Below are 112190 nucleotides of genomic sequence, written 5' to 3'. Positions count from 1 at the left end.
AACCGGTAACTTTTTGCCCCCTTGTCGCAACCGTGCCGGACTTTTCGGGTCATCAGCTTTAGGAATCGGACGCGGCTCGTTGCGACTTGAATCAGGCTTCACTACACCATTTTTTTGTGACTCTTCTGGTGTTTGCAGCTCTTTTTCTTTGTTATTCTCAGTATTTTCAGGCTTATTCATATGTGCAGGTTATTATACAGAAATAGACTGCAAACGCTACGCAAAAAATAAATCACGCCACAGAAAGCAGTGGCTTGAATACAAATGATGCCATGCTAGAGTAGCAAGACAAATTCTATGACCACATATATTCAAAACCGCAAAGCCCGCTTCGACTTCGACATTTTAGAAACTGTCGAAGCGGGCTTAGTGCTCTTCGGTTTTGAAGCCAAATCTATCCGCACTGGCAAGGTAAAACTCGAAGGCTCGTATGTGATTATTCGTGGCGATGAAGCTTTTCTCGTGGGAGCAACTATCAGCCCTTACCAAGCACCCAATACTCCCAAAAGCTACGAAACCGACCGGCCACGCAAACTGCTCCTATCGAGGAAACAGATTGCCGAACTCAAGCGCCAGTCCGAAACGGACCGTTTGACAATAGTGCCTATTAAATTGTATAATAATAACAGGCATATCAAGCTCGAAATTGGCGTGGCTCGTGGTAAAAAGAAACACGATAAGCGCGAGAGCTTGAAGGAGCGAGACAGCAAACGCGATATCGCCCGCACTTTGAAAAATCAGTATTAGCTACAAAGCAGTGAGCAATGGTGCTCACACATTTTGGGAGGACTCATCATGAGTGTCTATATTGGAGACATTGGTGGTCCGATGGAACGAATCGACCACGAAGAGACGAGTCAGGACTACACTGATAGCGTGGAATCAGTACCGGAGATTCCGTCTGAAAACCTGCAGGAAGTGCCACAAGAGCGACCCGCTTCCCTTCCGGTCGACACTTTGGTCGACCCCGATTACGTTCCAGAACCGCCGGCCAAACAGCCTACGATTCACTGATCTTTGCCGGACGACGAAGTCGTCCGGCCCACTGCTTTGTAGCTAAGCAAAATTTGTACATTCTTCCCTGAGTGCTCACGATCACGGCGGGAATTTTCCTCCGGAAAATTCCCGCCCGCGATCACTCAGGGGATGCTAGGCATCGACGGTTAGTCGTGTCGGTTGTGTGCAGTGTCGAAAATGATTCTAATTCGTAAAGACGGATCACTCTGTACGTGCAAACAAAGCAGTACCAAGTCCTTACGCTCGCGCGTTCGGATTCACACCCGCTTTTGCGTAAATAAACGCTCGCCGGTGCGATGCTCGGAAGTCAAACGTCTCATACGACTGCCCGGGTAGAATAGCCATGAGGCTCGATATTCCTACGCCGTTCACGTAGGCACGTCTAAATTGTATGAACTCGAGGTGATAGTGTTTGGTTAATCTTCTAGCTATCACCCTTAAACTAAAAGGTTAACTACGCACTGTAGACTCGCAATCGCGCCCTAATTCGGACGGGGGTTCAACTCCCCCCATCTCCACCAAATCTGAAGCAAAACGAGCCTTATATTATAAGGCTCGTTTTGCTTTATTTTGGAGAGATGTTTGGAAATTAGAACCTCTATTTACAAAACACCACTTTCATTATATTGTTCGACCAGCAACTGGCCATTTGGCCTACTTGTTCCCGCCATTTTGGCATCACAACAGGAGACGATGACATGTCCAACCAACAAGACTTGTGGGATTACGCTACGGCTGTTTTCTCACTCCCTTCCCTGCGTATCCAGGCCGTCAGCAAGACCCTCGGCTCTGCCAATATCGACGCGATTTCGTCTTCTGCTTCCGACCAGGTTGCTGAAGCGGTCGAATATCTCGGCAAGGTTCAGAAATCCATCGACAAGCTCGGCAAGAAGAAAACGAAGTCAGGCCTGCTGACCGAAGAAGTTCGGGCTGAAGGCGCTCGGAGCGGACTCATCCAACGGAACATGACGGCGCTCATCGGTTTGCTTGACCAACTCCGTGCAGACGCGACCGAAATCAAGTTCGTTCTGCCGCAATTCCGCGGCGTCAAGCACTTCGAAATCGGCGACGAAATCATGATTTACGTCGGCGGAGCGACGGACGACCGCAAGGCCGTCGAATACGACTGGATTTCGGCGAAGATGCTGTGTCCTGGCTGGGATTGGGTGATGCACTGCCATTCAAATGCGCCGTGGACACACGGCGGCAGCAACGGCGGTCATTACTTCCGCACGACCGACCAGAACACCCTCTTCAAGCGTTCGGACTTCTACGGACTGCGCCGCATGCTTGCACAGCACGAGGACGAGGCCTTCGCCAACCTGCTTCCTGCCGAACTGGCAGAGCAAATCCGTGAAGGTGTTGTCGAGCCGCTGACCGAGGAAGAACTGGCCGCGAACCAGGTCGCGTACATCAAGCGTGCCACGGAAGTCGTCGACTTCTACGCGCAACACGTTCCCATAATCGCTGAACGCTACGGCATTGCTGCCTGACACCGCCTGACCAAGGTGAGACCGAGAACCGCTCGGCTCACAAGGTCGGGCGGTTTTCTTTTATCTCACCACAAATCCACCACCTTCAAAAAATTCGGACACTCCATTTCAATCAAAGAGGTTTTAACTTGGTGCAAAGTATTCCACATAACAAAATAAAACCACCATACGGTGGTTTTATTTTGAGTCTCAAGTACAGATTGCAAAATAATACCTTGAAACTGAGCGAAACGAAAAAACAAACTCGGGATTTAAAGACTTCATAAATCTAAAATACTTTGTATTATGTAATTCACAATAATAGTTAAATTAACTTGTATGGAAATAACACGTACCCACACATTTTCTGGAGCGCTGGTCGCACTCCTCACCCTTACTCTTTTTGCTGGCACTGCATTCGCTGGTTCTGAGGAATTTGAGAACGAAGCCAATGACATGATTAAGGACGTTAAGGAACTGCGAGCAGACCTTATCAGCCTCATGGAATATGCCGATGAAGAAGGTTTTTATATTGGCTACGCAGAAGATTCACTTGATGATGCTGATGATTTTCTAGAGGATGCAGAAAAACAAGATGCAGATGAAGATTGGGATGAGGCACTTGAGTTTGCAGAACAGGCCTACGAACTACTCGAAGAGGCCTACGATGACCTTGACGATGAAGTGAAACAAGACGCTAAGGCAGCAATCAAGCACGCGGAACTATTGGTAGACCTCGCCGATGATGTGCTTGACGACACCGACCGTGACAACTTGCACTACGACGAAGCAGCTGAACTATACGATCAGGCTGCCGATCTTTTTGATGATGCTGAAGACGCCTATGACGATAAAGACTACGCTGAAGCAGAAAATCTCGCGGATGACGCAGCTGAACTAGCCGAAGAAGTCTTTGACGAATTGAAACTTGATATTGAGGATTACCTAGAAGACGAAAGTGAAGCAGAAGAAATGGAGGAAGAGCATGACGACGAAGACGAGTCTGAAGAAGATGAAGAGGAGCATGAATCAACAAAGGATGATTCGTCTACTGACGACAAAACTCGGGCAGTTATGCTTAAACAAATTGAGCAGCTCCAGCAACTGATTGCAGTCTTACTGCAACTCCTCGCTGCACAGAACGCTCGGTAAACTGAGCAATGTAAAAGCCCCCTAGGGGGCTTTTGTGTAGGTGAGATGTTCTAGAAAGTACTGCTATGCAGCCCGTTGCCAACGTTCAGTGTAGCTGGTCAGGCCGAAATGCCTCAGAAATTCTGCATCCGCCGACGAATTCATGCCGAACTTGCAAGACACTGCCGACGGACCAATCTTGCCAGCATCGAAGTCTTTTTCCCAGCGCACCAGCGCGGGCGACAAATCGAGACCGAATTGCTCACGCAGAAACTGAATGGTGTAGTGCACCGCCCCCTCGTCAATCAGGGCCTGCGCTTCTTCAGCTGCAACCGGCGTATGATGCACGAAAAAACCAACTTCAAACTGGCAGAATTGCATGTACGAGCGAGTGCAAAGCACCGCCGCATGAAATGCTTCGTCGACCGGACCGAGCAACATGACGTACGTATGTTCTTGATGCGGATTGACGGCATGACCGGCCATCCACTGCAGCCAAGCATCAAATGCTTCGTCAACTTGAGCGGCGGACAACTCCGGATGCTCACGCTGCATGAGTGCCACAGCAGCTGAGTGATCGAACTCACGCATGGCTTGGTAGTACTGCGTTGCTGTCTTCATTGAGACTCTCCTTCTTTGAATTTTGATAAGAACAAGTGGGACATGGTGTCGCCGTTTACAAATATATAGCTAAATCACCTTTTGTCTATGTGACGAATGGGTTTATATTGACATTTTAAAAAAATATTTTATTATTTCAATGGGTATTGTTACGTAAACGCCACAAGGAGCAGCAATGTCTGTCGTTCACATCAGGGTGTACCGAACCGAACACGGTAGAAACAATGTGTCTTATAAGATCGAATGGTCTGACCTGGAAGGATCGATTACGTCTGTCACGGGAATTGAAGCGGCAGCAAGCCGCTGCAAGCAGTACATTCAACGGTCACACGCACACAACACCTTCAAGGTCATCTTCGAGCCGGACTGCCACATGCTTGTCTTCGATGGCAAGCTGCGCAGCTGCAAACAACTGACTGCCGCCGAAGCGGACCGCTTCACCAAAGCGATGTTTGGCCACTAAACGTATCAGGCTGCACAGTACACGCCCGCCATTTATGGCGGGCTTTCATTTTTTAAAGCCCGGCAGTCTTTGACTGCCGGGCTTTTTAAAACAACGACGACTGCGCTTCTCTACCACATAGACGAGGCGTTTTTGCGCAAGCTGGTGGACGGATAATGACCGTTCCGAGTGCCGAGTGATAAAACGTAATACATCCGCACCCGGCATTGAATACCTGATTCTCCATCGGCACCACCTCAAACTCCTCCCTGGTCACGGCGTCCCAGTCCACCGTAATTACAAATAAATCTGTCGCCGCTGTGTTCACCGCACTGATTTGACCGCACCGATTCTGAGCGCCTTTTTTATGCGCCAGCTCACAACCGATAAGCGAATAACGATCGACATCGTCCCACGACATCATTTCCGGCTTCATGCGTACCTCCAGTTATAGCCTTTGCAGCAAAGTCCTCTGTCTTGACGGAAGACTTGTACGTTACACGGGAACATCTTCTGGAATTAAAAGTGGTTTATCCAGAAAAATGCGGTTATCCTCAGGAATACAATTCACAAATTTCAGCAAAGTTACTGACAGGCAATAATCGTGAGCGCTGCTACACAGCATATCGCCTGAGCTCACTCTGTGGACGATGCGAATGCTTACCTGAGCATTTGTGCAATCCAATTGAGCAGTCGACTCATCTTCGTACGCAAGACCAAACTCAGTCGAGCCATATTGCGTGATGCGATTGAGGTGAAAAAGCGGACTCAACCGCTCACCCACGACGATTCCACCAATAAACGCAGACGAAATCAGAAAGAACAGAAACGGAAATATCCAGTCTCGTGGCAACCACAGGGACTTGCGTATAGTCATTGCAACCTCCTGATTGACAACGTAAAGCTGTATAAATATTTACCTTAAAAAATAAACCTGTCAATACCTGCGGACAAGACTCCTCTGTAATCACAGCGGGGTTGGTATACTTTTTCTAATGCTTTCCTTGGTGCAACAACAAGCCATACATCAACTGCTACAACGGAATCGACGTCAGAAAAACGGGAACCAATACACCACCCCGAGCCCAGACTCTTACCCGTATCAGTGGCTCTGGGATTCTTGCTTTCATGCAATTATACTCACCCATCTTGAGCCGGCTGCTGCTGAAGCGGAACTATCATCACTAATTACCAAACAGTGGGATGACGGGATGATTCCACACATATTGTACTGGGAATCAAACCTTGACGTGATGCGAATCAACTGGGGAGTACAAGAAACCAGCAGTCATACACAGCCACCGCTTATAGCGTACGCCGCTTGGCGTGTCTACCAGACATCTAAAAATCGCGATTGGCTGGAACAGCTTTACCCGCACCTGCTCCGATTTCACCATTATCTGATTAATCGACAACAACCAGGGCGCTCCTTACTTGGAATTATCAATCCTGACGAATCTGGTGAAGACAACTCACCGCGCTTTGATGAGGCTCTGAACCTTCCTTCGCAGCATGACGTCGCAGTGCACCGAGAAAAACGTGTTGCGTTATTTGATGTTCATCGAGAATGTAGATTTGACGCCGTAGGCTGCACCGCCACGTCCTTCTGGGTAGAGGATGTGCCGTTCAATGTCTTTATGATACTTAACACTGAAGCATTGGAACATATCGCCACCGAACTAAATGATCGGCCAATTGCCAAACAACTAGCAGTCAATCGTCATCAAATCGCTACTGCTATGCGCGAACATATGTTTGACGGTACCGTGTATCGTAGTTTGTATGGAGCGAAAGAACAGAAGGTAACTACCGTTGATTCTTGGTCACACTTTGCACCACTTCTGACCGGCCAATATACTAAAGCTGAGGCAAAACGAATCGTTGAAACCCACTATCTCTCACCTGGCTTTTCGACTCCATTTCGACTCCCTACAGTAAGCAGCACAGACCCAACATACAACCCTGCAGAACCAGCTTGGGGTCAACCATGGCAACATCCAGACTGGCGCGGCTCAATCTGGATGGCGAGTAACTGGTGCGTATACCACGGACTTAAGCGAAACGGCTTTACTGATTTGGCGAATGAACTAAAGCAGCAGAGTAAAAAACTTATTACACAGAGCGGCTTTCGGGAAAACTACCACCCAGAAACAGGCATTGGACAAGGAGCTCAAGAATTTACCTGGGGCGGCTTGATTATCGATATGAACTAAATTAGACCACATAAGTTTCCCCCATATTGACTAGAGCGCATAACAGTTACCTAATCAGGACACAAAAACAGTCTTTATTTTCAACAGAAAATTACTCAGTTTCTTTTTTATGCAAAATATATGTTGACATTTGTCAACATATATGATAGGGTCGCTTCAGCTCTGAGGTGACATTTGTTATTGTCATTCTTGGAAAGGCGGAACCTCCCCTTTTCTCGCGGTGGGAGGTTCTCCCATCAATCGAGTACAAAAATTTTCACCGAAGGGGTGACCGCATGAAAATGCTCCACAACCATGGCAACATCGAAGTCTGGCTTACCAGCCTCGGTGACGAGGAGGGTGAGCATTTCATTCACCAGTACATCACAATCAGAGACGACCACTATGTGCACAAGCACAAGTGGGAACCCAAAGGAGGCTTCGACCAATACGACGCGCACAGCGTGTTTGTCATTTTGGTCGAAGGTGGCGTTGTTGTCGCCGGCTGCCGCATCATCATCGAAGACGAGCTGATTGAAGTGCCCGTCAAAGAAGTGCTACGGGAAAACGGTCTGCCGACCAATCAAATCCCAGCTGGCGCAATCGAGATTAGTCGGTTCGGTATCCGGGTTGATCGCCTGGAGCTGCCGACGTGGCTTGGGCCGCTTCGCCGTTTCAAGACGGTCAGACGCGCCATGCGTGTGATTCCGTTCCTGCTGAAGCGGCGTCGCATTAACCGCTACCTCAATGTACTCACCGACGCGATTCACATCTACGCTGATGAGCACAACTACCAGGAAGCCTACGCAGTTCTTCGCGAGCTGCTGGCAAATCATCTGGAGAAAATTGGGGTGCAGTTCGAAGCACTGCCGTACAGCATCACGGTAAAGCATGGTAAAGACCAGTTCAAAACGGTCAAAATTACCGGCCGAGCCCAGGCGCAGGAATATACTGCACCTGAACTTGAAGTCCTTCGGAGGGTTGCATAATGCAGTTCTCCATATTTAAAAGCGCGTGTCCTGTGACACGCGCTTTCTTTATATTTCACATAACTGTCGCAGACTAATCGAATGTCGCAGAAGCAACTAACTGAAGATACATGTCTCTAATTGTGTCTGTATCATTGATGTACTGACCCGCAAACATGTAGATATTGCCTTGATATGACACTAAATATACCTGTTGTTTATACAGCGCTCCTTCAGCAGTGTAGCGAATCGCCTTAATTCCATCCATCTCAACCGTCTCAATGTCTGATGTCTTGAGCGCGTACGATGAATATCGACTGTATGTCTCTGCCCACAATTTTAACTTACCAAGTCTATCAAGTCCGTCAGCGCTTTCCATATCGGGCATCGTGAACACAAACACGCTCACTGCTGGCGGAGTTTCAGCATCGTCACCTTGCTGGTACATCAGATAACTCTGCGTATCCATAATGAGATAAATCTTCTGCAACCCATCGACACTCCCTTCTGGAAGCGGCGGCTCAATCATTGAAAAGCCCGCTTCACCACTTGGAAATGTGAATCCAAAACCAAGCGTTTCATTAGTAATAGTAGCCGGAACAACCGTAGCAACAGTACGGTTATCAAGCTGTGGTTTTACTACTTGCTTGTACAGAAAAAAACCGACAAGAGCCAGTACAATAATCAGCAAAAGAATAAATTGTTTTTTCATATTAGTTTTGACGTATTGTCTCACATTTTCTTACCAAAAACAGTAGTGAATGACAGCTGCTACCCGGGCGCGACCACAGCCAAAAACCCAAAAACCTTAAAAATGAGTTACACTAATACGTATGGAAAAGAAAAAGATACTTGTCATTGAAGACTCTCCGTACCTAGCAGAATCATTATTCGATATGCTAAGCATCAAAGGCTACGAGGCAGTGTTAGCGCCAACTGGACGAGAGGGGGTCGCTATGGCAATTGAGCAAAAACCAGACCTCATTCTGCTCGACATTCGTCTACCTGATATTGATGGTTACGAAGTATATCGACGCATCCGCGAAACCGACTGGGGTGCGAAAGCAAAAATCATGGTGCTTACCGCTTCTGAATCGGTAGATAACATTTCAAAAAATATTGATTTACCTTTGGAGGATGTTTTGTTTAAACCAAACTGGAGCGTCATGGATTTACTCGCCCGAATCGAAGAGCGCCTCTCATAGAGAGGCGCTCTTTTACTAGGCTCGACTACTTCTTCCCTTACTTTTTTGTTTCAGCCGAGAGCTCTAGCGGCAAAGTAACTTCAAACGTAGTGCCAATATTTTCAGTAGTAGTAAAGGTAACCTGACCCTTTAGTACCGCAACTGCTTCACGAACAATGTACAGCCCCAGTCCTGTCCCATCCGGCACGTTGCGAACCGCGTTGGATGCACGGAATAATTTACTGAAAATCTCTTCTTGGTCTTCTGCCGGAATTCCCATACCATTGTCAGCCACAGTAATCACCAGACTGTCATCCTTGCGTCCAAATCCTAAATGGATAGTTCCCTCCTCACGGGTGTATTTGGTTGCGTTTGAATATAAGTTGGTGACGATCATCCGGATAAGATTTTGATCAGTAACTACTGCGTCAACGGTCTCATCGTAAAACTTTTTCACGATGAGTTTTTTCTGATCAACTTTAACAGCCAATTCTGATATGATGTCATCAAACAGTTCTGACAAAGACACCGTGGTGTATTCCGCCTTAAAAGTACCTAATTCAAAGCGCGAAACACGAAGGAAGTCGTCAACCAGTCGAGACATACGCATGATACTGATAAGCAATCGATCAATGTACTTATGCTGACGCTCTGTGAGCGCATTTGAGTCGTCCATAAGAAGCAGCTCCGCGCTCCACTTCATGCCAGCAATTGGTGTGCGCAATTGGTGTGAGGCCAACGAAACAAATTCTGATTTTGCATCCTCAGCTTTTTTTTGTTTGGTGATATCAACCAGCGTCATGAGGCCAACCCGTTCGCCACTAACATTGGTAAAACCAAAAAGTGACAAAAGTGACCAAACCTCGCGGTGATCGGGACGCCTCACTCGAACCATTTCATCGCTCACCGCGATACCATTGCGGTATTTTTCAACCAGTAAATCGAGATGTTCGGGCTCAGTACTTTGCAAACGACTAAAAATATTAATACCCTTTACCTTAAGCTGCGCCACTCCCAGCATGCGTACCGCAGAAATATTGGCAGATTTAATGTTCCCCTCAAAATCGATGATAAGATACGGAACTGGACTATTTTTATATAACTGTACATAGAGTTCTTCGGACGTAGCCGCCATATCGAGCGCAACACTTTTTTTAAGCTCTTCCGAGGTTACACTATTCTGAGTCACGTCATAGATATTTTTTGCCACGAAAACACAACACAAGAAAGACATCAGAAACAATAATCCCCCAAGATCTATATTGGTGAAATCATAGTAAAGCGTCAGTAACACCACTGAACCAAAAAGCAGGACAAATATAAGAATTGCCTGAAAGAGTGGCTTACGATTTTTTTGATACCAAGACATAAAATTATCAATCGCTCAGAAGCTTACTAGTATACTATCATCCAAACCAAGAAGATTTAGGATTTACACAACCCCAAGCAGAATTTGCTCAGCCACCTGAGCCATCTCTCCCATTTCATCAGTTCGCATTACCACCACCTTCACGGTGCTGTTGCGGACACTAATCACTCCTTCCTTACTCACTAAGAGATCGTTGCGATCTTTGCTCATCTGAACACCTAGATGCGAAAGTCCTTGTAAAATAAGCGCACGAAGCTCAGAGCTGCGCACGGCCGCAGTGGCCGTGAGCACTATCGCATCAAGGCCGCCAAGCGCGACCGTCTGAGCTGCAATCATTTTTTGCATATTATAGGCAAACACGTTAAGTGCCTGTGCCGCCACGGCATCATTCTTTGAGCGACGATCGAGCAAGCGTCGGATATCAGACTCGCCAGCCATACCAGCAAAGCCACCATTGGTATTGATATACATCTCAGCTTCGCTCGGCCGCCAGTGCTTTGCTCGCATCAATTCCAAGAGCGCTGCTGTATCTACATCTCCCGCCCGACTCCCCATCGGAAGTCCAGTGGCAGGGGCAAAGCCCATAGAGGTCTCAACACTCTTGCCATTTTTCACCGCCGTTACACTCGTACCGCTACCAATATGACAAACCACCAGTCGCTCAGGATCAAGACCAATAAGCGCATGAATACGACGCACCACAGAAGCAACTGACAGTCCATGATACCCAAAGCGATGAATATCAAACTCATTGGCATCTTCTCGAAGAATACTGTATTCACGTGCTACCAGTGGAATCTCGCTATGAAACGCACTATCAGATGCAGCAATCAAGCGCGCCTGCTTAAAATGCTTTTGCGCACTTTCGATTTCACGCAGAATGTGTGGTACGTGTAGTGGTGCTACCGTGACTTTCTTTTTGAGCTCAGCAACATACGCGTCATCAATCACCGCATGTCGCTGGAAAAAAGTTCCCGGCGCCACAACTCGTACCACAACGTTATCAAGACGTCTCCCCCGCCCTTCACGAAACAGATAGCTGTTCACTGCATCTTCTACTCGTGCAAACGCTTCAGTAAAATCATCTTTTGAAACCGCTTCACAAATCTGCTGTGTCCCCGACACCTGTGAACACATTTCAAAGCCAGAATTAGTATCTTCAAACCGAAGCTCCAACACCACTTGCCCGCGCTCGTACAGCGCATATTTTCTAGATGAGCTACCCGGATTAACAACTAACGTTGTTGCCATACCCAGTTTGTAATTTCTTCTAGATCTTCTCCGTGTTCAATTACGTAGGCACGATGTTCAGCCAACTTCTCTTGGAAACTTGAGATGAGCTTTTGTGCTTCAGTCTCAGTAATCACATTTTGCTCGGCAGCTTTTGCAAAGGCTTCCATCGCTAGGTGGTAACGATCGACGCGGTTTCGCACCATCATGTCAAATGGTGTAGTAGTTGAGCCGCTTTCTTCGTACCCATGCACAATGAAACGATCTGGGTTCTGAGCGTAATCAAAGAGCACCTGTTTCATCGTCTGTGGGTAACCGTGGAAATTAACCAAGACTGGCTGCTCTTCGGTGAAATAGTGTTTGAAGTCATGACGAAGTACGCGACAACTTGAGTTGCCAATACCAAGCGCTGACAGTGAAGAAATATTTACAAAGCGCATGCGCATCGCCGGCACCATCTGACGGACCAAACTAATAGCTGCAAGCGCCTCGAGTGTTGGGTAGTCCCCTGCCGCCGCAAAGACCATGTGTGGATCTTCATCACTGGCAAAATCCCAAATTGCCACACCGTCTTCCATGTCACGCTTGGCTTCATCAATGGTACGCCAGACTGGGAGCGGTCGTTTTTCACACACCAGCACATTAATCTCCTTAGTTGACTTCATCATGCGCTCAAATGCCACTAGTGCTGAGTTGGCGTCGGCTGGAAAGTACACATTGGTGTAGCATCCCTGTCGCTGCAAGACCCCATCGATAAAGCCAGGGTTTTGGTGTGAGAAGCCGTTATGCTCTTGACGCCACGCACCTGAGGTAAGGATGTAGTTGAGTGACGGGAAGGCTTCACGCCATTTCACATCACGGGCAATTTTGAGAAACTTTGAATATTGATCGGTCATACTCGCCACAATCTGCACGAAGGCTTCATATGACACAAACACGCCATGACGACCCGTGAGCACATAACCCTGTAAAAGCCCCTGGAGTGAGTGCTCAGACAGCATCTCAAGCACGCGACCATCCCACGCCATATCACGATCCCATTCCTTATGTGGCCACACAAAGGCACGTTTAGTCACTTCAAAAACAGCACTTAGCTTATTCGAGTAGGTCTCATCTGGCGACATGAGACGAAGATTACGATTGTCAGCGTTGAGCTTCATAGCATCACGCAAGTACGACCCAATCTTTTCCATACCGCTTTCGGTACCACAAATTGGTTCGTCAAGATTACAAATCTGCTCTTTGTCGTAGTCTTCTACCTTCGGCAAAACGAGCGGCTTGTAGACTGGGTCACCGCCACGAGCATGTGGCGTATCACCCATACGACGACCTTCGCGCGGAATCAGGCTCATGATGTCATCATCGAACTTCTCGCCATCCCATAGCTCATGGAATCGATACGAACGAAGCCAGTCTTCGAGCTGCTTGCGCTGCCCTTCGTCAGTCTTTGCCTGGTCAGCAATCACTTGATGTGAGAGACAGTTGTCTTCAATTTTATTTTCACCAATATAATCGATACTGCCCCAGCCCTTTGGTGTACGCAAAACAATCATTGGAAAACGAGGATTCTCATGCAGCGTCCCCTCACGCGCGCAGTGCTGCGTAAAACGAATCGCTTCAATCGCCTCGTCCATCACCTCCATCATGCGACCATGTACGTCTTCTTCAACATACGCATCCACAAAGTGTGGTTCATACCCGTAACCCCAGAAGAGCGCCTTGAGCTCTTCATCGCTCATGCGTCCGTAAAATGTTGGGCCAGAAATCTTGTAGCCATTGAGGTGCAAGATTGGCAACACCGCGCCATTCTTGCCCGGGTCGATTAATTTATTTAAATGCCACGCCGTGGCCGTTGGACCAGTCTCAGCTTCACCGTCACCAACGAGACACGCCACGACCAAATCTGGATTATCGAGAATGGCACCGTATGAGGTAGAGAGTGAGTAGCCAAGCTCCCCACCTTCAAGGATAACGCCCGGCGCCTCTGGGTTGCTGTGACTTGGGTAGCCATATGGCCACGAGAACATGCGCGCCATGTGCGCAATGCCCGCTGAGTTGTGCGTGATGTCTTTGAAATACTTCGATAACGTCCCCTCGAGGAAGAGATTGGCCTGTACCGCCGGGAAGCCGTGCCCCGGACCAAGCACGAACATCATCTCGACATCGTGCGCAATTATCGCCCGATTGAGATGAGCGTAGGTAAAGTTGATACCTGGACAGGTACCCCAGTGCCCCAAGAGTCGCGGCTTAATATGCTCAGACTGAAGTGGCTCGGCTAATAATGCATTATCTTTTAAATAAATTTGCGCAGCTGACAAATAATTGGCAGCGCGAACGAACTTTTCAAGAACATCACTCATTGCCCACATTCTAGCAGCTTTTACGATTTGAGTTTTCCACTCCTGTGCAAAGATGACTCTGGTATACTACCCGCGACATGAAAAAAACTGGCAGCAAAAAATTTCGCGTTGGTAGGAGCAGTGCTGGACTCGGACTCTTTGCAACCGAAGCGTATGAAAAAGGCGAACTCGTGATTGAGTACACCGGGGAAATTATCACTGACGAGGAAGCGCAGCGACGCGGTGGCAAGTATCTCTTTGAACTTAACGATGCGCGGACCATTGATGGTAAAGGTCGCGAAAATACCGCCCGCTACCTAAACCACAGCTGCAAACCAAACTGCGAAGCCGAGCTCTCAGACGACGAGAAGCAAGTATTTATTCATACCAAACGCAAAATTGCGCCTGGCGAAGAATTAACCTACCACTACGGCAAAGACTACTTCAAGCAAATCATTAAGCCGATGGGCTGCCGTTGCGAGAAATGCAGCGCAGATAATAAAAAATAGCGCTACTGCGCTATTTCCTCCTCGAGCGGCGCGTCCTCCGGACGCGCCGCTGCTGTGTCAGCACTAGGCGCATCTGATTCATCTGCAGCAACCTCTTCCTCTTCTTCAATGACAGCATCTGTTGAGCTGGCGGTTGCATCCGTACTTGACGCAGTTACGTCGGTGGAACTGGCAGTTGTACTAGCAACCTCTTCTGGTGGTTCCGGCGCGGCACCTCCGGTGCCGCGCCCCTTCAGTCCGCCATCAACCTTGCGCTCATTAGTATTTTGCACCGGCACTTCAATAGTAGTCGTAAGAACATCTTGCTCTGTTGCCTGATTATTACGGATACGCTCATTACGTGCTTCGATAGTTTTTAATACATCGATTTCTCCTTCATCCGTAAACCCGACTGCAGCCGACGCACCTACCCCAATTGCTACTAACACGCCGATGATAATCAACCGCGTTTGCCTTCTTCGTTCAAGCGCCTTTTCATCGCTGATGCCAGTTGGAGCTTTTCGCGACACTGACCCAGCGTCTTCACTGACTGGAGGAACGCTTCTTTCTTCTTCAACCACTTCTGGCTTTGTAATGGCCCGTGCACGAGTCACTCGGCGATTGGTGCTACGCGCAACTCCTCGACGTGCGGTTACGCGCGACGCAGCCGCTCGTCTCCTTGAGGTACGATCTTCTGAGTTATCTAGTTCATCCGCTGAACGAGGCATAATCTCAGAAATTGTACCATCCACCAACCAGAACACATAGTAAAAAAAGCATTTGATGTAGACAGACAGAAAAAAACTAGAGGCGAACCTCTAGTCTTCAAAGAGTCTTTCTTGACCCAGATATTTTGCATTTTTATTAGATTTTGGCTGGGATAGCGCTTTCCATCTTCCCACCCTGTGGTAGTCAGACGTACCTCTACCTCCTTCACACAATCCGCCACCAAGCGCACCATCCTTCCAAAGCGGACACGCGTGATCAATCTTTCCCGTCCGCTTCTCGGCTACCCACGAAGCACAGTGACGACAGAGTCGATTTCCCAAAAACCACTGGGCGTGAGAAAACTCCAGCACCGACACCCCCAGCTCAGCCAGCAAAGGAATGAGTCTGGTGCGGATTATCTCGGCAATCACATGTGCTGCATCAACCGATCCTTTGGTGGCATCAATGGTTATCACACCGCTTTGGATGAGCTGTCGTTGTACATGTCGATCGGCCGGGTAGGCACCCGGAAACATCTCTGCATGCACACCAAACTCATAGAAGTAAAGCGCCAACAGCGAAAGCAATTTTTGTCCGTACCCCGGAAGCATTTTTGATTTACCACGTGTTATCCGCTTGTAAATCTCATCTATACTTCCGCCCAACTCCGTAAAAATACGTCGCGGATCTCCTTGAATAACCGGTCCGTACAAATCTTGCACGAACCCTTTAAACCGTTTTGCACGATCACCAGGAAACGAAAAGCCGATTTGTCTAAACAAAGCTTGGAGCTCTTTGATAGAAAGCGTACGTACTCGCTTGTCAAACAAGTGATCCACCTTGGCCCCTTTGAACAAATCGCCTCGGCCAAATTTCGCCCAAGCTGCTCCATGCACCTGATAACTTTCGCTCATCGAGTCGAAAAAATTGACAATCGTGAGCCACATGATATGTGATTCGCCACCCAATTCTATGCCAACAGGCACAAACCGCCGTTGCACACTGGCAGCTGGCATATCGTGATGCACACCGACATATAGTCCGGCCGGCAAGCGATACGCCCTGATTGTCGCGTCAATAAATTTTCGACACTGTTCTTCATGAAAGTGTACTCCCATGGCAAACCTCCTCAATCAAATTTCTTCTGCCAAGCAGCATATCAGAAGTGCTAATAAATGCTAGCGGAAGCGCGGCACCCAAAGGGTGCCGCGCTTGTGTCATACTATCTACATGAATAAAGCAGTCTTCACCATACTCACCGTAGCAGTTGCGCTTACTGCCTGGCTCCTCTGGCCAACGCCAGCGCCTCTCCCCCCAACGGCCGGCAGCACCGTAGTGGTCTTTGGCGACAGTCTTGCTGCCGGAATGGGATCATCAGCAGGCAAGGACATCACCAGTCGATTAGCAACATCGATTGAACCAGAAGTAATCAATCTCGGTGTTTCTGGTGACACCACATCTGATGGTCTTGCACGTATTGATACTGTCATTGCCGCCGATCCGAAAGTAGTGATTATCTTGCTCGGCGGCAATGACGCAATTCAACGAGTTCCTGTTGGAGACACCTTTGCCAATCTAGAAATAATTATCCAGACCATCCAAAGCACTGGCGCAGCTGTCGTCCTCGTTGGCGAGCCAGGTGGCCTCTACAGCAATCAATACGAGAAAGAATATGAACGCTTGGCTCGTACATACCGCACGTATTACGTACCCAATATTCTTTCTGGACTAATCGGCCGCGCCGAATATATGAGCGACCTCATTCATCCCAACGATGCTGGGTACAAAATTGCAGCTGACCGGATACTGCTCGAAGTTGAAGCGGCTCTATAAAGACACCCCGGCGTGCCGGGGTGTTAGGTTCAGTGTATCTGTCTCAGTCCCTGATCGTTCTCAGGGAAATCTTCAGGCGAGAGCGAACTCTTTGCTGCCTCAGCAGCAATCTGTTCATCGGTCACAGGCTGTGGCACTCCAATTTGTCTATTAACCACCGCAACAACCTGTTGCAGAACAGACTCGTGCTTTTCCAGCTCTTCACCAACCTGAACAAGTTTTATGTCAGATGCGACATCCATCGGACTGTACGGAAACCCAACGCGCGCAAAGTTTTCGATTTGATCCCAGAGATAGTCAAAAATGATTACATCAATAACTTCTTGTTCAAACAAGCTTTTGATAAGCTCGCGCGCATGTTTGACACAAGAAACGCACACCTGTTGCTCTTCTCCGGCAGCAATTATGTTGAAATTGAGCAAACGCTCATCTTCCGTATGGACCGAAAAATATGGAGCTATCACCAAGAGTTCCATCATCTTCTCCTTGTGCTATACCAATAGCAGTAAAACGCACAAGCCAGATTAATGCAAGCCACAGCATACATTACAATTGCGAGACATATCAGCGGACTACACCGGCACGTGACTTGATAGTGCCGTACACCAATGTACCCAAAAACATTCCTATCACGGCAAATATGAGTGGCCAATTGCCTGTCCCAAGCGACGCTAGTGATGTCGCCGGACAAATTCCCGATACGCCCCAACCTACGCCAAAAATAATCGCACCGATTATTGCTCGCTTAGTCACCGGGAAACCATCATGCCCATCAAACGACTCACCAAATATTGGCTTCTTCATGAGCCGTGTCACCCCCTGAAAAACAATGAGCGACACCATAAGCGCCGTGCCGATTACTAAAATCAACCCAAGGTCATCTAGATTCAAGAATGACACCACCACTTCTGGGCGTGTTGCGCCAGCCAAAGCTAAGCCAAAACCAAACAACACCCCGCCGATATACATAGTTATTTTAATCATAGAACTAAGGCAGTTATATGCGCTACGATAATTGCAACCGTCAGAAATGTGAGCGTAGCGACCAGTGATACTCTTTCGAGCGCAGCCAAACCACAGATGCCATGCCCCGACGTGCAACCACCAGACATGCGTGCCCCTATTCCCACCAACACCCCGCCGAGCAACAGCCGCCACCACGCAAACTCAGTAACCACAATTGGGCCAGTCAGCGCCACATAGAAAAAACCACCAGATACCAACCCAGCCGTCAAAAACCAACGCCAACTACGAGTACTCTTGTACCAGTCGGTCTGAAAAAAAGAACCACTACAACAATATGACCATGTAGCGGTAAAGAAAGTAGACACGCCCGCTACTGTACCGGTAAAAATATAGGGCACCGCAATGCCAAGGCCAACCAAGAGTCCCCCCAGCACGTACTGTGCTACTCCAAGTGGAAATAATACTTCAAACATATTATGTATTATACCGCTCCGACTTCGGGCAAATCTGGATAGAGCACAGATTTTAGCCTTGCATTGCGTCACTTCTGTGATACATTTTGATGAATCGCCGACCGCGAATATTTTTTAATACTCGCCGTCCTCGTTTAATAAATAAGACAAAAACAATTTGCGACCAAAACAGCAGTTTTCAGGAAAAGATACTCGAACGAGAATTAACCAGGCTATTCGTGCGGCCGAATTACGAGTCATCGGACCAGAAGGCGAAAACCTTGGTACTCTCTCCCTCGCAAATGCTCTCAAAGAAGCTGAGAAGCGAAAGCTTGATCTGATTGAGATTTCTCCCAATGCCAAACCACCGGTAGCAAAAATTACCGACTTCGGGCAGTATCGCTATGACACCAAGCGCAAAGCGAGCAAGGCCAAAGCTAAGGCACATGTAACCGAAACCAAGAGTGTCCAGGTAAAAATTGGCACCGGCGAACACGACCAGCAGCTTAAAGCAAAACGCGCCGCTGAATGGCTTGAAGAGGGTCATCGCGTAAAAGTTGATCTCTTCCTTTGGGGTCGTTACAAGTACATGGAAGCAGCCTTTCTAAAGGAACGTCTTGAACGCTTCCTGAAGATTATTCCGGCAGAGTACAAGATTGCGGATGAGATTAAGAAAAGTCCAAAAGGCTTCACCACCACTATCGAACGAGACGGTAAAGCAAAAAAAGCATCAGATCGACCAAAAATTCTCGAAGAAGAAAAGAAAGTGCCCGAAAAGAAAAAAGCCAAGCCTGAAGCAGAAGAAAAGAAGTCAAAGAAAAAGTCACTCGACGACTTACTCGAAATGGGAATGGTGTAGCCAATCCTCACAAAACCGGCCGAACGCTTCGCGTTCGGCCGGTTTACATAATTTGAGTCAAAAGAAAAACCAGGTCCAAAGACCTGGCTTGTTGAAAGAAAAGAGGTTACGGCTGCAGCTTTTTCCGCAAAGAAAAGCCAAGCAGACCGAGTCCGGAGAGCATCATGTAGGCACTGTTCGGCTCCGACACCACGCTGACCAATTCGCCCGGCACCGGAATCTTGCCCCAGACCACACCGTCTTCATATGGAACATCGACGATGTCGCCAAATCGCGCGTTGTAGGCGGCTGACCCTTGCTCACCAAGAAACAGCACATCACCCCACACTGGCGCTGCGGATGATGTCATAACGACGAGTCCGTATGACGCACCCGCGAAATGAAACAAGTCGCCCGGCTCAAAATCGAACTGGACACCAGAAACAGTAGCGCCTCCAAAGGGTTCGCTACTGACCCATTCCCCCACAGAACCATAAAGGCCGAATAGCACTTCGGCATGGTCAACGACCGGGGTTGCGTACCCACCCGCAAAGCCGAGCGTGACGGAAGAGATATCTTCCGACCGCAGACTGAACGAATACTCATAAACCCAGGTACCGTTGATTTCTGCTGCGGCATACTGAATGAAGTTGCCGCGGCCATTCCACGACGCGCCTTCGCTCAGCAAGCTACCGGCCGGTTTCGTGTTGAGCACACCATGCACCGGGAGTGCTTGTGCTACGCCGAGAAAAGAAAACCACAGAAACAATACTGCCAAGATGCTTCGTACCATGCTGGTACCTCCTTTCATGAAAAGAACATTCCACACGTCAGCTAAACGTGCGGTGCACATAATGTCACAAAATAGTAGTTTTGTACAGCCTTACAGAAACGGCGTATCTGCTGGACTTTTATCTTCAAGTACGGTATATTTTGCCCACTTTGCCGCACTTCCCAGCGGCCGAAGCCCGATCAAAAAATTCGAATTTTATGAAAACAAACAAGTCATTCACGAAGCGTATCAAAGTGACTAAGAACGGTAAGCTCATTGCGCGCAAGCCAGGACAGAACCACTTCAACGCTCGTCAAACCGGACAGCAGCGAATCGCGCGCAAGCGTACTCAGCTTCTCACTATGAGCAAGCGAATCACTCGCCGCTTCCTGCCAAAGACTGGCGCTTAAATTGCAAGCAATTAACGAACAACTATGGCACGTGTAAAAGGAGGCCTCATGGCCCAAAAGCGTCGACGCAACATCCTCGACGAAGTAAAGGGATACCGTCTACAGCGCTCAAAGAAGAAGCGCGTCGCACGTGAAGCGATCTATCACGCTCAGCTTCATGCATTTGCGCACCGCAAGGACAAGAAGAACGACTTCCGTCGTCTCTGGACCGTCCGCATCAACGCTGCACTCATGGCTCATGGCCTCAAGTACAGCCGATTCATCAAGATGCTCAAGGACAAGAAGATTGAGCTAGACCGCAAGGTGCTCGCTACTATCGCTCTTCAGAACCCTGAAGCCTTCAACCGAATCGTTGGTGAAGTTACAAAATAAGTAACTCAAAAAAATCCCCCGCTTGGGGGATTTTTTTGAGGCTTATTACTAAACCAGTCATGGAAAACAAAAGCCGCGGCCCTTCGGGCCGCGGCTTTTGTTTTCAGCTCACCAACATCATTTAAACCACTTGACGTAAAATACAATCACGCGTAGTGTACGGAAAGTAACAACTGCACAAATGGAGTTTTTATGATACTAATTGGGTGCATTTTTATCTCCATCTCGTTCGTTCTATGGTACACACTAACCAAAGCAAAAAAATGCCTATTGCCCGGGCAGAATCAAGCCACGATACCCTACCGTATCAGCAGCCAGACGGTCATCCCTTTGCCACTCTGGACCATTATGGTTCGAAATAGCCTCGTTGGCGCAATCTTCGGATACGCAATCTGGTACGTCTGGCTGAAATTCATCAGTTGAATTCAACCCACGTCCGCGGACTACTCCGCGGACGTTTTTATTTGACCAATCTACACATCCTGCTACTATTACCGTAATGATTTCATACAACACACAAGCTTGGTGGGTTACCCGCTCGTAGAGCGAGTTTTGTGTTGTACTCCACTTTCTAACGTAGAACATAAAACCCGCTCTCTGAGCGGGTTTTTGTGTATCTCTAGGAGAAGAAAATGTTCATTTATAATTGGGGCTTTGCTCACCCAAAGAAACCGTGGCAAGCACCGCCGCCAGACAAAGGCAACGAGCCAGTGCCAAGTCCAAAACAAAAAGCCTGCCTGCGGGCTTTTTTAAAACTTAAACTCCTTGTTCTGACTCCAAGACTTTTTTCATAGCTGCAACCACATCAAAATCATAGATATTGCCGTAATCGCCCGCGAGAATCTTGCTATACTGATCTTCCACCACAACCTCTACAGAACTCGATGGGAGTTTTACCATATAGTTACCAGACGGACTTTTCACCTGATGAGCATCGGCATAGGCTCGAAATGCCACAGCAATCTTTTCGAGCGTATCAGCATATTTCAACATTTCTTGATATTCAGCGTATGTTTCTGCAGTAGTTTCCGGGCCGCTCTCCACCATAGAATTGGATGCCTCCGGCACGTCAGGCTGGACAGCTGCAGCTTCAACAGTACCCATAGTCGAAGGATCGGCAAAAAAGTCCCCGAACGAATCAACCTCCAGACCGTTTGATATTGCTTCCGAAATAACGTTCTCGGCTGCAGCACCAATCCGATGCCATTCATTCATTACCTCATCTGGCGTATCGTACCCCCAACTCCAACCTCCTCTTTTTAAATCTATGTACTCTACATTCGCCGCCAAAAAAGCGTTCCCTTCTGCTTTAATAGCATCAATTCCATCTAGTATTCTTTCTTGCTTCTGCGCCAAACTTTCTCCCCCCTCCGCTCTGCCAACATTTTCTAGACTCATAGTATTTCTGTAGTTAGTTATCTATAGAGTAATTATACCGCAAATCTTTAAAAATCAATTTCCACCTCCTCATTCTCATCTGGTGCGACAGCATTCACGCCAAGATAATCGCGCAAGCGCTGCGTCAAGAAGAGCGATGAGCGCTCCTCCCCCATCGTCACAAAAACCTGCTTCGGTTGGTATTCCTGCGTACCACTGTAAACCAAGTCGATAAGCTGGTTGCGGTCGGCGTGGCCAGAGTAGCCGCGAATGGTAGCAATCTGCGCTTTTACCCGCACCTGCATGCCATCAATCCACACTTGCTTGGCACCATCTTGGAGCAGCCGGCCAATACTACCGACCGATTGGTATCCCACAAGCAAAAGAGTGGTGTTGGCATCACCCAAAAACTGCTTCTCGTGCTGCCGAATCCGCCCTCCATGACTCATCCCCGAACCAGCAATGATAATCTTTGGCCCACCGGCGCGCGCAATCATGCTCGACTCCTTCATGGTCTCAGTAAACGACAGCCCTTCAAAGGAAAAGATGTCGTCGCCATCTTTAATCTGTCGCTGTACATCCTGACTCATGTACTCAGTGCTGTGCTGGTAGATGTCGGTCACTTTAATAGCCAGCGGCGAATCAAGATAGGTCTTAATGGACGGCACCTCGCCAGACTCAATGAGGTTATTAATTTCAAACAAAATCCCCTGCGTACGCTCAAGCGAAAACGCCGGAATAATGAGTGTGCCGTGCTTCTTGATGGTTTCTAAAATATGATACTTCAAAATAGCCGTACGCTCCTCTACTTCCTCATGCACCCGGTCGCCATACACGCTCTCCATTATCATATAGTCATACTTCTCCGGCACTTCTGGCGCCCCTAGAAGCGGCTGTGGGATATTCCCGACATCGCCCGTGAAGACAATTTTCTTGCCGTGGCGCGTGAGCTGTACCATACCCGAACCAAGAATATGTCCCGCGTCGGTGAAGACGGCAGTGATGTCGTCTTCCAGAGCAATCTGCTCGTTATATCCCACGGTCTGCCAGAGCGACAGCGCCACATCGATATCTTGCTGCGCGTAGAGTGGCTGGCGACCATCACGCTCCGCTTCGTAATTCATGATGTGCAGCGCATCATCAAACATAATGCGAGCGAGGTCTTTGGTCGGTGTGGTCGAGTAAATTTGCCCCTTAAAACCATCGCGGACGAGCTTTGGAATTCGGCCGATATGGTCGGCGTGGGCATGCGTCACAAAGAGTACATCCACGTGAGATGGATCGTAAGCAAACGGACGTTCATTTATTTCGGCGGCAAACTTATCGCCCTGCACTAAGCCACAGTCCACCAACAGTGCCACCTTGCCTGTATCGAGCATAAAATTGGCTCCGGTCACCGAACCAACCCCGCCGTAAAAACCCAATGTCGAACTCATAGTTTCCTCATTGTATACGTTTTCAAAAGAAAATGACTTAGTAATCCCCCACTAAAGCCAATCATCACATCCTGCAACGTGTCCATAAAATGTGTGGCCGGATTATAGAGCCCGACGCCAAACTCAAACACTTCCCACACTCCAGTAATGACAGCAAGAACGAGAATCATGACAATCCATGTCGGCCTAAACGGCCACCAAGAGTAGCGTGCCAGTGCATGTACGCCAAGCCCGATGAGGAGCCCTCCCCAAAAATGCATCATAATATCAAACCACCAAAAGAACCAGTAGAGCGAAGCCAGCACTGCCACATAATGCACCGCTGCAAAGAGGGCGCCGGCAAAGAGAAACAAAATCATCAGACCAGAAGGCATGAAGTAATAGTAGCAAGAATTGCCCGGCGCCCAAAGGGCGCCGGGCAAGAAAAAACACCCTGGAGGGGGTGTCTTTTCAATGGAACCAACCGTATGCTCCTGATGATTTCCATCAGGTGGGCACCTTCTCTGACCGGACTATTCGAAATCTCTTGCGAGTTCTCGGCACCAATCGTGACTTCAGGTAGCCCTATACATATGTAATCAGAACATACGTAAATGGTTCCAGTTGCTAGTATAGCACAAACGGCCGGCCCCGCACTACAAGAGTACTTCCGTTTTTATAGTCGAAACAAGTTCTCCTTAAAAATTAGGTCGAGGGGCCGGCCGTTTATTAGTTATAGTGCGAAATTATTCGTTTGTTCCGTCAAGGTTCACATCATAGAGAATACGCTCCTGGGCAGTGGTGTATTCAAGTACTTCGTTTTCAGCAAACCAAATTTTGATTTCGCGTTCGGCTTCCTCTGGTGATTCTGACTGATGCACCAAGTTGCGTACCGCACGGTTTTCATAGGTAGCATGTGCGAATGAGTCGAGCGTGTAGTCACCGCGGATAGTACCAACATCTGAAGTAGTCGGCTCAGTGGTACCGACAATCTTGGTCACCACTGAAGTAGCCTGATTGCCTTCAAGCACCATTGCTACTACCGGGCTCGCCTGCATATAGTGCACGATTGTACGGATAATATCCTTTCCATATTCAATCGCTTCCTTTTCAACAGGGCGACCCTGCGCTTCAAGATCAGCCACAATTCCCTTCCCTTTCTTTTCGTACCACGCGTCGTCTTTGTTGTAGTGCTCAAGGAGCTGTGCCTCAGTAGCCCAGATCATCTTCATACCAGCAATCTTAAGGCCAGTTTGTTCAAATCGCTTGATAATTTCACCAACGAGACTGCGCTGTACTGCGTCGGTCTTGAGGAGAACGAGTGATCGTTCTTGGTGTGGTTTCTTTGACATAATGTTACAAAATTATGCGCAGAGTATAGCAAAAAGGCCGCAAAAGCTAAAGCTTTTGCGGCCTTTTTCACAACCTGCTACCATCCTCCCACCAAGACATGCGCCAGCACAAACACTATCGCTAGCATTGGAAACAACGCCACCATCGGCAACCAATACTGCCTTTTATCCACTGGCTTATCATGCGGCAAGATACGTTCCAAAATAAGATACGGCGCCGCAATTGCTCCACCATACAGCACGAATACATACGGAGCCGCAACTAACACAAACGGATTGAGTGTGAATAGCAAAAGCGGAATAAAAAAGAATTGTTCAGTCAGCACCCCATAGCTACCACCAAGCAAAAAGAGCTTTTTAGGGGTGTACGAATATCTGGTAAATAAGTATGTCCAAAATACCGAATATGGCACCCAATACAAAAGACTAATCAGGATATCGAGTCCAGGATTGGGATGGAATAATGTCCCTCCGCCGAACTCATTGGTGCCGTACCCTTTTAAAATCGCTGCCACTTCAAACAACAGCGAAAAAGCCAATACTGTACAAAATATCTTAGCCTTCAAAAGCCGCGCAGAGCGAAATTGTAGTTTTGCACCATACAGAAATAAGACTGCAAACAATACCGGCATAACCATAACAGTTTCTCCCAGCAGCAAAAGCCCTGCCGATAGTAGAAGTAGTACAAAAACTATATTTCGCATCCTCGCAGATGATCGCACACTTTTAGTATAACAGCTTACGCACAGACAGCTTTGATATTGCCAAACTGTGAGACCCATAGCTCCTCGACATGCCAACCTGCCTCCTGTAAAAGTTCTCTTAGTTCGGACTCACTGTAGATACAGATGGGCTCAGTAATTGAAAACAGGTCCTGACCTTCTGATGACAATTTGCCAAAACGCTCCACAATCGAACAGTCACACTTCGGACAATATCTCGCAATTGCACTTCCGTTACCCGTTACAGAAATATACAGTCGACCAGAGACGATCCGACGCAAGTCAACCAAAAACTGCCGGGCTACTTCATACGGCACGTAGTGCAGTACCCGTTGCACTACCGCAGCACCGAAGCTCGCTGACAAAAAATGCTCGCCAACCTGTTCGAGCGACAGCTGATTGAAATCAAGCGCTTCCGACTTAAGCTCGTATTCGACACAGGTCTTTGCAAACCGCTCGCTCACATCAATCACATCAATCCCAATTACTCTCGCTCCAGCGCGAGCCATGCGAAGCGACTGTCCACCGAGGCCACACCCAACATCAAGCACCGCAATCCCTGGCTGCGCCGCAATCTCTGCTAACACTTTTCGGTCAAGATCGTCTGCACGAAAAATCGCGACATCCACCCCATGGCCAGCGATGCTTTTATAGTCTTTTTTGTTGCTCATACTAATACAGAAACCGACATCAGGGATGTCGGTTTACACATTACTTTGTCAGGATTAGCGGGCCGTTTTCAGTAATTGCGACCGTATGCTCAAAGTGCGCACTCCAGCTCCCGTCTTCAGTATAGACGCTATAGCCATCACCTTCATCATCAAAATATACGTCAGGCTTTCCAATATTTACAATTGGCTCAATGGCGTACACGTGCCCCACCTCAATCTTTGGCCCGGTTCCCTTCGTACCAAAATTAGGAATCGTTGGCTCCTCATGCACCGCGTAGCCAACCCCATGCCCACAGAGAACTTCTACCACTGAAAAACCACGCGACTCGACAAACTGCTCAATTGCGGCACTGATATCACCGATATGTCCACCCGGCTGAGCAGCCTTGATACCGTGCGCTAATGCTTCTTGAGTGACGGCCAGCAACCTCTTTGCTTCATCACTAATGTTTCCTACCGGCACCGTAATGCCTGAATCGACAATCATACCCTTATGCGAGATTGACATGTCGATATTGACCGTGTCACCTTCCTTAAGCACTACTTCCTCAGATGGAATACCATGCTGCACACAGTCATTAACAGAGATGCACACAGCAGCTGGATACGGATAATCCGCAAACGTTGGGTGATAGCCAAGTAAAATCGGCTCCACACCATACTCTTCTGTAAGCTCCATCGCTTTATCATCAAGCGAGAGCGTTGTGACACCTGGCACTGCCTCCTTAGCAATCTCCTTCAGTATTTTTGCAAGAATGGCACCAGCCTCCTTTAAAATTTCAATTTCTTCCGGTGTTTTTTTTGTAATCATATATTTACGCAATGTTTAAAGCTTGCAAAATCTGATCGTGCACACCATCAATAGAATCAGTTCCGTCGATATCATGCACATAAGTATTGATTCGTGCACGGTAGTGATCTAAGACCGGCAATGTTTCTTCGCGGTACCAACGCAAACGCTCTTCGATTGATTCTTCCGTGTCATCAGCTCGCGCCCGTTCGTACATACGCGTACGTACCACTTCCTCGGGTGTATTGAGGTTGATAACGTGCACTTCATTGCGTTCAAAAAATTGCAACGCGTTCTCAAGCACCAACGCCTGATGTACGTTGCGTGGAAAACCGTCGATGAGTAAATGACTCTTATCATCAAGCTGATCAAGCATCGCCTGACCCCAAAGAATGTGCGTTAAGAAATCTGGCTGCAATACACCTTTGTCTAACGTTTCACTAATCTTACGCTCAGCATATGTTTCATGCTTGGCAGCTAATGCACGGAAACGACGTCCGGTCTGAATATCAACCACTCGCCTAGCTGGATCCTTTTCAATCATCACTGCTCGCAAACGCTCAATTTGAGTTCCCTTACCACTCCCTTGTGGACCAACAAAAATAACTGTCTTTGGATTCATATGAATAGGTTAATTTTTACACTTCAAATAGGCCGCTTCAATTACTTGATCAAACTCTGCATACGCAAGTTCAATATTATGACTATTATCAATCACCACGTCCGCAATCGGCTTGGCTTGTTGTTCAATTAAAAATCGTTCATGTCGAGCAGCTAGTTCCGCCCCATCCATCGGAGCGCGCGCTTCCGCGCGCGCCCGAAGCACTTCCCAGCCGCCTGCTTCAATATAGACAATGGTCATGTGTTCACGCGGCAATAAATCAAGGAGCTGCTCGACACCCTGTAGCTCAATCTCGACAATCACCACATCATTATGGGCGAGGCGAGGCAAAATTTCACTTTTGAGGGTGCCATATTTATTGCCAGCAAAGACAGCCCACTCAAGAAAATCACCAGCTTCAACCTTCTGATCAAAGATTTCTGGAGTTACAAAATGATAATGCTTTCCATCCACCTCTCCAGGACGCATTGCTCGCGACGTACACGAGACGGTTTGCTGCAAATCGGGAAACTGTTCGTGCGCATGAGTAATCAGCGTGCCCTTGCCACTTCCCATTGGTGCCATAACAACCACAACGTGGCCGCGAATATCTTCACTTACAAGCTGCATGAACCATGAGAGTAGCAACTTTTCGGAAGGGATGCAACAAATATGCTATGCTACAGCCACATGAGAAAAAAACACATTATTACTATTTCCGGCAAGCCAGGCAGCGGCAAATCTTCTACTGCAGATAAAGTAGCTGAGCTTTTAGGATACACTCGCCACTCGTCTGGTGACATGGTACGACGCGTACTCGCCAAGCACCATATGACACTTGAAGAATACAATAAAAAAGCATCTGAGGACCACGATCTTGACGCCGAGGTTGATGAGCAGCTCCGGGCACTACGCGATAAAAAAGACATTGTGATTGATTCACGACTTGGCTTCTACTGGTTGCCGGAGTCATTTAAGGTCTATCTTGATCTTGATCTTGAGATTGCAACTGCTCGTATCTTTAAGGACACCGTTAGCAATAGTATGCGTAGCGCCGTTGGCACCAGCTCTTCTTCACTGTCCGACGTTTCTCGTCAAGTTCGAGACCGCATGCTCACTGAACAATCTCGTTTTCGACAGCTCTACGGTGTTGATCCCTATGACAAAAGTCACTTCGATCTTGTCATTGATACTTCTCGCCAGAATCCCCAGTCTGTTGCTATCGCCGTCTTCGACGCTTATCGAGACTGGCTCGACACTGAAGTTTGGGAACAGCGCCATAATCAGGTACCCCTTGGCTACTCATTTAAGAATCAATATTGATATTAATAAAAGCAGCTGGCCCCTTCGGGGCCAGCTGCTTTTATTCTAAATCTCAGCGAATACTAGTACTCGCGCATCGAGATCTGTGCGTCGAGTCGACGAATCAAATCAAGCACTACCGATACTACGATGAGCACCGCGGTACCACCGATTGCCAAACCTTGTTGGTTGGTAGCAATCTGAATAAGTACTGGAAGTACAGCAATCACACCAAGGAAGAGTGCGCCAACGAGCGTTAGACGAGTTACCAAGTTACCGAGATACTCTGCCGTCTGGCCACCCGGGCGAATACCTGGGATGAAGCCGCCACTGCGCTGCAGATTCTTCGACACCGCATCGGGGTCAAAGGTTACAGCGGTATAGAAGTACGTGAAGAGGAATACCAACACAAAGTATGTTGCACCGTATGCCACTTGATTATTCAAGAAATCAGTCACGACTGCGTTCGCCGTATCTACCCACGTAAACTGGAAGGCTGACAGAATGTTTAGCACCATCTGTGGGAAGAGAATGATGGAGAGCGCGAAGATGATTGGAATCACTCCAGCCTGATTAAGACGCATCGGCAAGTATGACTGACTGCTACCGTAGGTAGCACCGCCACGACTTTGCTTGGCGTACGTAATTGGTACGGGACGTTCCGCTTCGGTCATCACCACTACCGCGAATATAATACCGAGCGCTACAATCAAGAATCCAACATACAGCGGTAGCTGAGAAGGATCATACGAGAAGAGCAGCTGGCTTGCTGTAGCCGGAAGGCTGGCGACGATACCTGAGAAAATCAAGATCGACACACCGTTCCCGATACCGTATTCAGTAACCAATTCACCAATCCACATGAGGAGTACTGATCCCGCTACCACTAAGATAACGTTCACAATAAACTCAAAAGTTGAGAGACTCTCTAGAATAACTCCTTGAGACTTCAAGAGCGTAAGGAAACCAAACGCCTGCAGAATTGCGAGTGGCAGTGTCAGCATGCGGCTGTACTGTGTAAACTTCGCGCGGCCTGCTTCTCCCTCTTCAGTATAGAGACTCTTCAGCTTTGGTGACATGACCGTCAAAAGCTGCATGATAATCGATGCGGTAATGAATGGCCCTACACCAAGCATCACAATCGAAAGATTTGAGAGTCCGCCACCCGAGAAGATGTTGAGGAGTCCAAGGAATTGATTGTTATCGAAGAACTGAGTCAATACTGCATGGTCAACACCCGGAATCGGAATAGCTGCCAGAGCACGAAAGATAACGAGCGCACCCAAGACAAATAAAACACGCTTGCGGATTGCTGGTTCAGTAAAGATGACGTGTAGCTTGTGAAGTAATGTTTGCATAAGCCGAATAGTACCGCTTATTTCACGCTTCCGCCAGCTGCCTCAATCTTTGCTTTTGCTGACTGCGAGACCTGACAATCTTCGACGACTAGTTTCTTCTTAAGCTCTCCGTTTCCAAGAATCTTCACCTTCGGTGCGCGCTTAGCAGTAGCTGAGAGTACTCCAGCAGCAACGAGTGCCTTTGGCGTTACTGTTGCTCCTGCTTCGAAAGCTGTTTCAAGCGCTGCTACGTTTACCACCACTGGCAGTTCCTTTTCAGCATTGACCGTACGCGCACGGTTTACACCATGTCCACGAAGCTTAGGAAGCTTCTTGATGATGTCGCGCATTTCTGGACGAGTACTGTTACCAGCACGAGCCTTCTGACCCTTATGCCCCTTTCCAGAGGTCTTACCTCGCTTACCACCACGTCCGATACGCTTAGCGGTCTTCTTTGGTGCAAGCGGCTTTAGTTCATGAAGCTGCATAGACTAGCGAGTTTTAAGCTGCTTAAGCGCTTCGACTGCAGCGCGAGCATTGTTAAGTTTGTTCTTGCTGCGTGAGAAAATCTTCGCAGTAACATCCTTTACACCACCAAGTTCAAGCACGGTACGTACTGATGAACCAGCCACGAGTCCGCGACCTGGAGCCGGCATAATCATCACTTCACTAGATGACACCTTTACATGTACATCGTGTGGAATGCGACTATCTTTATCCATTGGAATGGTAATCATGTTCTTCTTTGCGTCACGCACTGCCTTTTCAATCGCGAGCTGGGTGTCACCGGCCTTGCCGATACCAACACCAACCTTACCCTTCTTATCTCCAATTACCATTGATACAGAGAATGAGAAACGACGACCGCCGGCCATCACACGAGTAACGCGACGAATGCTGATGATTTTCTGATCGTATTCTGGACGAACACGTTCTGGACGACCACCACGACGTGGGCGACGACCCTGGCCACCACGGCGATCATTTCGATCTCCACCACGACGGCGACGAGGACCACGCTGTCCTGCTTCGCCAGCTGGTGCATCGGTTGCAGCCTGTGGGGCTGCTGCTGGAGCTTGCGCTGCAGCGTCTGACTTCACGTCAGTTGTAGCTTCCTGCTGTTTTTCTTCACTCATTTTTAAGTGTTTATGTAAGTAATAATGCGGCTTTTCATATTAGAGAGTCCCGCGTTCTGAGAAACAGTCCCCCGGACTATTCCTCAGAATTAAATTCGCGCGACGGCACTTTTGAAAAACGAGTTTTCAAAAGTTATCCGGCGCTCATTTAGAACTTAAGTCCTCCTTCTCGAGCGCCGTCAGCCACTGCTGCGACGATTCCCTGGTATCGGAAACCACCGCGGTCAAAGACTGCTTCGGTAATCTTAAGATCAGCTGCTTTCTTAGCTACTGCGGCACCGACAGCCTTACCAGACTCAAGACGAGTTCCTTTCTCTTTACGAGAATCAGCTGAGGCAAGTGTCTTTCCGGACTCATCATCGATGAGTTGTGCATACACTGCAGTATTGCTCTTAAATACAGCGAGACGTGGACGTACAGCTGTACCTGACACTTTGTGTCGGAGACGATTATGTCGCTTAGCGCGAGCAACCGTCTTCTGTGATGATTTGTTTGTCATATCTATGAGTTACAAATTAAGCATTAGACGGCCTTCTTGCCCTGCTTGCGGATAATAAATTCTCCCTGGTACCGAATACCCTTACCCTTGTATGGTTCAGGCTTCTTCACCTTGCGCACATTAGCGGCAAACTGACCGAGTGCATCCTTATCAAACCCAGCAAGGGTGATAACGTTCTTCTGCACTTCAGCGGTGATACCAGCTGGCACCTCAAGTGGTACTGGGTGTGAGAAGCCCATGTTTAGCACGAGCTCATTCCCCTTTACCTCGGCGCGGTATCCAACTCCTTCAATTTCGAGCACCTTAGTGAACCCTTCGGTTACACCAGTGATCATATTGCGAAGATGTGCAGCGTAGGTTCCCCAAAGGGCTGGTGCTGCATCAGTCTTACCTGGAGTCAAAGTAACAGTAGAACCATCGATAGCAATGTCTACATCATCCTTACGGATTTCGCGTGAAAGTTCTCCTTTAGGACCTTTCACCTTCAGTACACCTTCCTCAAATGTGACAGTCACACCGGCAGGAATAGTTACTGGCTGCTTTCCTAGACGACTCATATTACCAAATCATGAAAAGCTGCTCACCACCCACCTTCTTCTCCTTCGCTTCCTCATTGGTGAGGATACCTGCTGGAGTAGAGAGAATCATGTGCCCCTTTCCAAACTTAACCGGATGCAAATCCGCAACTCCTGCGTAGAGACGTCGACCTGGCTTTGAAACACGCTTCACACCGCTGATACGATGTGCTCCCTGTTCGTAGCGAAGTGTCACTTCGAGAGTTTTTTCTTGTACCTGCTTGCCCTTTTCAGACACTGATTCAATGTAACCAGCCTGTACGAGCTTATCGAGAACTGCCTTGCGAAGCTTTGAGTGCGGAACTGAAACCGTTCCCTTCTTTACTGCGCCAGCGTTCTTAAGGCGAACAATCAAATCGCCAATAGTATCGCCTACCATGATGATTTTCTTACGCCTGGTATATGTCCTTCGTGTGCGAATTCGCGGAAACAAATTCGGCACATATCGAAGTCACGCATGTATCCGTGCTTTCGGCCACACTGCTTGCAGCGTCGGACGACACGCGATTTGAACTTTGGAGTACGCTCAGAGCGTACAATAAGTGATGTTCGTGCCACTGTATTTTTGTTATATAAAACAAGCAAACTGACTGAAGTGTACGCTTAACATAGCGACACCATGCAGTAGATTAGATTGTTTTTTGGAGCAGTATCGCAAAGATGCTGCGACTTACTCCCGAATAAATCCGGCTCGGTTTGGCGGGAAATAATTTCTGAAGAAATTATTTCCCGCCCCCTGACCTTAAACGCCCGACCACTCATATATTGAGAACTTGTAGTCGTTCGTCTTGCGCGCAAGAATACCAGAAAATGCAGAAAAAGCAATGGTTTATTGCAAACAAACGGCGCCCACTTCGTGGGCGCCGGTTTGTTTTTATATAGTTTCCTTGTGGAACTATTTTGCTTCCTCTTCCTTTTTCAGTGGCATACCTACGTGACGCAAGAGTGCCTCTGCTTCCTTCTTGTCCTTAGCAGTCGTCACAAGTGTGATTGACATACCGAAGACATCACGAATATCTTCATCAGCAGTTTCTGGGAAGATAGTGTGCTCCTTGATACCAAGCGTGTAGTTCCCCATTTCATCGATAGATGAAGTCTTAAGACCGCGGAAGTCGCGAGTCTGTGGCAATGCGATGTGAATAAGCTTATTGAGGAAGTCATTCATACGCTTACCACGAAGCGTTACCTGGTATCCAATAATTTCACCTTCACGCAACTTAAATGAAGCGATTGACTGACGAGCTGCGCGTGGCGCTGCCTTCTGTCCAGTGATTTCTGCGAGACGATCCTGGATAAGACGAATCTTAGCCTTGTCATCAATCCGTCCCGTACCGACTGACACCACAATCTTTTCGATAGTTGGTGCTTCATGTACGTTCTGGTATCCGAATTCACCCTTGAGTGCATCGAATACATTCTTTAGTTGAGTCTGTACTGTTTCCATACTCTATTACTTAGATTTTCTTTCCTGAAGGACGTGCAACACGAACCTTCTTGCGCTTGTCGCCTTCACCTTCTACGGTGTAGCCGGCACGCACTGCCTTTTCTCCTTCAAGGAGTGACACGTTTGATACGTGCATTGGCATGCTCTTTTCAATAATCTGACCTTGTGAACGGGTGCGACGGTTCTTCTGGTGACGCTTTACTACGTTTACTCCTTCAATTACTACCTGTTCGGTATCACGAAGCGTTGTAAGTACGGTACCAGTCTTCCCCTTGTCCTTCCCGGCAATCACCTTTACGGTATCTCCTTTTCGAATTTTCATACGAATGTTTTCCGTTAGCGACTACACTACCTCTGGGGCAAGTGAGACGATTTTCTGATAACCTGCATCACCGAGTTCACGTGGGATTGGACCAAAAACGCGGTTGGCTTTTGGTTCCTTCTTTTCCTTGTCGACAAGCACTACAGCGTTGTCGTCAAAGCTCACGTATGAACCGTCCTTACGGCGGAATGGCTTGCGCTGACGCACCACCACTCCGTATACAACGTCCTTCTTCTTTACTGGCTTGCGTGGCTCTGCAGTTTGTACTGCGAGCACTACCATTTCTCCAAGCTCAGCATATCGCTTCTTAGATCCACCAAGTACCTTGAAGACTCGGCCGATCTTACCACCTGAGTTGTCGGTGATTTTTACGATTGTCTGTGGCTGAATCATACTACTTGCTGGTTACGAGCTTAAAGGTTTTACGCTTTGAGATCGGGCGGGTTTCGATAATTTCGACCTTGTCGCCTACCTTGGCGGTGTTCCCTGCGTCGTGTACCAAGTACTTCTTGGTGCGGCGCATGAACTTCTTGTATTTTGGATGCTTCACGTATCGCTCTACCGCAACGGTGCAGGTGTCGGTCATCTTAGATGCGACCACTGTACCACGGAGCACGCGACCGTTACTGGTTTGTTCGGTACTCATAACTATTTCGTTTGTGGGTTACGGCGGCGAGCTGAGAGCTCAGTGAGCGTGCGAGCAATTTCGGTTTTTGCACCGCGGATCACACCAGCCTTGCGGCTAAACTGATCCTTGAATCGCTCTTCGCGAATAGCCTGACGAGCCTTCGTTACCATGTCGGTAAGTTCAGCATCTGACTTCTTGCGAATATCTTCCATTTTTGTCATAGACATTTTTATTTACACACGATACAAAGTGTCTCTACACCTTTGTATCTTCACGACGCACGAGTTTTCCTTGTAATGGGAGCTTAGCGCAAGCCTTACGAAAGGCCTCGCGAGCCACGTCTTCAGTAGCACCAGTCACCTCAAAGAGGATACGACCTGGCTTTACTTCAAATACGAAGTGGTCCGGATCTCCTTTACCTTTACCCATCGGCACTTCTGCAGCCTTCTTGGTAATTGGTCGATCTGGGAAAATACGAATCCAAACGCGCCCCGTCTTACCGACAGTTCGACTAATCACACGACGAGCCGCTTCAATCTGATTTGATTTCACGCGTGATGCTGAAGTCGCCTGCAGACCATAGTCACCATGAGACACCGTGATACCACGAGTGTCAGGTCGGTTACGGCGCTCTTCGCTGATGCGATTAGTCTGCCACTTTCGGTGTTTTACTTTCTTTGGAAATAACATATGCGTTATCGAGTTCGATTAGGGCGCGCTTCTGTCTCCTGCTTTCCAGCCTTTCGGTCTGTGAAAACATCGCCGCGGTAAATCCATACCTTGATACCGATTACACCGTATGGAAGGTTTGCTTCTACACGAGCGAAATCAATGTCTGCGCGGAGGGTCTGAAGTGGAATATTCCCCTTCTTGAGCTCTTCCTTGCGTGCCATATCTGCACCGCCGAGTCGACCAGAAAGGATGATACGAACACCCTTTACATCGCGGTTAGCCATTACTTTTTCAATCGTCTGCTTCATCACACGACGAAACGTAAGACGCTTTTCAAGTCCTTCTGAAATCATCTGACCCACAATGCGAGCCGATGACTCTGGTGAACGAACTTCTTCAACATCAATCTTAAGTTCAGGCTTGTCGGTCATCTTCTGCTTGCGCAAGAAGAGATCGATTTCCTTTCGAAGCTGATTGATACCATCACCACTGCGACCGATGATAAGACCTGGTCGAGCAGTTTTGATAATAATGCGAATATCCTTTTCGCTACGTTCAATCTCAACGCTGTCGACTGACATGCCCTTGAGACGCTTCTTGAGCATCTTGCGGAGCGCTGCGTCAACACGGAGGTACTCTCGGAATTTTTCCGGACTAGTGGTGAACCATCGGCTCTTCCAGTCGCGGTTTACACCGATGCGCTGAACGTATGGATGTGCTACGTGTGTCATATCCTTATTTCTTCTCGCCGAGTTCGACTGAGATGTGACTGTTACGCTTGTTAATACGTGATGCAGAACCACGAGCTCGTGGCATAAAGCGCTTCATGGTCGGTGCTTTGTTTACCTGCACTGACTTGATGAAAAGATTTTCTTCCTTTGCACCAGCCTGCTTTGCGTTCGCAATTGCTGACGCAATTACCTTTGCAAATGGACCAGCTGCGCGCTTGTCTACGAAGTTGAGGGCTGTGAGGGCATCAGCGGCCTTCTTGCCGCGCACGAGGTCGGCAATAAGACGAACCTTACGTGGTGACTGACGATAGTTTTTGAGAATTGCTTTCATATATATCGTACTGATTAACCGTTAGCCTTAGCAGCCTTAGCAGCTGCAATTTCAGCCTCCTTCTTCTTCTGATCAAGTTCCTTCTGCATCTTACCTCCGTGGCGCCAGAACTTCTTCGTTGGTGAGAATTCACCAAACTTGTGGCCCACCATTTCTTCTGCAACGAGGACCTCGATGTGGTCGCGCCCGTTGTGTACACCAAAGGTAAACCCAACCATCTCAGGCGAGATTACTGAACCACGAGCCCAGGTCTTGATGACACCGGCTTCAGTTGGCTTTTTCCCAGCGATCTTCTTGAGAAGTCGTTCGTCTACGTTTGGCCCTTTATACAATGATCTAGACATATGTCCTACAAACTAGCCAGTCTGGCGAACTGCTTTGTCGGAGTGGCCGGGCGCTCGTCACGGTACATGTGTACCGCTCCTCGCGCCCACCTCACTCCTCCGCGCATTTCATCCAGCCTAACCAGTTTTCTTTGAATTTAGACCCCGAATGTGATGATTCAAAAAAACCACCTCATTCAGTTTTATTTTGTTGTGAATAAATACCGCTTGTAGGTAGTGCATACGCACCGTCAGTGGCGGCTTGTGAGATTCCCGAGCAGTCCAGTAACGGCCAGACTGCTCTTGTGGTCACCTACTTCGTTCTTTCTTTCGTGCCTAGCCTGCCAGGGTTAGGACTTGAGGTTGGAACGGCATGAGAATACCGGAAATATTGAGGAAAGTCAATATCAAAGAGAGGAAGTGTCAAAAGTAGTATTCAGGTATTGCGAGATTTTGTTACTGAAAACAGGGAAAGGGCTATCTCGAAAGATAGCCCCTCTGATGCCATTGTAAAATGGCATTTACTTTTTCCACCAGATTGCCCAAGCGGTTGCAGCCCCATACATCATATAGGCGACCCTGTGGATTATGTTCTGGAGTGAACTGTACTCATCGAAGTTTACACCAATGCCGCTGTCGATGATCAGGGTCAGTGCACCACCTCCGACGATGATGAGCAGGATGAGAAGCAAACGAGTCATTGGTATTCTCCGTAGATTTGAAAAAATGAAGGACTTCTGTTTATTTTAAAATATCACAAAATATGAAAATGTCAATAATAACGTAATAACGTGAATGTGGGAATGGTGCCCGGCTCGCGAAGCGAGCCGGGCATTTGCAATTATCTTGATATACCAGTACCCTGCAAACAGTTTTTTGTACAACACACAAGGAGGAGCATCATGAAACAAAGTTTGAAGCAACGCATAGAAACCATTGTTTCAGAACTGGTAAGCGACCTGTCATTCCTTGAAACTGCAGCTTCAACACCAGGCTGGGCACATGGATCGGCGAGGTTTTTAAACCTCTGTATACAAGCAGGTTTTATCTCAAGAGCAAAACTACTTGACATGATCGACAAGCAAATCAAGGTTGTTGGCAAAGCTAATATAAGAATAAACCCTTGTCCTGACCACATCCTCTCACCAGCAGCCTTGGCCTATGCCATTAAGCACAACGCGCTTTCTGAACAAGAACTTCAGAGTATCCAATACAATGGTGATACTGAGGCAGAATTCGTCGCTCTCTACGACGAACCAAATTTCTGCGGGCAGATTTTAGACCAGCTCTTGTCGCTTAATCCTGATGATTACTCGATTCTCGGGAAAACTGGTCGTGAGCAAAATTTGCCTTGTGAAGGATGTTAAAACTCTGGCCGGAAGCGCTTTGCGCTTCCGGCTTTTTCTTTTTTGACTTTGTCTGTTAGGCTACATACACATGGCAAAAGCGCGTGGCCGCGAACATTCAACACTCACTGAAACCGCCGATTTGGTCGTGCGCGAACTTGAACGTATTACCGGTATTAAAATGATTGCGCCAGGCGAAATCCGCACCAATAGCCGTAGTGCCAAGGGGAGATTTGTGACGTGTGTCTATACTACCGCCGGCTTTGAGCTTATTATCAGCGGACAGAGCACGCAGAAGGTCGCGGTACACACCAGTCTCAACCCGCGTCAGATTTTTGCTGAGCTTAAAGCCAGCAAAAAATTGCGCGAGTTTGTCTTTAAAGAGAGAGAACGAAAACCTGGTACCTAAAATTAAATACAAAAGGGCGCCCGCTTCGCGGGCGCCCTTTTGTATTCTACCTCTTACAGCTCATCGAGCGCATCTTCAATTGCATCAAGCGCCTCATCAACCAAGTCCATTACTTCATCGTAATCTTCGTCGTCAAACGCATCTTCAGCGTCATTAAGCAGATCCTTAGCTTCATCCAGATAATCCCAGGCGTCATCGACGTCATCATCATCTTCAGCGTCGCGGATTTCGTCACGCGCATCCTTGTATTCATCCCAGGCGTCATCAATTGCCTCTTCTGCGTCTGCTTCGTCATCTACTCCGCCAATCGCATCAAGTGCCTCTTCAATCAAATCTTTAGCGTCCTTAGCATACTCAACAGCGTCAGCGTAATCCTCGTCGTCAATCGCAATATCAGCCTTCTTTAGTTTTCGCTCTGCATCATCAAAGTAGCCCCATGCATCGTCAACATCTTCTCCGTCATCCTCTGCTTCATCAATTTCATCTTCTGCTTCAGCGAGGTCATCCCACACGTCTTCAACATAACTCTCAGCATCTTTATCTGATATGAGATCAATCTCGTCCTCTGCATCTTCTAGCAGCTCCTCCGCATCAAGGGCATCACTGATTGCCTGACGATACACACGATTATCAAAGGCATCTTGCGCATCATCGAGCAAGTCTCGCGCATCATCGAGCAAGTCTTCAGCGTCACCCGTATCGGCACCATCATCTTCCGCTTCTTCAAAAAGATCTAGGACGTCGTCGTACAAATCTTCTACATCATCAAGCGTATCTTCTGCCTTACTCGCATCAGATTCCCCACCAGCATCTTCAAAAGAGTCTGTTGCATCAGCGAGCGCATCAAGTGCGGATTCCTCCGCGCTTGCATAATCCTCATCAAAATACTGTTGTAAAGCATCAAAAAGTGTTTCAATCGCATCTCGCACATCAGCATCTATATCAGTCGCTTCGTCAGGGTCGTCCTCACGCAAATCGTCAAGCTCTTCAAACGCATCGATAATCATGCTCATCGCATCACTGATTCCTTTCTCAGAATCTTTTTGAGTCTGACTCTTAGCGTATGTTGATACCCCTGCGACTTGCGGAGCTGGAGGGGTGACTGAAGTTGGAGTAACTACGGTCGCCACTGCCAGCTGCTCGGCTTTCTGCTCCTTAAGCACTGCAACCAAGTCAATGAGATACGCAGCCTGAGACTTTGGACCAAAGACCCCGCTCGCTGGACTAACCCCTTTGGCTTCCTGCCACTTCTTTACGGCTGCTTCAGTCAACAAACCGTATTTATTGGTTTCGTTTCCTTTGGAGCCAGGACCCTCTTCCGCAACAGTAAATCCACGCTCATTGAGGTACTCCTGAAGACAACGCACGCTCTCATCAATCACTCCCATGTCGAGCGTTTGTCCAAATGAACACTGGCCAGTTTGTGCCGACGCACCAAACGGCACAGCGATAAGTGCAAGTGCTATGGCGATTGCCCCAAGACTAAACTGTTGAATTTTTAAAGACACATTCATACACTCAATAATTAACGATTATTGCTACTATTGTAACATCATTAAACGCACAGTAAAAAACTGCCTACAGGCAGTTTTTTACTGTGCGAATTTAGGTTGCTTAGCTACCCCAACAATCAAACAAATTATAGCTATTCGAGCTATTATCAATAGTCATCACATAGTGGCTTGAAAAGCCGCTTGGGCACGAACATGCATTGCTGAATCTATTTTTCAAATAACAGCCGCCTCCTGTGTACAAGACATATGTTCCCGCATAAGCGCCGGGAGCAACTGTGCTACCTGAAATGTCACTCCAATCAGTGATGCAGTTCGTATCGCTTCCGTCGTTATTAATACATACTTTTGGGGCTGACACCCGATTATCCTGTCCTCCTGCATTAGAGACGTTAACTGACCCCGTCAAACCAAGGCCACCTCCGCGCGTTTGATATGTCGCCAATGAACCGGCTGTAATTGGCGGTAAAACGTTTGCATTCGGAGGAGCATCTGTTGGCGCAGTCCATGCAACCAAATATTGCACTGAAGTACTCATGAGGACCCCCACCAATAATCCAAGAAATGCGTATGAAAAGTGTTTTTTGGTCATAGATTTTAATTATTTTTTTCTAATAGTTGTAGCTGCGTTTCAATTTCTACTGAGTCAACCTCAGGTGGAGACTGTTGTGCTCGCAACTCATCGTCTTTCTCCAAATAGATGTCATCTGAGATTTTTTCTACACTGGCATTATTTTTTTCGAGGATTTCTAGCTGCTTTTGCACTAAATCTGCCTCAGACTCAGCGGGTGTACTGACAGCAGGCATGATTAGCTGAGTTGATTTGTACCGAGCAAACAAAGACACCAGTAAAATAATTAGTAACAAAGAGAGGACTACGCCTACATAAACTAACGTGTGTTGAGTTGGTTTAACTTCTTCTGGCTGGTGCGTTTCTTCCATAGAAATTTATTACGTACGATACTATTATACATGATGCTACAGGGTGGCACACAATAACCTTAGTAAAACACACAGGAATCAACCAGAAACGGTAGCAACCTAGCAGTATCGTTAAATAAATCCAGCCGAAGCTGGATTTTTATTCTTTACTTCCCGCGTCACAGGTTACTAAGTAAACTGTTTCGCTTTGCTCACAATCTACTAAGTACCTGCTACTCCACCTCAGCCATTTATCGCGCTAGGAAGGCACTCGAAATATGCCTGCGGTCGAGCAAGAAGCACGCGGCTGCCGCAGGGCAGCTGCTAAACATGAAAAAACTCGGCAGTTGCCGAGTTTTTTCATGTTTACTTCCCGCTCCGCATGAGCTTTCCAGGCTTGCGGCGAGATACGATAAGCTTGTTTGAGTACTTCTTTGGTGAACGAGTCTTCTGACCCTTTCCAGTAGGACGACCCTGCTTGGTTCGTGCGCGACGATGTCCTCGCGGAGCGCGTCCTTCACCACCTCCATGTGGGTGGTCCACCGCGTTACGAGCGCTACCACGGTTCTTCGGACGAAGCCCCATGTGTCGCGCGCGACCGGCCTTACCAATCGATACCAAACGGTACTCTTCGTTTGATACTGAACCAACTGATGCCCAGGCAGAGTTTAGTACTTTGCGGATTTCAGATGATGGCATCTTAAGCGTGGTGTGCTTGCTGTCCTGCGCTACCACTTCGATAGCGTTACCAGCTGAGCGGCCGAGCTTTGCGCCTGCTCCTGGGTTGATTTCTACGTTATACACGAAGGTACCAACAGGGATAGCTGCAAGCGGGAGACGGTTTCCTGTCTTTACCTTAGCGGTTTCTGAAACGATAATTTCAGAACCAACTTCGAGATCCTGCGGCGCAAGGATGTACCGGCGTTCACCGTCTGCGTAACACACAAGTGCGATAAATCCTGAACGGAATGGATCGTACTCGATTGTTTCTACCTTGGCTGGAATATTCTTCTTATTGAACTTGAAGTCAATTTCACGATACGTGCGCTTGTTTCCACCACCACGGTAGTGATTGGTGATACGACCAGCGCTGTTACGTCCACCCGTACTTTTCTTACCCTTGGTAAGAGACTTTAGTGGATTGCTCTTGGTCGTTGAGAGCTTCAATTTATACTCAATCACGGAACCATCGCGGCGTCCGGCTGAGGTTGGTTTATATTTCTTCATAACTGTTTAGTTAGAAACTAGTGAATCTATGATTCTTATCTTCCTAACGGATAATAGTTTGGATTACACTAGGTTAATAGTGTCACCCTTCTTGAGATACACGTACGCCTTCTTGAGACCTGCTACGTGCTTCATGCGGTTGCGGCTTCCCTGAAGACGCGATGCCGGCTTTTTGTTGACGATGTTTACCTTCACCGGCGTCACGTTGTAGAGCGCTTTGATTGCATCACGCACCTGGAACTTAGTTGCATCACGCTTCACATTGAAGGTGTACACATTCTGTTCTCCCATGTGCACTGACTTCTCAGTCAGGCGAGGGGCAATGATGATCGCGTCGAGGTTGTAGTCAGTCGCGAGCGCTTTTGGAGCAACTACGGCTGGCTTATTCTCAACCACGCTCTCGTCCTTGGTTTCTTTCTTCTTTCCAAAGAGAGCCATATACTACTTTGACTTAGGAGTGGTAGCGACACGCTTTTCGAGAATCTCGACTGAGCTATTTGCATCGGCTACAACTACATACTTGTAAGTAAGGAGATCAACTGGGTTAACATCCTTAGTTTGAACTACTTCGATATTACCGAAGTTGCGGAAACTCTTTTCAGTCGCAAGATTGCGTTCTGCAAGGAGTACTACTGCTGCATTCTTTCGCTTGCGCGCCATCGCTTCATTTCCTGAACCGTTAGCAATCGCTGCAAATACAGACTTCGCATCCTTAGTTTTTGGAGCTTCCATTGCGAGTGAATCAACGAAGATTACTTCAGCATCTGCGAGCTTCTTTGAAAGAACGCTTGCCAGTGCCTTAGCACGCACCTTTTTATTGATTTTTACGCTGTAATCCTTCTCACTTCGTGGACCAAAGGTGACACCTCCGCCTGTCCAGATTGGAGAACGACGTGAACCGTGACGTGCACGACCAGTACCCTTCTGCTTCCATGGCTTCTTACCACCACCGCGTACTTCACTGCGGTCCTTGGTGTGAGCGTTACCTTCGCGGGCATTTGCCTGCATACCGATAACTACTTCGTGTACGAGATCTGGGTTCCAGGTAGCTCCGAACACTGCTTCTGGAAGGGTTACCTTGCCAGTTTCTTTTCCGTCTTTAGAAAATACTTTTGCATCCATATGTTTGTTGTTACTTAGGCGCCGTAGACCTCTACTAATGTTCCCTTTCGACCTGGCACAGCTCCTGACACCACGAGGATGTTTTCGGCTGCGTTTACCTGAAGGACCTTAAGACCCTTCACGGTTACTGTATCGCTACCCATACGGCCAGCCATACGTGTTCCCTTTAGAACGCGGTTCTTACCGGTTGCACCGATAGATCCTGGTTCACGTTCTGAGTGCTTTTGACCATGTGAACGACGACCACCGGCAAAGCCGTGGCGCTTCACTACACCCTGGAATCCCTTACCTTTTGAGATAGCAGATACAGAGATGTCATCACCTGGAGTGAACATAGTCACATCAATCGCAGCACCCTTTTCGATACCATCGATTACAGTCTCTTCCCCAGTACGAGGACGAAACTCTCGAGCGATCGCTACTGAAGCACCGAAGTGTCCCTTCATAGCCTTATTGGTACGATGCTCCTTCTGCTCACCTGAAGCAAGCTGAACTGCTGCATACCCATCCTTTTCTACAGTCTTCACCTGCGCAATCACAGCTGGTGAAACCTTTAGAACAGTTGCCGCACGACACACCCCTTCGGCATCGAAGACCTGTGTCATTCCGGTCTTTTCTCCAACAATGAATTTCATTGATTGTATGGATTAGTTAATAAACGCTTTCTGACCCATACGACAAACCGCGCGAATTTTTTGGCGCGAGCACAGCTCGCACTAAAAAATTCGCGCGGTTTGTGCCCATTGGTCCGCAGAAACACTGCGTACATAGGTCTTCAAAAGCTGGGGCTAGTATACTGATTTATTCAAAAAAAGCAACAAAAAAGCCGACCAATGTGGCCGACTTTGTGTTATTTAATAAACAAGAGTTTTCTACGGATGGTTAGGCAACCATCGGTGCAATATAGAGGTACGTAAGCGTACCGAGCATTGCGAGACTGAGACACTGGACCATCCAGCTATTCTCCGACTGAAATGACATCTTGTTATCTTCTAGATTTTGCATACAACGTAATGTATTAATGCTAAAGAACTACTTGAAAGAACTATTTCTAAGTTCGCCAGGTTTGTGTAAATCAAACCTGATGAAACAACAGAACGGGCGAGTCCTTGCGGACTCGCCCTCCTGTTATGCATCTATTATCTCCTTATCAAGAAAATGTGCAAGTACCACACTGGGGATAAATGTGGATAACTTTTAATTATTCACTGCTCTGCTCCAAAAGAAAAACCACCCGAAGGTGGTTTTTCTTTTTGGCAACAGAGTGCCTGAGTTGAGGTAGCGACATAAGAAAAAGCCACAATACGTGGCTTTTTCTTATGTTTGGCAACAGCGCCAAATCAGTGAGGAAGTGACTTGTATTAGTTACTTCTGTGATGAGTCTTCTCCGGCCCGTCCTAGGAACGGGACGGCCTCCGAAGAACCAAAATCATAGTCGGCTTTGCCTCCTTGATTTTGGCTACATCATCTTTACGTCGATGTTCACTCCTGATGGAAGTGAGAGGTTCGTGAGAGCCTCAACGACTTTAGGACTCGGATTGAGAATGTCGATCACACGCTTGTGTGTTCGCATCTCAAATTGTTCTCGCGCGTCCTTGTGCACGAAAGTTGAACGATTTACCGTGTACTTTTTGATTTCAGTTGGAAGCGGAATTGGTCCGACCACCTGAGCATCAAAGCGCATTGCGGTATCAATGATTTGCTTCACTGATGTATCGAGAATCTTGTGCTCGTACGCACGCACTCGAATGCGAAGCTTATTGATCGCGCCAGTTGATGTAGTGTCTGTAGCCATGATGTGTACGTTTAATTAAGCGTTATTACGCAATAATCTTAGTTACCACACCAGCACCTACAGTCTTACCACCTTCACGGATAGCAAAGTTCTGCTGCTCTTCAAGCGCTACTGCAGATACAAGCTTTACCTTGAATGTTGCAGTGTCTCCTGGCATTACCATTTCGGTACCTTCTGCGAGTGTTACGTCACCAGTTACGTCTGTTGTACGTACGTAGAACTGTGGCTTGTATCCTGAGAAGAATGGTGTGTGACGACCACCTTCATCCTTTGAAAGTACGTATACTTCAGCCTCGAACTCAGTGTGTGGGGTTACAGAACCCTTCGCAGCGAGTACCTGACCTCGGTGTACGTCCTCCTTCTTAGTACCACGGAGAAGAATACCAGCGTTGTCACCAGCCTGAGCACGGTCGAGCTGCTTGTTGAACATTTCAACACCAGTCACTGTAGTGACGGTAGTATCCTTGATACCAACAATCTCTACTTCTTCACCCACCTTAACTGCACCACGCTCTACACGACCAGTTACTACTGTACCGCGACCTTCAATTGAGAAGATGTCTTCGATTGGCATCAGGAATGGCTTGTCGAGATCACGTTCTGGTGTTGGGAAGTAGTCGTCCATTGCGTTAGCAAGGTCGAGCACCTTCTTGCCCCACTCAGATGTTGCATCCTCAAGTGCCTTGAGCCCTGAACCATGGATGATCGGTGCATTTTCACCATCGTATCCATTGGCAGTGAGAAGTTCACGAAGTTCTTCTTCAACGAGCATAAGCATTTCTTCATCATCCACCATGTCGCACTTGTTGAGGAACACGATGATCTTTGGTACACCCACCTGCTTTGCAAGAAGTACGTGCTCACGTGTCTGTGGCATCGCACCGTCTGTAGCAGCTACTACAAGTACTGCGCCGTCCATCTGAGCAGCACCAGTAATCATGTTCTTGATGTAGTCCGCGTGACCTGGCGCATCGATGTGCGCATAGTGTCGCTTTGGAGTCTCATACTCAGAGTGTGAGAGAGAAATAGTAATACCGCGAGCCTTTTCTTCTGGGGCCTTATCGATATCTTCAACTGCCTTTACGTTTGCTCCGTACCCTTCTCCTTCATGAGCCTTGAGTACAGTAAGAATAGCAGCCGTCAAAGTAGTCTTACCGTGGTCTACGTGACCAATAGTACCTACGTTGATGTGCGGCTTTGAACGATCAAAATCTGCCATATTAAAGTAGATTAGTTTTAATGATAATTAAAAATTACTCGTACGCACACTGCGTATAAAAAAAGCCTATAGTAAAAATACTGTAGGCTCTTTCGCAGCGCATAATTCCCGTGTGCAAACAAGACGGCGCGAGAACGCCGCGTCTCGTTTACCAACGAGCACGTGTGAAAGAGCAATTATTCTATACCGTCACACAATGGTGACAGTGCGGCTATGGTACCAGAGATATCTGGTTTTGCAAGCACTCACGGCCGGGCTCTTTGGAGGAGGCTCCAATTTTATTAGTGCACCCCACCAACAGAACGCAACCGCTCGCGCAGCTGCTCTACCACCACTTCAACCTGAGCTGGATCACCGCCTTCTTCAAGATATTCCGTGACAACGGTGCGTAGCACATCCCCGTTACCTGGAGTTTGGATCCATTTCATGACAGATTCCTCGTTACCGTCAAAAAGTGCCGCCAGCACCGGACCTTGCAGTTCAATAATGGCTTGATTTGAGACTTCCTCAAGCACCACCTCATCACCTTGAGATGATTGCGGTACCGATTCTGGGTATGTTGGCATATGTATATAAAGTACCGCAGATAGTTCAGAGCAGCAACTACACTACATGCGCAGTTGATGCCCAGCTAGCTTCCCTACCCCTCACTCTCCATACTCAGCAACAGCTTCGTCAACACTTCCACTAATGCCAAAAGAGTTTGTATGAGGTCCTTGACTACGCCTTTGTCGGTAGTGGCGATGTCTATGGTATTGAGTGTCTTAGGCAGAGCTTTGACTTGCTCAAGCGACTCTGCAAGCGTAGCTGGTGGAGTGTATGCAGCTAGAGTACTGGTAGTGGTTTCGTCGGAGAGGAAACGATCTTCCATTACTTCAGCGTGCGTTTCGTTGCCATACTGGCGTGCACGGTCACGTTGGGTGGCAGCACTGGTGCTATAGGTAACACAGTGGAGCTCCGCAGTTACACTAAGGTTATCGGTGAGGACATCCTGGCGGGGATTATCTGTATTACCATCGCTCCATTGGATGAAGGTACAGTTTTTCTTGGGGGTAATGGTGACGGCTGTGGTGGTGGCACCGTAGTCTAGTGGTGATTGGATACTAGTGCCTTCGAGGATAGCGTCGGCGGATGGGTAATATTCGGCTTTATATTGTTCGGTGATAGTCCAGTTGTATGTGTCTCGGAGAGTGGCGAGGGCGGTGGCTCCGGTCTCGGTGTATGTTTTGAGGCCGAGGTGGAATAGTATGTTTGGTTGGACTGGTTGAGCGGCCCAGGATGTGAGGGTGGCGTCTAGGTTTTGGGTGGAGAGGGCGGCGTCTAGGAACATTTCAGACATATTTGTATTACCACTAATATCCCAGGTGGAAAGGTCTTGATCGAATACAACATTATCTCTGAACATCCACAGCATGTTTGTTGAGCTGGAGGTGTCCCAGTTGTTTAAGGGCTGGTTGAAGTCTGATGCAAAAAACATTTCACTAAAATTCTGCACTTTTGAAACATCCCAATTATTCAATGGCTGGTTGAAGTCTGAGTTTCGGAACATTAGATGCATACCAGTCACGCTGGAAGTGTCCCACATGCTTATGTCTTGGTTAAATTTGTTAGGGGGATTATTCCACGGTGACATCTCAGCCCCACCGTAGAACATTCTATTCATGACAGTAACATTTGAAACATCCCAATTATTCAAAGGCTGGTTGAAATCCCACGTTCTCTCAAACATCCAGGCCATATTCGTCACATTCGAAACATCCCAATTATTTAAAGGCTGATTGAAAATTGAAGCTGAGAGGAATAATGAGTACATGTTCGTCACATTCGAAACATTCCAGTGCTCTATAGGCTGGTTAAAAGAAGCTGCACTCTGGAACATACTACTCATATCCGTCACCCCACTCAAATCCGGTGCATCGGTAGCGGGCACTGTTAGGTTGGTGCAACCAAAAAATGATTGTGCCATACTAGTCCAAGCAATATCTCCCCACTGCTCTACGGTCAGAATCTTATCTTTGTCTCCGGTGTTGTTAAAGAAAATCCTCGGAAAGGTACCACTAGCTTGCACCTCATATATACCTGGTTCAGGGAAGGTCAGGGTGTATGAGCTGGTGGTAATGAGGGTGGTCGTACCGTTTTGGGTTGAGCTAGCGGTATTCTCCCAATAGATTTCATAGTTGTATCCAGCGCCAGTGCCTGGGATAGTGATTTGGTTATTAGCACTTGTACCAGAGTTCTCAGTGTTCCAGGTGGTAATGAAGTTGGTCGGAGCGTCGGGGGTGACGGCGGCATGGGTGGTGGTGAAGAAACCAAACACGAAACACAAGTAAACACACTTAAGAATAATACGTATCATATTTATAAGATTAGCAAATTTATACTGAGGGGAGTAAGGGAGGATGGGTATAAAAAAGGCGCGCCCTTCGGGCGCGGCTTTTATCATTACAACTAACAATTAAGCTTCGTCTGAAATTCCTCGGGCCTTCTTGATATCGGCCGCTACGTTTGGTGGTACTACTTCGTAGTGGTCGAATTCCATAGTCATTGAAGCGCGACCCTGGGTCATTGAACGAAGGGTGTTGGTGTACCCGAACATTTCTGAAAGTGGTACTTTCGCATGCACGATTGTCTTTCCACCCATTTCTTCTGTTCCTTCTACCTGACCACGCTTTGAAGAGATGTTTCCATTGATGTCTCCCATGTACTCTTCTGGTGTACGCACCTCTACCTTCATGATTGGTTCGAGGATAACTGCATTTGCTTTCTTCGCTGCATCCTTGAAGGCGTTGATACCGGCAAGCTTGAAGGCAATTTCTGATGAGTCAACATCGTGGTAGCTACCATCGAAGAGTTCTACGGACACATCTTCCATCTTGTAGCCAGCAACGAAACCACGACTCATTGCTTCCTTTGCTCCCTTCATCACCGCTGGGATGTATTCACCTGGAATCACACCTCCCTTGATGTTGTTGATGAATTCGAAGTGGTCTTCACGAGTGATGTTCTTAGCCACTTTTTCTACTTCACCGTCAGCGCCAACTGCAAGTGGCTGAAGTGGCTTGATACGGATCTTAACGTGTCCGTACTGACCACGACCGCCAGACTGCTTGATGTACTTGTGCTCTGCTTCCGCTTCACCCTGAATGGTTTCGCGGTAGGCCACCTGTGGTGCGCCAATGTTAGCCTCAACACCGAACTCTCGCTTCATACGATCAACGATAATTTCGAGGTGGAGTTCACCCATACCTGCAATAATGGTTTCGAGGGTTTCTTCGTCAGTCGACACCTTGAAAGTTGGGTCTTCATCAGCGAGACGCTTAAGTGCGACACCCATCTTCTCCTGGTCATTCTTAGTCTTTGGTTCTACGCGCACTGCTACCACTGGTTCTGGGAAGGTGATCTGCTCAAGAATGATTGGCTTGTCTACATCACAGAGTGTGTGTGATGTCTTCACTTCCTTAAGACCTACCATCGCAGCAATTTCTCCGGCGTACACTTCTTCTACTTCAGTACGCTTGTCAGCCATAAGTCGCACAATACGACCAACACGCTCTTTGTTGCCGGTTGATGAGTTCACGATGTATGAACCCGCCTTCACCACACCTGAGTACACGCGGAAAAACGCGAGCTGTCCAACGAACTTATCGTCCTGAAGCTTAAACGCAAGCGCAGCAAACGGCTCTTCATCAGACGGATGACGCTCAATCACTGTTTCTTCATCCTTTGGATCAACGCCATGCACTGGAGGCAAATCAAGCGGTGATGGGAGGTAGTCTACCACCGCGTCGAGTACGAGCTGCACACCAATATTACGAAGTGCTGTACCAGCAAGCACTGGGAAAATTTCACACGCAATCACGGCTTTGCGGAGCGTTGTCTTGAGCTGCTCTACGGTTGGCTCTTCGCCACCGAGGTACGCTTCCATAAGCGCGTCGTCATGCGCCACAATCGCTTCAATCATTTCACCGCGCCACTTCTGCGCTGCTTCGAGCATGTCTGCCGGCACTTCTTCTTCAGTCACCTGCATGCCCATTTCCCCACCAAAGCGATACGCCTTCATCTGAATAAGGTCGACTACACCAGACATGGTATCTTCAGCACCAATCGGAAGCTGGATACGCACTGCCTTTGGTGAAAGACGTTCGTGGATTGACTTAATTGAAGCATCATAGTCTGCACCAAGCTTGTCCATTTTATTAACGAAACAAAGACGTGGCACATTAGCTTCATCAGCATATCCCCAGTTAGTTTCAGTCTGTGGTTCCACACCAGCAGCACCATCAAATACCACTACGGCTCCGTCAAGTACACGCATTGAGCGCTTTACCTCAGCCGTGAAGTCGATGTGACCAGGAGTGTCGATGATGTTAAACGTGAACATCTTTGACTTATCCTTTCGGTCTTCTTCCATGGTCTTAGACCAGTTACAAGAAATCGCCGCTGCAGTAATGGTAATACCGCGTTCGCGTTCCTGCTCCATCCAGTCAGTAACGGTTGCACCATCGTGCACCTCACCGATCTTGTGACTCATACCTGTGTAGAAAAGTACACGCTCAGACGTCGTTGTCTTTCCGGCGTCTACGTGCGCTACGATACCGAAGTTACGTAGTTTTTCGAGTGGAAATTCTCGTGCCATAAAATAATAATCTTACTTATATATGTAATAATTTACCTCCCTAGTGCAATTAGCAATAGAAAAAATCGGCCCAGAGGCCAGACCGCGATACTATACTGCATTAAAGTTGAAACGGCAATGCCTACAGAAAGGGCCGCCAGCTTCGCTGGCGGCCCTAAATATCAACCCAACCTAAGCAATTGCATCTGTACACGCAACGTACTTATCAGCTCTGCTCGCTCTAAATCAGGCACTTCACGAAGTTTAAGCAATTGCAGCAGCTCAAGAAACTTCGTGGCTGCACCGTCACCTTTAAGCATCACAGCAGTACCTGCTTTCTGCGGATTTACGAACCACACTTTATCGTATGCGCGCACCTTCACTGCTGTCCATGGAAAACTCCTAACCGGAATGCTGTCAAAGTCATAAGACATCACACGACACGCACTTTTTATAAAGTCAATAATCGCATTCCGGTATCGGCCACACGTAGCTGCATGCAAAACCCCACACTCCAGCAACATCTGATCAAGTAGGTTTATTTCGAACAAAGCTGCAAGCGGCCAATCACGAATCTTTTCGAAAATCGATGCATCGGTAGACATGGTGATTTCTCCAAAAAACTGTTTGCTTTCACCAACATAGTACAGAGGCACTAATAGTCAAGCTGCTATTGAAAGCAATCTGATACGAATTCGTATAAAACTAAAACTTATTCAATTAAAATCATCTATGAGCCCTCGTTTGAAAGAAGTATTCAAAATTAGCAGTCTCCCCGTGATGATTGCCTCCCTTTGCTGCCTATCTCCGGTCATTTTAGTATTACTTGGTCTTTCCACAGTTAGCTTTGCTTCATCTCTAGCAGACACACTATATGGTGATTACAAATGGGTGTTTCGGGGAATTGGCCTGCTCGCCCTTCTTGGTTCACTGTGGTTTTACCTCAGCCGTAAAAAAGGTATCTGTACGATTGACGAGGCAGTGAAGCGACGTAATGAAATCATCAACTACATCGCGCTCACCCTTATCGCCGGCGTTCTCGGGTACCTATTTTTTCTCTACGTTGTAGTGCACTACATCGGTGTCTGGCTCTCGCTTTGGCAGTAGCATAAAACGGGGCCGCGCTTCGCGCGGCCCCGTTTTATGCCTATGCTCCCTTATTTCTTCTTCGGAGCAACCTTCTTAGGCTTCTTTACCTCCTTCTTTTTGTCCATTCCTTTTGCCATGTTGAATGCATTAGCTATTAATGCATGATGACCTGTAGTGTGGGGAGATTATTATCTCTCCTTGGCCCGCGGGCGCTCATGTCACATCTATTATACTGCCCTGCTCATTTTCGTGAAGCGGATACTCACAGTCACTGACGCACTTTAAACGAAACGGCAATTACATCATCCGCAAATAACGCCTCTTCTTTACGCACCTTAGCTTTAATTGGCAAAAGGTATGTTCCGGAACGTGTATCAGGGAAGATGGAAGTTTCCCAGGCGGTCTTGCCAACAGTCACCGCAACAGGCAATGAACCAAAACCTCGCGCGTACTTACCAAAACCCTCTTTGATTTCGGTGCTCATTTTTTTAGGCACCGTCACAAAATACCAGTTGGCAAACTCGCCAGGATACATCCACAGCCTGACTTGCAGGGTATATATCTTACTGGTCATATGTACAAATTACATTATACTAAAAGAGATATGTTTGGCATTCAAACCACCCGCCTCCTCATTGCCAGTGTTATTCTTGGCCTGCTTACCCTAAGTCTTAGCAACACAGATAATACATCAACAACGGCAAATATCACCGTGATTACCCCCGACCACACTCATGCGGTTCATGAGTATTTCGAAGTAGTTTTACTTGTTGAGGCGAAAGAACCCGTTAATGTATTTAAAGGGATTCTTGAATACGACCCAAAAAATCTTAAAATCGTCACCATTGATTACAACACCTCCGTGGCTGACTTGTGGGCAGAGCTACCTTGGTACGGCAATGGCAATGGCACCCTTACGTTTATCGGCGGAACCACCAGATCAGGCGGATTCGTTGGAAATGAACAACTTATTACCGTCACTTTTGAAGCCATTCAGCCAGGAGAGACATCTCTACACATGAGTGACATACGGATTTTACGTCACGACGGACTCGGCTCTGACGCAACTGTACCTGACCCAATCGACAGCATATTCACTATTGAGCCAGAAAAGTTAGATTCTGGAACCGTTGCTAAAGCAGACTCAGTCAAAGGACCACGTGTTACCGTTCTTGCCCCAGCCAACAGCATCGACCTAAACGCTGACGGCAAACAATCAATCGCTGACGTCAGTATTTTCATGGCCCATTTAGCCACACAAAATCTCCGATCAGATTTTAACCATGACGGAGTGGTGAACTTAGTTGACCTAAGCATTCTCAATCAGTAATTACTTACAGGCTCCCGCTGTGTAGGAAATAATATGAGTGTTGGCACATGCTTCACAGCTATTGCTGAGTGTAAGATGCTACACTTACACGTATGGAACCAATAGACACTTCCACTCCAACCGAAAAAACCACGAGTGGTTTAATTGAAATTCTTGAGAAGCTGGAAACGCAAATTAAGCGTCAAAATTCATTACGCTACGCTTTTGTACGCGGTATGATTTACGGACTTGGCACCGTCATCGGCGCAACGGTATTAGTTGCACTGTTTGGTGGTGTTATCGTGGCAATAGTGAATACTTTCGCAGACCAACCAATTACCGCCTCATCATTTGAACAAGTACTGAGCGACTAGTCCAACAGCAAGGCTTCCTTTTCAGCTTTAGTCATCTTCTTTATTGTCGCTTCACGCTTGAGTGCCGCGCTTCGTGACTCACAGACTTCAGTATGAACCAAGAAAACCGGGCGGCGGGCGCGCGTGTAGCGGGCGTCCAGCCCCAGCCATATAACTTACGCTTAAACCAGTACCCCTTCGGATTATCCTTTAGGTACGCAATGTATTCACCCCACAAGTTCATATGTACACAGTATGAACCTCAAGCACGCGACTGTAAAGCGCACTGTGCAGTTGTACGAAAACCGGCGAATTCCCAAAGGGAATTCGCCGGTTTTCTAATCTCATCTCACTTCTTCGGTTTCAACTTACTCAAATCCAACACCTGATCGATGTGAATCTTTTCGACAAAGTCTGGCACGTGAGACACCAGAATCATTGCACCTTTGTAATCATGAAGCGCTTCAGCAATCACTGGAATATGGCGGAAGTTGATATGGTTGGTTGGCTCGTCGAGAATGAGGAGCCCTGGCTCTTCCATCTTGAGTTTGGCAAATGCCACCAAGCCCTTCTGTCCTTCTGAGAGATCTCCCACCTTGCTGCGCATCACATCGCCAAAAAGAAGGAAGCCAGCGGCTATGCTACGCATTTCTTCTTCGAGCTTTTTCTTCATCGAAGCCATGAGCGTCTCAAAGACCGTCTTATCAAAATCGAGGTTTGAGAAGTCTTGTCGGTAGTAGCCAATCTTTACCCCCGGAGCAATATGCTCACCAGTGGCGTGACCACCAGCCAAGCTTTCAAGGAGCGTTGTCTTGCCGATACCGTTTGGACCAACAATCTGCAAGTGTTCACCGCGCTTCAAGATAATGTCGCACTCGGCTTGCTTAGGTTCATGATTTTTAATCACGGTGACTTCAGTAAGCTTGAGTACTTCAAGTGGAATATCAGCGTGTGGATCAATCGTAAACGGACGAATCGCCTTATCTTCACGACGCACATCTACTTTATTTTCTTCTGCCTCTTCAATCTCTGCGCGCATCTTCTTGGCAACTAAGCGCATCTTTCCTCCCTTAGCGGCGAAGTAGTTGATCTTGTCTTTGTCCGCCTGAATCTGCTTGGCCATCTGCGCATTCTGGCGCTTTTCCTTTTCTACCCGCGCCGCAATCTCACGTACTACCGCATGGTAGTTGCCGTTGTATTGTTCCACCTGACGATTCTGGGTGTTGAGATAAAGAACGCCTTGGGTAAATGAGTTCAAGAAATCAGCATCGTGAGAAATGACAATCACGGTTTTGTTGTATTCCTTAAGGAACGTAGTGAGATGCTCGATACCTGCTACATCGAGATTGTTGGTTGGCTCGTCGAGCAGGAGAACGTCAGGATTTTGAATGAGCGCCGACGCCAAAAGCAGACGCGCCTGCTGTCCGCCAGAGAAGCTCCCAACAATGCGGTCCTTAAATGTCTCCTTTGCTTTTTCAGTCGGAGTAAGATTTACAATCTCCAGAACCGCATCAATGCGCGGGTCGATATCGTACACCTTTTCCGTAAAACACTTCTCGAAAAACGCACGAACGGTGAGCTCGAGTTCACTGCGGGGAATAATCTGACGAGAAATCGCAATCGTTGTACGCGGCTGCAAATTAATATCTCCCTCGTCTGGCTGGAGCTTGCCGGAAATCATACCGAAAATGGTTGATTTTCCAGCTCCATTTTGCCCCATGAGCGTGAGCTTGGCGCCACGGCGCACCACAAAATTAGCCGCTTTAAGAATCGGCTTGGTCGCATCGTGCTCAAACGACACATCCTTAAAAACTATAAGTCCATCATTTCTTGACATGGCCTATACCATACACGACTCCAAGCCATGAAACAATATAAAAGCGCCCGCGAAGCGGGCGCTTTTACCTACATCATCATTTGAGCAAACGCCGCCAAAATCGCAATTCCCAAAAACACGTAGATGGCAATATTTAGAAATTTCATACTAAAAGTATATCACCCTCTACCGGTAGACAGTTGGGGTCACGGGACTATAATAATAGTATTAGTGGTCTAATTTTGCTCATTATTATGCAAGACACCAAAAAACCACGAACCCTGAATGCCACTGATAATTGGCTCCTTAGCCACGCCAGCGCCCTTGTCTCATACGCCGCCAGCGATGAAGCCTTCGCAGAATCTCTTGCGACTCATGTGCGTGAGCGAAACTGGCGACACACCGAAATTGACATTACCCCGCGAACATCTATCTACCTCTGGCCGAAAGATCGAACGGCAGCAGTGCAGAATGCTCACTGGCTACTTACTGAGCTTGATCGACGACCAGATGCTATCTACACCAAAGGAATGCTTGCCACCTACGCGTTGGAGTTTGAGTCACCCCAAGATGTGGTACTTGGTATTGTTGGTATTGCTATCATTGGTCCCACTCTTGGATTAATTCAAAAGAAGAAAAAGCAAAAATCTCACCTATCTATCGTTATCGACGACACCTGGCTGAAAACTCATTCACAAAGACAACTTGTATCCCTTTCTCTTGAGCTTGCACATTCTGTGATTGCCGATGAACTTCGCCTTGCTGCTGGTGACGCCTACCGCTTGCACCCCGATACTGCTGCCTGGTGCCTGGAAGAACCACTCACCAAGCTCTACAGCAGCAGCAAGGCAAATCTGAAGAGAATCAAGTCCGAAGCGACCGTAGAAGCGCTACCGCACCAACTAAAAGGCGGTGCAGCGATTGCTTTTTCCCCGGCCGTGGATGACGATTTTTTGACTCAATTTAAAATTAAAGCGTTGGAATAAAACACAGCAGGCGCGCGAGCCTTCGGCTCGCGCGCCTGTTGTGTTTACTTCTCATCCAATTCCTTCACTTTCTGTAGCGCGACTACATACATACTTTCGGACCAACCCAATGGTGTGTTGTGATTATAGGTAGTGGTATTTGAATAGTAGAGCTCTGGCACAGTACCTTCTGGCGTAACCGCGCCCTTTGCGCGACGAAGCCAGTAGTATGCTTTTTCTTTTTCTCCGCGCTCGGCATAAATAATCGCGAGCCACGAGAGACCAAAACACCATTCAGCCTCTTCACTCCACCCGTCAATATTGTTGTTGTAGTAACGGTCTGTTTTGTAGCGAATCACTCCCTTATCACGCACCAGGTGATACTCAACATTCTTGAGAATTTCCACCGTCTCCGCTTCAGTGGTGACATTAAACGGATATATGAGTGTCAGAAGGGCAAGGTCGCAAAACTTCGTCACTGACTCTCGCGGTAGCAGTGCGCGCAGGGCCTGCTCACCACGTTCAATCGCAAGCGCTGGTACTGTAAGCCACTCAATTTCGCTCGCCTTCTTAAGAGCAGCAATACATGATCCAATCGATGATGCGTGCACTTCCATATTTTCTTCCCAAATACCGTTATCATCATCCTGCCAATACTCAAGATTCACCAAGTAATCGATAATCTTCTGCACCATCTCTCGCTCATCATCAGACTCAATCACCGATGCGCCGAGTTGTTCGAGTGTAATAAGCAAATTCAACACCTCACCGACAGCATCATTCTGGCTATTCCCCCACTCCTCCCAGTATTCTTCAAACGTCTCTGGATGGAAGCGGGCATGAATGTACTGCCACGCGTAATGCGGTTTATTCTCGATTGCCCAATTAATCTTGTCCTTATGCTTCACAAAGAGTTGCAGGAGGGCCTTGGCCGCCTTTTGCACTACGGTGATTTCTCCTGTCTCAAGAAAGCCCATAGTCATGAAGTAGATATCACGAAGCCAGGCTTTATCGTAGCCAGTATCGACGTCAAAAGCTGAGGCAGTAAACACACCCGACGGCTTCTGCAAGCTGCGAACCACATCGAGATGTTGTTTTATTTCGCTATCAAAATCAAAGGTCATAAGGAACAAAGGAGCTAAAAATGATGCGCTACTCAGCAATACCGGTTACGCCCATCATTTTTGCTTTACGTTTCATTTTATAGAGACTCCACTTTTCAAACTGCCTCTGGCTCATGTCTTCACGAAGTGCTTTATCTAGCAATGACGAAGCAGCCATAACCACAAACCGCTTGCTATTATCCACTTCAGGATTCACCTCAGGATTTAAATCATTGGCCAGCAACTGCTCTAGCTTAGCAACCAGTTCATACTCGGCGGGCACAGTTTCGTCAAGCTTGGTGCTATCGAGCAATGTCTGCAGCTCTGCGGCGGCCTTCTCCCACTCTGCTTCGCGGTCAAAACCCTCCTTACCAGCCGCTACCTCAAACTCATCAGCTCCGTCGAGTTTTGCATTATTGGTTGGAAATGATTCGTTCATAAAGCTTGCTTAGAAAATAATTCTAATTGTAACATGATACTATGCTCGATATGAAAAACTCCTTTCTGCAACTCCTCGTCGGTCTCAGTGTATTGCTGCTGGCTGCAGTACTACTGAAACAGCAGATTATCACCACGATTTTTTGGTATAAAGTAGCAGGTGAAGTGCAAGACACAGCAGCCATAGCAATTACACCGCAAGAAGCTGTCCGCACACTCCATAGCGACACCGACGCCTCGTACGAACAGTACTACTTCTACGACCTCACCGTGCCGCTCATTTTTTCAAGCGGAAGAATTAAAGAAGACTCCAGCACCGTATTGGCGATGGTAGACACCTCCACCACTAAAGCGTACTCCTTGTGGCGAGGAGCCAAACTGGCGCACGAGTTTCAGATTGACCAACGTCGCACCAACACTGAAGTACATATTGTCTGCGGCACACGCATGACGCAGACATTTCACTGTGATGACAATTATTTGTTTCTCAGCAACACGCTCTTGGTCACTGCTGAGGATGCCGGACTTTTCTCAAGCCAAGAAACAAAAATACGCACTGCAATGTACCTGCTTATGAAGCATGAGTACGTTGACGCCGAAACTTCGCGGATTGTTTCTCTTGAACTCAATGATACGTTTATTGGGTACCTACTCTACGCTGGCAGTACAGCCACAGCACTCATCTTCGAGAAAAATAATCACCAACAACCGTTTCAATTTGTATTTAGCAACATGACCACGGAAGAGATTGAGACTGTCTTAGCAAACACCAACTACACACCACGCAGCACCGCAGAATAGTTGCTTTTTCTCGCCAGCGCAGTACTATAATTGCTGGTTTATCTGTACAAGGAGCACATCATGTCGTCCATTGTCGCCAAACTCACTGATGCCGGCATTGATCTTACTGGCGTCAAGCACACCACAGGGGCACGAAGCGAAGAATTCTGTGTCCCCGGTCATCCGAACCAGAGTAACCAACATGCTTTTGCTGCTCTGCCGGGCATTGCCAAGATGCTGGAATACCTCGGGTACGAACTCCGCATCGGTGAATGCAAAGTCGGTGGCGGGAACAAAGTCATTGATCGCGTGATCGTTGACTACAGCTAATCAAACATGGCCCGCGCTTCGCGCGGGCCATTTCTTTTCTCCAACTTCTACCAGAATGACATGCCACACACGGTACATGGAAATTAACGAAACGAACCGCTTGCATAAATTCTCATTTTCGCTATATTTGGAATTAGGAGTTCTTGGAACGGCGTACGCGGCTGCTACTGGCGCCAAGAGGGATGAAAAACCCGGACACACAGCTAAGGTAACAATACGACCTTCGTAGCCTGCAGTTTGGCTTCGAAGCAATCATCTGTGCACACACCTGTCGTAGTTGTCGGTGAAGATGAACCGAAGCTTGTGGCTAGCTCTTCTTGCTTGCAGTTTAAGCAAATGAATACCTCGGGTTGTCCCCCGAAGGTACTATCTGAGGGTCATCTGATTTTTGGATGGAACCAGGAAGAGTGATGCGGTAAGAGAATTCCTACCCAACCCCAACCCGAATGCAAAACATCGCATTCGGGTTTTTCTTTTGTCAGAAAGTGTCTGACAAATCACCATGCCAGCGACTAAATTTGTATCCAACAACACTTCCGTGGCACACTACACACATGTCGGACAAGCTTAGTAAACACTACGATCATTTATACAAAAGCCACCACACTGGTTTTGCTGGAACCAATCCGTTACCATTCGTGCGTCGCGTACCCGAGCTAATCACTGAAGGTGCCGTGCTTGATATCGGCAGTGGCCCAGGCAGAAACGCTCTATTTCTCGCCCGCCATGGATTTGCAGTTACGGTCGTCGACATCTCAACCGTTGGTCTACAGAGAGCAATCACTGACGCGGCAGCAGATAACCTGCCGATTACTGCCATCGTCGGAGACATCACAAAACTTGGCCTCAAGGATGACTACGATGTGATTATTATGACGTACGTTCTCCACCTTATTGATACCACCGCTGCCACAAATCTCATCACAGACATCCAAGCACACACCAAACCAAACGGGCTGGTACTCATTACCACTTTTACTAAAGAGGGCGACTTCTACCGCAATGACCCAACTGCCAGCACATTTTATCCGGACTCAAACGAGCTACGTACCATGTTCCCTGCCGAAGACTGGCAATTGCTTGAATATACTGAGAAGGAGACTGCCGCACTCAAAAGGCGTGAAGACGGCACACCGCTGCTAAATACCACTGCGTTCTTGCTGGCCAGGAAAATATAGTGAAGCAATAGGCCGGCAGTCTTCGACTGCCGGCCTATTGCTTCACTTTGCTCGTCACTTTTTACCGCTCACAAATCTCCTTGAGCTTCATAAGCGCTCGCGGCCACATATCATTAAACATTGCTTCGTAATCGGGCATGCTCTGCATCTCAATTTTCACCGTCGTCACACCATCAGCTTCGGTAAAGGTGTAGTTTTCGTACGATGGCGCCCACTCAGTCGCACCTTCATACTCCGTCTCACCTTTCACAATCATTCCCAAGTGTCGAATCGAAATGTACTCATGCAGGCGATTCTCGGCAATTTCGGAAGTCATTCCATTCCCTGCTGGATCGACAAACCGAATCTCGCTTCCCCCTTCCCAGCTCCCTTCGTAGGTTGAACCAGGCGTAAATTCCGTGGTCCACATCTCATACGTATCCTTCTCCAACATCGTTCGCCACACCTTTTCTACCGGCACATTGATATCGATGTTGTATATAAGTGTTTTCATTTCCATATGAGTGCATCTTAGCATCCACCCCCTTTTCTTGATAGAGTAGAGTCATATGAGCAGCAAGCAAAGCAATCAGAAAAAGCCCCGCATCTACACCATGAGCTTTGCTGGCGTATATCCAGCCTACGTCGCTAAAGCTGAGCGAAAAGGTCGCACCAAGGCCGAAGTGGATAAAATCATCTGCTGGCTAACCGGCCATACCAAAGCCTCACTCGGGAAACTCCTCAAAATCGACACCGACATTGAGACCTTTTTCAAAACCGCCCCAAAACTAAATCCCAAGCGCAAGCTCATCACTGGCGTTGTTTGCGGTGTCCGTGTCGAAGACGTCCCCGAGAAGACCATGCGCGAAATCCGCTATTTAGACAAGCTGATTGATGAACTGGCGAAGGGTAAGGAGATGGGAAAGATTTTGAGGGAGTAACATTTGATTTGTGTGTAAAATCAAATAATCTATTGACGCGTATGTATAATTAGCATAGGGTATTAAAAAATCCTTTGCTCTGTCCTCGGCACTTTGGCTTAGTACTAGTTGGTAACTAGACAAGTTAATTGTTGCGCACCCGAGTACAGAGCAAAGGATTTTTTATTTATGCTTATTACTCAAATCAAATAGCAAGACATTGCCGATTCCCTCTAGCTTTGTCTTCTCTACAATATACTTACCGATATAGTTTGATGAAACAACACCTTCGTTCATCAATCCATACTTATTTGCAAAAGACGCACCATTAACAAACGCTCCACCATATTTCGGAGTTTTTAGTGCTAACGAACCTTCTTCTTTCTCAGTAAGCGGCTTTATAGCTACTACTTTTTGCAACTTATCATAGTAAAACTTTACAGCAGGATACTTCTTATCATCTATCTCATAAATAGAAGCTGTAGCAGTTGAAAGATAGAATCTTCCAGTGCTGTTTATAGTTACAAATGGAGTAGCTCTACCTGAAGGTGCCTTGAATTCTTCAAATTGTAATGAATCTTTTTTCATCTCTTGTATTTTATTACCAAACAAAAAATTTGCAACAAACCGCTCACAGTACGAATTATGATTGAAATTGTGTCAATATATACATGTGTTTATATACATATTGTTAATCTTGTAATTAATTGTTAATTACAAACAAATTCATGAAAATTGAATCTAAACACAAGAAAAAAAGACCCTCTCGGGTCTTTTTTTCTAAAAGTTTCAAAATCTGATGAATGGCGAGGAGTTAGGCAAAAGTCTTCTGAATGGGGCTTGTGCCCAGTGAAGAAAATTTTTGCCGTAACGACACTGCCAGTCGCTGATTTTGGAAGTTTTTACCAAGCGAAGTGCAGCATACCCGCAAGGGGCATCACCGCATTTGCAACTGGAATTTCTTTCGCTATGCTCAGAAATTACCAGGCAAAATGCGCGAACGCACGGTTGGCCTCAGCCATCTTGTGCGTATCCTCCTTCTTCTTTACTGCCTCACCTTCTTCCTTAGCAGCAAGGAGTAGTTCCTTCGCGAGAGCCTTGTGCATTGGTACTCCCTTCTGCTTGCGGGCTCCCGCAATGATCCAGCGGAGGGCCAGAGCCAAACGGCGTTCTGGGCGAACCTCACGCGGTACCTGGTAGTTTGCTCCACCAACGCGGCGTGAGCGAACTTCCATGAGTGGACCAGCGTTCCTGAGTGCGGTGTTGAAGACCTCTACTGGGTCGCCGCCTTCTTTGTCATTCTTGATGATTTCAAACGCTCCGTACACGATCTTGCGAGCAGTTTCTTTCTGTCCGCGAAGCATCACGTAGTTGATGAGGCGTTCGATATCAACCTGACCGTACACAATGTCCGGAGACACTGTAGGTCGTTTTTTGATTGGTCGTCGCATTGTTAATTGTCTTAAGATGCGAATGAGAAAGTATGAAAACAATCATCTTTTCATTCTTCGCATAATGGTCTTTCCTTGCGGATTACCACTCTATAATCTGTAGCGAATATAAACTATTTGTAATTTGAGAACTTCGCTCGTTCTCAGAACTTCTTGCCATCCCTCCAAAAGTGAAAGAATTTGTTTCCTGACGCGGCGCGAGCGGAAAATTTTCTGAATGGGGCTTGTGCCCAGTGAAGAAAATTTTCCGCGATGCAACAATGTCAGGGAACAAATTATTCGCCTTTTGGCTTCTTGGCTCCGTAACGTGAGCGACCCATGCGGCGTTCTGCTACTCCAGTTGCGTCGTACTTACCACGCACAATAGTGTAGTTTACACCGATGTCCTTCACACGACCTCCGCGGACAAGTACCACTGAGTGTTCCTGCAGTGAGTGCTTGATACCTGGGATGTATGCAGTAATTTCCTGACCGTTTGAGAGACGAACACGAGCAATCTTTCGAATCGCTGAGTTCGGCTTACGTGGGGTCTTGGTTGTTACACGAGTACATACACCGCGCTTGAACGGAGAGAAGTAGCTGTTTGGCTGGTTCTTGATCTTGTTGAATCCAGACTCCAAAGCCGCACGCTTACTCTTTCGTGCTTTGTCGGTTCGCTTTTTACGGGTTAATTGTTGAATTGTTGCCATAAATGAGCTCCGATACAATACTATAAATAAAGATTATTGCAACAATGTCTTGCTTTAAAAAACCGCCCGAGCAAGCTCGGGCGGGAGGCTGACCCTAGCATGCCGGGAAGGGAGCTCTCACAATGAGAATCGGGTCAGACCGTAACAATAGCAGAAAATACAAAATAAAAAAGCCGCTTCCAGGAACTGGAAGCGGCGAACATGCAACGAAGGAGAGGAACATCGACCAAGGATGAAAAACACCGGACCATAATCATATCTATCGTAACATAAAAATAAAACCGCCCAAGAGGCGGTTGGAGAAGAACGTGGTGTCCAGGCGGCGGAGGTCGCATTTTTGGTGCAACGAGCCACTCGGGGTGGCTAGCCATTCGCGAATTTTGGCGGGACGAACAGCTCTTGAGGGGTGCCGCCTGGACCCTGGTATAGTATCGCACTTACCGTAAATAGCAAGCAGCAAAAAACCGCCTTCAGGCGGTTTTTTGCTGCTTGCTATTTAGCCGACCAGCAGTGTAGTCAAAAAGTAGGTGAGATTATAAATAGGTACCGACAACACAAAGACAAAAAGGAAAATCACGAGCAAAAATGCAAGACCAGCATTTTGCTCCATGCTTCGACGAAAACTGTCATATTTCATTGCCAGTCCAAATGGCAAAAGTCGGCCGAGGATTTTTGAACCATCAAGCGGCGGCACTGGTACCAAGTTAAACATGGCCAGAAATATATTGAGGAAGATGATTGAGATTGACAAACTAACGAACGTATCACTGAGCGCCAGCACATCTGCACTACGCACCAAAAGTGCAAACACGATAGCAATCACAATGTTTGCAAGTGGACCAGCAGCTGCCACCATAGCCTCACCCCACTTTTGGTTGGTGAAATTGTATGGATTATAGGGCACTGGTTTGGCAGCTCCAAATAAAATTGGTGCGTGCGTTGCAATCAAAATACCAGGCAAAATCACTGACATAAGCGGATCGAGATGTACAAGTGGATTGGCGCTCAAACGACCAGAGAGACGAGCGGTTGGGTCACCAAGCCAATTAGCAGCATAGCCATGGGCCATTTCATGAATAATGACCGAAATAATAAGTGCGACAATGAGCGCGATTTGTTCTAATCCCATCGTATGTTTATAACAAATTACTAAGCACCATTACAACGGCGGCGAGTACCCAGAAAGCAAAACCAATCATGAACGCTCCAGCTAGATAATGTCCAACGACCGCAAGCGAGCGTTTGTAAAATTCATCTGAAACAAGCCAACCGTTGTAATGAGAGACAATTTTCGTTGACGTCGTAGTATGAAAAGCTTCCTTCGGCTCAGAGCTGTTCTGTTCTTGGTTTTGTTCGTTATCCATAGTTACTCCATACTACCCATGAACCCTTGCATTATCAAGCATACATGGTAGTATGGCGCCACTAAATACTTTATTTATGGCAAAGCAATGCGACATCACCGGCAAGAAGACCCAAATCGGAGGCCGCTATAGTAACCGCACCCGTGCGACGCAGTTCAACCCTGGTGGCAAAATCAGCCGTCAGCCAAACCTGCAGAAGCGACGTATCTATGTCCCTGAAATCGACAAGACCGTCACGGTGAAGGTTTCAACCGCTGCCCTTCGCACTATCGCGAAAAACGGCGCGTATGCGACACTCAAGAAAGCTGGTCTTATCTAGCACACATAAAAATTGGCCGGTCCCTTTGGGACCGGCCAATTTTTATTCTACCCACACGCGGGCACCATCTGAATAAAACGTAATCGTACCATCCTCAGCCGTACTGAGTATCTGCGCGCCGGCTTCGCCGGCGCGCAGCAACACCTCCTCATGTGGGTGGCCATAGCGATTATCTTTTCCTGCCGATACCACTGCGTACTGCGGCGATACCGTTTCCAAAAACAACCCAGACGATGACGTGTCTGATCCGTGATGCCCAAGTTTTAACACTTCACTCTCTAGAGTTTCACCATATTTCTCAACCAAATACTCCTCAATCCCCTGCGACGCATCGCCGGTCAATATAAATTCCGTGTCACCATACATAACCTGCACCACCACTGACGCAGTGTTGGTTTCCCAGTTTGTACTATCTCCCCGCGGCGAAAGTACCCGCACCGTCGTTGATGCACCAAGTAGTATTTCTTGACCAGCTTGCGCAGTGATGATACGGGCACCTTCGGCCACGGCGGCGGCCTGAAAGGCCGCCGCCGTGGCCGTATCGTACAAGGAGGCAGTTTCAATAATTAATCCCACGCGATATTGCCTAAGCACATCAATCAAACCAGCGACGTGATCAGTATCAGGGTGCGTAGCAATTATCATGTCAATTGACCGATCAAATACAGAACGTTTCTTCGCGAGCTCACGCACAACAGCCATATCTGGACCCCCATCCACCAAGAGCTCATACCCATCCGGCGACGTAATCAATACCGCATCACCCTGGCCAACATCCAAAAATGCAACCTGGAGATACTGCTGGTGTACCGGCCGACCGACCGCAACCATCGGCACCCAAGCAGTGACAACAATCGCAGCAAGCACCAGCAAAACGAAAGTTCTGATTCTGAGCATCGTATTAGATAGCATACGCATCATGATACAATGCGCCTAAGTATAATTAAGTAACTTTCTTCACCACATGAAATACGAGCCACTAACATTCACAATCCCAAAACTTGATGGTATCTCCGAGGACACCATCAATAATCACCTTGGTCTCTACCAAGGCTACGTAAAACATGTGAATTTGATTCAAGACAAGATTGCTGCCTACAGCAATGATCCCGAGAATAACGCCTTTGCTATTGCAGAAATGCAGCGTCGCCTCGGATTTGAGTTTGGTGGCATGCGCAACCACGAGTACTACTTTGCGCAATTCGAAGAAGGAGCCAAGCCGCTACCAGAAGGTTCACTCAAGCACAAACTTGAAGAGCAATGGGGATCCGTCGACAACTGGCTAGCACGTTTCAAAGAAATTGCAAAAACACGTGGTGTTGGCTGGACGATGTTGTACCACGACCCACATACCGATCAGCTCGTGCAAACCTGGGTAGACGAACAACACATGGGCCAACTGGCGGATCTCGATATTATCCTTGCACTTGATATGTGGGAACATTCATACATGCGCGACTACGTCTCAGGAGACAAAGGCAAGTACATCGACGCTTTCTTTAAAAACCTCAATTGGGAAGTCATCTCTGGCAGACTCGTTTAAGTAAAACCGCCTCAATTTGAGGCGGTTTTTAATGTGGTTTGCACCGATCCATTAATAAGCATTACCAGCAGCGCGTCATCACATAACTCACGCTCCTCACGATGCGGATAGTGCTCTCTGAAAGCAGCATCTATTTCAGTGGCGGTGAAGCGTCTCGATGCGATACCCTTTTCAAGCAATTGCTGTAACTTACAGTCACCAGCCTGCAATGCTTGTGTCACGGCAGCAAATTCATCCTCTGCGACAACAAGACTCATATACAACGGCCCTTCATTCAGAGGGACGTCGGAGAAAATAAAGAGCTTCATTGGAATTACTCCTTAAAAACACTCTTTGCACTATACGGACTACTGGTAATCCGTCAATTTTTACGAAAGAACACTGACTGCTCAATGTTTGGCACATCTGGTAAAGACACAACGTGATTAGGTTGCATCAAACGCCAATATCCAAATATTGCCATAACATAGATTGCTATAACTACCCGACCAGAAAATTCTGGCACCAGCAGCGTTGCGAAAGGCAAGGCAGCAAACCAATGCGCCACGACTAAAATGTATTGCAGCGACCAGGTAGCAACATACCCAAACACAACCCCCACATGCACAGACAACGAGCCTAAGACTCCCGTCAAAAATGTAAGCAACATCGCAAGGGGCACCATCGGCAGAACTAACACATTTACTAAAACACTTATCACTGAAACCTCACCAATGTGATACATCAGTAAGGGTAAAACAGCAATTTGTGTTGCGATAGTTGAAAACAAAAAATCTTTAATACCGAGCATGCCGCCACTGGCGAGCACGGTTTCAAAATGTGGCAGGATGAGCACCAGCCCAAGCGTAGCCATAAATGACAGCTGAAACCCAATATCATACAGCAGAAGATACGGATTAATAATCAACATCACTACTCCAGCGAACAACAATGCTCGCAGTACGTTGTATCGACGACCCAATAACTCCGCAAACAAAACCAGCGACGCCATTACACTTGCGCGCACCACTGTTGCTGACAATCCAACAATCAACGCAAACAGCACAATCGCAACTATTGCAAAAACAATACGCCATGTTCGTGGGAAAAAGTATGAAAAACAAAGAATGATAAACGAGACTACTAGCATTACATTGTATCCAGAAAGCACCACAATATGTACGATGCCGGTACGCCGAAAATCTGATTCGATCTCATCGCCCAGTGCAGACTTCACGCCGAGCAATAACCCTTCTCCTAAACCAACAGATGGATCAGGAATAAAACGCTCCAACGATTGCATAAACCAGTGCTTCGCCGCCAATAACGTCCTAATCAATCCGTTACCTGCCACCTCACCACTCACATCCACCTCAGCGAATGCGACGCGGTATTCAACACCGCGTGCTTTTAAGTATCCTGCGTAATCAAACTCACGACCTAGTTCAGTAGTAAATGCCGCTGGCTGTTCAAGCATGCCAGTAATGGTGAGGACATCGCCGTACACAATCGACTGAAACCGGTCGGTACTCACGAGTATCTTGTCGGTCTCAGTTTGAACATACAGCTGCTGCGTGCGGTTAGAATACGTCGGTTCACTGACCACAACACCCGTAATTTTTACCACTTCGCCAAGCGATGAGGCTAAAGGCGAGCGATTAAATTGCTCGGAAGCTAGATGCATTCGCATCATTCCAAGTGCGGTTGCAAAAAACGCAATGCTGACAAGCAGGAGGTATGGCGCCGAAGGAGCGAAGCTCCTTCGGCGCCATACGACCGCAATCACAAACGCCGCCAAGAGCAACCACATGATGGCAGCTGCCGAAAAAGCATGTACCGTCTGCAGTCCAACGCCGAGTGTACACGCGAGTAATGATGTATAAAATAGACGCGCCTGCACTTCGCTAGTGTAGCAAATAAAAAACCACCCCTTGGGGTGGTTGTGTTTTGGCTGGGCCGCTTCGCGGCCCAGCTCACGTCACGCTGCTTCAGCAATCATGCGAGCCAAAACACGCTCATCATCTTCACCAGGAACCTCAATGACGATGACTTCTGCCGCTTCAGCTTCAGCTTTTTCGACCAAGAGCTGCTCTTCCAGTTTTTGCTCCAAGAGCAAAATGGCGTCCTTCTTGGCCAGCTTCTGACGTTTCAGTTCGGTAGACAGAAAACCAGGCGGCATCCCTTCGAGCCGCCGCTTGAGCGCGGCATGTTCTTGGGTAAGCACCTCAATACGATCTTTGATTCCTTGCGATGTGTTGATATTCACACATGTCTCCTCTTGCAGTTATGATGGAACATAGGTGCAACATTATCCGCACCCCTAACGTACGACAGTACCGCGAAGCGGCCTCGCCCGTCAAGCAAACAATCACCAGCTATCGCACTTGCACGCCGGGAAGCACTGTAAGCTCAGCCGCAAGTGTTTCCAGGCGTGCCAGTGTACCGTGCATATCAGCAAGCATCTCCACCACAGCCGCAGCACCGGGGTGCTCTTCTTCCGGCGCTAAACGATTGATATCTCGCCTGATTGCTTCTGCTCGACTCAAAACATCAGTGACCACTTCATTGAGCAAGGCTTGTTGCAAAATGGCGCATGTTTCATCCATAGCAATCTCCAAGTGAACTAAACCAATCGTGACAATAGTACTCTTTCAAATAAACGTCAAGACTGCTCATTCTGCCTTACTCAAGATACGCGAAGACAAGATTTGGAAACTGGGCTACTCGCAAGTTGTGAATCTCTATAAAAAGAGGCACGAGACCAGGATTGTCGATTTGCGCCTCAGCGCTCAACTGCTCCTTAACCGACTTATTCTTAAGCCTGAGCTCAAAACGCATATCAACGGTTTTACCACCAAAGATTTGAGCAGCGGCCAAAAGGCCTGATGCTACTGCTTGGTAGGCAGCAAAATCATCGGTGGCATTACCAATTGATTGTGAAATATCATGCAACGCACGTCCGTCGGCAGCATTAATTTGTACACTGATTGTAGCCGGACCAGGATTACTTGCCGATAATCCTACGGCATAAATGCTAATAGTCTCCATAGACATGTCTCAGCCTAACACAAAAACGACCTCCTCCAACAACAGACCACTTGCTAGGCGTTTGTAAAATCAGCAATGACAGCGGTTTCTTCTTCGGGCGATAGAGCTTTCTTGAAGCGCACCCCTTTTTTACCTTTCACTCGCGCTTCGCATTCGGTCCAGGTTTTGTGTGTCTCAATCTTTCCATCTACCATGCTCACATATGAATACGCTTTTGCCGCAGATCGCTCCCGCGCTTTGCTACGCTCGGCCGCTTTTTCCTTGTCGTAGGATACATTGTCGACATCGTGTTCGTAGCCGGCCTTACTGCCGCTATAGAGCGAAACCGGTTTCCCCGCACCGAAGTCTGACGCAATCGTATCAGCTCGTTCGTTACCGATGATACCGACATGCCCAGGCACCTTCTGCCAATTCACTTCTACTTTCTTAAGGAGTGAGACGAGCTCCTGCCAAATAGCCTGATGCAACACATCGCCACCAGTTTTGGTTTTCCAACCATTACGCATCCAGCCAAACACCCAGCCAGTCGCGCCTTCTACCACGTACTTTGAGTCAGTGTAAATAGTGACTTTCTTTACCTCGTCTTCAAGTGTAGCGAGTGCCGCTACTACAGCCTGCAACTCCATCTCATTATTAGTGGTAAGTGCTTTACCTTCACCGTACTCACGCACCACATCACCAATTACCACCACGGCACCATAGCCACCCGGACCAGGATTTCCTTTAGCGGCGCCATCAGTAAAAATAGTTGCTGTTTCCATAGATACAAAAGACTAACATAAAAGCGGGCGAGTAACAGCTTCGCTGTTACTCGCCCGCTTTCCACCCGACCAGATTTCAAATAGTTTAAAAGCTAGATAAGGTGGGGAACCCGAAGGTTCCCCGAATTTCTACATCAGGCTGCGACGAGCAACATACCGAATTTCCGGCGCTTCTCCGCCTTCGAAGCGGTCGGCTTTTTGCCGCTTGCTTTCTCAACCGGCTTTTCAGCCACCGGCGCTTCGGTCGTTTGCTCGACCATGTGGCCGAGGTCAGCGACCGAATCCGCCGAGACGCAGTACGCATGATACGCACCATTCGGCAGCAGAAGCGCTACTTGCCTCGGCGAACCCGGACGATGCGCCTTCAGGAGAGTGAGTTCCTCGGCAGTGACCACTTGGGCCACCACCGAGTTCTCCCCAGACTTCCGCTTACCTTCCGGACGCACGAGCGTCAGGAATTTCCCGGTGAGCTTCAGCGCGGGAGCTTCGGGCGAAGCGGTGACCGACGCCGCAGAATACGGAGTCGACTCAGTCGCCACCTCGATTTCATCGAAGCTAAAATGGCCGCCAGCAGTCTTCTTGACGAAGTACGCCTTGGCCACATGCAGTCCATCATCGCCCAGAACGACGGCGATTTTCCCGCCAGGAAGGCGCTTGGCCTGCTCGAGGTCGTCGACCACGAACCCAGACATGTCGATGCCATCCACCCGCTTAAAGCAGCGCCGGTTACCCGGCGCCATCAGGCGAGCCTTTTCAGCTGCACGTTTCTGTGCCGCTGCTGTTTTTGCATCTGCTTTGACCTTGCGCTCGGCAGCAGCCTTTTCAGCTGCTTCACGACGCTCGGCTTCCACCTTCGCCATCAACGCTGCCTCGGCGGCTGCTTCTTCTTGCTGAAGAGCTGCTTGTGCTGCCTTCATGAAGGGCATCTCTGCCGGTTCGTAGACCGGCTCTGCTCCTTCGAGCGCAGCCAGCTTGGCCTTGAACCTGGCAGCAGCTGCAGGGTCTTTTTGTTCACCGACGCCGGGGTAGTGCACCCCGGCAGCGGTCACTTGCCAGACCTGGTCGACCAACGGCCGACCGGCCGTTTTCACGAGCCGGTAGATGACCCATCGGCCATCCACAGCGGCGAGGAAGACGAGCGTACCCGTCTTCTTGATGAACTTCTTGGCAGCAAAGAGCTCTTGCTCTTTGCTGCCTTCCGGCTTGAACTTGATGCGAGTGAGCGTTTCACGCGCATCGGGAATGTTGGGAAGAAAGCGGACAACAACGAACGTCAGCCCGTCGTCCACACTCAGTCGATAGTCGATGAAAGTACCCTTCGGGCGCATGGTCATCGGGCAGTTGATGGTATTACGGGACATTTCTTCGAGTTTGACGTTCATTGTCATCTCCTTCAATGGATTTTCAAAAGTGGTGGTCCGTCATCGACCATCCGCTCGAGGCAGCTCTAGAGCCGCAACCAAGCGGATGGTCGATGTATCTGATGCAGTTGTAAAGAACGTGTAGCTAGAACTTTACCATATTTATATGTAAAAGTCAATATTTAGACCACCTCTACTACCCGCAGCCGTATCTGTCGGCGACCCATAAAAAACGACTGCTCGACATGCGCAATCACCGTACAGGGCATGTCTGTTTTGGGTTCTTGCGTGAATTGCGCTGGTTCGCGGAAAAAAGCAATGCCTTCCAAGCGACCGTTTTCGGTCGCAAAGGTAAGCTTGGTGTGATCTTTTGCTTTACCAAATACCTCTACCGTACTCGGCGTCACATTACGAAATACAAAGAGCGGTTTTGGATTGCTCGCGCCGTACGGCGCGAGCTTCGCCAACTCTGAAATAAGCAGCTGATTCACCTCATTGAGCGAAAGCTCAGCATCCACCTTCACTTCATTCTTCACCACCGCCTCATCGCCAAGCGCGAGACACGCTTCATTTAGCTTTTCACCGAAGGTAAAAATATGCTCTTCTTTCACCGAAAAACCGCCCGACGCATGATGTCCACCCGCCTCAATAAAAACTTCTGGAATGGCCTGCATCAGCTTCACCACACTCGCGCTACCACCAGAGCGACACGAACCTTTGTATACGCCATTACCATCAATCCCCCAGAGAAAGACTGGCCGATTGTGTTCTTCAGCAAGCTTATTGGCTGCCAGACCCACCAGCGATGGCCGCCAATCCGTATGCCCCATCACAATCACCGGTGGAATTTCTTCCACGTCCTTCAGCCGCTTGTGAAGGTCTTTGGTCATGAGTGCCACCTGCGACTTACGTTCCGTGTTTAATTTTTCTAAGTGAGACACTCGCTCACCTGCCTTCACTACGTCGGTCTCGGATAAAAGCTGAAACGCATCTTCGGGGGTGTCCATCCGCGACGCGGCATTGATCCGCGGCCCAATCGTAAAGCCAATGTCTTCTTCGGTCAGATACCGCTGGTCAATCCGCGCTTTTTTGAGAAGCTGCTGCAAGCCTGGCCGTCGCGACTTCCGCAACACCTGCAGTCCGTAATGCGCGAGCACACGATTTTCATCCACCAAAGGCACCATGTCGGCAATCGTGGCCACCCCGACCATATCGAGCCACCACTTCTCCCAGCCCGGCGTGAGCTCATGCTCCGCCTTTTCGAGCACCGCTTGTGCGAGCTTATATGCCACCGCCGCCCCGCAGAGTCCATCAAAGGGATAGTCGCCAAGCTTGGGGTTTACCACCGCAACGGCCGCCGGAAGTTCTGCTTCTGGCTCGTGGTGATCGGTAATAATAATGTCTACCCCTACTTCATTAGCATGAACCACCTCCTCGACATTTGAGGTGCCACAATCAATTGTAATCACAAGTGTTACGCCGTCTTTCTTGAGCGCATCAATCGCTGTGGTACTAAGCCCAAACCCTTCGTAGTGCCGGTGCGGAATGTAGTTTTGAAAATTATCGTACTTCAGCGCTTTAAAAAGATCATGCAGTACCACCGCACCAGGAATACCATCACAGTCGTAGTCACTAAAAATTCCAATGCATTCGCCGTCTGCCATCGCGCGCAAAATACGCTCCACGGCCTTATCGATATCATGCAGAAGAAATGGGTTGTGAAGCTGCGTATTGTAATCAGGATTTAAAAAAATGGTCGCTGCTTCGGGAGTATCGATACCGCGCTCGCGGAGTAAGCGATTTAGAAGCGGCGAAATCCCCGGCAATAGTAAATCAGTACTAAGCTCTGCTTCAGGAAATAGGTAGTCTGCCATACGTAGGTGTCATAGTACCACCGATGGATTTTAGTGACCAATATTTCATATACTGATTTTGCCCGCGCGAAGCGCGGGCTTTTTGTTTCTTAAATATCTTTTATACTGTCACTATATGAGCAGCATTTTTTCAAAAATTATCGCCCGTGAAATCCCCGGGCACTTTGTCTTTGAAGACGAACACTGTGTGGTGCTAATGGATAAATTTCCCGCTGTACCAGGCCAAACCTTGGTGGTTCCCAAGCAAGAAACTGACTATCTTTTCTCCCTAGAAGACGATTTGTATCAGCATCTCTGCGGTGTCGCGAAGCGCGTCGCTAGAGCATCTGACATCGTCTTTAAGACAGTACGCACCTGCATGGTAGTAGAAGGATTTGAAGTACCGCACGTACACCTTCGCCTCTACCCGATGACTTCTACTGAGCATGGACTTGGTCAGGTGATGGTACAGCAAGCCGAAGCAGCCGATGAAACGCTTGCCGAACAAGCCAAAGCGATTGCGGCAGCGATACAATAAGCTGAAACAAAACGGCCGGCCCCTACGGGGCCGGCCGTTTTGTTACTTTTACTCTAAAAGATCAATTGCTGGGGTGCTGCCTTGCTCTAAGAGAGTCAGCATCGAACCACCACCAATGGAGACAAAACCAAACAGTTCATTGATGTGAAGCTTCTCTACTGCTGCCACTGTATCACCGCCACCCACTACTGAGAAACCATCGGCGGCTGCAATGTGCCGCGCAGTAATTTCCGTACTCTGCGTGTAGCCCATTTCGTAGGCGCCAAATGGTCCATTCCAGAGAATAGTCGCCGCTTTTTCAACATACGTTGCCAGCATATCAATGGTCATCGGTCCGCAATCCAAGATTGAATCTTCTGCCTCGACCTGCTCAAGCGACTTCACGGCGCGGCCATTTGGACCATCTACAATCACATCAATTGGCACAAGGAGCTTGGAATCATTCAGAAATGGCGCATCCTTCAGTGACACATCTGATACCATAGACTTCCCCACTTCAAACCCGCGAGCCTTGAAGATGTCGTTAGCGAGCGCACCACCGATAAACACATAATCGTAGAGTTTGAGGTATTTCTCAATGAGCGGCATCTTGGTCTCAAACTTCGCCCCACCGAGCAAGAAAAGCGATGGTGACGCCGGCTGCATGACTTTACGCAGCTGAGTCACTTCTTCGGCGAGTGTCAGGCCGGCGTAGCAAGGCAGCAGCTTCGCCACGCCATATGTAGACGCATGTTCACGGTGAGCAGCAGCAAAGGCATCGTTTACATACACCTCACCAAGCGCAGCGAGCGCCGCTGCAAACTCAGCATCATTTTCTGTTTCCCCTTCATGCTGGCGCGTATTCTCCATCAAGAGAATATCACCATTACCCATCACTGCTCGACGCTGCGTAAAATCTTCGCTGAAAATATCACCGCCCCAATGCACGCCCAGATATTTTTCAAGCTCCGCATGCACAGGCTTGAGACTTTCTTCTGGTTCGCGTCCGACATGCGCAATTACAATCGTCTTCGCGCCCTGTTCCTTAAGGTAGCGCATCGTCGGCAATGCTCGCTCAAGTCGGAGGTGATTTTGCACCACGCCGTCCTTGAGCGGAATATTAAGTGATGAACGTAGCACCACATACTTTCCTTTCAAATCACCCGCTTCCGTAACTGTTCGCATAGTATTAACTTACTGCTTTAATAATTGCCGCAAAATCATCCGCCTTAAGACTGGCACCACCCACCAAGAAGCCTTGCATATCACCCACTGCATGAAGCTCTGCAGCATTTCCTGGCTTGACTGAGCCACCATAGAGCAATCGCACCTTACGCGCCGTTGCGCGGTCATAGAGCTTGGTGAGCGTTGATTCGATAAACAGCTGCATTTCTTTTACATCGTCCGGGGTGGCAGTGTTCCCAGTACCAATCGCCCAGATCGGTTCATAGGCAATCACTACCTTTTTCATCTCAGCCGGCGTAAGCACTTCTGCGAGCGCACGCAACTGCGACTCCACAAACGTAAAGAAATTTCCTTGCTCGTCACGCTCTCGTTCACCAATACATACGATTGGGGTAAGCTTATGCTTCAAAACCACCTTTGCCTTATTGCGCACAGACTCATCTGTTTCACCCATGGCGCGACGCTCTGAATGTCCAAGAATAACGTACGTCACTCCGAGATCTTTCAGCTGTAAAATCGACACCTCCCCAGTAAACGCTCCCATTGGCTCGATTGACACATCTTGTGCGGCGAGCGCCACAGCTGATTTAGCCACCTTTTTGCCCACTTCCGCAAGATGCGGGAACGATGGCGCAATTGCTACATATGACTCTGCGGTCTTTTTAACTTTCTTGACTACGGCTTGCCCGAGGGCTACGGCGTCGGCAAGCGAAACAGGATTAAGTTTCCAGTTACCTGCCACAAGTGGTACGGTTTTTTTCATACGTTTTGATTGTAGCACGGGAGCAAAAAAGGGCGCCCGCTTTGCGGGCGCCCTTTTTTGTCCCTACCCCTCCTGCTGCCAATCACTCAACTCGTAGACATCAGATGTTTCTGGCGTGAGCGGAGGTGGATCGCTTACCTGATCAGCATCAAAGGAAGTGACTCGATTCACAAATCCTGATACCGTCACACTACCGCTCACCCACTGTGTTCCAACTCGACCGTTTGAAACTACGCTACCATACCTAGTGAGTGTGCCTCGCAGCACGTACGGATCAAGAGATCCAGGTAACCCTTTTGAGCCAGAGGTAACGTAATGATTTCTTCCAAATCGACCATTTTGAGCAATAAAAATGCCGTTTGCTTGTAAATTATTAGGTACTGCCAGCCCGACATCAACATCATCCTCAGCAATCGCCAACAAACCAGCGTTCACTCCAGACACATAATTGATATTATCATTGATCACAATATTAGTTTGTGAACCTAAGGACAAATTAGCAGCAGCCAACGCAACCTTCTGCGACACATCACCCTGAAGCCATACCTTGTCTTCAAAATAGAGCAGTGGACAAGCATCATCAATGGTTCTTGTGGCAACAAATGATGAATTACTGATTACATTTCGCTCGCCTGTGTGCCACCCCTCTTCAGAAGAATACGCCCAGTAACTTGAAGTGTTTGTAACACGACGAATTGTTACCGTATCATCACCGTTAAAGTCAACCAGGTAGCCATATCCACCTGATGGGCCATAGTAAATGCCACCGTCATTTTGAGCCTTATTCTTCATATCAAGCAAATCCAATGTCAGACCACTAAAATCAACCGGTGAAACGGGGAACGTAAAGAGACCAGGAGTCGCGTGCCCACTGGTTGTATACACTCCATCTACTGTAGTATTTGAGCCACAGCCAAATGAACTGTCGCACGTCCACGTTGCCTGTCCGCTTCCAATATACGAATTGTGGTACCCATCCATGCGAATACCCTGGTTTGAGTGAACCGGTCCGGTAATCACGCGATCATCTCCATACCAAACTGCACCGTTTGTAATAAACGAATATTCCGCCACCGTTGGCCGTGCGTATCGTGCAGTAACGATTCCAACGGCCGCTGGGTTTGTATACGTATGTCCGGTAGACGTAACCTCAACTGACGCAATGCTGCCGCAGTACGTACTACTTGCTATAGATAGTGAAAATTCACCAATCGGTCCATCTTCCGGGTCAGAATAGACATGCACATATGGACCAGGCAGGCCAGTTCCATCAGTTACGTCGTCAGGATAATGCGCCAAGCGCCACTTGTAGTAGTTGATGCCCGCTTCAGCTATTTCCGTTGCACGAGCCTGCTCATACTTGAAATTCACAACCTTGTTTTGTGTCACGACTGAACCAATAAAGGCCGCAATAATGGAGAGAAAAATTCCCGCAAACACTAACACTAAAATAAGCAGTGTTCCGGCTGAGTATTGCTGCTGCTTTGAATGGTACTGCATGGTTTAGAGATTATCTTTTAAGTTACGTGGCGCCACACTTGACTTCAGCATAAACTCTCCCGGTGACTGCACGGGGTCAATATTCACAATAATCTGCGCCTTCACGTAACGCACGTCAATTACCGGTGAGGTAGAACTGAGCTGGGTACCATCATTATCAAAATACGTAAACGTAGGCACGCCTTGATTTATGTTTTGTACATACAGAGAAAGCGTCTCTTCAGCACTCGGCGTTCCTAAATTATAGACCGGTGGTGTTCCTACCGGATCATAGATGTATTTAGTAAGCGTCGTTGACGCCAAGATGTACTCAACGTACTCCACGCTGTTATCAAGATCAGTATCGCCATAAAAAGCCATGTGATGTTCATCAATTACATCAACTGGATAGGTTCCGTCAGCTCCGGTCGTCATTTCTTTTGTGTCTTGCTGCCACTTCATGATACCTCGCCTTGCGTTATCGACCTCATTTGCCTGCGACATAGCGTACGAATTTTGTCGATACAAACTCGTCACACTAGAAAAAATGACTAACACTAATACGGTGTACACACTTATAATGACAATCATTTCAATGAACGTCATCCCCGCTGTTTTGTGCTTTACACTACGCATACGCTATTCACTTAAGATACTTGTGGCAACGGTGTCACCATTAACTTCGAATGGATTGACATCATTGGTGATGTAGCCAACCGCCGAGACTTCTAAGTCAAAATCTGTATTTGCACTGAGTCCGCCACCGCTAAAAAATGCTTGGCCACAAGTATTAGTGGTGACCGTTGTATCATAACCCGGGCGCGAAAGATGTACTGACACCCCAGGAATCGGACGGCTGCTTTGATCGACAACCGTGACACGGAGCGTGTTTGCGGCCGCTGCCATAAGTATAAATTCTAGATTTTCATCCACCCCTGCAGCGTGCTGAAACGGTTCAGCAGAACACGCACTAGCAATATCAAACCCTGCCCCAGAAAAATCAAACGTATACGTGTCAAACTCCAAATCAGTGTAAGCATCTTCACCACTACCATCAAAACTCGATGTAGTACTTACTTTATAGACGGGCACCAGACTCGCATCTGTTCCGATTATTTTCTGGCCGCGCATAGCATATGCTACCCCTGCTGCTGACGTTTCGCTTGTCCGATACCACACACTAACTTCATCAACCTGAGGTGTTACGCTCGTATCAGTGGTAGACAGAGTAATCCCAACCGTAAGCGCCGGATATGTTGACGTGTCTAATCCCGAAAGATCAATCAACGAGTCCGAGAAGCCAACCGCATTGCCTGGCAGGTCGCCATCAGGAACCAGTACGTACGGGCCGCTGCCGGTAAAAAACTGCACCTGGTACGACGTGTTTACCGGAACACTAGCCGCCACTCGCGCTGTCTTCCAGGCGAGCAGCGGCCCTGGTGAAATTTCGCTAAGATACGCTATTCCGGTTGTTTCATAGACACCGGCTGTATCAAAAAGCTGCAACGTTCCGCCTGCAACTACATCGGTACTAGATGGCACGCCACTCAAGTCAGTAAATGTTTCTATTACCGAACCTTCCGTGACTGCCGTAAACGCCTGAATTGAAAGATCGCTCAGCTCACCGATTTGAAAGGTTAGAGTTGAAATATCCGATTCGAGCACCGCAAATGGTGCTACCGCAGGATTAGGCAACGTAGTAGTCGCCTCGTAGGTTTTGTCAGTTGAGTACTGATTACCAGAAATAATAGCCGTCACTTCAACCTGATACCCGCTATCGGCAGGAACATTGAAAAGTGCCGAACCACTGGCGTCTGTTGGATTAGTTACATCATAACTAAACGTACTACTCGAACTAATCAGTCTGACAGAGGCACCCGGTAAGAGCGATGATTGGTCATCCAAAACGTTGATACGAACAGTTCCTCCACCCGCCGTAGTTTCAATCGAGCGCGGCACAATAGTACTCACGAGCTGCAAGCTACTGGTGGCCTCATTGATGCGCCACTCATATTCCAAGCGAACTTGCTTGTAATCTAGAATAATACCGTTATCATCTGCCGCCAACAGACCGTCAGCGGGGTCATCCACGTAGTCGACACGCACTCGTTCATAGAAAGTGATGCCGTTGAGGCTGGTAGTACTTGTCTGTGGAATTGTACCGGACGGATACCCTGCCACCACACCCACTTCGTCATACGGCAACGACCTAAAATACTCCATGCGTTCATTCGCAACAGCCAGTGCACTGAGCTTAGACTCAGACAATGTAATCACCTGCAAAATGTATTTAACAGAAGAGAACAGGGCCAAAAAAACCACCACCGACAGCGCCGCCACAATAATTAACTCTACTAACGAGAATCCATCTGTGTTACGTGTCGAATACTGATACATGATGTCTACTTAAGACCGTCTGAAATTGAGTAAATTGGTGCAATCAGTGCCATCGCAAAGAAACCGACAGTAGCACCAATAACCACCATTAGAATCGGTTCAATGATTGTCGAGAGGTCTTTGGTTTTTCGCTCGACTTCAGTTTCATAAAAAATTGCCATCTCACCGAGCATGCCGGCAATCTGACCCGTCTCTTCACCCACCAAAATCATTTCTCCCACGAGAATTGGGTACAAATCTTCCCGCTCAATGAACGTTTCTGACAAAGCCGTTCCCTTCTCAACACGCTTAGCAGCATCGCGCAAAATCTCTTTGTAAAACACATTTTGTAGCACCTCCTCGGTGATTGTGAGCGATTGAATCACATCCACACCTGAGTTCAGCAGCGATGAGAGCGTGCGTGCGGTGCGAGCAGCGTTAGTCTCCTTAGCCAAGTTGCCGATTACCGGCAGCCGTACTACCGTCCACGAAGAACAAATCTTGCCCCATTTGGTTCGCAAAAAATAGATAAAGCCAGCGATTACTGCAATCATGCTACCGATTGCGAGGAACGTATACTCTACCAAGAAGTTACTTGTAGCAATCAAAACCTGTGTTGCCGTTGGCAACTCCTTATCCATCCCCTCAAACACGCCAGTGATTTGTGGCATCACGTAAATCATCATCAAGATACCAATCACTACCAGCACGGTGATGACGATTGCTGGATAAATCATTGCGCCTTTGATTTTCTTCTTAAGATTTGAAGCGCGCTCCATTTGGATGGAGAGTGTCTTGAGTGATTCAGCCAGATTACCACTCTCTTCTCCGGCGCGAATCATGGCAACGTACAAATTATCAAACGTTTCTGGAAACTCTTTAAGCGTATCGTAAAAAGAATCTCCTTGATTGATACGCTCGATCACTCGCTTAATCACTCCTTTGAGTCGTGGGTTTTTACTCTGTCGTTCAATTACTGATAGCGCGCGCGAAACGGTCAGCCCTGCCACCAGCATCGAACCGAGATTTCGTGTCACCATCACCAACTCATCATCCTTAACACGGTTGATAAGATAGTTTAGCCGTTCAATATTAAGCCATTTTTTTGCACTAAATTTTCCCTCTGCTTCAATCGTTGAAACAGTATGCCCCTGATTACGAGCGATGGCGTACACAGCAAAACGATCATCAGCCTCAACAGTATTCTCAATCTTATTGCCTTCCTTATCCTCTCCTGTGTACGTAAACTTTGCCATAAAATTACTCGTTAACGACTCGTAATACTTCCTCGATACTCGTGAGTCCTTGAGCTGCTTTAAAGATGCCGTCTTCAATCATCGTCAGCATACCCTCCTTTCTCGCCTGCGCCTCTACTTCATCACCGGTCTTCCCCTGCATCACCATGTCTTTAATAGTCGGCGATATTTCGAGTACTTCATGAATACCCATTCGTCCGTGGTATCCATCTTCAGTTTCACCCTTCTCTTTCGGATGATAAAACTGCACGTCATTCCAGGTTGCGTCATTTTTCACAATTCCTTCCTCTTTGAGTGTTTTAAGCACGTGATCAAGATCAACCTTTTCCCCCAAGTCTTCACGTTCTGCTTTAGTGAGCGTATACGGCATACGATCATCTGAAAGTTTACGGACCAAACGCTGACCAACAGCTACACGAAGAGTTGAAACGAGTAAGAATGATTCGGCACCCATATCGATAAGACGCGCGATGGTGCCCGCTGCCGAGTTGGTGTGAAGCGTTGCTAATACTAAGTGTCCTGTAAGGGCGGCGTTAATTGCCAAACTCGCCGTCTCCTCATCACGGATTTCCCCCACCATGATAATGTCTGGATCCTGACGCATGAGTGAACGTAGTCCGGCCGCAAAGGTGAAGCCGATTTCTGGTTTTACCTGCGACTGATTAATGCGCGGCATTTGATACTCAATTGGGTCCTCAATCGTAGAAATATTTACCTCCGGAGTATTTAAAAGGTCAAGAATAGTATAGAGCGTCGTAGACTTACCCGACCCGGTCGGACCAGTTACTAAGATGATGCCAGTGGTGGCCCGAGTTGCGCGATGCACGCGATCAAGGGTACTGCCGTGAAAACCAATACCCTCAAGCGAGTAGCCGCTGCGATTTTCTCGCAACAGACGCATTACCACCTTTTCACCATAAAATACCGGAAGCATGGATACGCGGAACGCCACCTTCTGTCCATCCATTTCCATCTTGAAACGACCATCCTGCGGCAAGCGCTTCTGGTCAAGTTTTAAGCTCGACAACACTTTAAGTCGAGCCACGATACTGTCGGCTGCAATCTTCGGCAGTTTCATTGCGTCGTGCAAAATGCCGTCCGTCCGATATCGCACCAACACCTCAGTCTCGCTCGGCTCAATATGAATATCTGATGCGCCTTGAATAATCGCATGGCGAAGGAGCGTATCGACAATACGCACTACCGGCAGATCTTCCGCCATTTTCTTGAGCTCTTGCTCGCTCATCTGCTCGCCGTCCTCATTGACTACCTTGAGTTCAGCCGCATCCTTCATGATGATGTCTCCAAACTCATCCTTGAGCGTCTTTTGGTATTGACGGAGCGCCGTACGCATTGATTCAGTATCAGTAAGACGTGGCTGGATGCGCAAATCAACCTTTTTCTTGATAAAATCAATCGCCGGCAAATCGGCCGTGTCGAGCATCGCTACTTCAAGGGTGTCCTCAGATTTCTTATACGCAATAATATTATGGGCACGAGCGACAGGTTCCGGAACAAGCGTGAGTGTTTCAAAATCAATCTTCATGCCTTTGAGCGACACGAACGGAATGCCAAGCACATATGACTCCACCCGGCGCATGTCATCTTCGGTCATGTGGCCATGTGCAATCAGTGCTTCACTGAGTGTGCGCTCTTCTTCTTTAGCAATTTTCTCTGCCGCAGTGATGTCAGCTTTAGTAATAAGACCCGCGTCGAGAATGAATCGTTTGAGTTGTTCGTCTTGAATTCGCATTAAATTAAATGAAACAAGGAGTGTAACGACTATGTTGAATTTAGTTCCCGATTTGACCCCTCCCTAGGTCAAATCGCTGGAACACTTAGTACACACCCACACAGACAAAAACGAACCTTACCTCCGGTACTTGTTGTGGCTATTATAACATCCACTCAAACCAAGAGACCGAAGATGTTCACGGAGAACATATGGAACAGACGCCAGTGCAAAATTTGACATAATACAATTTGCATGTATAATATGTATTAGAGGTGGGGCCTCCTCCCACCAAGCCAAGGAGAAATCAATGCAAACCAAAACATTGTCTGGCCGCCAGTTCTACTCGGCGGTCGCCTGCATCTTCGTTCTCGGCATCATGGCAGTAACCGGGCCAACCATGTACGCAGCCGGCAAGCTGGCATGGGTGACCGAGACAGAAGCGGTGCTCACCACCAACGTGGGCAGTATGACCTGCAATACCGTCGAGTACCACCGCTACGACAAGTCGTTCATCTACGTGACCGGCCATGGCGGCACACGAGACAACACCTCAGGCTATGTGGGCGGAGCGTTTTACGACACGACACACTTCCCTTCGGTGACCAGTATCACTTCCCATTCCTGGGGTGCGATTACTTCGGCCTTTGGAGCAGTTGATGATCCGCGCAACGTCGTTGCCAGTGCTTGCGAAAATAGACCGGGGCTTCAAAAGCCCTAAAGCCAGGACATCAAAGGCCGAGCACGCGCTCGGCTTTTCTTTTTGACTTTTATCGTCTCGAAGGGTACACTCTCACCATCTGATGACTGTCTGCTCGGCCTTTGGCCGAGCAGCTTTTGTAAGGTGGGGCGGGGTTTTGCCCGGCAAAGCTAGGCAAAACCCCGCCCTGAAGAAAACAACTTAATAAAAGGGTGCCGTATCACATGACACAAGTCATGATGCGGCACGTAATAAGAAATACAATGTTTGACCTAAAAGTGATTAATTCTGTCTTAGCAGAAATGGAAGAAGAGCGCGGAATTCCCCGCGCGAAGATGATTGACGCAATTGAGCAATCACTCGCCACCGCCTATAAGAAAGAATTCGGAAAGCGCGGCCAGATTGTGACCTGTGCCTTCGATATGGAAACCGGCACTACCACCTTTAATCAAATTAAGATCGTGGTGGATGAGAGCATGCTGAAGCCTGACCCAGAACTCGACGAAGAAGGCAACCCGATTGAAGACGAAGAGGAGGAAGAAGAAACAGAGGAAGAGGGCGAAAAGAAAGTACGCTTCGACGAAGAAAAACACATCATGATTAGCACTGCCCGCATGATTAAAAAGGATGTCGAGCTCGGTGAAGAACTCGTCTTCCCACTTGAATCTAAGGATGATTTTGGCCGTATTGCAGCCCAGACCGCCAAACAAGTAATCATGCAAAAGATTCGTGAAGCGGAAAAAGAATCAGCCTTGGCAGAATTCGGCCAGAAAGCTGGTGATATCGTAATGGGACACGTCCAGCGCTTTGAGCGAGGCAATCTCTACGTCGATCTCGGCCGCGTCACTGCGATTATGCCGTACGACGAACAAATTCCCGGCGAACGATTCAAGCCAGGAGAACGCATTCGTGCCATCTTGCTCGCCGTAGAAGAAACCCCACGTGGTATCTTCCTTAAGCTCTCTCGCTCACACCCAGACTTCCTGGTTGCTCTCTTCACTATTGAGGCACCAGAACTCCAGTCTGGCACTGTAGAAGTGAAGTCAGTGGCTCGTGAAGCCGGCGCACGCACTAAGATTGCTGTCTACGCCCACGACGACCACATCGATCCCGTTGGGTCACTCGTCGGACAGCGCGGAGTTCGCGTATCGACTGTCATGAGTGAACTCGGTGGTGAAAAAATCGATATTATTGAATGGTCACCAGAACCAGCGGAATTTATTGAAGATGCTCTCTCACCAGCTCAGGTACTCGACATCCGCATTGAAGCTGAACCAGATACCGAAGCTGGCGAACGCGGACATGCCATTGCTGAAGTTTCACCCGACCAACAATCACTTGCCATTGGTCGCGGCGGCCAGAACGTGCGCCTCGCAGCAAAGCTCACTGGCTGGAAGATTGATATCGTGTCAGCCAACACTGGCGAGGATCTTGCCGAAGCTGATGCAGACGGCAAGGTGACCCTTGAGGCGCCAGCCGATACTGCGGCCGGCGAAGACGATGAAGCGCTGGAAAACGAAGATGCTACTACCACCAAACCAGACATCGAGGAAGTGCTCGAGGAAGCTGACGAAACCAGCGACCGCGACATGACCGAAGATTCTGACGAGGAGGATGAAATCGACACTCCAGAGGAAGCCGAAGAAGAACTCGCTCCGGCAATTGACGAAGAAATTGCTGAAGAAGTTGAAAAAGAAGACGCAAAATAAGGCTTTTTAGAAAAAATGGGCGGGTCCGTACGGACCCGCCCATTTTTTGCATTTATTAGAGAAAGCGTTACTATAACCAGGCTAATTAAATATACGTAGAATATGAACTTACTTCACGACATTCCAGCTGGTTCAGCTGACGAAATGAACGTTATTATTGAAATTCCGAAGTTTTCTAAAAACAAGTACGAAATCGACAAAGAAACCGGGATGATTGCGCTTGATCGCGTGATGCACACCGCCCAGGACTATCCATTCGACTACGGCTTTGTGCCACAAACTCTCTTTGATGATGGCGATGCACTCGATGTAGTACTCCTCACCACCTACCCACTTGCTCCCGGCATTCTCGTGAAGGCTCGCCCAGTAGCAATTATGGAAATGGTTGATGGCGGTGAACGTGATGACAAAGTGGTGGCTGTCCCGGTGGACGACCCACGCTTTGAGGAGGTGAAAGATCTCGAAGACATCAACAAACATTTTATCAAGGAAATGTCACACTTCTTCGAAACCTACAAGAAAGTGCAGAAGAAGGAGGTAGAGGTTGGCGAGTGGCACGGCGCTACTGAAGCCAAGGCTGCTTTTGAAAAAAGCCGCGCTGTCTACGAAGCTGCGAAGTAGGCTTTGGAATAAGGATATATTCTGTGTATAGCGCCGCTGGGGCAAAAGCCCCAGCGGCGCTATACTTATGTATGTTAGACCTAATCAGTCCTCAATGGAGGTTTTGAACTAGTTAATTTTATGAAAACTATTACTAATATTCTTATTACTCATGCTTTATTTCTGGCTCTGTTTGCAGGAGCGGCATATGCCTTAGCAGAAGAAGAAACCAGCTCTCCGACAGACCGTCGCGCAGAGATGCAGGCAACTATAGCTGAAAGAAAAGCAGAATTTGCTTCTACCACAGAAGCAAAACGTGCTGAGTTCCAAGAAAACATGGACGAGCGTCGTGAAGAAATGGAAAACAAGCGTGCCGAGATTGCCTCTTCTACTGACGCAAAGCGAGCGGAAATCAAAGAGCGCGTTGAAGAACGCCGCACAGAACTTCAAGAGCGGGCCCAGGAACGTATCACAAATCTTGCCGCAAACATGAGCAACCGCATGGATGCAGTTATTGGGCGCTTGAATAACATCATCGACAGACTTGAAACTCGTATCAGCAAGCTTACTGAAGCTGGCATCGATACAGAAGAGGCAAATGCCGCGCTCGCCTCAGCGAAACTATCTGTTGATGCTGCGGCACAGCTAATTGCCAACATTGACACCGCCGTAGCCGACGCAGTGGGCGCCGAAGATGCTCGTGCTGGCTGGGCTGAAACAAAAGCGCAATACACTGCTATTCGTGACCACATCAAGACTGCCCACACTGAGCTGCGCAATACCGTTGCTGCACTTAAAGCAGCCATTTCAGCAGCCGGGTACGGCGCCGGCTCTAGCGAAGCAGTTCGTATGAGAATGTCAGAAGATGAAACCTCAACCGTACCAGAATCAAACGCAACTGAAGAGGAGAACGACACACCTGAAGCGGCTTCTTAGCATTTTGCAAACCCTTAAACGTAAACTACCATGAATGACGATCAAAATATTCAAGCTCCAAACTACGCAGGCGAAGAAATGAAAATGCCAGAAAATGCCGCCACAACTACCGAGGACACCGCCGCTGAAGAACCAAATATGATTAGTGGGCCTGTGCTTCTACTGCTTGCGATCGCTCTCATCGCGATTCTAGGAGGTCTCTACTACTGGTTTTCCACTCTGACACCAACTACTCCGACACCCATGATGGAACGGCCAACTATCGAAGAGAACAACGAGCCTGAAAGTACCACTGCGGAGGCTCAAGTAGAAGTTATGTCAGCCACTAGTCCATCTGACGAAATTGAGGCTATTGAAGCTGACATTGAAGCAACCAATCTTGATAGTCTTGATGCCGAAATGACCGCTATCGAAGCCGAACTTGATGCTGCGGCAGAGGCACAGTAAGCACTTTATAAAAGCGGGCGGGCCCATAGGGCCCGCCCGCTTTTATAATTTTGGTTGCATTTTCCCTCTAAGTGCGTACACTAGCGGGCACTATGGCACATCATTCACATTCTGTAGATTTTAAAGAAGCCTTCAAAGTCGAAGTACTTGAGGGTTCACAAGTAAAAATTACTGGCGAACTTCCGTACGTTGAGCTTGAAAGCGAACGTAAGGCTGCTTTGGTAGCACTGGGGAAAAACGTTGAAATTTCAGGTTTCCGCAAGGGTCATATCCCTACCCCGATTCTTGAAAAGCACCTCGGTGAGATGGCAATCCTCGGTGAGATGGCAGAGCGAGCCATTGCACACTCATACCCACATATTATTGAAGAGCACCAAATCGAAGCAATTGGCCATCCACAAATTGAAGTGACGAAAATCGCCCCACAAAATCCACTCGCATTCACTATTACGGTAGCAGTAATCCCAACCTTCTCTCTCCCTGACTACGAAAAAATCTCTAAGGATATCAACAAAAATCGTCCAAGTGATGAAGTGACTGAGGAAGAAATCGATACGCAAATCAAAGATATTCAGCGCCAGAAAGCTGCTTACGAACGCCTCCAGCAGAAAGCAGCAGCTAAGACCGAAGGAGGTGATTTACCGACTCCAGAAAGCAAAGCAGCGAAGGAGGCAGATACTGAAGACGCACCACTTCCAGAGCTCACAGACGAGTACGTCAAAACCCTTGGTCAGCCTGGTCAGTTTGAAACCGTCGCAGACTTTAAGGCAAAGATTAAAGAACATCTTGAAATTGAGAAGAAGCAAAACAACGCTGCCAAGCATCGCGCAGATATTACTGATGCCGTGATTGAAAAAACTGAGATAGTGCTTCCAAAGGTACTCATCGACTCTGAAATCAATCAGATGTTTGCGCAGATGCAGGAAGATCTCGATCGCGCCAATCTCAAGATGGATGACTACCTCACTCACATCAAGAAGACCAAAGAAGACCTTGTCGCCGAGTGGACCCCAGCCGCCGAAAAGCGAGCCAAGCTCCAGCTTGTACTGAACGAAATTGCGAAGAAAGAAGAAATTGTCCCCGACGTCGAGAAAGTAAATGAGCAGACCAAGGCGCTCATGGAACGTTTCAAGGATGCAGACGAACATCGTGTACGACTCTATGTTGCTTCGGTACTTCTAAATGAAGAAGTGATGAAGCAACTAGAAGAGAAGTAAATAATTTAAAAGCCGGCAGGCCCATAGGGCCTGCCGGCTTTTTAAACACATCATAGATTTGCATTATTTGCCAACAGGAGTAGTATAAAAATATGCATATTACATTTATGTTTCTACAGAATCTACTCCTCGTGAATGAGGGAGTTGTTTCGCCGGATGCGTAAATGTGATTTGCAAAATCAAGAAGTATCATCCGGCGATTCGCCGGTTTTTTGTTCTAAATTGTTCTTTATAAGGAGATAGCATCATGCTACAACGAGTAACTGACGATTCTGGACTGGATGCAGTAACCACGCAGCAGCCAGAAACACTCTGTGACTGCCAAGCACCAAAGGTGCTGCAGCTTCGCCAACAGCTGCAAACTTTTACCTGCAATCGAGCACCGAACCACAGCAAATGTCAGAAGAAGCAAGAAGGCAAAAAATGTCCTGTAAGCAGTGAGTCAGTGGCGTGCCTGTCAAGGCAGTCGTCCCACTATCATCAACTCAGAGTTGAACTGCAGCATGTGGAATTTTCCAACAGTTGCTGCTGCTCCGCGTAAGCTCCAACGCGCAATTAGCCGCCCACTAGATGGGCGGCTTTGCTTTTTCTGCAATTTTGTTACGATACGCAAGTACTAAGTAGTACATCTATTGGATATTTTGAAACTGAAACTTTTATGAAATCTGAAAAAGAGCACCACATGCCACATAATACCTTGGTGCCAATGGTGATTGAAAAAACCGTGGGAGGCGAACGCGCCTTCGATATATACTCTCGCCTCTTAAAGGAACGAATTATCTTTGTCACTGGACCAATCGAAGACTACACGGCCAATCTTATCGTGGCGCAATTACTCTTCCTCGAAGCCGAAGACCCAAAGAAAGACATCTTTCTGTACGTCAATTCACCGGGCGGGAGTGTTACCGCAGGACTCTCTATCATCGACACCATGCACCACATCAAGCCTGACGTCGCCACAGTGTGTGTCGGTCTCGCCGCTTCTATGGGCGCATTGATCCTCTCACAAGGCGCGAAAGGCAAACGCTACATTTTGCCAAACGCCGAAGTAATGATTCACCAACCTTCAGGCGGCGCGCACGGTCAGGCATCTGACATCGACATTACCGCTCGCTGGATCCTCAAGACCCGCGAGAAGCTTAATAAAATGCTTGCTAAAGCCACTGGTCAAAAGTTAACGCAAATTGAAAAAGATGTTGATCGTGACTTCTTCATGGATGCAGAAGAAGCAAAAACCTACGGTATTGTAGATAAGATTTACAAGTAGGAATAACACCTATTCCCGTATAGCATATTTCTCACACGCTCCGATGTATGCCGAGCTGGTATTGCCCGTAATCCTCGCGGACGCTCGAAATATGCTATACGGGAATAGGTCGAGTAAATGTAAAACAGCGGGCGGGCCCATAGGGCCCGCCCGCTGTTTTACATTCCCCCAAAACTCTAGTACAGTTCATCTGTACTGTTACGAACGTTAATTAATAAGAAAACATGCCACCAATCCTATTTACGATATCGTTGGCAGGGGCTTTGTTTCTTGGTATAGGAGCCGGTTACGGACTGCGTTATCTCCATGCACAATCTAAGAAAAATTCGATTGAACTGGAACTCAAAGAGCGAGAGATTACGGCAGAAAAAAAGGCGCTTTCAATTGTAGAAGAAGCGGAACAGAAAGCAGAAAAGATCGAGAACGAAGCAAAAGCTGAGCGAAAACATTTAGAAGAAAAGCTTGAACAAAAAGAAACACGTTTAGACAAGCGTGAAGAAGTGCTCGATGAGCGCCAAATTGACATTGAGTCACAAAAAGAAGACCTGCGCGGCAAGGTTGAACAGATTAAATCAATCAAATCACAGCTCGATGAGCGTACCGGCGAAATTGAAAAGAAAATCGAAGCCGCCGCCGGTCTTTCAAAAGACGAAGCGTACGAACAGCTCATACACAAAATAGAAAACGAGCGAGCTGAAGACCTCCGTGGCCGCATCGAAAAAATTGATCGCTTTGGCGAGGAACACTACGAAGCAAAAGCTCAAAACCTATTGCTCGCAGCGATTCATCGCCTCGGTAACACCATGGCGCCAAATCTCATGACGGCACACGTAGAGATTCCAAGCGACGATCTGAAGGGTAAGGTAATCGGAAAGGAGGGTCGTAACGTACGTGCGTTTGAACGCGCTACCGGCGTGGACGTCCTCATCGACGAATCGCCTGGGTATATCGTCCTCTCTTCCTTTGACCCAATTCGCCGCGAAATTGCGCGCGTAGCACTAGAGTCACTTCTCAAGGACGGTCGAATCCAACCAGCCAAGATTGAGGAATCAGTCGAAAAGGCCCGCAGCGAAGTCGCCAAGACCGTTCGTGCTATGGGCGAAAAGGCAGCGTACGAAGCCAATGTGCCAAACCTCCACCCAGACCTCATCACCATTCTTGGTCGTCTGCACTTCCGCACCAGCTACGGTCAGAATGTACTGTGGCACTCAGTCGAGATGGCACACATTGCTGCCGTCCTCGCCGAAGAAGTCGGCGCTAATGTCGCCACCGCACGCGCCGGCGCCCTACTCCATGATATTGGCAAGACCGTTAGTCATGAAGTAGCTGGTACACACGTCGAGATTGGTATTCGCATACTTGAAAAATACGGCGTGGATCAACAGGTTATTCTCGCTATGCGCGCGCATCACGAAGAGTATCCGTACGAAACTCCAGAATCTATCATCGTACAGGTAGCCGATGCTATCTCAGGCGGACGTCCTGGTGCGCGTCGCGACTCACTAGAGAACTATATCAAGCGACTCTCAGATCTTGAGAATATCGCCACCAGCTTAAGCGGCGTCGAACGCGCCTTCGCCATCTCAGCTGGTCGCGAAGTCCGCGTACTGGTAAACCCAACAACGCTAAACGACTTCGAGGCAAGCCAACTCGCCCGAACTATCGCCACCAATATCGAAGCTCAGCTACGCTATCCAGGCGAAATTAAAGTGCACGTTATTCGCGAAACTCGCGTCGTCAGTTACGCACGCTAGAGAAAAACGACCAATCGGTCGTTTTTCTTTTTTAGCTCAAAAAATACTACAACACACAAAACGCACTTGTGTAGTCGTTGCAGGGAATATGTGTTGCTATATAATGTTTTCAAGCCATTTTACGGCAACGTGCTTGAGTTTATCGCTCACCACACATTAACCGCTCTTAGCATAAACATCTGATCTATGAACAAAGCAGACATCATCAGCAAAGTGCATGAAGTACTTGGTACCACTAAGGCTGACGCAGAACGAGCAGTCGACGCAGTATTCGACAGCATCGAAGCAACCATGAAGGATGGTGGCCAGGTATCAGTCGCAGGTTTCGGCATCTTCGAGGCAAAGACTCGAGCTGCTCGCGAAGCTCGCAACCCACGCACTGGTGAGACGGTGAAAGTTCCTGCAATGCGCGTACCAAAGTTCCGCGCTGCAAAGGCACTGAAGGATGCGGTAAAATAGAGCACTGCTCCTATCTAAGAAAAGCGGCGGGTCCAAAGGACCCGCCGCTTTTCTCTCTCCTAATCAATATGATATAATTACTAACGTAGCGGAGGTAATACGCTATGAACGCGGAGATGCAAAGTAATTTGCTATTTCCCACCACAAAAGTAAAAGCCCCTGTAGCCGGGGGCTTTTACGTATCTATGGAAGCGCTGAACCAACCTTACGTCAGATCCATGAAGGGATTGTACGCCACCTCCCACAAGTGACCATCAATGTCAGCGAAGTAGCCTGAGTATCCGCCCCAAGATGTTTCCTGTGGCTCCTTTACAATTTCCACTCCCTGATTCCGCAAATCATCAAATAGCGAATCTACTGCCTCACGACTGGATTCATTGTGAGCCAAGGTAACCTGTCTAAAGCCATCGCTTTCTGGAGCCACTTGCGCATCTTCAGCCAAAGCGTCAGCCAAGTACAACCCCAGCCACGTGCCCTGCATGTCATAAAAGGCCACCGATTCGCTACTTTCAGGTGCTGGTTCAAAACCCAGAACGTCTTCATAAAATGTTCGCGCTGCCATTAAGTCAGACACACCGAGCGTCACTAAGGATAGTTTCTGTTTCATACCAATACATTGTATACCAATTGCTTGTTTTCCTCGACCACTGTGCTAGAATCGTTTCACTTCAAGGCAGATGCTTCTGAGGTGCGAGTGATTTTCGCTCGCGGGTGTATCTAGCGATACAACCGCTTCACTCGTAAGACTAATGCTCAAGCCAGCTTGGCATTATCTTACTCACTCGCGGGTGTAGTTTAGTGGTAAAACAACTGCCTTCCAAGCAGTGGTCGGGAGTTCGATTCTTCTCACCCGCACACAAAAAACCGCTTTCAGCGGTTTTGTCTATTTAATAAACATAAAACAAAACCGGTGCACGTTGCGCACCGGTAAAGTCGGAGGAGGGTTACTGCTTAGTTGTAGCCGCGGTCGAAGCCGTCATCGTCGTCACCAATGTAGCGCTTGGTATCCATCATGCTTCTCCTGAAAAAGAACTCAAGAAGTGTCTGGCGGATATCCGTCGACTTTTTCACTATACCACCACAACCTAATGTGGCTAGAGCCAAAATGGTATACTTGTTCATAACATGCATTTTCTAGCTGACTTGCTCATCGGTATTTTGATGGCCTATATGCTGTTTACCAACAGCATCGCCAATCGAATCAGTACTTGGCTGACTAACACAGAAGAGTTGCCAACCACCATCAGTGAGGAAATTGAACCCGACAATTCTACCCTCTCATTTTTACCAAGCCGGCTTGAACGAACCATTCCAGACATTCTCTTGAAGAGCGCTGATTACCAGCGTGCAGCACTTGGCGCAGCAGCAGGTCTTACTGGCGAAACAGCAGAAAACCCTCTTGATGCAATCGTAAATATTTACTGCACCTACATTACTGACAGCTACATCAGAACCACTACCGGCACTGGTTTTTTCATTGATCCTGATGGGGTTATTTTGACCAACGCGCACGTTGCGCAATTCCTTCTCCTTGAAACAACGCACGAAGGAGGCGACACCGAATGTATTGTTCGAGCTGGCACTCCAGCTGCTCCGCGATATGAAGCAGATTTGCTTTACATCTCACCAGCGTGGGTACTCGATAACGCTGATGAGATGCATCAAGCCGTTCCAATGGGCACCGGTGAACGTGATTACGCACTCTTGTATGTGAAGGACAGCATCGACGGTGAGCCGCTTCCAGCGGCTTTCCCTGCCCTCAGCGTCGACACCGCCCTGCTTCCAGTAACCATGCGTGAAGCTACAGTGACCGCAGCAGGATATCCGGCCACGAATCTTTTAGTTAACGGCCCAAGCGCTGACCTCATTCCACAGGAAGCCAGTTCTACTATTTCAGAACTCTACACCTTTGGCTCTAATTATGCAGATGTGATTTCCATTCGTGGCAGCGCTGTTGGTGCAGAGGGAGCTTCTGGCGGACCTATCATAAACGAAAGCGGTCAGGTAATCGGCATTATCGTTACTCGTGGGGACGACACTCTTGATGGATTAGGTAGCTTACGCGCTATCACTCTTTCGCATATTGAACGCACCATACATGAAGAAACTGGTTTTACCTTGGCGCAGAATATTAGCGGAAATTTGCCCTATCGCGCTTCTATTTTTGCCACTACGCTGGCACCGTTCTTGCTAACCTTGCTGCAACAGGCCGGGGCATAGGAACAAAAAGCGCGGCACCCTTTGGGTGCCGCGCTTTTTGTTTTAGCTAACCGTCTTCGTGTAAATGGTTTGCGTAGGATACGCAAAATCAACTCCCAGCTCAGTGAACCGAGCCATCAGAGCAAAGTTAAATTGCTGTTGAATATCAAGGTACACTGCGTAATCTGGCGACTCAACATAGTACACCACCTCAAAAATCAACGCTGAATCACCAAACGAAGTAAAGTGAACTCGATCAAGCCGGCCGCCTTCAAGTGCTTCAAAAATGCTCGTTACCACACCAGGCACTTCTTGCACGCGACTTTGTGGCGTTTCATATGTAATACCAAACTGCATCACAATACGCCGTTCCTGCATCTTCTTAAAGTTCTGTACTCGAGCAGTGGTAAGCTCCGTGTTTGAAACCACTAACTCTTCCCCTTGCAACGTACGAATGCGCGTGGTTTTAATACCAATCTTCTCAACAGTACCCATATCAGCACCAATAATGATAAAATCGCCAATACGAAAAGGTTTATCAAAGTACAGAGAAAACGAAGCAAATAAATCACTGAGTACTCCTTGCAGCGCAAACGCAACCGCAACCCCGCCAATGCCAAGTCCAGCAATAAGTGACGTCACTTCAATACCCATATTTGAAAGCACAAAGAGAATACCGAGCGCCCACAGCATAATCCGTGCAATCAACGTTACCATGTGCGAAGCAGTGGCCGCGTTTGGATCTACCACCCCATCTCCATCTTCGTCCTTTTCTAGGTAGGTTGAAACGAAGTACTCAAGAAAACAGGTGGCAATTTCGATCGCTTGCCACACCACCACAAAGAAAAATCCGCCAGTAATAATAGTATCAAGCAGTGGCGGTAAAACAAAAAACTGTAGCGCAGCGTACAGAGCCACCAACGAGTATACCCATGTCCTGATGCCCTCAACTGCCGCCACCAGCGTATCATCAAGCGAGCCAATAGTATGCTTTGCCAAAGACTTAAGATGCACCAACAGCACTGCCCGAACCAGCCAAAAACAAAATGTAAGCCCAAGAAAGGTGACCACTGACGCCAGTGCCAAACCGAAATTAGTCTCGCCTAAAAACGGCACTGTATACACCAACGCAGGCATCGAGCTAGCAATCGCACTAGCAGAAAACGAATCAAACATGTCACAACTGATTAACTAATACCCTTCTACCCTATCAAACTGAGCAGGATGAGCAATATGCACAGGTATTTACTTGAGTCTCCAGCCCTTAGCTCGTACTATGTTTGTTCCTCGGTGGGAAATGCACACAAAAACCGAGGGTGATTGTTCTTTCACTAACGTTAGTTAGAGAAAACCGCTTGGATGGGACTAGGCGGTTTTTCTCATACTATCTTACCTCAACATGCTCGTTCAGCAGCTACCGTGAAATAAATTTCCCAAAGTTTCGCAATATTTTATTAGCATGCGGCGCCTCGTTGAATATTTCTTCCACCAAAGCGCCCTCTGGTAAATATCCTGGTGTAGCCCCAACTCGTAAGATAATATCTGCAATAGTAAGTTCTGGATGAAATTGGGTTGAGTAAATATTTTTTTGGTATTGCAAAGCAGAAAATTGACACTGCTCACCACCCGTAACAAGCAATACAGCTCCGTCTGGGACACGATCTAAGGAATCTTTGTGTCCATAGTGAGCAGTAAAATCCTCTGGAATATCAGCAAATAAAAAATGTTCCTGCTTATCAACAATAAATTTGAGCGCATGTGTACACGTCTTGCGCTGAGAACTATCGCACCTCACTGTCGCTCCAGCAAAAGCTCCAAGCAATTGATGTCCATAGCAAATCCCTAGCGTGGGAATATCATGCTCGAAAAGATACGAAAATAGTGGGCGCAGTTTTTCTAATAATTCATACGAAGCAAGACGCGCTGGATCATCCTCCTTGCGATTACCATCAAAATCATACTCGCCAGATCCACCCAAAATTACCCCACTATATTGAGGCATATAACTGGCCGGCTGCTGCCAATCGATTTCGCTTGACCACACATTCACAAAATCGACTGGCACATCAGCGAGTTCACGCACTATACTTGCCCGCTCCATAGCTAGTGCTTGCAGATTAGTTCTAAACTGAATACTTAAAATTTTAGATTTCATACTGACCCAATCTGAGAGCTATACATAATAAAAAAAATACACCAAGACGCAAGGCGTTTGGTGTATTGAAAATCATTTAAATGAACGTAGCGGCTGCAAATTGTACATTTTCGAGTCGAGCACCATTGTACATGTCCTGCATCGAAATCTCACCTTCAGAACAACCTACGGCCACATTGCAGTCAAGCATATACTGCGTGCTTGAACGGAGATACACTCCGACATAGCAATGTTCCTTATGCACCGCTCGAAAGGCAACAATCACGTACGCAATCTCAGCAGCATTGGGAATCACCTCACCTGGCACCAAAAGCTTGCACTGATCTTCATACGCCAGACCAACAGAATTGGAGTTAGGCCGTTTTGGGAACAGCAGCCATGCACCTTCGCGAGTAAATGTCTCATTCGCATACCGATAATTACGGTAGCGATAGACCATCCCCTCACGACCAAGAGAAAAAAGTGCATAGAGACTCCGAACCGTGGGCGGCAGCGGTAGCAACAAAGCGTCGCTTTGCAACGCCGTCTCAACCACGTCATCCGACAAAGCCGCCAACAGAGTATCGTGTTGCTCTGCCGAATATTTCCACCCAAATACCTCCTCAATCTGTTTGGGAGTGATAAAACTCACGCCCAGTCGGGCGCTCACATCATCATATACATTACGACAAATTGCCGCGTCCATTGATTCACCTCCGATAGTAAAGAACAACACTCATCTTTTTAGATAAAAAGCAGTTTCCAGACTCTGACGAGCCGGGAAAATATTTGAAAGCCTTCAAATATTTTCCCGGCGAACCAACTAAAACAAAAACCGGCTCGCCTAGGGCGAGCCGGTTTTTGAGTTTCTTTACGCACTCATCATAACCAACCCGCCCCAGGCGATAAAAGTAAAGAAGAAAAACCATACTGATGTTCCTTCGTTTACTTGATTGATTTGTACGTGTGCGCGTTGCATACAGCAAATATACGTGATTATAGACTAGTGTCAACTGAAACATCAAAATCGTCAGTTGTTGAGGACGTCTCGGAAAAAACCTCAGTACTACTAGCAGTCGATGTACCAATGGCCATCGACTCAGTACTAGTAGCCACCAGCGAAGACGATGTTGCGACCTCATCAATAACAATTGGCAATTCCTGTTGTGCAAGCAACATTTCAATATCAGCAGCCATTACTACCGCCTCTTCGTACAAAGCAACAAATGTTTCAAAATCAGCTGATGTTGAGGCCATTCTCTCAGATAATGCGGCCAGCGCCTTCTGGCCAGCCAAAGCTTTATCAAGCAGCGCCTGATCATCTACAGTAACCAAACGCTCAGTGACTATTTCCATCATGTCACGCACTGCCTTTGTCGAACTAGCAATAATTTCCTGCTTCTCTTCACTCGTTAACACAACCGGCACATATGTCTCAATATCAACTGTTTCGGATACTTCAATCTCAGTCATAAAGACAATGAGTCGCTGTGTGCGTTGCAATACCTCTACCAAAGACTTTCTAGCACCGACTTCGTCATCCACAGCCATAGCAACAGCCTCTGAAATGGCCCGCTCAATATCAGCCACGCGACGATCCACCTCGCCCAGTTCAGCTGTTGGCGCAACTTCACGCAACTGATCACGCAACTCATAAATCCTTGTTGTGTTTTGTTCCACTCGAGCAATTAGTTTACTATACGCAGGCGTAGTTGAAGCATTCACCACCTCAGACTCACCACGAGATTCATCAAGCGCGGTAGCAATCAAACTCACAGGTCGACTCACTTCAGTCACCGCCATCATTCGAGCAACCTCGACATCATCACCCTTAAGCGAAGTTGATTGCACTTCTAGAGTAGTATCGAGCGCAATAGACGCAATAGTCGCCTCATCAGCGTCCTCGGCACGAAGTGTTTCAATTTCTCTTTTAGCATTCTCGGTGTGAATGCGCACAGCATCAGCCACCTCTGCCTCAACTTCTTCTGTCAGACGCCCCTCGCTTGCAAGCAAGCGAGCTTCCGCAATGCGGCGATTAAGTCGCTCCGTCTCCCACTCAACTTTCTCAAAGCTATCGAACGTTAGTGTGCTACGTACTTCTTCGTTAAACTGCACCTTTACTGCGTAGAGAACATCGCCAGGCACAGCCTTCTCAGCCATAAATGGCACCAGCACCAAAACTACCGCCGCTGCGACAGCTCCATACTTAAACAATGCACGAAATGGTACCAGCACCACCTGATACGCATCCGTAGCGAGTGAAGCTGGTGTCTGTACTGCTTTTTCAGCTTTAAGATTAGCTGGAAGCGGATGATACTCCATATACGCAACGACGCGCTCCCGAAGCTCACGACACTCAGCCGCCTGTAGTTTTACAGTCGTTTCAGCTTTTTTATGTAGTTGTTGGCTGAATTGCTTCATGTGTGTAAATTTGTTTGTTTTTTCTTTTGCTTTGCTTTGCGACGCTCTTCGGCATATTCATCGTTTGCTTCAATTTTCTGCCGCAGCAACTTTAGACCACGATGAATCCGTACCGATATGACATTTTCACTTTCTTCGATAAGCTCGCTGATTTCGCGCGGACCGAGCTGGTCGACGAAGCGATAGATAATCACTTCGCGGTATTGATCTGGCAGTTCCTCCAGCAAGTCGAAGGCTTTTCGTCCATCAATGGTAGCCGCAAGCATTTCAACAGTGTTTTCTGACAAATCATCAAACGATCCTTCATCAACACCCTCTTGCTCCATCAGCGCATCGAGCGATGCTTCTTTCCGCTTACGGTACTCGTCAATGATTAAATTGTTGAGGACTTTGTATAAAAAGGGGCGGAATGAATCAATTTGGTAACCATCGCGGATGTATGACCATACTTTTGTGTACGCATCATGCACCAAATCAATGGCTTTCTCGCGATTACTCACTCGTAAGTACGCGTGCCGGAACAAGGCATCGTTATACTCATCGAAAGCTTTCAAAAAACGCGCTTCGTGGTCACTTAGGTTGTCAGTCGAATCCTTCCCTTCCATGTAATGACCATTATATACGTAGACGAACGAAACGGCACTTTCTTTCACGGGGTAACTCACTGGTATCGAGAAAAGGGCGGATGCGCTCGCGCATCCGCCCTTTTCTCCCCTAACCCCTAATTTCCGCCAACAATTCCGGGAATTCCTCGATCAAAAAGTGGTTCTTATTCTCAAATACCACAAATTTTGCCTCCGGCAGTGCCTTCGCTAGGGCCTCGCCATGCGCAAACGGCACCACAAAGTCATCTTTTGAGTGAAAAATAACGATATTCTTTAGTTTTTCTTGAATAGTTGCTACTTTTTCAGGCGCAATTAAGAAATCGCCACAACTATCATCCACAAAACCAGGCAACTCGTACGCGCCTGCCATCAGAAACACTTTCTTAGGGACAAAAGGCAAATCGTAATTAGCTAGATACTTAACTAAAAACATGGCACCAAGTGAATACCCAATTAAAATCGCATCATCATGCAGATACTCAAAATGTCGTTCAAACCAAATTTTCCATTCCTCAAACTTTGCATTTTGTTTATTAGGCATCGCTGGTGCAACCACCTCAAAATCAGCACCTAAATCATCTGCTAATGAATCGGTCCACTTTTTAGACACAAAGCTGTTACTTGTCGGTAAATGCCAGAGTGCTTGTGTTCGCAATCTTTCCAAGAAGTCCTCATGATTAAGGAACCCTTCCCCACCATGGATATAAAAAACCTGCTGTTTCATAGAATTAGAGCCATTCATTCCTCTTAAAATACCACACCGCCAGTGCAACGACTCCAAGCACCACCGCAATTACAAACTCAAATGCATACTGATTATCTTCGAGCGGCAGCGGCACATTCATACCAAAGAGCGAAGAAACAATTGTCGGTACTGTGAGCAAAATCGTTAAAACCGTCAGAGTTTTAATACGGTTGTTAAGGTTATTAGTGAGAATTGCCTCCGACGCAGACCGCACATTCTGAATCGTTTTAAGGAGAATGCGAGCCGAATCGACCGCCTGCTCATTGGCGATACGCAAGTCTTCCACCTCTTCCCTGTCGTCCTCGTAGATTGAAAAATAGTGCCCATTCATCACTTTAAGGAGTGCCACATTCGTTGGCACCAAGGCTGCTACCATATCATTGATACGGTGTTCGTAGTTCACAAACCGCACAATTTCCTTATTGCCAATCTTCCGGAGCTGGGCTCGATCACGGTGCACCGCCCGACGTAGTCCAATCAACTGCCGCTCAAACGCATTGGTAATTTCCTCCATAATATTGATAAAAAGCTTTGTTTTTTGGGTTGTATAGATGCTTTTTGGACTCCGTCGAATATACTCCAGCTGCGACACGGGACGCAGTGAGACCGTAAGCACAAACGACTCCCCCATCACGATAAGGAGTGGTGCCGTATCGATATCTTCTGACTGCTCATTATATGAATACCGCGTAAAGAAATACGTGTTTCCTTCGGAGCGCTCGAGACGCGGCACCTCAAAGAAGTCCTTGGCGTCTTCCATAATCCCCTCATCGAGCTTAAGTGTAGCCGTAAGCTCTGCAAATTCAGTGTCTGTAGGGTTTTCAGCGTGCACCCATACCCCATTTCGAATGCCATCGATTTCTTTAATTTCAGCATCTTTTACTGTTCGAAAATAGTAATTAATCATACGGAGCATCCTAACATAAAAGCCTCAGAATCCTGAGGCTTTTATGTTTGTTGTCGGGGAGCCGGGAATCGAACCCGGGCCACACGGTCCCAAACCGCGTACACTACCATTATGCTACACCCCGAGTGAGAAGATAAATGGAAGGTTACTTACATCTAAGCTTCGAACGAGGAGCGGAAGTTTTACTTACACTCTCACGACTGTAGACAGCTACCAGCCGCGAATCACTCGACCAAAACCACCTTACGTGATTTAAGTTCGCAAAATATACCATCTATCTTTAAAAAAAGCGAGTCTTAATCTACACCAACCCACTACTTCTACAGCACACGAGCCTCAACTCCAGTTAACCCAAACAGCTTAGTAGCACATAAATTTGTAGCAGTTATCACTAATGTCACTACGGACTGGCTTGAGCACGGGGCCGCTCCACACTCGGATAATGACAGCAGCACAACTGAATTTGTTTCACGTGAAACACTACTTTAGTTACACATGGAACACACTCACGCATACTCATTCAGCCTTGCGAACCTAGGCTGTCGAATACCCTCAATTCTAGTGATTCTGAATGTTTCGCTATACCACTAACTTCATACATGCCTCCTTTGTAGTGGCGATACTTTCCTAGAAAAGACTGTTCCATATGAAACCAGTATAGCACCGTTACACACGAAACGATGATCATGGCGTTTCATGTGACACACATCTACAAAATAACGTTAGGAATATACTTTATCGTCCCGGCCTTTTCACGTGTAACAATTCTTACCGCGATAATATCTATCTGCCAGTCAGCAGTCGAGTTATTTTCGATTAGCCACGATTCAATAGCACGATTAAGTCTTTGGAGCTTATTATAGTGAACATTCTCTTCTGGTCGCCAAGTTCCACGTGAAATTGCAGTGCGCAACTGCTGTTTTGTTTCATATGAAACTGTTTTTACCTCAATAAAGTGTATTTTTTCTGTGCCACGTGCAACAATATCAATTTCTCCCCACTTTTTAAGGTAATTTACCTCAATAACGGTAAAACCTTGTCGTTTAAGGTAATTAGCTGCAATTTGCTCACCAATTGCTCCCGTTTTGTTTTTATCACCCTGTTTCTGGTCTTGTTTCATGTGTAACTATAGGTAACGTTTCACGTGGCACGTCAAAAGTCTTTTGTATCTAAGGAATCACAACCACGTGCCGATATAGCTTTAATTATAGCACTGTCCTTTATAAAAGACAGATATACTTGAGAACTGTGGATTGTCCTTTATCCACCTATCCACTGTTTTATCCACAGTTACCACCATGTGAAAAGCACCTGTTTTACAGGTGCTTTTCACGAGAATATTTGCGATGTGCGGCCAGGGAGAATCGAACTCCCGACTAATCCTTGGCAAGGACTCATTATACCACTTAACCATGGCCGCTTACTTTAAAGCTGACAGATCTTTCACAGATAGCTTAATCCAGTGGCTAAGCTTCTGCTTCAAAACTGTGCTGCCGATTATAGTATTTCCTACGCCATAATGCAATGGTTTTTGTGAGACGCCACTCTTCAGCACCTGATTTTTCTTGAACTGCTGGTAGGTGAGGCGAGTTTTCTTTTTCCAATGCTTCATACACCGTTCTTCATCATGTGTTTCATGCAACAGTAGCCAGAATCGCACCTTTGTTTTTGTGACACCTAGGTACTCCTCAGCAAAGCGTATGAAAATTGCATGCACTTCACTGCGTTTAGTCGAAAGCCTGATCGTTCCACCCTCACTGAGGTCACCAGAGGCCATATATATAGCTATAGCGGCCATAAAGAGGGCGTTTTGCTTGTAGTGCTTATACTCCGTCTCAGCGGTCCTCAGCTGCTCAGCAAGCCGCAAAGCACGTTCGGAACCACGAGCCTTGTTAATAAGCTTTAGTCGCTTAGCATTTTCTTGGCCCGCCCGACGCTTATTTTGCTTAGTCACTTCACCTGAAAGAGCGTTATTTTTCAACCATTTTGAAACCGTTGACTTTGAAACACCACAATACTTGGCAATCTCTGCAAGCGTAAAGCCCCGAGAGCGCAAGCCTCGCACCTGCTCCATCATTGCCTCATTTCGAACCATAAATACTGTATATTATATACTACATACATATGTTTCCTTTTACTAATTAACACTAGGACTCATGCTAGGATTAATGTATGACACTTGAGATTATTACGTGGCTCTATGCTGGCAACAGCTTATTCGCACTAATGGCGTATCTTCCGCAAATCACAAAGCTGCTTACCACCAGTGGGGCGGCGAAAAATTTTTCAACTCCAAGCTGGACAATTTGGACCTACACAAGCGTTATTTCAGTTCTATATATCTATACCGCCGTTGAGGATTGGCTGCTATTCACGGTCGCATCAATAAACTTCGTTGGCTGTTTGGCCGTACTGCTGCTCGTGCTACATAAGAACAAGCAGGAGAGACGGGAATAATAAAAACCAGCATCTATTGCTGGTTTTTATTATTAGTGCACCCACCAGGACTCGAACCCAGAACGACTGATCCGAAGTCAGTTGTGATATCCATTTCACCATGGGTGCATTTCTGTGGTCATCATCATACGTGGTATATGGCGAAAAATCAATGGTTTTCTGCTAGAATAGCTTTATGAATATTAGCGCAGACAAGATTCCACTAGAAGTCCGACAAATTGCACATACGCTTGAAACTAATGGTTTTGAGGCGTTTGTCGTAGGTGGCTGCACCAGAGACCTGCTTCTTGGAAAGACGCCAAAAGACTGGGATCTCACCACCAACGCACACCCCGAGCAGATTCAAGCTCTTTTCCCTGAGCACTACGCTAATAATGACTTCGGCACTGTCGGTGTAAAAACAGAATCTGAAGACACAACACTGAAAGTTGTAGAAATAACGCCATATCGCACTGAAAGCGGTTACACTGATGCGCGCCGACCTGACTCTGTCACCTTTGGTGTATCACTTGAGGAAGACCTTAAGCGCCGCGACTTTACCGTAAATGCACTCGCATATCGAATTTCAACCAATACTATGGTGGACTTATTTGACGGAGTAGAGGACCTCCAGAACAAGCGACTTAAGGCTGTTGGTGATGCAAACGAACGCTTTTCTGAGGATGCACTCCGTATGATGCGTGCCGTACGCTTAGCAGCAGAGCTTGATTTTGTCATTGAGACCAATACTATGGCAGCCATTTTGGCAAATCACGAGCAACTTACCAAAATATCTATAGAACGTATCTCAAGTGAGTTTTTGCGCACCATTGCTTCTCCAACCCCTATGCAAGGCATTGTTTTCATGGAAAAACTTGGTTTATTGCAACATTTCATCCCCGAGCTTCTCATTTGTGTGGGGGTGGAACAAGGCGGGGCGCATAAATATGATGTGTACGAACACCTCCTCCGTACCATGCAAGCGGCAGCTGATAAAGAATATTCGGTGAACATGCGCTTGGCTGGGCTTTTTCACGATATTGCAAAGCCACAAACCCGCCGCGAAGGGGGGAAAAACAAGCAATACACTTTCTTCGGTCATGAAGTAGTAGGTGCGAAGATGACTAAAAAAATCCTTGACCGACTTAAAATGCCACGCGAAACAGTCGAGGAAGTCACTAATTTGGTCCGTTGGCACATGTTTTTCGCTGATACAGAGGAAATTTCATTATCTGCAGTGCGCCGAACCATCACGCGAGTGGGGGAGAATCATATTGAAGAGCTCCTTAATCTACGCGTTTGCGACCGAATTGGTATGGGGCGACCAAAGGAAGAACCATTTCGCTTTCGCAAATATAAAGCCATGGTGGATGAAGCCTTGCGTGATCCAATCTCTGTCAAAATGCTTAAGATAGATGGTACTCGCATTATGGAGCTCTCGGGAGAGAAGCCAGGACGTAAATTAGGCTATATTTTGCACGCTTTACTCGAAGAAGCCCTAGAAGACTCGTCTAAAAACACTGCAGAATACCTCGAAAGGAGAACCCTGGAACTTCTTGCGTTATCAGAAGAGAAATTAATAGCTCTGGCTGATGCAGGTAAGCAAAAACAAGCTGAGGAAGAGGCCCTGGCCTTAAAGGACATAGCTCGCGAACATCGAGTTAACTAAAGGACAATATGAAAAACGACCCAACTGGGCCGTTTTATTGATGTTAGGTTGTGGTGGTAAGTATTCAGCTAATGCGACATACATTAATATTAAAATTGAGAAGCAACACAAAACTTGTTCTCAGATATATTGAGTTTGACCGCATAGTCGCCTACAGACTACTTTTCTCAAATAAAAAAGGCCTGAAGGAATCGGGAGCCAATCGTGGTGGTGATCAGCTGCCGGTGCCTTCAGGCCTTGTGTAAAATGAGCTTTTGTTTTGGAGGATTATGGTAATCCAAGATGGCGCTTATCTATGAAGCTAACCAATTCCGAAGCTCTATGTTGTACTGAGAGATGTACGTTTTTTGACTTTGCGTCTGTAGAGTTGCAATGTCTGTACTCTCTCTAATAGGGTGGGATGTTATGAACGTTTTGAGTAAAGAGCTTTTAGGCTCTTGGAGGTAATACTCATTTGTTGGTTTTGGAAGATCTCTTTAAGGGGATTCTTCCAGGGAGCTGGTCAGAAACTTAATTCCGCTCAACTCTCTGGAAGGTCCTGCTCGCCCTCTCTGGGCCTGCCAATAATATACATCCTATAAAAGACAAGGTAAAGGACACTGTTGTGTATATGTGGGGATAACTTGTCCTTTATAGAATAATTTGACTAAATTGTGTTTCGTGTTGTTGTAATCATTCCGTAAGATCAGTAATTTATGGCTCTATTGTTAGCTCAATTGAAACTGGGCAGTGGTCACTACCGAGCACATCAGGGTGAATCCTTGCGCTTTTTAAAATTGATGTCAAAGCCTCACTCACCATTACGTAGTCAATACGCCACCCAACATTACGTTCACGAGCTGCGCCAAAATGACTCCACCAAGTGTACAGGTTAGGGGTGTCTGGATGTAAGTGCCGAAGAGTATCAACGAAACCTTTCTTAATCATTTCATCAAAACCAGCTCGTTCTTCATTAGTGAATCCTTTCTTCCCAATGTTCGGCTTTGGTCTAGCGAGATCAATCTCCTTGTGCGCTACATTGAAGTCGCCGCAGAATATAACGGGCTTCTTCTGCTGTAATCTATCCATGTACTCGAGATAGGCAGGATCCCACTGCTGACGCATAGGGATACGCGAGAGGTCGTCTTTAGCGTTCGGAGTATAAACAGTGCTGATGTAAAACGCGTCAAACTCGGCTGTAATTACCCGTCCCTCCTTTGTCGTGTCACCATACTCATCTACAAGCTCATATTTATCTGCAATCTCTTTAGGTAGCCCAATGATTACATCGCTTGGAGCATGCTTGGTAAAAATAGCAGTCCCAGAGTAACCCTTGCGCTCTGCAGAACACCAGTATTCTTCATACTCGTCTAAATCAACATCAATTTGATCTTGGCTAGCTTTAGTTTCTTGAATACAGAGCACGTCTGGCTGGTGTTTAGCAATAAATGGCTCTAATAAACCTTTTTTCTGCACAGCACGAATGCCGTTCATGTTCCATGAGTAGATTTTCATAAGCCTAGTCTACTGTATCTATGCTTAAATATGAAACTCGCGAGAGAATCCACGCAATGCCGATATTTACCGGAAACATGAAAGTATTTACCCCGAATAAGTCAGTGCCCAGGGAAACGGTTTCATTAGAAACTCCAAAGATCAAACTGCTTGGAACATCCACACCTCATCTTACTCATCAACGTTTGCAATTAAGGCACAGTATGCGAATATACCGAATTATATATGTCTCACTTGGAACTGTTGCAGGTAAAATTACTGACAGAGAAGTATCACGGCCTTGAAACCGAGGCGTTTTTGCATGATAAAGCACGGCTCGAAGCGGGAGAGCCGTATGAATATGTGCTTGGGCACACTGAATTTATAGGAGCTGTCATCGACCTTTCGTTAAAACCAATGATTCCACGGCCAGAAAGCGCGTTTTGGATTAAGCGAGCGATTGAGGAACTCAGCCATAGGGAAGAGAGTCTTAGACTAGCCGATGTGTACGCAGGCTCGGGCAATGCCGGCATCGCTCTGCTGCACAACTTGTCAAACTGTACGGTAGATATCTGTGACATTGACCCCGCATTAAAGCGCCAACAAGCGCTAAGTTTGGAGCGAAACAACATCTCATCAGAGCGTGTCAATCTAATTACTGCCAGCAATCTTGACGGATTGACGGGAAAATATAACGCCATTTTCGCCATTCCTCCATACGTGCCATACGAAGCCTTGCCTGAACTAGACAAAGAAATGATTGACTACGAACCGCACTTGGCCTTTTTTGCACACGAGAATGGTCATGAATTTCACCGTATTTTGATTGAACAAGCATGGGACTTCTTACTGCCGGGCGGCACTCTCTACATGGAATCAGACATAGACACTGAGGAGGTTATACAAAAGCTAGTTAAAAATACCAGGTGGACATCTCTTGAATTTTGGCCAGATCCATACGGAGCAACGCCAAATGTGGTGCTGCGGAAATTATAAATCTGTGCTTAAATACGAAACGTCCTTGCTGGAGTGGCGAAATTGGTAGACGCGCTACGTTCAGGTCGTAGTGGGAGTAATCTCGTGGAGGTTCAAGTCCTCTCTCCAGCACACTAATTCATTTTTTGCTTTGCGACCTATGTGAGAGATAATCGAGGGAAAGAATGACCCCAAAAGACCGGCCGCTTCGCGGCCGGTCTTTTGGGGGCACACACCCCCTTGCGTTTCTTCACCGCTGTGCTTTAATGCAATTACGAAACGAAGCTCCTCTTGAAGTGCAGAAGATCAGGTGCAGTGAAGTTTTGGTTAGAAAAATAAATCATACATATATATGAAGGGTTCAGTTGTACGCAAGCGCACAGAAGGTTACGGGTTCATCAAGCCAGAAGCGGGTGAGAAGGATGTTTTCTTTCACGCTTCAGCGGTAGTAGACGTAACTTTCGACGAGCTTAACGAAGGTGACGCTGTTACATTCGATGTTGAAGAAGGTCCTAAGGGTCCTGCTGCGACAAACGTACGAAAGGCTGCGTAAATAACCGCACTTGAAAACACCCCGTTTACACGGGGTGTTTTTATATATCAGCACAGCGGCTGTTCCAGACCTATTCCGTGATGATTACGCGGATCAACTGACGCATCCAGAAAACTCTTGTCGATGCTGTCGTGTGGAAATACATGGTGCTTGCACCCAGACATATCCTGCCACACTACCGTCAACCCGATTTCATCCGCAATCAAATGGGCGGCCGCCCGAAGGAGACGATCAGACAGCGTTAGTTCTCCAGGCAAATAAATATAGCCGCGACCAAAAGAAAAACGCACAGTAACATCATTTAGATCATGCACTGTGATAGTACCAGACAAATGATTACTCATGGCGAGAACCTCCATCAATCTTTCTCTGCGCAGTATACACCGATTTGTGTATCCCTCAACACCTTGCGGCGCACGGCCAAATTTTTTACTGCTATACTATAGGTACCATGCTCTTTCTTTCTATAGTGCATCACTATTTGTTATGGCACTACTCACGCGCTTTTTTGGAAATTTTTCACGTCTGGCTCAATCTGTTATGGTTTGTCGTGCACTTTTTTTCACTACCACAGCTCGTTCGTACCTGGATTTCACCATGGAAACGAATTATCGAACCGCGTGGAAACAGGTGGAACTTAGAAGACCTGGCTGGATACATCGTTATTGGCATCATTTCTCGCCTAATTGGATTTATACTGCGCACAGCACTCATCATCATCGGAACTACTTGCTTACTTGCTTGCATTGTAAGTGGTTTTGTCTTGTACCTCTTTTGGATTGTAGCGCCACTCGCTATTATCGCTCTATTTACTTTCGGCCTCGGTATCTTAATCACACAATAATATGAATACGCTTGACGATAGCATCAACCAATACGCACCGGCCATTCGACTCACCAAACTATTTGACCGATCGACGCTGTCACTTCTACGCATCGGAAGTTTTACAGGAGCAGCACTTTGTGGCGGTGGCGCACTAGCGAGCTCATATTTTTTAGGTGGAGAGTACTACAACCAACTCCTTGGTATGTCGCTACTATTTGGTGCTGTTTGGCTCGAGCAAATGCTGACGTATGGTTATCATAACAGCTACTATTTTCAAGGACTAAATTCTCTCATTGGACTGGATGAAGAACCTATCGCGGGAGCAACCTACGATGTGGCTGAAGCCGTACTGAAGTATCGAGATGACGTAACGTTAGCTTTTTGTATGAGCAATCTCGGTTCATTGGTTCTGTTACGTGCGGGTGTCTCGCTTGAAACAGTCGCTGAATTTATTCGCGGCTCTCGACAAAAAATCAGCGCCAATATGGTCATGTTGCCTGAAAAAGAAATTTTTAGTTTGATTGGACTTGGAAAACACCTGCTTGCGCACGATGTTGGCTTTCGTGACATGATCAAGAACGCAGGCATTACCGAAGAAACATTCCATGGTGCACTTCGTTGGATGATTGGAGCATATCATCAAGAAAAACGAGTTAAACGTTGGTGGAGCAAGGACAACCTTTCACGGACTACAGGCATCGGGCGAGAGTGGGCATACGGCACCGCATACTTACTGCAAAAATTTTCCCGAGACATTCGCACTAGTGCTGTTTTTTCTACCTTGGCAGTCAACACACCGTTTGCTGAAGAAAAAGTAAGTGAGATAGAACACTCACTCGCTCGCGCCAAAGCATCAAACGTTTTGCTTATTGGCGAAGCCGGAGTCGGTAAAATTGACCTAGTAATGGAAGTTTCCAAGCGCATGGCTACAGGAAAGTCGCTTGATGCAATTGCTGGCAAACAGATCGTTGTGCTCGACACTGGGATGATTTTTGCAGTTCATAGCGAAAAGCAAGACTTAGAACTAACCCTCATTAAAATGTTTGACGAGGCACTCGTAGCCGGAAACACCATCATTGTTATTGAAAATATCAGCAACTTTATTCGTGAAGCAGAAGCGCTGGGGGTTTTTATTCCAGAACTACTTGATGAATATCTAGCGTCACCACTCTTGCAGTTCATCGCCACCGAGACACCTGGTAATTACCACCTACACCTCGAACGACTAGGTGCCTTCTCACGACGGTTTGCCGAAGTACTCATTGATACTCCCGACCTGACTGCCACCACTCGCGTATTACAAAATGTCGCCCTCTACAACGAGAATAAGTATAAAGTGATGTTCACCTATGCTGGACTGCACTCAGTAACGACCGCGGCCGATAGATTTATTGTCGAGGGAGCGATGCCGGACAAAGCAATTGAGCTTTTAATCGACGTAGCCACGAAAGCCCAGCAAGATGGCGTACAAATTATTACCGAGGATTTTGTGCATCAAGTCGTGAGCGAAAAAACAGGCGCACCCACTGGCGCCATTGGTGATACTGAGCGAGACCTCCTCCTTCATCTTGAAGACCGTTTACACCAGCAAGTTATCGGGCAACAAGCCGCACTAAACGCTATCGCGCGTACCATGCGCCGTGCGCGAGCCGGTATACAGTCAGCCGATAAGCCCGTTGGCTCGTTCTTATTCCTAGGGCCAACTGGAGTCGGCAAGACAGAAACAGCCAAAGCTCTCGCAAAGGTTTTCTTCGGGGGGGAAGACAAATTACAGCGACTGGATATGTCTGAATACAGTGGTGCTGACGCACTAGAACGACTTATCGGCAACGGAGAGGAGCCTGGAGTCCTCCCCAACATGCTTCGAGAACACCCATACTGCGTACTACTCGTTGATGAGTTTGAAAAAGCAACTAGGCCAGTCCACGATTTATTTCTCCAGATTCTCGATGAAGGAATGTTTACCGACGCACGAGGTACTAAGGTTAACGCACGAAATACCATTGTAATCGCCACCTCAAATGCTGGTAGCAGTTTGATTTTACGAACCGTACAACAGCGTCAAGCGGTCAATACGCTCGCGCAAGAAATTATTGATCATATTGTCAAAGAAGGTATCTACCGACCTGAGCTCATCAACCGGTTCGACAACACCATCATCTTTGAACCCCTCACCATTGAAGAACAAACTGATGTCGCCACACTCATGCTCAGTGGTTTGTATGAACGAATTAAAGACCGGGGGTACGATCTCCAGGTGGGGGAGGAACTGCTCGAAGTGTTGGTACAAAAAGGATACAGTCCTGAGTTTGGTGCCAGACCAATGCAACGCGTACTGCAAGACTTGGTGGAAGAAAAAGTGGCACAAAAAATTATTGCGGGACAGGTCCAGAAGGGTGGCACCATCTCGCTCACAAAAGCTGATTTTAGTGAAGCTGAGCTATCCATCGGTTAATACTGGTAGTTTGGTAAAAAGCCGCGGCCCCGAAGGGGCCGCGGCTTTTTACCCTTATACATAGCCAGATTGGCCAACCGCTCTGGTCTGACATACAATATATATGTATGCAAGCAAAAAATATCGTAATTACCGTACTAGTATTGGCGCTCATTGGCGCAGTGGCAATGCTAACCCTTAGCAATAAAGAAGAGGCGACTAATCCAAACATCGACGACGCGCCTGTTGACGTGTTACCAGTTGAACCAGATGGTGGTATTGGCGACGGGGCCGAACCTCTTTCAGAAGTTGAGCAGGCCGAACGTGGTAACACCACACTTATCGGTGCTTCAGTGTCCGGGAGCGAAATCATCGCTCACCACTTTGGAGAAGGCGAAAAGGAAATCCTCTTAGTCGGTGGTGTACACGGCGGCTACTCACCGAGCACTGCCAAACTCGCCAGCGAACTAATGGCGTACTACGGCACTCACGAATCTGAAATTCCAAGTAATCTTACTCTCACTATTATTCCCAACCTCAACTCAGACGGCGCAACCAAGAGTGGTGCAGCCGGCCGCTTCAATGCAAATA

At 47.6% G+C, this 112190-nt stretch carries 136 protein-coding genes, 5 tRNA genes and 1 other RNA gene (1 of these 142 running past the window's edge); 47 read left to right on the top strand and 95 right to left on the bottom strand.

Annotated elements, in window-relative coordinates; translation table 11 throughout:
• The first annotated feature begins 297 nt into the window (after positions 1–297).
• From smpB to H6780_02655, 5 genes are all read left to right on the top strand, one after another.
• Entirely contained in the window at positions 298–747 is a 450-nt protein-coding gene (gene smpB, locus H6780_02675) for an SsrA-binding protein SmpB (protein USN88382.1), read from the top strand.
• 48 nt (positions 748–795) lie between these two features.
• Positions 796–1014, top strand: coding sequence for a hypothetical protein (locus H6780_02670; GenBank protein ID USN88381.1), 219 nt, complete (start codon positions 796–798; stop codon positions 1012–1014).
• Between the two features lie 128 nt (positions 1015–1142).
• Positions 1143–1538, top strand: a transfer-messenger RNA (tmRNA) gene (gene ssrA / locus H6780_02665).
• 177 nt (positions 1539–1715) lie between these two features.
• Positions 1716–2510 (top strand): hypothetical protein, encoded by a 795-nt coding sequence (locus H6780_02660; protein USN88380.1) that lies wholly within the window; start codon positions 1716–1718, stop codon positions 2508–2510.
• A 318-nt stretch (positions 2511–2828) separates the two neighbouring features.
• Positions 2829–3641, top strand: coding sequence for a hypothetical protein (locus H6780_02655; protein USN88379.1), 813 nt, complete (start codon positions 2829–2831; stop codon positions 3639–3641).
• A 63-nt stretch (positions 3642–3704) separates the two neighbouring features.
• Here the strand turns inward: H6780_02655 and H6780_02650 are convergent, their stop codons facing one another.
• Positions 3705–4241 (bottom strand): hypothetical protein, encoded by a 537-nt coding sequence (locus H6780_02650; GenBank protein ID USN88378.1) that lies wholly within the window; start codon positions 4239–4241, stop codon positions 3705–3707.
• Between the two features lie 226 nt (positions 4242–4467).
• Here H6780_02650 and H6780_02645 point away from each other — a divergent pair, with 226 nt between their 5' ends.
• Positions 4468–4704 (top strand): hypothetical protein, encoded by a 237-nt coding sequence (locus tag H6780_02645; protein ID USN88377.1) that lies wholly within the window; start codon positions 4468–4470, stop codon positions 4702–4704.
• 85 nt (positions 4705–4789) lie between these two features.
• On the opposite strand, the gene H6780_02640 is transcribed toward H6780_02645, so the two are convergent.
• Together H6780_02640 and H6780_02635 are read right to left on the bottom strand one after the other, a co-directional pair.
• On the bottom strand, positions 4790–5104 hold the full coding sequence (locus H6780_02640) for a hypothetical protein (protein USN88376.1): 315 nt from the start codon (positions 5102–5104) through the stop codon (positions 4790–4792).
• Positions 5105–5179: 75 nt separating this feature from the next.
• On the bottom strand, positions 5180–5560 hold the full coding sequence (locus H6780_02635) for a hypothetical protein (protein ID USN88375.1): 381 nt from the start codon (positions 5558–5560) through the stop codon (positions 5180–5182).
• Positions 5561–5678: 118 nt separating this feature from the next.
• Here H6780_02635 and H6780_02630 point away from each other — a divergent pair, with 118 nt between their 5' ends.
• Positions 5679–6896: a hypothetical protein gene (locus H6780_02630; protein ID USN88374.1), complete on the top strand. Its 1218-nt coding sequence runs from the start codon at positions 5679–5681 to the stop codon at positions 6894–6896.
• A gap of 281 nt (positions 6897–7177) precedes the next feature.
• Entirely contained in the window at positions 7178–7864 is a 687-nt protein-coding gene (locus H6780_02625) for a hypothetical protein (GenBank protein ID USN88373.1), read from the top strand.
• Positions 7865–7937: 73 nt separating this feature from the next.
• On the opposite strand, the gene H6780_02620 is transcribed toward H6780_02625, so the two are convergent.
• Positions 7938–8555, bottom strand: a complete 618-nt coding sequence (locus H6780_02620) for a hypothetical protein (protein USN88372.1) — start codon at positions 8553–8555, stop codon at positions 7938–7940.
• Positions 8556–8676: 121 nt separating this feature from the next.
• On the opposite strand from H6780_02620, the gene H6780_02615 reads away from it, so the two are divergent.
• Positions 8677–9048 (top strand): response regulator transcription factor, encoded by a 372-nt coding sequence (locus H6780_02615; protein ID USN88371.1) that lies wholly within the window; start codon positions 8677–8679, stop codon positions 9046–9048.
• Between the two features lie 37 nt (positions 9049–9085).
• On the opposite strand, the gene H6780_02610 is transcribed toward H6780_02615, so the two are convergent.
• The 3 genes from H6780_02610 to H6780_02600 form a co-directional block, all read right to left on the bottom strand.
• Positions 9086–10396: a PAS domain-containing sensor histidine kinase gene (locus H6780_02610; GenBank protein USN88370.1), complete on the bottom strand. Its 1311-nt coding sequence runs from the start codon at positions 10394–10396 to the stop codon at positions 9086–9088.
• Between the two features lie 63 nt (positions 10397–10459).
• Complete coding sequence (locus H6780_02605) at positions 10460–11647, bottom strand: hypothetical protein (protein USN88369.1); 1188 nt, start codon at positions 11645–11647, stop codon at positions 10460–10462.
• On the bottom strand, positions 11632–13995 hold the full coding sequence (locus tag H6780_02600) for a phosphoketolase family protein (protein USN88368.1): 2364 nt from the start codon (positions 13993–13995) through the stop codon (positions 11632–11634). Before H6780_02600 ends, H6780_02605 begins: the two co-directional genes overlap by 16 nt.
• Positions 13996–14063: 68 nt before the next feature.
• Between H6780_02600 and H6780_02595 the strand changes: the two genes are divergently transcribed.
• Entirely contained in the window at positions 14064–14474 is a 411-nt protein-coding gene (locus H6780_02595; protein USN88367.1) for an SET domain-containing protein, read from the top strand.
• Positions 14475–14476: 2 nt separating this feature from the next.
• Here the strand turns inward: H6780_02595 and H6780_02590 are convergent, their stop codons facing one another.
• Complete coding sequence (locus tag H6780_02590) at positions 14477–15181, bottom strand: hypothetical protein (GenBank protein USN88366.1); 705 nt, start codon at positions 15179–15181, stop codon at positions 14477–14479.
• 90 nt (positions 15182–15271) lie between these two features.
• Positions 15272–16279: a hypothetical protein gene (locus H6780_02585; protein USN88365.1), complete on the bottom strand. Its 1008-nt coding sequence runs from the start codon at positions 16277–16279 to the stop codon at positions 15272–15274.
• A gap of 112 nt (positions 16280–16391) precedes the next feature.
• On the opposite strand from H6780_02585, the gene H6780_02580 reads away from it, so the two are divergent.
• On the top strand, positions 16392–16994 hold the full coding sequence (locus H6780_02580) for an arylesterase (GenBank protein USN88364.1): 603 nt from the start codon (positions 16392–16394) through the stop codon (positions 16992–16994).
• 29 nt (positions 16995–17023) lie between these two features.
• Here the strand turns inward: H6780_02580 and H6780_02575 are convergent, their stop codons facing one another.
• The 3 genes from H6780_02575 to H6780_02565 all read right to left on the bottom strand — a co-directional run bounded on the left by H6780_02575 (position 17024) and on the right by H6780_02565 (position 18433).
• Positions 17024–17470, bottom strand: coding sequence for a hypothetical protein (locus tag H6780_02575; GenBank protein USN88363.1), 447 nt, complete (start codon positions 17468–17470; stop codon positions 17024–17026).
• Positions 17471–17558: 88 nt separating this feature from the next.
• Positions 17559–17978 (bottom strand): YeeE/YedE family protein, encoded by a 420-nt coding sequence (locus tag H6780_02570; GenBank protein ID USN88362.1) that lies wholly within the window; start codon positions 17976–17978, stop codon positions 17559–17561.
• Positions 17975–18433, bottom strand: a complete 459-nt coding sequence (locus H6780_02565) for a YeeE/YedE family protein (protein USN88361.1) — start codon at positions 18431–18433, stop codon at positions 17975–17977. The genes H6780_02570 and H6780_02565 overlap by 4 nt, the downstream gene beginning before the upstream one ends.
• Before the next feature lie 157 nt (positions 18434–18590).
• Between H6780_02565 and infC the strand changes: the two genes are divergently transcribed.
• Entirely contained in the window at positions 18591–19271 is a 681-nt protein-coding gene (gene infC / locus H6780_02560; GenBank protein USN88360.1) for a translation initiation factor IF-3, read from the top strand.
• Positions 19272–19377: 106 nt separating this feature from the next.
• On the opposite strand, the gene H6780_02555 is transcribed toward infC, so the two are convergent.
• Positions 19378–20103 (bottom strand): PEP-CTERM sorting domain-containing protein, encoded by a 726-nt coding sequence (locus H6780_02555; GenBank protein USN88359.1) that lies wholly within the window; start codon positions 20101–20103, stop codon positions 19378–19380.
• Positions 20104–20240: 137 nt separating this feature from the next.
• Between H6780_02555 and H6780_02550 the strand changes: the two genes are divergently transcribed.
• Both H6780_02550 and rplT read left to right on the top strand, forming a co-directional pair.
• Positions 20241–20432 (top strand): 50S ribosomal protein L35, encoded by a 192-nt coding sequence (locus H6780_02550; protein USN88358.1) that lies wholly within the window; start codon positions 20241–20243, stop codon positions 20430–20432.
• 24 nt (positions 20433–20456) lie between these two features.
• Entirely contained in the window at positions 20457–20804 is a 348-nt protein-coding gene (gene rplT, locus H6780_02545) for a 50S ribosomal protein L20 (GenBank protein USN88357.1), read from the top strand.
• A 756-nt stretch (positions 20805–21560) separates the two neighbouring features.
• Here the strand turns inward: rplT and H6780_02540 are convergent.
• From H6780_02540 to gmk, 9 genes are all read right to left on the bottom strand, one after another.
• Entirely contained in the window at positions 21561–22202 is a 642-nt protein-coding gene (locus H6780_02540) for a hypothetical protein (protein ID USN88356.1), read from the bottom strand.
• 47 nt (positions 22203–22249) lie between these two features.
• Entirely contained in the window at positions 22250–23617 is a 1368-nt protein-coding gene (locus tag H6780_02535) for an MBL fold metallo-hydrolase (protein ID USN88355.1), read from the bottom strand.
• A complete protein-coding gene (locus H6780_02530) occupies positions 23614–23991 on the bottom strand; it encodes a hypothetical protein (GenBank protein USN88354.1) in 378 nt (125 codons plus the stop codon). Before H6780_02530 ends, H6780_02535 begins: the two co-directional genes overlap by 4 nt.
• A gap of 351 nt (positions 23992–24342) precedes the next feature.
• Positions 24343–24948, bottom strand: coding sequence for a nucleoside-diphosphate kinase (locus H6780_02525; protein USN88353.1), 606 nt, complete (start codon positions 24946–24948; stop codon positions 24343–24345).
• Between the two features lie 77 nt (positions 24949–25025).
• A complete protein-coding gene (locus H6780_02520; GenBank protein USN88352.1) occupies positions 25026–25580 on the bottom strand; it encodes a hypothetical protein in 555 nt (184 codons plus the stop codon).
• Between the two features lie 107 nt (positions 25581–25687).
• Positions 25688–26341, bottom strand: coding sequence for a class I SAM-dependent methyltransferase (locus H6780_02515; protein ID USN88351.1), 654 nt, complete (start codon positions 26339–26341; stop codon positions 25688–25690).
• A 40-nt stretch (positions 26342–26381) separates the two neighbouring features.
• Positions 26382–27152, bottom strand: coding sequence for a type I methionyl aminopeptidase (map, locus tag H6780_02510; GenBank protein USN88350.1), 771 nt, complete (start codon positions 27150–27152; stop codon positions 26382–26384).
• 4 nt (positions 27153–27156) lie between these two features.
• Positions 27157–27753, bottom strand: coding sequence for a nucleoside monophosphate kinase (locus tag H6780_02505; GenBank protein USN88349.1), 597 nt, complete (start codon positions 27751–27753; stop codon positions 27157–27159).
• A gap of 9 nt (positions 27754–27762) precedes the next feature.
• Positions 27763–28362 carry a guanylate kinase gene (gmk, locus tag H6780_02500; protein ID USN88348.1) on the bottom strand — a complete coding sequence of 200 codons (600 nt, stop codon included), beginning with the start codon at positions 28360–28362 and terminating at the stop codon, positions 27763–27765.
• A 60-nt stretch (positions 28363–28422) separates the two neighbouring features.
• On the opposite strand from gmk, the gene H6780_02495 reads away from it, so the two are divergent.
• Entirely contained in the window at positions 28423–29055 is a 633-nt protein-coding gene (locus H6780_02495) for a cytidylate kinase family protein (GenBank protein USN88347.1), read from the top strand.
• Positions 29056–29117: 62 nt separating this feature from the next.
• Here the strand turns inward: H6780_02495 and secY are convergent, their stop codons facing one another.
• The 17 genes from secY to H6780_02410 form a co-directional block, all read right to left on the bottom strand.
• A complete protein-coding gene (gene secY, locus H6780_02490; GenBank protein ID USN88346.1) occupies positions 29118–30392 on the bottom strand; it encodes a preprotein translocase subunit SecY in 1275 nt (424 codons plus the stop codon).
• 17 nt (positions 30393–30409) lie between these two features.
• Positions 30410–30859, bottom strand: a complete 450-nt coding sequence (gene rplO / locus H6780_02485) for a 50S ribosomal protein L15 (GenBank protein USN88345.1) — start codon at positions 30857–30859, stop codon at positions 30410–30412.
• A 3-nt stretch (positions 30860–30862) separates the two neighbouring features.
• Positions 30863–31507: a 30S ribosomal protein S5 gene (gene rpsE, locus H6780_02480; GenBank protein ID USN88344.1), complete on the bottom strand. Its 645-nt coding sequence runs from the start codon at positions 31505–31507 to the stop codon at positions 30863–30865.
• Positions 31508–31655: 148 nt separating this feature from the next.
• Positions 31656–32006: a 50S ribosomal protein L18 gene (locus tag H6780_02475; protein USN88343.1), complete on the bottom strand. Its 351-nt coding sequence runs from the start codon at positions 32004–32006 to the stop codon at positions 31656–31658.
• A 23-nt stretch (positions 32007–32029) separates the two neighbouring features.
• On the bottom strand, positions 32030–32563 hold the full coding sequence (rplF, locus tag H6780_02470) for a 50S ribosomal protein L6 (GenBank protein USN88342.1): 534 nt from the start codon (positions 32561–32563) through the stop codon (positions 32030–32032).
• Position 32564: 1 nt separating this feature from the next.
• Complete coding sequence (gene rpsH / locus H6780_02465; protein USN88341.1) at positions 32565–32960, bottom strand: 30S ribosomal protein S8; 396 nt, start codon at positions 32958–32960, stop codon at positions 32565–32567.
• Positions 32954–33139, bottom strand: coding sequence for a type Z 30S ribosomal protein S14 (locus H6780_02460; protein USN88340.1), 186 nt, complete (start codon positions 33137–33139; stop codon positions 32954–32956). Before H6780_02460 ends, rpsH begins: the two co-directional genes overlap by 7 nt.
• Positions 33140–33476: 337 nt before the next feature.
• Complete coding sequence (rplE, locus tag H6780_02455) at positions 33477–34025, bottom strand: 50S ribosomal protein L5 (protein ID USN88339.1); 549 nt, start codon at positions 34023–34025, stop codon at positions 33477–33479.
• A gap of 10 nt (positions 34026–34035) precedes the next feature.
• The gene (rplX, locus tag H6780_02450; protein USN88338.1) at positions 34036–34347 is read right to left on the bottom strand and encodes a 50S ribosomal protein L24; all 312 of its coding nucleotides are present in this window, start codon (positions 34345–34347) and stop codon (positions 34036–34038) included.
• Positions 34348–34368: 21 nt separating this feature from the next.
• A complete protein-coding gene (gene rplN, locus H6780_02445; GenBank protein ID USN88337.1) occupies positions 34369–34740 on the bottom strand; it encodes a 50S ribosomal protein L14 in 372 nt (123 codons plus the stop codon).
• A gap of 1 nt (position 34741) precedes the next feature.
• Entirely contained in the window at positions 34742–34993 is a 252-nt protein-coding gene (gene rpsQ, locus H6780_02440) for a 30S ribosomal protein S17 (protein ID USN88336.1), read from the bottom strand.
• Between the two features lie 2 nt (positions 34994–34995).
• A complete protein-coding gene (rpmC, locus tag H6780_02435) occupies positions 34996–35196 on the bottom strand; it encodes a 50S ribosomal protein L29 (protein ID USN88335.1) in 201 nt (66 codons plus the stop codon).
• 34 nt (positions 35197–35230) lie between these two features.
• The gene (gene rplP, locus H6780_02430; protein USN88334.1) at positions 35231–35665 is read right to left on the bottom strand and encodes a 50S ribosomal protein L16; all 435 of its coding nucleotides are present in this window, start codon (positions 35663–35665) and stop codon (positions 35231–35233) included.
• Positions 35666–35670: 5 nt separating this feature from the next.
• Positions 35671–36378 carry a 30S ribosomal protein S3 gene (gene rpsC / locus H6780_02425; protein USN88333.1) on the bottom strand — a complete coding sequence of 236 codons (708 nt, stop codon included), beginning with the start codon at positions 36376–36378 and terminating at the stop codon, positions 35671–35673.
• 4 nt (positions 36379–36382) lie between these two features.
• Positions 36383–36709, bottom strand: coding sequence for a 50S ribosomal protein L22 (rplV, locus tag H6780_02420; protein USN88332.1), 327 nt, complete (start codon positions 36707–36709; stop codon positions 36383–36385).
• 14 nt (positions 36710–36723) lie between these two features.
• A complete protein-coding gene (gene rpsS, locus H6780_02415; protein ID USN89248.1) occupies positions 36724–37053 on the bottom strand; it encodes a 30S ribosomal protein S19 in 330 nt (109 codons plus the stop codon).
• 500 nt (positions 37054–37553) lie between these two features.
• Entirely contained in the window at positions 37554–37733 is a 180-nt protein-coding gene (locus tag H6780_02410) for a hypothetical protein (protein USN89247.1), read from the bottom strand.
• Positions 37734–37934: 201 nt separating this feature from the next.
• Between H6780_02410 and H6780_02405 the strand changes: the two genes are divergently transcribed.
• Positions 37935–38399, top strand: coding sequence for a hypothetical protein (locus H6780_02405; GenBank protein USN89246.1), 465 nt, complete (start codon positions 37935–37937; stop codon positions 38397–38399).
• Between the two features lie 70 nt (positions 38400–38469).
• On the top strand, positions 38470–38787 hold the full coding sequence (locus tag H6780_02400) for a hypothetical protein (protein ID USN89245.1): 318 nt from the start codon (positions 38470–38472) through the stop codon (positions 38785–38787).
• 53 nt (positions 38788–38840) lie between these two features.
• Here the strand turns inward: H6780_02400 and H6780_02395 are convergent, their stop codons facing one another.
• The 13 genes from H6780_02395 to H6780_02335 form a co-directional block, all read right to left on the bottom strand.
• The gene (locus H6780_02395; GenBank protein USN89244.1) at positions 38841–40301 is read right to left on the bottom strand and encodes a peptidoglycan-binding protein; all 1461 of its coding nucleotides are present in this window, start codon (positions 40299–40301) and stop codon (positions 38841–38843) included.
• Positions 40302–40401: 100 nt separating this feature from the next.
• The gene (locus tag H6780_02390) at positions 40402–40890 is read right to left on the bottom strand and encodes a hypothetical protein (GenBank protein USN89243.1); all 489 of its coding nucleotides are present in this window, start codon (positions 40888–40890) and stop codon (positions 40402–40404) included.
• Between the two features lie 5 nt (positions 40891–40895).
• Positions 40896–41240, bottom strand: a complete 345-nt coding sequence (locus H6780_02385) for a hypothetical protein (GenBank protein ID USN89242.1) — start codon at positions 41238–41240, stop codon at positions 40896–40898.
• A gap of 345 nt (positions 41241–41585) precedes the next feature.
• Positions 41586–42446 (bottom strand): 50S ribosomal protein L2, encoded by an 861-nt coding sequence (gene rplB, locus H6780_02380; GenBank protein ID USN89241.1) that lies wholly within the window; start codon positions 42444–42446, stop codon positions 41586–41588.
• A gap of 63 nt (positions 42447–42509) precedes the next feature.
• Positions 42510–42884: a 50S ribosomal protein L23 gene (locus tag H6780_02375; GenBank protein ID USN89240.1), complete on the bottom strand. Its 375-nt coding sequence runs from the start codon at positions 42882–42884 to the stop codon at positions 42510–42512.
• 3 nt (positions 42885–42887) lie between these two features.
• Complete coding sequence (gene rplD, locus H6780_02370) at positions 42888–43568, bottom strand: 50S ribosomal protein L4 (protein ID USN89239.1); 681 nt, start codon at positions 43566–43568, stop codon at positions 42888–42890.
• A 14-nt stretch (positions 43569–43582) separates the two neighbouring features.
• Positions 43583–44203, bottom strand: coding sequence for a 50S ribosomal protein L3 (gene rplC, locus H6780_02365; GenBank protein USN89238.1), 621 nt, complete (start codon positions 44201–44203; stop codon positions 43583–43585).
• An 824-nt stretch (positions 44204–45027) separates the two neighbouring features.
• The gene (rpsJ, locus tag H6780_02360) at positions 45028–45363 is read right to left on the bottom strand and encodes a 30S ribosomal protein S10 (GenBank protein ID USN89237.1); all 336 of its coding nucleotides are present in this window, start codon (positions 45361–45363) and stop codon (positions 45028–45030) included.
• Between the two features lie 25 nt (positions 45364–45388).
• Positions 45389–46582 carry an elongation factor Tu gene (gene tuf / locus H6780_02355; protein ID USN89236.1) on the bottom strand — a complete coding sequence of 398 codons (1194 nt, stop codon included), beginning with the start codon at positions 46580–46582 and terminating at the stop codon, positions 45389–45391.
• A gap of 281 nt (positions 46583–46863) precedes the next feature.
• Positions 46864–47148, bottom strand: a complete 285-nt coding sequence (locus H6780_02350) for a hypothetical protein (protein ID USN89235.1) — start codon at positions 47146–47148, stop codon at positions 46864–46866.
• A 74-nt stretch (positions 47149–47222) separates the two neighbouring features.
• The gene (locus tag H6780_02345) at positions 47223–48938 is read right to left on the bottom strand and encodes a DUF285 domain-containing protein (GenBank protein USN89234.1); all 1716 of its coding nucleotides are present in this window, start codon (positions 48936–48938) and stop codon (positions 47223–47225) included.
• 99 nt (positions 48939–49037) lie between these two features.
• Positions 49038–51218: an elongation factor G gene (gene fusA / locus H6780_02340; protein ID USN89233.1), complete on the bottom strand. Its 2181-nt coding sequence runs from the start codon at positions 51216–51218 to the stop codon at positions 49038–49040.
• Between the two features lie 161 nt (positions 51219–51379).
• Entirely contained in the window at positions 51380–51802 is a 423-nt protein-coding gene (locus H6780_02335; protein ID USN89232.1) for a hypothetical protein, read from the bottom strand.
• Between the two features lie 127 nt (positions 51803–51929).
• On the opposite strand from H6780_02335, the gene H6780_02330 reads away from it, so the two are divergent.
• Positions 51930–52304 (top strand): hypothetical protein, encoded by a 375-nt coding sequence (locus H6780_02330; GenBank protein USN89231.1) that lies wholly within the window; start codon positions 51930–51932, stop codon positions 52302–52304.
• 250 nt (positions 52305–52554) lie between these two features.
• Here the strand turns inward: H6780_02330 and H6780_02325 are convergent, their stop codons facing one another.
• On the bottom strand, positions 52555–52860 hold the full coding sequence (locus H6780_02325; protein ID USN89230.1) for a DUF1905 domain-containing protein: 306 nt from the start codon (positions 52858–52860) through the stop codon (positions 52555–52557).
• A 30-nt stretch (positions 52861–52890) separates the two neighbouring features.
• Between H6780_02325 and H6780_02320 the strand changes: the two genes are divergently transcribed.
• On the top strand, positions 52891–53616 hold the full coding sequence (locus H6780_02320) for a hypothetical protein (GenBank protein ID USN89229.1): 726 nt from the start codon (positions 52891–52893) through the stop codon (positions 53614–53616).
• A 92-nt stretch (positions 53617–53708) separates the two neighbouring features.
• Positions 53709–53969: a hypothetical protein gene (locus tag H6780_02315; GenBank protein USN89228.1), complete on the top strand. Its 261-nt coding sequence runs from the start codon at positions 53709–53711 to the stop codon at positions 53967–53969.
• A gap of 328 nt (positions 53970–54297) precedes the next feature.
• Here H6780_02315 and H6780_02310 read toward each other — a convergent pair whose 3' ends face one another.
• Positions 54298–55785 carry an ABC-F family ATP-binding cassette domain-containing protein gene (locus H6780_02310; protein USN89227.1) on the bottom strand — a complete coding sequence of 496 codons (1488 nt, stop codon included), beginning with the start codon at positions 55783–55785 and terminating at the stop codon, positions 54298–54300.
• A gap of 233 nt (positions 55786–56018) precedes the next feature.
• On the opposite strand from H6780_02310, the gene H6780_02305 reads away from it, so the two are divergent.
• Positions 56019–56750: a hypothetical protein gene (locus H6780_02305; GenBank protein USN89226.1), complete on the top strand. Its 732-nt coding sequence runs from the start codon at positions 56019–56021 to the stop codon at positions 56748–56750.
• 44 nt (positions 56751–56794) lie between these two features.
• Here the strand turns inward: H6780_02305 and H6780_02300 are convergent, their stop codons facing one another.
• Both H6780_02300 and H6780_02295 read right to left on the bottom strand, forming a co-directional pair.
• Positions 56795–57853 carry a glycoside hydrolase family 15 gene (locus H6780_02300; protein USN89225.1) on the bottom strand — a complete coding sequence of 353 codons (1059 nt, stop codon included), beginning with the start codon at positions 57851–57853 and terminating at the stop codon, positions 56795–56797.
• Positions 57854–57881: 28 nt separating this feature from the next.
• Positions 57882–58271, bottom strand: a complete 390-nt coding sequence (locus H6780_02295; protein ID USN89224.1) for a hypothetical protein — start codon at positions 58269–58271, stop codon at positions 57882–57884.
• A 50-nt stretch (positions 58272–58321) separates the two neighbouring features.
• Between H6780_02295 and H6780_02290 the strand changes: the two genes are divergently transcribed.
• From H6780_02290 to H6780_02280, 3 genes are all read left to right on the top strand, one after another.
• Positions 58322–59071 (top strand): hypothetical protein, encoded by a 750-nt coding sequence (locus tag H6780_02290; protein USN89223.1) that lies wholly within the window; start codon positions 58322–58324, stop codon positions 59069–59071.
• 60 nt (positions 59072–59131) lie between these two features.
• The gene (locus H6780_02285) at positions 59132–59380 is read left to right on the top strand and encodes a hypothetical protein (GenBank protein USN89222.1); all 249 of its coding nucleotides are present in this window, start codon (positions 59132–59134) and stop codon (positions 59378–59380) included.
• 554 nt (positions 59381–59934) lie between these two features.
• Positions 59935–60558: a methyltransferase domain-containing protein gene (locus tag H6780_02280; protein USN89221.1), complete on the top strand. Its 624-nt coding sequence runs from the start codon at positions 59935–59937 to the stop codon at positions 60556–60558.
• A 61-nt stretch (positions 60559–60619) separates the two neighbouring features.
• Here the strand turns inward: H6780_02280 and H6780_02275 are convergent, their stop codons facing one another.
• Positions 60620–61051 (bottom strand): SRPBCC domain-containing protein, encoded by a 432-nt coding sequence (locus H6780_02275; GenBank protein USN89255.1) that lies wholly within the window; start codon positions 61049–61051, stop codon positions 60620–60622.
• A gap of 55 nt (positions 61052–61106) precedes the next feature.
• Between H6780_02275 and H6780_02270 the strand changes: the two genes are divergently transcribed.
• Positions 61107–61478, top strand: coding sequence for a DUF2200 domain-containing protein (locus H6780_02270; protein ID USN89220.1), 372 nt, complete (start codon positions 61107–61109; stop codon positions 61476–61478).
• A gap of 162 nt (positions 61479–61640) precedes the next feature.
• Here the strand turns inward: H6780_02270 and H6780_02265 are convergent, their stop codons facing one another.
• From H6780_02265 to H6780_02245, 5 genes are all read right to left on the bottom strand, one after another.
• Complete coding sequence (locus tag H6780_02265) at positions 61641–62045, bottom strand: hypothetical protein (GenBank protein ID USN89219.1); 405 nt, start codon at positions 62043–62045, stop codon at positions 61641–61643.
• A 392-nt stretch (positions 62046–62437) separates the two neighbouring features.
• Positions 62438–62908: a 30S ribosomal protein S7 gene (gene rpsG, locus H6780_02260; GenBank protein ID USN89218.1), complete on the bottom strand. Its 471-nt coding sequence runs from the start codon at positions 62906–62908 to the stop codon at positions 62438–62440.
• Positions 62909–63183: 275 nt separating this feature from the next.
• On the bottom strand, positions 63184–63597 hold the full coding sequence (gene rpsL / locus H6780_02255) for a 30S ribosomal protein S12 (GenBank protein USN89217.1): 414 nt from the start codon (positions 63595–63597) through the stop codon (positions 63184–63186).
• Between the two features lie 496 nt (positions 63598–64093).
• The gene (locus H6780_02250) at positions 64094–64726 is read right to left on the bottom strand and encodes a site-2 protease family protein (protein USN89216.1); all 633 of its coding nucleotides are present in this window, start codon (positions 64724–64726) and stop codon (positions 64094–64096) included.
• Between the two features lie 7 nt (positions 64727–64733).
• The gene (locus H6780_02245) at positions 64734–64961 is read right to left on the bottom strand and encodes a hypothetical protein (protein USN89215.1); all 228 of its coding nucleotides are present in this window, start codon (positions 64959–64961) and stop codon (positions 64734–64736) included.
• Positions 64962–65037: 76 nt separating this feature from the next.
• On the opposite strand from H6780_02245, the gene rpmB reads away from it, so the two are divergent.
• Positions 65038–65280, top strand: coding sequence for a 50S ribosomal protein L28 (rpmB, locus tag H6780_02240; GenBank protein ID USN89214.1), 243 nt, complete (start codon positions 65038–65040; stop codon positions 65278–65280).
• A 42-nt stretch (positions 65281–65322) separates the two neighbouring features.
• Here the strand turns inward: rpmB and H6780_02235 are convergent, their stop codons facing one another.
• Complete coding sequence (locus H6780_02235) at positions 65323–66192, bottom strand: MBL fold metallo-hydrolase (protein USN89213.1); 870 nt, start codon at positions 66190–66192, stop codon at positions 65323–65325.
• A gap of 52 nt (positions 66193–66244) precedes the next feature.
• On the opposite strand from H6780_02235, the gene H6780_02230 reads away from it, so the two are divergent.
• Positions 66245–66823, top strand: a complete 579-nt coding sequence (locus H6780_02230) for a superoxide dismutase (GenBank protein USN89212.1) — start codon at positions 66245–66247, stop codon at positions 66821–66823.
• A gap of 11 nt (positions 66824–66834) precedes the next feature.
• Here H6780_02230 and H6780_02225 read toward each other — a convergent pair whose 3' ends face one another.
• The 8 genes from H6780_02225 to recJ form a co-directional block, all read right to left on the bottom strand.
• Entirely contained in the window at positions 66835–67131 is a 297-nt protein-coding gene (locus H6780_02225; GenBank protein ID USN89211.1) for a hypothetical protein, read from the bottom strand.
• A gap of 53 nt (positions 67132–67184) precedes the next feature.
• Positions 67185–68702: a ComEC/Rec2 family competence protein gene (locus tag H6780_02220; GenBank protein USN89210.1), complete on the bottom strand. Its 1518-nt coding sequence runs from the start codon at positions 68700–68702 to the stop codon at positions 67185–67187.
• A gap of 78 nt (positions 68703–68780) precedes the next feature.
• Positions 68781–69068, bottom strand: a complete 288-nt coding sequence (locus tag H6780_02215; protein USN89209.1) for a hypothetical protein — start codon at positions 69066–69068, stop codon at positions 68781–68783.
• 109 nt (positions 69069–69177) lie between these two features.
• On the bottom strand, positions 69178–69408 hold the full coding sequence (locus H6780_02210) for a hypothetical protein (GenBank protein USN89208.1): 231 nt from the start codon (positions 69406–69408) through the stop codon (positions 69178–69180).
• Positions 69409–69484: 76 nt separating this feature from the next.
• Positions 69485–69850 (bottom strand): hypothetical protein, encoded by a 366-nt coding sequence (locus tag H6780_02205; GenBank protein ID USN89207.1) that lies wholly within the window; start codon positions 69848–69850, stop codon positions 69485–69487.
• A gap of 53 nt (positions 69851–69903) precedes the next feature.
• Positions 69904–70611 (bottom strand): ribonuclease HI, encoded by a 708-nt coding sequence (locus H6780_02200; protein ID USN89206.1) that lies wholly within the window; start codon positions 70609–70611, stop codon positions 69904–69906.
• A 134-nt stretch (positions 70612–70745) separates the two neighbouring features.
• Positions 70746–71993: a hypothetical protein gene (locus H6780_02195; GenBank protein USN89205.1), complete on the bottom strand. Its 1248-nt coding sequence runs from the start codon at positions 71991–71993 to the stop codon at positions 70746–70748.
• Positions 71994–72154: 161 nt separating this feature from the next.
• Positions 72155–73846, bottom strand: coding sequence for a single-stranded-DNA-specific exonuclease RecJ (gene recJ, locus H6780_02190; protein USN89204.1), 1692 nt, complete (start codon positions 73844–73846; stop codon positions 72155–72157).
• 115 nt (positions 73847–73961) lie between these two features.
• On the opposite strand from recJ, the gene H6780_02185 reads away from it, so the two are divergent.
• Positions 73962–74363 carry an HIT family protein gene (locus H6780_02185; protein ID USN89203.1) on the top strand — a complete coding sequence of 134 codons (402 nt, stop codon included), beginning with the start codon at positions 73962–73964 and terminating at the stop codon, positions 74361–74363.
• Between the two features lie 48 nt (positions 74364–74411).
• Here H6780_02185 and H6780_02180 read toward each other — a convergent pair whose 3' ends face one another.
• From H6780_02180 to tadA, 7 genes are all read right to left on the bottom strand, one after another.
• Positions 74412–75527, bottom strand: coding sequence for a phosphoglycerate kinase (locus H6780_02180; protein USN89202.1), 1116 nt, complete (start codon positions 75525–75527; stop codon positions 74412–74414).
• 4 nt (positions 75528–75531) lie between these two features.
• Complete coding sequence (locus H6780_02175; GenBank protein USN89201.1) at positions 75532–76290, bottom strand: triose-phosphate isomerase; 759 nt, start codon at positions 76288–76290, stop codon at positions 75532–75534.
• Positions 76291–76353: 63 nt separating this feature from the next.
• Positions 76354–77790 (bottom strand): hypothetical protein, encoded by a 1437-nt coding sequence (locus H6780_02170; protein USN89200.1) that lies wholly within the window; start codon positions 77788–77790, stop codon positions 76354–76356.
• Positions 77791–77793: 3 nt separating this feature from the next.
• Positions 77794–78405, bottom strand: coding sequence for a hypothetical protein (locus H6780_02165; protein USN89199.1), 612 nt, complete (start codon positions 78403–78405; stop codon positions 77794–77796).
• Positions 78406–78408: 3 nt separating this feature from the next.
• Positions 78409–80166: a carboxypeptidase regulatory-like domain-containing protein gene (locus H6780_02160; GenBank protein ID USN89198.1), complete on the bottom strand. Its 1758-nt coding sequence runs from the start codon at positions 80164–80166 to the stop codon at positions 78409–78411.
• 5 nt (positions 80167–80171) lie between these two features.
• Positions 80172–81401: a type II secretion system F family protein gene (locus H6780_02155; GenBank protein USN89197.1), complete on the bottom strand. Its 1230-nt coding sequence runs from the start codon at positions 81399–81401 to the stop codon at positions 80172–80174.
• Positions 81402–81405: 4 nt separating this feature from the next.
• Positions 81406–83154: a Flp pilus assembly complex ATPase component TadA gene (gene tadA, locus H6780_02150; GenBank protein ID USN89196.1), complete on the bottom strand. Its 1749-nt coding sequence runs from the start codon at positions 83152–83154 to the stop codon at positions 81406–81408.
• Between the two features lie 289 nt (positions 83155–83443).
• Between tadA and H6780_02145 the strand changes: the two genes are divergently transcribed.
• The 9 genes from H6780_02145 (at position 83444) to H6780_02105 (ending at position 92222) form a co-directional block, all read left to right on the top strand.
• A complete protein-coding gene (locus tag H6780_02145) occupies positions 83444–83854 on the top strand; it encodes a hypothetical protein (GenBank protein USN89195.1) in 411 nt (136 codons plus the stop codon).
• A gap of 242 nt (positions 83855–84096) precedes the next feature.
• Positions 84097–85542, top strand: coding sequence for a transcription termination/antitermination protein NusA (nusA, locus tag H6780_02140; protein ID USN89194.1), 1446 nt, complete (start codon positions 84097–84099; stop codon positions 85540–85542).
• 102 nt (positions 85543–85644) lie between these two features.
• Positions 85645–86163, top strand: a complete 519-nt coding sequence (locus H6780_02135; protein USN89193.1) for an inorganic diphosphatase — start codon at positions 85645–85647, stop codon at positions 86161–86163.
• A gap of 120 nt (positions 86164–86283) precedes the next feature.
• Complete coding sequence (locus H6780_02130) at positions 86284–87078, top strand: hypothetical protein (GenBank protein USN89192.1); 795 nt, start codon at positions 86284–86286, stop codon at positions 87076–87078.
• 30 nt (positions 87079–87108) lie between these two features.
• A complete protein-coding gene (locus tag H6780_02125) occupies positions 87109–87525 on the top strand; it encodes a hypothetical protein (protein ID USN89191.1) in 417 nt (138 codons plus the stop codon).
• Positions 87526–87617: 92 nt separating this feature from the next.
• The gene (locus H6780_02120; protein USN89190.1) at positions 87618–88742 is read left to right on the top strand and encodes a trigger factor; all 1125 of its coding nucleotides are present in this window, start codon (positions 87618–87620) and stop codon (positions 88740–88742) included.
• A gap of 682 nt (positions 88743–89424) precedes the next feature.
• Positions 89425–90009, top strand: coding sequence for an ATP-dependent Clp endopeptidase proteolytic subunit ClpP (clpP, locus tag H6780_02115; GenBank protein USN89254.1), 585 nt, complete (start codon positions 89425–89427; stop codon positions 90007–90009).
• Between the two features lie 224 nt (positions 90010–90233).
• A complete protein-coding gene (gene rny, locus H6780_02110; GenBank protein USN89189.1) occupies positions 90234–91763 on the top strand; it encodes a ribonuclease Y in 1530 nt (509 codons plus the stop codon).
• A gap of 186 nt (positions 91764–91949) precedes the next feature.
• On the top strand, positions 91950–92222 hold the full coding sequence (locus H6780_02105) for an HU family DNA-binding protein (protein USN89188.1): 273 nt from the start codon (positions 91950–91952) through the stop codon (positions 92220–92222).
• Positions 92223–92427: 205 nt separating this feature from the next.
• Here H6780_02105 and H6780_02100 read toward each other — a convergent pair whose 3' ends face one another.
• The gene (locus H6780_02100) at positions 92428–92829 is read right to left on the bottom strand and encodes a VOC family protein (protein ID USN89187.1); all 402 of its coding nucleotides are present in this window, start codon (positions 92827–92829) and stop codon (positions 92428–92430) included.
• Positions 92830–93006: 177 nt separating this feature from the next.
• On the opposite strand from H6780_02100, the gene H6780_02095 reads away from it, so the two are divergent.
• Positions 93007–93077: transfer RNA gene (locus tag H6780_02095), tRNA-Gly, on the top strand.
• Positions 93078–93173: 96 nt separating this feature from the next.
• On the opposite strand, the gene H6780_02090 is transcribed toward H6780_02095, so the two are convergent.
• Positions 93174–93344, bottom strand: a complete 171-nt coding sequence (locus H6780_02090) for a hypothetical protein (GenBank protein ID USN89186.1) — start codon at positions 93342–93344, stop codon at positions 93174–93176.
• Between the two features lie 3 nt (positions 93345–93347).
• On the opposite strand from H6780_02090, the gene H6780_02085 reads away from it, so the two are divergent.
• Complete coding sequence (locus tag H6780_02085) at positions 93348–94442, top strand: trypsin-like peptidase domain-containing protein (protein ID USN89185.1); 1095 nt, start codon at positions 93348–93350, stop codon at positions 94440–94442.
• A 42-nt stretch (positions 94443–94484) separates the two neighbouring features.
• Here the strand turns inward: H6780_02085 and H6780_02080 are convergent, their stop codons facing one another.
• The 12 genes from H6780_02080 to H6780_02025 form a co-directional block, all read right to left on the bottom strand.
• Entirely contained in the window at positions 94485–95597 is a 1113-nt protein-coding gene (locus H6780_02080) for a mechanosensitive ion channel family protein (GenBank protein USN89184.1), read from the bottom strand.
• Between the two features lie 238 nt (positions 95598–95835).
• The gene (locus H6780_02075; GenBank protein ID USN89183.1) at positions 95836–96576 is read right to left on the bottom strand and encodes a gamma-glutamyl-gamma-aminobutyrate hydrolase family protein; all 741 of its coding nucleotides are present in this window, start codon (positions 96574–96576) and stop codon (positions 95836–95838) included.
• 76 nt (positions 96577–96652) lie between these two features.
• Positions 96653–97261 carry a hypothetical protein gene (locus H6780_02070; protein ID USN89182.1) on the bottom strand — a complete coding sequence of 203 codons (609 nt, stop codon included), beginning with the start codon at positions 97259–97261 and terminating at the stop codon, positions 96653–96655.
• A gap of 290 nt (positions 97262–97551) precedes the next feature.
• Entirely contained in the window at positions 97552–98976 is a 1425-nt protein-coding gene (locus H6780_02065; protein USN89181.1) for a hypothetical protein, read from the bottom strand.
• The gene (locus tag H6780_02060) at positions 98973–99581 is read right to left on the bottom strand and encodes an RNA polymerase sigma factor (protein ID USN89180.1); all 609 of its coding nucleotides are present in this window, start codon (positions 99579–99581) and stop codon (positions 98973–98975) included. Before H6780_02060 ends, H6780_02065 begins: the two co-directional genes overlap by 4 nt.
• A gap of 109 nt (positions 99582–99690) precedes the next feature.
• Positions 99691–100305 (bottom strand): alpha/beta hydrolase, encoded by a 615-nt coding sequence (locus tag H6780_02055; protein ID USN89179.1) that lies wholly within the window; start codon positions 100303–100305, stop codon positions 99691–99693.
• A gap of 4 nt (positions 100306–100309) precedes the next feature.
• Complete coding sequence (locus tag H6780_02050) at positions 100310–101233, bottom strand: magnesium transporter CorA family protein (protein ID USN89178.1); 924 nt, start codon at positions 101231–101233, stop codon at positions 100310–100312.
• Between the two features lie 53 nt (positions 101234–101286).
• Positions 101287–101357, bottom strand: a tRNA-Pro gene (locus tag H6780_02045).
• Positions 101358–101753: 396 nt separating this feature from the next.
• Positions 101754–101879, bottom strand: coding sequence for a DUF1653 domain-containing protein (locus H6780_02040; protein ID USN89177.1), 126 nt, complete (start codon positions 101877–101879; stop codon positions 101754–101756).
• A gap of 63 nt (positions 101880–101942) precedes the next feature.
• Complete coding sequence (locus tag H6780_02035; GenBank protein USN89176.1) at positions 101943–102353, bottom strand: YraN family protein; 411 nt, start codon at positions 102351–102353, stop codon at positions 101943–101945.
• A 229-nt stretch (positions 102354–102582) separates the two neighbouring features.
• Positions 102583–102653 (bottom strand) — tRNA-Gly (locus H6780_02030).
• On the bottom strand, positions 102654–103328 hold the full coding sequence (locus tag H6780_02025; GenBank protein USN89175.1) for a helix-turn-helix domain-containing protein: 675 nt from the start codon (positions 103326–103328) through the stop codon (positions 102654–102656).
• A 77-nt stretch (positions 103329–103405) separates the two neighbouring features.
• Between H6780_02025 and H6780_02020 the strand changes: the two genes are divergently transcribed.
• Complete coding sequence (locus H6780_02020; protein USN89174.1) at positions 103406–103690, top strand: hypothetical protein; 285 nt, start codon at positions 103406–103408, stop codon at positions 103688–103690.
• A 36-nt stretch (positions 103691–103726) separates the two neighbouring features.
• On the opposite strand, the gene H6780_02015 is transcribed toward H6780_02020, so the two are convergent.
• A tRNA-Arg gene (locus H6780_02015) sits at positions 103727–103798 on the bottom strand.
• A gap of 67 nt (positions 103799–103865) precedes the next feature.
• On the opposite strand from H6780_02015, the gene H6780_02010 reads away from it, so the two are divergent.
• A complete protein-coding gene (locus H6780_02010) occupies positions 103866–105338 on the top strand; it encodes an HD domain-containing protein (protein USN89173.1) in 1473 nt (490 codons plus the stop codon).
• A gap of 693 nt (positions 105339–106031) precedes the next feature.
• On the opposite strand, the gene xth is transcribed toward H6780_02010, so the two are convergent.
• On the bottom strand, positions 106032–106832 hold the full coding sequence (gene xth, locus H6780_02005) for an exodeoxyribonuclease III (protein USN89172.1): 801 nt from the start codon (positions 106830–106832) through the stop codon (positions 106032–106034).
• A 225-nt stretch (positions 106833–107057) separates the two neighbouring features.
• Here xth and H6780_02000 point away from each other — a divergent pair, with 225 nt between their 5' ends.
• From H6780_02000 to H6780_01990, 3 genes are all read left to right on the top strand, one after another.
• Positions 107058–107807 carry a hypothetical protein gene (locus H6780_02000; GenBank protein USN89171.1) on the top strand — a complete coding sequence of 250 codons (750 nt, stop codon included), beginning with the start codon at positions 107058–107060 and terminating at the stop codon, positions 107805–107807.
• Between the two features lie 27 nt (positions 107808–107834).
• Positions 107835–107918, top strand: a tRNA-Leu gene (locus H6780_01995).
• 220 nt (positions 107919–108138) lie between these two features.
• Positions 108139–108339, top strand: a complete 201-nt coding sequence (locus H6780_01990; protein USN89170.1) for a cold shock domain-containing protein — start codon at positions 108139–108141, stop codon at positions 108337–108339.
• Positions 108340–108386: 47 nt separating this feature from the next.
• On the opposite strand, the gene H6780_01985 is transcribed toward H6780_01990, so the two are convergent.
• Complete coding sequence (locus H6780_01985; protein ID USN89169.1) at positions 108387–108683, bottom strand: hypothetical protein; 297 nt, start codon at positions 108681–108683, stop codon at positions 108387–108389.
• 164 nt (positions 108684–108847) lie between these two features.
• Here H6780_01985 and H6780_01980 point away from each other — a divergent pair, with 164 nt between their 5' ends.
• The 3 genes from H6780_01980 to H6780_01970 all read left to right on the top strand — a co-directional run.
• Positions 108848–109183 carry a hypothetical protein gene (locus H6780_01980; protein USN89168.1) on the top strand — a complete coding sequence of 112 codons (336 nt, stop codon included), beginning with the start codon at positions 108848–108850 and terminating at the stop codon, positions 109181–109183.
• A 1-nt stretch (position 109184) separates the two neighbouring features.
• Positions 109185–111620 (top strand): ATP-dependent Clp protease ATP-binding subunit, encoded by a 2436-nt coding sequence (locus H6780_01975; protein USN89167.1) that lies wholly within the window; start codon positions 109185–109187, stop codon positions 111618–111620.
• A gap of 107 nt (positions 111621–111727) precedes the next feature.
• On the top strand, positions 111728–112190 hold the 5' portion of the coding sequence (locus H6780_01970) for a hypothetical protein (GenBank protein USN89166.1). It continues 425 nt past the right edge of the window; only the first 463 of its 888 coding nucleotides appear in the window; the start codon lies at positions 111728–111730; its stop codon lies off the right edge, out of view.

The sequence above is a fragment of the Candidatus Nomurabacteria bacterium genome (assembly GCA_023898565.1).
In the GTDB taxonomy this organism is placed as follows: Bacteria; Patescibacteriota; Minisyncoccia; order Phycocordibacterales; family UBA918; genus OLB19.
The sequence above is the reverse complement of the archived record's forward strand: the minus strand, read 5'-3'. Positions and strand labels throughout refer to the sequence as shown.

Bases quoted from the DNA above. Each gene is read 5' to 3' on its own strand.
- rplE (USN88339.1), bottom strand. From the start codon at position 34,025: ATGGAAACAGTACAGACTCAACTAAAGAATGTATTCGATGCACTCAAG.
- H6780_02310 (USN89227.1), bottom strand. From the start codon at position 55,785: ATGTCAAGAAATGATGGACTTATAGTTTTTAAGGATGTGTCGTTTGAG.
- map (USN88350.1), bottom strand. From the start codon at position 27,152: ATGATTACAAAAAAAACACCGGAAGAAATTGAAATTTTAAAGGAGGCT.
- H6780_02060 (USN89180.1), bottom strand. From the start codon at position 99,581: ATGGAAGGGAAGGATTCGACTGACAACCTAAGTGACCACGAAGCGCGT.
- H6780_02270 (USN89220.1), top strand. From the start codon at position 61,107: ATGAGCAGCAAGCAAAGCAATCAGAAAAAGCCCCGCATCTACACCATG.
- H6780_02660 (USN88380.1), top strand. From the start codon at position 1,716: ATGTCCAACCAACAAGACTTGTGGGATTACGCTACGGCTGTTTTCTCA.
- H6780_02165 (USN89199.1), bottom strand. From the start codon at position 78,405: ATGCGTAGTGTAAAGCACAAAACAGCGGGGATGACGTTCATTGAAATG.
- H6780_02395 (USN89244.1), bottom strand. From the start codon at position 40,301: ATGAATGTGTCTTTAAAAATTCAACAGTTTAGTCTTGGGGCAATCGCC.
- recJ (USN89204.1), bottom strand. From the start codon at position 73,846: ATGGCAGACTACCTATTTCCTGAAGCAGAGCTTAGTACTGATTTACTA.
- rpsL (USN89217.1), bottom strand. From the start codon at position 63,597: ATGGCAACAATTCAACAATTAACCCGTAAAAAGCGAACCGACAAAGCA.
- H6780_02330 (USN89231.1), top strand. From the start codon at position 51,930: ATGAGCCCTCGTTTGAAAGAAGTATTCAAAATTAGCAGTCTCCCCGTG.
- H6780_02590 (USN88366.1), bottom strand. From the start codon at position 15,181: ATGCCTCGTTCAGCGGATGAACTAGATAACTCAGAAGATCGTACCTCA.
- rpsG (USN89218.1), bottom strand. From the start codon at position 62,908: ATGCGACGACCAATCAAAAAACGACCTACAGTGTCTCCGGACATTGTG.
- xth (USN89172.1), bottom strand. From the start codon at position 106,832: ATGAAAATCTACTCATGGAACATGAACGGCATTCGTGCTGTGCAGAAA.
- H6780_02290 (USN89223.1), top strand. From the start codon at position 58,322: ATGAAAAACTCCTTTCTGCAACTCCTCGTCGGTCTCAGTGTATTGCTG.
- H6780_02040 (USN89177.1), bottom strand. From the start codon at position 101,879: ATGGAACAGTCTTTTCTAGGAAAGTATCGCCACTACAAAGGAGGCATG.
- rplO (USN88345.1), bottom strand. From the start codon at position 30,859: ATGCAGCTTCATGAACTAAAGCCGCTTGCACCAAAGAAGACCGCTAAG.
- H6780_02670 (USN88381.1), top strand. From the start codon at position 796: ATGAGTGTCTATATTGGAGACATTGGTGGTCCGATGGAACGAATCGAC.
- H6780_02265 (USN89219.1), bottom strand. From the start codon at position 62,045: ATGAAAAAAGATTCATTACAATTTGAAGAATTCAAGGCACCTTCAGGT.
- rpsQ (USN88336.1), bottom strand. From the start codon at position 34,993: ATGAGTACCGAACAAACCAGTAACGGTCGCGTGCTCCGTGGTACAGTG.
- H6780_02630 (USN88374.1), top strand. From the start codon at position 5,679: ATGCTTTCCTTGGTGCAACAACAAGCCATACATCAACTGCTACAACGG.
- H6780_02655 (USN88379.1), top strand. From the start codon at position 2,829: ATGGAAATAACACGTACCCACACATTTTCTGGAGCGCTGGTCGCACTC.
- H6780_02070 (USN89182.1), bottom strand. From the start codon at position 97,261: ATGGACGCGGCAATTTGTCGTAATGTATATGATGATGTGAGCGCCCGA.
- H6780_02200 (USN89206.1), bottom strand. From the start codon at position 70,611: ATGGAAACAGCAACTATTTTTACTGATGGCGCCGCTAAAGGAAATCCT.
- H6780_02300 (USN89225.1), bottom strand. From the start codon at position 57,853: ATGACCTTTGATTTTGATAGCGAAATAAAACAACATCTCGATGTGGTT.
- H6780_02625 (USN88373.1), top strand. From the start codon at position 7,178: ATGCTCCACAACCATGGCAACATCGAAGTCTGGCTTACCAGCCTCGGT.
- H6780_02515 (USN88351.1), bottom strand. From the start codon at position 26,341: ATGAGCAACAAAAAAGACTATAAAAGCATCGCTGGCCATGGGGTGGAT.
- rplD (USN89239.1), bottom strand. From the start codon at position 43,568: ATGGATGCAAAAGTATTTTCTAAAGACGGAAAAGAAACTGGCAAGGTA.
- H6780_02475 (USN88343.1), bottom strand. From the start codon at position 32,006: ATGACAAACAAATCATCACAGAAGACGGTTGCTCGCGCTAAGCGACAT.
- H6780_02555 (USN88359.1), bottom strand. From the start codon at position 20,103: ATGTGCACCGCACGTTTAGCTGACGTGTGGAATGTTCTTTTCATGAAA.
- H6780_02125 (USN89191.1), top strand. From the start codon at position 87,109: ATGAATGACGATCAAAATATTCAAGCTCCAAACTACGCAGGCGAAGAA.
- tadA (USN89196.1), bottom strand. From the start codon at position 83,154: ATGCGAATTCAAGACGAACAACTCAAACGATTCATTCTCGACGCGGGT.
- H6780_02595 (USN88367.1), top strand. From the start codon at position 14,064: ATGAAAAAAACTGGCAGCAAAAAATTTCGCGTTGGTAGGAGCAGTGCT.
- H6780_02170 (USN89200.1), bottom strand. From the start codon at position 77,790: ATGCAGTACCATTCAAAGCAGCAGCAATACTCAGCCGGAACACTGCTT.
- H6780_02135 (USN89193.1), top strand. From the start codon at position 85,645: ATGAACTTACTTCACGACATTCCAGCTGGTTCAGCTGACGAAATGAAC.
- H6780_02570 (USN88362.1), bottom strand. From the start codon at position 17,978: ATGATTAAAATAACTATGTATATCGGCGGGGTGTTGTTTGGTTTTGGC.
- H6780_02400 (USN89245.1), top strand. From the start codon at position 38,470: ATGGCAAAAGCGCGTGGCCGCGAACATTCAACACTCACTGAAACCGCC.
- H6780_02335 (USN89232.1), bottom strand. From the start codon at position 51,802: ATGTCTACCGATGCATCGATTTTCGAAAAGATTCGTGATTGGCCGCTT.
- H6780_02565 (USN88361.1), bottom strand. From the start codon at position 18,433: ATGTTTGAAGTATTATTTCCACTTGGAGTAGCACAGTACGTGCTGGGG.
- rplP (USN88334.1), bottom strand. From the start codon at position 35,665: ATGTTATTTCCAAAGAAAGTAAAACACCGAAAGTGGCAGACTAATCGC.
- H6780_02520 (USN88352.1), bottom strand. From the start codon at position 25,580: ATGCCGGTATTGTTTGCAGTCTTATTTCTGTATGGTGCAAAACTACAA.
- rplT (USN88357.1), top strand. From the start codon at position 20,457: ATGGCACGTGTAAAAGGAGGCCTCATGGCCCAAAAGCGTCGACGCAAC.
- rplF (USN88342.1), bottom strand. From the start codon at position 32,563: ATGAGTCGTCTAGGAAAGCAGCCAGTAACTATTCCTGCCGGTGTGACT.
- H6780_02540 (USN88356.1), bottom strand. From the start codon at position 22,202: ATGAGTCTAGAAAATGTTGGCAGAGCGGAGGGGGGAGAAAGTTTGGCG.
- H6780_02385 (USN89242.1), bottom strand. From the start codon at position 41,240: ATGGAAGAAACGCACCAGCCAGAAGAAGTTAAACCAACTCAACACACG.
- H6780_02575 (USN88363.1), bottom strand. From the start codon at position 17,470: ATGGAACTCTTGGTGATAGCTCCATATTTTTCGGTCCATACGGAAGAT.
- H6780_02235 (USN89213.1), bottom strand. From the start codon at position 66,192: ATGCTATCTAATACGATGCTCAGAATCAGAACTTTCGTTTTGCTGGTG.
- H6780_01990 (USN89170.1), top strand. From the start codon at position 108,139: ATGAAGGGTTCAGTTGTACGCAAGCGCACAGAAGGTTACGGGTTCATC.
- H6780_02160 (USN89198.1), bottom strand. From the start codon at position 80,166: ATGTATCAGTATTCGACACGTAACACAGATGGATTCTCGTTAGTAGAG.
- H6780_02245 (USN89215.1), bottom strand. From the start codon at position 64,961: ATGGATAACGAACAAAACCAAGAACAGAACAGCTCTGAGCCGAAGGAA.
- H6780_02000 (USN89171.1), top strand. From the start codon at position 107,058: ATGTCTCACTTGGAACTGTTGCAGGTAAAATTACTGACAGAGAAGTAT.
- H6780_02035 (USN89176.1), bottom strand. From the start codon at position 102,353: ATGAAACAAGACCAGAAACAGGGTGATAAAAACAAAACGGGAGCAATT.
- H6780_02230 (USN89212.1), top strand. From the start codon at position 66,245: ATGAAATACGAGCCACTAACATTCACAATCCCAAAACTTGATGGTATC.
- smpB (USN88382.1), top strand. From the start codon at position 298: ATGACCACATATATTCAAAACCGCAAAGCCCGCTTCGACTTCGACATT.
- tuf (USN89236.1), bottom strand. From the start codon at position 46,582: ATGGCAGATTTTGATCGTTCAAAGCCGCACATCAACGTAGGTACTATT.
- H6780_02120 (USN89190.1), top strand. From the start codon at position 87,618: ATGGCACATCATTCACATTCTGTAGATTTTAAAGAAGCCTTCAAAGTC.
- H6780_02055 (USN89179.1), bottom strand. From the start codon at position 100,305: ATGAAACAGCAGGTTTTTTATATCCATGGTGGGGAAGGGTTCCTTAAT.
- rpsJ (USN89237.1), bottom strand. From the start codon at position 45,363: ATGGCTACAGACACTACATCAACTGGCGCGATCAATAAGCTTCGCATT.
- H6780_02105 (USN89188.1), top strand. From the start codon at position 91,950: ATGAACAAAGCAGACATCATCAGCAAAGTGCATGAAGTACTTGGTACC.
- H6780_02550 (USN88358.1), top strand. From the start codon at position 20,241: ATGAAAACAAACAAGTCATTCACGAAGCGTATCAAAGTGACTAAGAAC.
- H6780_02585 (USN88365.1), bottom strand. From the start codon at position 16,279: ATGGGAGTACACTTTCATGAAGAACAGTGTCGAAAATTTATTGACGCG.
- H6780_01985 (USN89169.1), bottom strand. From the start codon at position 108,683: ATGAGTAATCATTTGTCTGGTACTATCACAGTGCATGATCTAAATGAT.
- H6780_02080 (USN89184.1), bottom strand. From the start codon at position 95,597: ATGTTTGATTCGTTTTCTGCTAGTGCGATTGCTAGCTCGATGCCTGCG.
- H6780_02275 (USN89255.1), bottom strand. From the start codon at position 61,051: ATGAAAACACTTATATACAACATCGATATCAATGTGCCGGTAGAAAAG.
- H6780_02615 (USN88371.1), top strand. From the start codon at position 8,677: ATGGAAAAGAAAAAGATACTTGTCATTGAAGACTCTCCGTACCTAGCA.
- fusA (USN89233.1), bottom strand. From the start codon at position 51,218: ATGGCACGAGAATTTCCACTCGAAAAACTACGTAACTTCGGTATCGTA.
- H6780_02090 (USN89186.1), bottom strand. From the start codon at position 93,344: ATGAACAAGTATACCATTTTGGCTCTAGCCACATTAGGTTGTGGTGGT.
- H6780_02050 (USN89178.1), bottom strand. From the start codon at position 101,233: ATGATTAATTACTATTTTCGAACAGTAAAAGATGCTGAAATTAAAGAA.
- H6780_02075 (USN89183.1), bottom strand. From the start codon at position 96,576: ATGAAATCTAAAATTTTAAGTATTCAGTTTAGAACTAATCTGCAAGCA.
- rpsH (USN88341.1), bottom strand. From the start codon at position 32,960: ATGGTAGGCGATACTATTGGCGATTTGATTGTTCGCCTTAAGAACGCT.
- H6780_02390 (USN89243.1), bottom strand. From the start codon at position 40,890: ATGACCAAAAAACACTTTTCATACGCATTTCTTGGATTATTGGTGGGG.
- H6780_02350 (USN89235.1), bottom strand. From the start codon at position 47,148: ATGCCAACATACCCAGAATCGGTACCGCAATCATCTCAAGGTGATGAG.
- secY (USN88346.1), bottom strand. From the start codon at position 30,392: ATGCAAACATTACTTCACAAGCTACACGTCATCTTTACTGAACCAGCA.
- H6780_02210 (USN89208.1), bottom strand. From the start codon at position 69,408: ATGGATGAAACATGCGCCATTTTGCAACAAGCCTTGCTCAATGAAGTG.
- H6780_02085 (USN89185.1), top strand. From the start codon at position 93,348: ATGCATTTTCTAGCTGACTTGCTCATCGGTATTTTGATGGCCTATATG.
- H6780_02610 (USN88370.1), bottom strand. From the start codon at position 10,396: ATGTCTTGGTATCAAAAAAATCGTAAGCCACTCTTTCAGGCAATTCTT.
- H6780_02525 (USN88353.1), bottom strand. From the start codon at position 24,948: ATGTCAAAGAAACCACACCAAGAACGATCACTCGTTCTCCTCAAGACC.
- nusA (USN89194.1), top strand. From the start codon at position 84,097: ATGTTTGACCTAAAAGTGATTAATTCTGTCTTAGCAGAAATGGAAGAA.
- H6780_02175 (USN89201.1), bottom strand. From the start codon at position 76,290: ATGAAAAAAACCGTACCACTTGTGGCAGGTAACTGGAAACTTAATCCT.
- rplN (USN88337.1), bottom strand. From the start codon at position 34,740: ATGATTCAGCCACAGACAATCGTAAAAATCACCGACAACTCAGGTGGT.
- H6780_02315 (USN89228.1), top strand. From the start codon at position 53,709: ATGGAACCAATAGACACTTCCACTCCAACCGAAAAAACCACGAGTGGT.
- H6780_02345 (USN89234.1), bottom strand. From the start codon at position 48,938: ATGATACGTATTATTCTTAAGTGTGTTTACTTGTGTTTCGTGTTTGGT.
- H6780_02640 (USN88376.1), bottom strand. From the start codon at position 5,104: ATGTCGTGGGACGATGTCGATCGTTATTCGCTTATCGGTTGTGAGCTG.
- H6780_02145 (USN89195.1), top strand. From the start codon at position 83,444: ATGCAAACCAAAACATTGTCTGGCCGCCAGTTCTACTCGGCGGTCGCC.
- gmk (USN88348.1), bottom strand. From the start codon at position 28,362: ATGCAGCTTGTAAGTGAAGATATTCGCGGCCACGTTGTGGTTGTTATG.
- H6780_02375 (USN89240.1), bottom strand. From the start codon at position 42,884: ATGGCTCTCTTTGGAAAGAAGAAAGAAACCAAGGACGAGAGCGTGGTT.
- H6780_02325 (USN89230.1), bottom strand. From the start codon at position 52,860: ATGACCAGTAAGATATATACCCTGCAAGTCAGGCTGTGGATGTATCCT.
- H6780_02635 (USN88375.1), bottom strand. From the start codon at position 5,560: ATGACTATACGCAAGTCCCTGTGGTTGCCACGAGACTGGATATTTCCG.
- H6780_02305 (USN89226.1), top strand. From the start codon at position 56,019: ATGCAAGACACCAAAAAACCACGAACCCTGAATGCCACTGATAATTGG.
- H6780_02530 (USN88354.1), bottom strand. From the start codon at position 23,991: ATGCCTTCTGGTCTGATGATTTTGTTTCTCTTTGCCGGCGCCCTCTTT.
- rpmB (USN89214.1), top strand. From the start codon at position 65,038: ATGGCAAAGCAATGCGACATCACCGGCAAGAAGACCCAAATCGGAGGC.
- H6780_02195 (USN89205.1), bottom strand. From the start codon at position 71,993: ATGAACGTCAAACTCGAAGAAATGTCCCGTAATACCATCAACTGCCCG.
- H6780_02180 (USN89202.1), bottom strand. From the start codon at position 75,527: ATGCGAACAGTTACGGAAGCGGGTGATTTGAAAGGAAAGTATGTGGTG.
- rplB (USN89241.1), bottom strand. From the start codon at position 42,446: ATGAAGAAATATAAACCAACCTCAGCCGGACGCCGCGATGGTTCCGTG.
- H6780_02295 (USN89224.1), bottom strand. From the start codon at position 58,271: ATGAACGAATCATTTCCAACCAATAATGCAAAACTCGACGGAGCTGAT.
- H6780_02205 (USN89207.1), bottom strand. From the start codon at position 69,850: ATGGAGACTATTAGCATTTATGCCGTAGGATTATCGGCAAGTAATCCT.
- H6780_02185 (USN89203.1), top strand. From the start codon at position 73,962: ATGAGCAGCATTTTTTCAAAAATTATCGCCCGTGAAATCCCCGGGCAC.
- H6780_02025 (USN89175.1), bottom strand. From the start codon at position 103,328: ATGGTTCGAAATGAGGCAATGATGGAGCAGGTGCGAGGCTTGCGCTCT.
- H6780_02280 (USN89221.1), top strand. From the start codon at position 59,935: ATGTCGGACAAGCTTAGTAAACACTACGATCATTTATACAAAAGCCAC.
- H6780_01975 (USN89167.1), top strand. From the start codon at position 109,185: ATGAATACGCTTGACGATAGCATCAACCAATACGCACCGGCCATTCGA.
- H6780_02155 (USN89197.1), bottom strand. From the start codon at position 81,401: ATGGCAAAGTTTACGTACACAGGAGAGGATAAGGAAGGCAATAAGATT.
- rplV (USN88332.1), bottom strand. From the start codon at position 36,709: ATGAAAGCAATTCTCAAAAACTATCGTCAGTCACCACGTAAGGTTCGT.
- H6780_02100 (USN89187.1), bottom strand. From the start codon at position 92,829: ATGAAACAGAAACTATCCTTAGTGACGCTCGGTGTGTCTGACTTAATG.
- H6780_02505 (USN88349.1), bottom strand. From the start codon at position 27,753: ATGAATCCAAAGACAGTTATTTTTGTTGGTCCACAAGGGAGTGGTAAG.
- rpmC (USN88335.1), bottom strand. From the start codon at position 35,196: ATGACAAAAATGGAAGATATTCGCAAGAAGTCAGATGCTGAACTTACC.
- rplX (USN88338.1), bottom strand. From the start codon at position 34,347: ATGAAAATTCGAAAAGGAGATACCGTAAAGGTGATTGCCGGGAAGGAC.
- clpP (USN89254.1), top strand. From the start codon at position 89,425: ATGCCACATAATACCTTGGTGCCAATGGTGATTGAAAAAACCGTGGGA.
- H6780_02620 (USN88372.1), bottom strand. From the start codon at position 8,555: ATGAAAAAACAATTTATTCTTTTGCTGATTATTGTACTGGCTCTTGTC.
- H6780_02285 (USN89222.1), top strand. From the start codon at position 59,132: ATGTCGTCCATTGTCGCCAAACTCACTGATGCCGGCATTGATCTTACT.
- rplC (USN89238.1), bottom strand. From the start codon at position 44,203: ATGAAATTCATTGTTGGAGAAAAGACCGGAATGACACAGGTCTTCGAT.
- H6780_02225 (USN89211.1), bottom strand. From the start codon at position 67,131: ATGAAGCTCTTTATTTTCTCCGACGTCCCTCTGAATGAAGGGCCGTTG.
- H6780_02600 (USN88368.1), bottom strand. From the start codon at position 13,995: ATGTGGGCAATGAGTGATGTTCTTGAAAAGTTCGTTCGCGCTGCCAAT.
- H6780_02130 (USN89192.1), top strand. From the start codon at position 86,284: ATGAAAACTATTACTAATATTCTTATTACTCATGCTTTATTTCTGGCT.
- H6780_02065 (USN89181.1), bottom strand. From the start codon at position 98,976: ATGAAGCAATTCAGCCAACAACTACATAAAAAAGCTGAAACGACTGTA.
- H6780_02020 (USN89174.1), top strand. From the start codon at position 103,406: ATGACACTTGAGATTATTACGTGGCTCTATGCTGGCAACAGCTTATTC.
- rpsS (USN89248.1), bottom strand. From the start codon at position 37,053: ATGTCTAGATCATTGTATAAAGGGCCAAACGTAGACGAACGACTTCTC.
- H6780_02010 (USN89173.1), top strand. From the start codon at position 103,866: ATGAATATTAGCGCAGACAAGATTCCACTAGAAGTCCGACAAATTGCA.
- H6780_02405 (USN89246.1), top strand. From the start codon at position 37,935: ATGAAACAAAGTTTGAAGCAACGCATAGAAACCATTGTTTCAGAACTG.
- H6780_02495 (USN88347.1), top strand. From the start codon at position 28,423: ATGAGAAAAAAACACATTATTACTATTTCCGGCAAGCCAGGCAGCGGC.
- H6780_02580 (USN88364.1), top strand. From the start codon at position 16,392: ATGAATAAAGCAGTCTTCACCATACTCACCGTAGCAGTTGCGCTTACT.
- rpsE (USN88344.1), bottom strand. From the start codon at position 31,507: ATGAGTGAAGAAAAACAGCAGGAAGCTACAACTGACGTGAAGTCAGAC.
- H6780_02320 (USN89229.1), top strand. From the start codon at position 52,891: ATGTTTGGCATTCAAACCACCCGCCTCCTCATTGCCAGTGTTATTCTT.
- H6780_02605 (USN88369.1), bottom strand. From the start codon at position 11,647: ATGGCAACAACGTTAGTTGTTAATCCGGGTAGCTCATCTAGAAAATAT.
- rpsC (USN88333.1), bottom strand. From the start codon at position 36,378: ATGACACACGTAGCACATCCATACGTTCAGCGCATCGGTGTAAACCGC.
- H6780_02250 (USN89216.1), bottom strand. From the start codon at position 64,726: ATGGGATTAGAACAAATCGCGCTCATTGTCGCACTTATTATTTCGGTC.
- H6780_02535 (USN88355.1), bottom strand. From the start codon at position 23,617: ATGAGTTCGACATTGGGTTTTTACGGCGGGGTTGGTTCGGTGACCGGA.
- rny (USN89189.1), top strand. From the start codon at position 90,234: ATGCCACCAATCCTATTTACGATATCGTTGGCAGGGGCTTTGTTTCTT.
- H6780_02650 (USN88378.1), bottom strand. From the start codon at position 4,241: ATGAAGACAGCAACGCAGTACTACCAAGCCATGCGTGAGTTCGATCAC.
- H6780_02410 (USN89247.1), bottom strand. From the start codon at position 37,733: ATGACTCGTTTGCTTCTCATCCTGCTCATCATCGTCGGAGGTGGTGCA.